Genomic DNA, 115,343 nt, shown 5'->3' on the forward strand with positions numbered 1-115,343 from the left:
CCCCTGTCCACGCAGCACGCGCACCACTGACAGCGGCCGATCGCTCAGCACGGGGATGATCCGCTCGCGCATGGCGTCCACGTAGTCGACGAGGTCCCGCTTCGTCGCGCCCGCGCCGTCGAACAGGGCCTGGTCGAGATTGGTCAGCGGGACACCGTCCCGCTCCTCGCCGCTCATGCGCCCACCCTGCCCACGATGCCCGACGCGGTCAACTCCGTCGCAGCCGTACCGCGAGCACCGCGGCCGCGAGGATCCCGAACGCGATTCGGGTGACGTCGACGGCGGGCACCCACCGCGCGTCACCGTCGCGCACGACGAACGCGCCCACCGGCCTGCTGGTCAGGCCCAATCCGTGCCCGGTCAGCGGCCCCTCCTGACCGCCGCCGCCACCGCCGGTCACCGCGGCGGCGCGCAGCACGGTCACCCCGTCGCGCTCGTACGGCTCCGCCCAGACCAGCTCCACGCCTCCATGCTGGCCGATCGACCAGACCGGTGGACACCGCCGCCGTGCCCTGCCGGAAAACCGGTAGCCACCGTAAGTAATCATGGAGGCATGAGTGCGACAGTGGTGGCCAAGGGACTGGCCGCCGGACACGGCGACCGCCTCCTGTTCACCGACCTCGACCTCGTGGTCGCGCCGGGCGACGTCGTCGGTCTGGTCGGCGTCAACGGGGCGGGCAAGTCGACCCTGTTGCGCACGCTCGCCGGGCTGCAGCCCGCCGAGGAGGGCGTCGTCACCCTCAGCCCGACGAGCGCGACCGTCGGCTACCTGCCGCAGGAGCCGGACCGCCGCCCGGGTGAGACGGTCCGCGCCTTCCTGGCGCGCCGCACCGGTGTCGCCGACGCGCAGGCCGCCATGGACGCCGCGGCCGAACGCCTCGCCACCAGCGCCCCCGGCTCCGATGACGAGTACGCGCTCGCCCTGGACCGCTGGCTGGCCCTCGGCGGCGCGGACTTCGACGAGCGCGCCGAGGAGATCGCCGCCGATCTGCGGCTCGACCAGGAGATGGTGTCGCTGTCCGGCGGTCAGGCCGCACGCGCCGGTCTGGCGTCCCTGCTGCTCAGCCGCTACGACGTCATGCTGCTCGACGAGCCCACCAACGATCTCGACCTCGCGGGCCTGGAGCGGCTGGAGCGGTTCATCGAGGGGCTGCGGTCGGCGACCGTGCTGGTCAGCCACGACCGCGAGTTCCTCGCCCGCACCGTCACCCGCGTCGTGGAGCTGGACCTGCACCAGAACCAGGTCGCCGAGTACGGCGGCGGCTACTCCGCCTACCTGGAGGAACGCGAGCGGGCCCGGCGCCACGCGCGCGAGGAGTACGAGGAGTACGCCGAGACGCGGGCCGGTCTGGAGGCCCGCGCGCGGCTGCAGCGCAACTGGATGGAGAAGGGCGTCCGCAACGCCCGGCGCAAGGCGACCGACAACGACAAGTTCGTCCGCAAGTTCCGCGCGGAGACCTCGGAGAAGCAGGCCGCCAAGGCCCGCCAGACCGAGCGCGCGATCGAGCGGCTGGAGGTCGTCGAGGAGCCGCGCAAGGAGTGGGAGCTGCGGATGACCATCGCGTCCGCGCCGCGGCCGGGCGCGGTGGTCGCGGCGGTGCGCGAGGCCGTGGTGCGCCGGGGCGGGTTCACCCTCGGGCCGGTCTCGCTGGAGATCGGCTGGGCCGACCGGGTGGCGATCACCGGGGCCAACGGGTCGGGCAAGTCGACGCTGCTGGGAGCCCTGCTCGGACGCGTCGAACTGGACGCGGGGGAGTCCTACGTGGGTCCCGGGGTGCGCGTCGGCGAGGTCGACCAGGCGCGCGCCCGGTTCTTCGGCGAGGAACTGCTGGTCGACGCGTTCGGCCGCGAGGTGCCGGACTGGCCGACGGCCGAGGTGCGGACCCTGCTCGCCAAGTTCGGGCTGACGGCGGACCACGTGCTGCGGCCTGCGACCACGCTGTCGCCGGGGGAGCGGACCCGCGCGGGCCTGGCCCTGCTGCAGGCGCGCGGCATCAACCTGCTCGTGCTCGACGAGCCGACCAACCACCTCGACCTGCCCGCGATCGAGCAGTTGGAGTCGGCGCTGGCGGAGTTCCCGGGCACCCTGCTGCTGGTCACGCACGACCGGCGCATGCTCGACGCGGTCCACGTGACCCGCAGGGTCGAGGTCAGCGACGGCCGCGTCACCGAACTGTGAATACCAGTCGGACGGCGGTTGTGATCACTCTTTCGGCCTAGCGTCGAAACTTTCCCTGTCGCTTTCCGTCAATGACGTTTAGTGGGTTGACGGCATTCTCTGAAACCGGCGTGCCCGTGTCTTGACAGTCCCGCTCGGCTGCCGCTAGCGTCCGCTTCCGGATCATGACGGACAGTCCGATTCGTCCGGACGCCGGACCCTTTTCGCCGTTGCTGGAGGCCTGTGGTTTCGCAGGTAGGAGCGCATCCGACGGCCTTGTCCCGCAGTCCGTTGAAACAGTGACGAATAACACTGGGCGGAAAGGTAGACAATGGAAACGATCGACATGGACTCGCGCCGTGCTGTGGCCGGGGTATTCAACTCCGCGGTGGCCGCCTCGGCGATTGGAGCCGCCTGGGAAATCGGTGCTTTAGACCATTTGAACGAACACGGAAAACTGGATGTCGCCCAGTTCGCCGAGGACAACGACCTCGACGTCGACGCCACCCACGCCCTCTTCCAGGCCCTGGCCTCGGTCGGTGTCGTCGAGCGCACCGGAGCACACGTGCTGACCGGCAGACACTTCGCCGAGACGCTGCGCGCGCGATCGCTGTTCCACTGGCTGATGCAGGGCAGTGGCGCCCTGTTCGCGGCGATGCCGTCGGTGCTGCGCAAGGCCAACCGCACGGGCCGCTTCTACAGCCGCGACGCCGCGGCCATCGGCTACGCCTGCCGGGAGATCAACGCGAGGTTCTTCGACCCGGTGTTCTGGTCGGCAATGTCCGGTCTGGACTTCCCGATCCGGCGGGTGGCGGACCTCGGCAGCGGCAGCGGGCAGCGGCTGCTGGAGATCGTTCGGGCGAATCCGGGCGCGACCGGGATCGGCGTCGACATCGCCGCGCCGGTGTTGGAGTTCTCGGCGGGCGAACTGGCCGCCGCGGGCCTGGCCGACCGCGTGACGTTCATCGAGGCCGACGTGCGGTCGCTGGACCCGCGCCCGGAGTTCGCCGACGTCGAGCTGCTGACCTGCTTCATGATGGGCCACGACTTCTGGCCGCGCGCGAACTGCGTCGCCACGCTGCGCAGGCTGCGCACCGTCTTCCCCAACGCCCGCCGCTTCCTGCTCGGTGACACCGCCCGCAGCACGGCGCACGCCGACACCGACGTCCCGGTGTTCACGCTGGGCTTCGAGGTCGGCCACGCGCTGATGGGCGTGCGTTTGCCCACCCTCAACGACTGGCTCGGCGTCTTCGAGGAAGGCGGCTGGCGGTGCGCGAAGACGCACCTCATCGAGACGCCCGCCGCGTCGGCGATCTTCGAGCTCGAACCCGCCTGACCGGCGCGCCTCGGGGCCGGGCGGCGACAGGGCCGCCCGGCGGAGAGGGCAGGATTCGAACCTGCGCGGGCCAGAGGCCCTTCCTGCGAGCAGGAACCCGTTAAGCCGCTCCGGGCACCTCTCCTTGTCCTTGCTGGAACCAGTCTGCCTCCCCGCGCTGACGGCCTAGTGATCCCGCGCTGACGTCGCCGCGAGCCCCGACCGCACCACGTCGAGCACGCGCTCGGTCGTCTCCGGGTCCTTGCTGTAGCGCTGCATCGCCTGACAGCCCACGAGCAACGTCTTCACGTCGCGCACGGTGACGTCCGCCCGGATCTGCCCGGCCTGCTTGGCCCGCTCGACCAGTTCGCCCAGCATCGCGATGAACCGCTCCTCGACGCCCGTCGGCCCGGTGTCGGCCATGGCCTCCACGAGCCCCTGGTCGCTCGACCCCTCTTCGACCACGCGCCCGATGAACCGGAACAGCGCCTCACCCGGCGCGGCCGTCTGGCTCAACTCCCGCCCCTGCTCCGCCATCTGATCGAGCCGGTGCGCGACGATCGCCTGGAACAGCGCCTCCTTGGTCGGGAAGTGCCGGTACAACGTCCCCGGCCCCACCCCCGCCCGCCGCGCGATCTCGTCCACCGGCACCGAGATCCCCTCGGCGGCGAACGTCTCGTAGGCGACCTCCAACAACCGCGCCCGATTGCGCGCGGCGTCGGCCCGCATCGGCTTCTCGGCCACGAACACCTCTCTTCCTGAGAACTTCCTGAAACTCCTCGACAAGCGGAGCGGTCACTCCGTAAGGTTGAAACCGGAACGCACGACCCGATTCTAACCCCAAGGAGCCCCAGATGTCTCAGAACACCCCGCTGGCTTTCACCACCACGCCAGCTTCCTCGCTGTCAGCCCGCCCCACACCGCCTTTCAACACCGCGATGGCTCGTGACACCCCCTCGTGTCACCACACCCCATCGGCGCAGGAGACGCCCTCACCTCGGGGAACCCTGCCGCCTCGAGACATGTCGTCGTCCGGCAAAAATCTGCCGCGTCGGGGCATGTCGTCGTCCCGCGAAAGCCTGCTGCCTCGGAACATGTCGTCGCCCCGCCGAACCCCGCTGACTCGCGGTTCGCTATCGGCCCGCCTCCCGTTCGCACCTGGGCGCACCTGTGTCCAGCGCAGCCAGGCGAGAGCCCCGCTCGCCTTGGCCTCGCCCACCCTTCCTCTCCGCCACCTGGCCACTTCGGCACATCGCGCACCCGACCGGCCACTGGAGAACGTGCGGGCCAGGCGCCCCGCCGCGCCCCTCAACACCTTCGTCAGCCGCCCCGACGCCCCCACCTCTCGACACAGCGCGGCCACCCCTCGACGCGGCACCCCTACTACGCGATCCGGTACGTCGGTCCCGCCAGCCCTACCTTCGGCGCGCCCACTCATCGCGAACGGACGCACGCACTGCGGCACTCACAACGCCGACCTCAACCCAGAGCGTCAGCGCGGCTACCTGCGCACTGGCGCGAAGTCCACACTCGACAGATCCCGGCCACTCTCTGCGCATAGGGAAACGGGCACCACACCCACCCTGCTGCTGGATAACCCAGCCAACTGTCGGTCCGCCGATACCGCTGTAGCCCGCCGCCAGGTCCATCCCGGCGCGCCTCCGACGGCGCGATTACCCAGGTAGGGGGTGGACTGCGGTATGCCTGTCAGCCGTGGTCGCAGCACTGTGACCCGAACGCGGTCATGCCGCGTTCGGGTCGGTGCCCGGTGGTCGCCTCGGTAACGGCGGGATGCACGTGGGCAGTTGGCGTGGCGAGCGAGGTGCTGCGGGCTGTGCAGTGCGGGCTAGTTGCCGTTGCGGGGGGAGTACTTGGCGCGGTGCGGGTGGGCGGTGGTGGTGCCGTTGTGGATGGTGGCGTCCATGAGGGTGCGGCCCAGGCCCGCTCGGGCGCGGAGGGCGGGGTGGGTCGCGCCGAAGTCGGCGTTGTTGGTGGCGGCGTCGCCGGTGAAGGGGCCGGAGGCGAACAGGGCGTAGCTGAGGACGGGTGCGCCCTCGGGCGTGAAGATGAGGCCTGCCTCGTTGCGCCCGTCGTTGAACCAGCCTGCCTTGGTGGCCACGCGCAGCCGCTCGGGGGAGGTGAGGCGCAGGCGGATGCCGTCGGTGAAGGAGGTGAGGGAGCGCAGCGCGTTCAGCAGGTACCGGGTCGAGGACTCGGTGAGGAGTTCGCCCGCCGCCAGGCGGTGCAGGAGAGTTGTCGTCTCACGAGGGGTGGTGGTGCCCAGGAAGAAGCGGTTCGGGTTGGTGACCGGCACGACCTGCGTGTGGGTGAAGCCCTTGGCGCGCAGGATGTCGTTCAGCTCTCGGGCCGGGCAGACCAGGCCGCACAGGCGGACGGCGGTGTTGTCGGACACCGTCAGCAGGGCGGCCATGGCGTGGCCGAGGGTGACCGAGCTGGGATAGGCGCCGTCCAGCCCGAAGATCCCGTCCGTGTCCTGGATGACGATGTCCGCGGTGACGTCGACCCGCTGGTCGAGTCGCAGCAGACCGCGGTCCACCTTGTCCAGGACGGCCACCGCCACGGCGATCTTGTTGACGCTGTACGCCTCAACCACTCGGTCGGCGTCGTCGGCGACGACATCGGCGAAGCGACCGTCGGCGTCGGCCATCGACACCACCGACGACCACACACCGCCCGCACGGTGCGTCTCCCAGGCGTACCGGTAGGCGATGACGTGGTGCGCCTCCGCCCGAGTGGTCGGAGGGGCGTCGCTGGGCCCGTCGTCGGTCGAGGCAGCGGGGGAGGGGGTGGGGGCGGGGGCGGAGGGGGCGGCTTGTGCTCGTGCGGTGACGGTGCCGAGGAGGGCGGTCGTCGCGGTCGTCGTCCCGAGTCCAAGCGCCGTGCGGCGGGTGAGTCGCATGTGGGCATCCAACCGTATCGGTGGACGGTGTGGTGGTGGATTGCCGAATCTGCTTCCGGGCTGCGGGACCGGCGCGGGGCGCAGTGGAAGGCGGTGACAGTGGGCGGGGATGGTGGGTGCGTGAGGCGGGAAGGAGATGGGTGGGCGTGCGGGGCCGGGCAGGGGTTCGGGGGTGGGCTTGGCTTCGTGGGTGCCGACGGCCACAAGGGCAGCAAGGCCACCACCAGCACGCCAGGACGGGCTTAGGTTCGTTGTGGGGTGGGGCGGCGTCGGGGTTAGAGGCGGCCCGCTTCTATGACTCGGTGGAGGAACTGCCGGGTTCGGGGATGGGTGGGGGAGGTGAGGATCTGGGACGGTGGGCCCTGTTCCACCAGCCTGCCCTCGTCCAGGAAACACACTCGGTCGGCTACCTGTTTGGCGAAGCCCATCTCGTGGGTGGCCATCAGGATGGTTCGACCGGTGGTGGCCAGGTCGCGGACCAGGGAGAGGACTTCGCCTACCAGTTCTGGGTCTAGGGCGCTGGTGATCTCGTCCAGGAGGAGCAGGCGGGGGTGGTAGGCGAGGGCACGGGCGATCGCCACTCGTTGTTGTTGGCCGCCGGAGAGGCGGTCGGGGTAGGCGTTCGCCTTCTCTGGCAGGCCTACGCGGGCTAGGAGGGCCTGGGCGTCGGCTTCGGCTTGGGGGCGGGGGACGCCGTGGACTACTCGGGGGGCGAGGGTGATGTTGTCCAGCACCGTCATGTGGGGGAACAGGTTGAACGACTGGAACACCACGCCCATGGAGCGGCGGGCTCTGTCGGGGTTCAGGCGGGGGTCGGAGATGTCGACGCCGTCGAGGACGATCTGGCCGTCGTCTAGGTCCTCCAGAAGGTTCACGCAGCGCAGGAGGGTGGACTTGCCGGAGCCGGAGGCGCCGATGAGGACGACCACCTCATGTTCGGCGACGTCGAGGTCGATCCCGTCCAGGACCCGGCGGCCGCCGTAGGACTTCGCCAGGCCGCGTACCGACAGCAGGGTCACAGCGCCCCCTGCCTGCGGGCCGCGCGGCGGGCGACCAGATCGGCCAGGCGGGCGGAGGGGATGGCCAGCAGGACGAACAGCAGGCCCGCGACCACGTACGGGGTGAAGTCGTACGCCGTGGCCGCCGAGATCTGCGCCGCCCGCACGGCGTCCACCGCGCCCAGGACCGAGATGAGGCCGCAGTCCTTCTGCAGGGCCACGAAGTCGTTCAGCAGGGCCGGGGTCACCCGCCGGACCGCTTGGGGGAGGACGACCAGGCGCATGGTGCGGCGGTGGTCGAGGCCCAGGGAGCGCGCCGCCGCCAGCTGGGACGGGTGGACGGACTCGATCCCGGCGCGGAACACCTCCGCGACGTACGCCGAGTACACCAGCACCAGCGCGATGCCGCCGAGCAGCACCGGATCGTTCGGGACGCCGGTGAGCCGCAGGCCGGGGAGGCCGAACCCGATCAGGTACAGGCAGATCAGCAGCGGCAGCCCGCGGAACAGGTCCACGTACGCCGTGGCGAGCGCCCGCAGCGGGAACCACACCGGCCCGCGCAGCGAGCGCAGGAACGCGATCAGCAGGCCCAGCGCCACGATCACCACCGCGCACACCAGGAGCACCCGCAGGTTGAGCCACAGCCCCGCCGCCACCGACGGCAGCGACGCGACCGCGACGTCCCAGTCCAGGAACGACTCGCGCACCCGGGGCCAGCCCGGCGCGCCCGTCACCGCGAAGTACGCCGCCGCCGCGAACACCAGGGTCGAGACCAGCGCCACCAGGGTGGAGCGGCGGGCGCGGGAGCGCCGGTAGGCCAGGCGCTCCCGCTGCAGCTCGCTGATCACCGCAGCTCGGGCGCGGTGGTCGAGCTCGCCAGCCACTCCTGTTCCAGTCGGGCGAGGATGCCGTTGGCGCGCAGGGCCTCTACCGCGCTGGACACGCACTGGGTCAGCGGGCTGCCCTTGTCCAGCACGATGCCGAACTGTTCGGGCTTGCCGTTGCCGCGCGGGAGCTGGCCGACGATCTTGCCGTCGGTCAGCTCGGCCGAGGTCATGTAGAACGCCGTGGGCAGGTCCAGGACCAGCGCGTCGATCTGGCCGCTGGTGAGGGCGGCCTTGGCGTCGTCGTTGGTGTTGTAGACCGCGACGTCCTGTTTGGCGCCCAGGGCGGCCGCGGCGGCGTAGCTGGTGGTGCCGACCTGGGCGCCCAGCTTCACCGCGCGCAGGCCCTCCAGAGTGGTCACCTCGGCGGCGGGGGAGGAACTCAGGGTGATCACTGCTTGAGCAACGTCGTAGTACGGGGCCGAGAAATCCACGGCCTGGCGGCGTTCCTCGGTGATCGAGAATTCGGTCAGGTTGGCGTCGAAGGTCTTCTTGCCCGGCTGGATGGCGGCGTTGAACGGCACCCGGGTCCAGACGACGTCGCCGCGGTCGTAGCCCAGGTACTCGGCCACCGCGTAGGCGACGGCGGACTCGAAGCCGCGGCCGTTGGACGGGTCGTTGTCCTGGTACCACGGCTGGTAGACCGGCTCGTCCGTGGCGAAGGTGAACGTGCCCGGGGTGAGCGTGGGCAGCGTCGCCTTCACGCAGGACGGTCCGGTCGGGGTCGGCTGCTCGGCCACCGGCGCGCACGCGGTGAGCACGAGTGCGCCGAGAAGGGCGGTCATGCGCATGCCCGACATCATCGCGGGCGGCGCAGGAGATAGGTATCCATGATCCAGCCCTTGGACGCCCGCGCCGCCTCCCGCTCGCGCCGGATCCGCTCGCCCACCTCGGACACCCGCCCGCTGATGAGGATCTCGTCCGGGGTGCTGACGTAGGCGCCCCAGCGGATCTCGGCGTCCGGATAGGCCAGGAACGCGCACTGCGCGTCCAGCATCACCACCAGGTCGTCGACCCCGTCCGGCCAGCCCGAGGCCAGCCGCCGCCCGGTCGTGATCTGGACCGCGCCGCCGACCTGGTTGAGCGTGGTGGCGTGCTTGGCGGCGAGCGCGGACACGCTGCTGATGCCCGGGACGACGCCCAGCTCGAAGTCCGTCCCGCGCGACCGCACGTCCTCCAGCACCGCGATGACGCTGTCGTAGAGCGACGGGTCGCCCCACACCAGGAACGCGCCGACCTCGTCCGGCCCCAGCTCGCCGACCATCCCCGCGCACACGTCCGCGCGCCGGGTCCGCCAGTCGTCCACCGCCGCCGTGTACCCCGGCGACACCCGGTCGCGGTCGGGGTCGGCGCCGCGCACGATCCGCGCCTGGGGGGCGTAACGGCTGATCAGCGCCTCGCGCAGGGCCATCAGCTCGCCCGCGGCGTCCGCCTTGTCCAGCAGGAACACCACGTCGACCCGGCCCAGCACGGCGACGGCCTGGACGGTGATCTGGTCGGGGTCGCCCGCGCCGATCCCGACTACCTCGATGCGCATAGCGCCAGAACTTAGCCGTTGAGCGTGCGGCTCCGACCGCGGAACTCGGCGACGACCTCGTCACCGCGGGTGACCGTCACGTCGTAGATGCCGCTGCGCCCGTAGCGGGTGCGCTCGGTGGCGCGGGCTGTCAAGCGGTCGCCCTGGTACACCGGAGCGACAAATGTCACGTCCGCGCCCGCGGCGACGGTGACCGGCCCGTGGCTGTTGCACGCGCAGGCGAAGGCGGTGTCGGCGAAGAGGAAAACGTAGCCGCCGTGGCCAATGCCGTGGCCGTTGACCATCGTGTCGGTGACAGTCATCGTCAGTTCGGCCCAGCCGGGGCCCGCGCCCGCCACCTCGATGCCCAGTGCGGTGGACGCGGTGTCGTCGGCCATCATGCGGACCACGGGTTCGGGGATCACCGGGGTGATGCTACGGCGATGAGGTCGCCCACACCTTGGTTGCCCTTCCGACAGTAGGACGTCAAACTAAATGGGTCACCCGACCGCAGGAGGCTGACGATGACCGCACCGCTGCACCGCCCCGCGAACCCCGTCCGGTTCGTCACCGCGGCGAGCCTGTTCGACGGCCACGACGCCGCCATCAACATCATGCGGCGCATCCTGCAGAGCCAGGGCGCCGAGGTGGTGCACCTCGGCCACAACCGCTCGGTCCGCGAGGTGGTGACCGCCGCCCTGCAGGAGGACGTCCAGGGCGTGGCCATCAGCGCCTACCAGGGCGGACACGTCGAGTACTTCACCTACCTCGTCGACCTGCTCAGCGAGGAGGGCGCGGGCCACATCAAGGTCTACGGCGGCGGTGGCGGCGTCATCGTGCCCGCCGAGATCGCCCTGCTGCACGAGCGCGGCGTCGCCCGGATCTTCTCCCCGGAGGACGGCCAGCGCCTCGGCCTGGCCCGCATGATCAACACCATGGTCGAGGCCTGCGACCACGCCCTGCCCGCCGACGTCGACGCCGAGGCCCTGCTCGCGGGCGACCAGCGCGCTCTCGCCCGCGCCATCACCCTCATCGAGGACGGCCGCATCCCCGACGACCTGCGTGACGTCGTCACCGAGACGGCCGGGTCCCGGGAGGTGCCCGTGCTGGGCATCACCGGCACCGGCGGTTCGGGCAAGTCGTCGCTGACCGACGAGCTGGTCCGCAGGCTGCGCGTGGACCAGCAGGACAAGCTGCGGGTGGCGGTCATCGCCGTCGACCCGACCCGCCGCAAGGGCGGCGGCGCGCTGCTGGGCGACCGCATCCGCATGAACAGCATCGAGGGCGGCCCGGTCTTCTTCCGCTCGCTGGCCACCCGGGGCGCCGAGACCGAGGTGCCCGGTGGCCTGGCCGACGCCATCGCCGCCTGCAAGGCCGCCGGGCACGACCTGGTCATCGTCGAGACCCCCGGCATCGGCCAGGGCGACGCGGCCATCGTGCCGTTCGTCGACGTCTCCCTCTACGTGATGACGCCCGAGTTCGGCGCTGCCTCGCAGCTGGAGAAGATCGACATGCTCGACTTCGCCGACGTCGTGGCCATCAACAAGTTCGAGCGCCGCGGCGCCGAGGACGCCCGCCGCGACGTGGCCCGCCAGCTCGTGCGCAACCGCGAGGCGTTCGGCGCGCAGTGGTCGGACATGCCGGTCTACGGCACCAGCGCCGCCACCTTCAACGACGACGGCGTCACCGCCCTCTACCAGGAGCTGCGCGGCCTCCTCGCGGCCAAGGGCGTCGCCTTCGGCGACGGCGTGCTCCCGCGCGTGGAGACCAAGACCTCCCGGCACGCTGCCAGCGTCGTGCCGCTGTCCCGCCAGCGCTACCTCTCCGACATCGCCGACGCCGTGCGCGCCTACCACCGCCGCACCGACGAGCAGGTGGCCGCCGTCCGCGAGTACCGGGCGCTGGAGACGGCCCGCCGGGCCATCAAGGACAACCCGTCCGCCGATCTCGACCGCGTCGCCGAGGCCGCCGCCGAGAAGGTCGACCGCGACGTCCGGGTCGCCCTGGAGGAGTGGCCGAAGACCGTCGAGCAGTACCGGGCCGAGGAACTCGTGGTCAAGGTCCGCGACAAGGAGCTGCACACGCCGCTCTGGCGGGAGACGCTCTCGGGCAACAAGGTCCCGCGCGTGGCGCTGCCGCGCTTCGACGACGACGCCAGCCTGGTGCGCTTCCTGCGCAAGGAGAACCTGCCGGGCCGGTTCCCGTTCACCGCGGGCGTGTTCCCGTTCAAGCGCGAGGGCGAGGACCCCGCGCGCATGTTCGCCGGTGAGGGCGACGCCTTCCGCACCAACCGCCGCTTCAAGCTGCTCTCGGAGGGCAACCCGGCGACCCGGCTGTCCACCGCGTTCGACTCGGTGACCCTCTACGGCCGCGACCCCGACACCCCGCCGGACATCTATGGCAAGATCGGCACCTCGGGCGTCTCGATCGCCAGCCTCGACGACATGAAGGCCCTCTACGCGGGCTTCGACCTCACCGCGCCGACGACCTCGGTGTCGATGACGATCAACGGGCCCGCCCCGACGATCCTGGCCTACTTCCTCAACACGGCCATCGACCAGCGCGTCGACGCCTTCGTCGAGGAGCACGGCAGGCAGCCGGACGAGCAGGAGCGCAAGGAGCTGGCCGCCTGGGCGCTGGCCAACGTGCGCGGCACGGTGCAGGCCGACATCCTCAAGGAGGACCAGGGCCAGAACACCTGCATCTTCTCCACCGAGTTCAGCCTGCGGATGATGGCCGACATCCAGGAGTGGTTCATCCGCAACAGGGTCCGCAACTTCTACTCGGTGTCGATCTCCGGCTACCACATCGCCGAGGCGGGCGCGAACCCCATCAGCCAGCTCGCGTTCACCCTGGCCAACGGCTTCACCTACGTCGAGTCCTACCTGGCCAGGGGCATGGACATCGACGACTTCGCGCCCAACCTGTCGTTCTTCTTCTCCAACGGCATGGACGCGGAGTACTCCGTCATCGGACGGGTCGCCCGCCGCATCTGGGCGGTGGCGATGAAGGAGCGCTACGGGGCCAACGAGCGCTCGCAGAAGCTGAAGTACCACGTGCAGACCTCCGGGCGCTCGCTGCACGCCCAGGAGATGAACTTCAACGACATCCGCACGACGCTGCAGGCGCTGTGCGCGCTGTACGACAACGCGAACTCGCTGCACACCAACGCCTACGACGAGGCGATCACCACCCCGACCGAGTCCAGCGTCCGCCGCGCGATGGCCATCCAGCTGATCATCAACCGCGAGTGGGGCCTGTCGATGAACGAGAACCCGCTGCAGGGCTCGTTCGTCATCGACGAGCTGACCGACCTGGTGGAGGAGGCCGTGCTCGCCGAGTTCGACCGGCTCTCCGACCGCGGCGGCGTCCTCGGCGCGATGGAGACCGGCTACCAGCGCGGCCGCATCCAGGACGAGTCGATGCTCTACGAGCACCGCAAGCACGACGGCTCGCTGCCGCTGATCGGCGTCAACACGTTCCTGCCGCCGGAGGGCGACGAGGACCAGGTCGTCGAGATCGAGCTGGCGCGGGCGACCGAGGCGGAGAAGGAGTCGCAGGTCGCCAGGACCCGCGCCTACCAGCAGGCGCACCGCGCCGAGGCCGCCGACGCGCTGGCCCGGCTGCGCGCGGCCGCCCGCACCGACGAGAACGTCTTCGAGGTCCTGATGGACGCCGCCCGCGTCTGCACGCTCGGTCAGATCACCGAGGCGTTCTTCGAGGTGGGCGGGCAGTACCGGCGCAATATCTGAGCGATACTGTGCCGTGGCCCGCCAGAAGCGGGCCCGAACGAAAGGGGAGCCGGTGATCAGCCGCGTCGGAGTGGTCGGATCGGGCCTGATGGGCTCGGGCATCGCGGAGGTCTGCGCCCGGGCCGGGGTCGACGTCGTCGTCGCCGAGGTCAACAGCGCCGCCGCGGACGCCGGGCGCGCCCGGGTCGAGAAGTCGCTGGAGCGCGGGGTCCGCAGCGAGAAGCTGACCGCGGACGAGCGCGACGCCGCGCTGGCCAGGCTGCGCTTCACCACTTCGCTGGACGAGTTCGCCGACCGCCAGCTGGTGGTCGAGGCGGTCGCGGAGATCGAGTCGGTCAAGACCGAGGTGTTCACCACCCTGGACAAGGTCGTCGAGGACCCCGAGGCGATCTTCGCCTCCAACACCTCGTCGATCCCGATCATGAAGCTGGGCATGGCCACGGCCCGCCCGCAGCAGGTCATCGGCGTGCACTTCTTCAACCCGGTGCCGGTGCTGAAGCTGGTCGAGCTGGTCCCGTCGCTGCTGACCGCCGAGGAGACCAAGGACCGGGCGAAGGCGTTCGTCGAGGGGGTGCTGGGCAAGGAGGTCATCGCCTCCCAGGACCGCGCGGGCTTCGTCGTCAACGCGCTGCTCGTGCCCTACCTGCTCTCCGCGATCCGCATGCTGGAGTCCGGCTTCGCCTCCGCCGAGGACATCGACAAGGGCATGATCCTGGGCTGCGCGCACCCGATGGGCCCGCTGCGCCTGACCGACCTCATCGGCCTGGACACCACCAAGGCGATCGCGGACTCGCTGTACGAGGAGTTCAAGGAGCCCCTGTACTCCGCGCCGCCGCTGCTGCTGCGCATGGTCGACGCCGGGCTCATGGGCAAGAAGTCCGGCCGCGGCTTCTACCAGTACTGAGCACAACGGGGGCCGGGCCGACCCGGCCCGGCCCCCGTCCCCCTGCCCTACGCCGGGACCATGCCCATGAAGAGGAGCCGGTTCGGCGACCCGGCGCCCGGGTTGACCACGACGCCGGGCGTGGCGTTGTCGGCCAGGGCCGCCGCGGTCTGCCACGCGGTGTCGCCGGGGAACCGGTGCCGCCAGAGCGCGGCGGTGCCGGTCACGTGCGGCGCGGCCATCGAGGTGCCGCTGAGCGTGGCGTAGGCGGTGTCGGAGCTGCCCCACGCCGAGTAGATCGACCCGCCCGGCGCGAACAGGTCCAGGCACGGGCCGTAGCTGGAGAACGCGGAGCGGTAGTCGTTGCTGTTGGTCGAGCCGACCGTCGTCGCGGCGGGCGTGCTCGCGGGCGACTGCAGGCAGGCGTTGTTGTTGGAGTTGCCCGCCGAGACCGAGTAGTGCACGTTCGCGGCGATGGAGTTGGCGACGGCGGTGTTCAGCGGCGCGTAGGTCCCGCCGCCGAGGCTCATGTTGGCCACCGCCCGGGTGCCCGGGTTCATGATCGCGTTGTTGGTCACCCAGTCGACGCCCGCGATGACCCCGGCGTAGGAGCCCGAGCCCGCGCAGTTGAGCACGCGGACCGACACCAGCTGCACGTCCTTGGCGACGCCGACGGTCTGGCCGCCCACGGTGCCCGCCACGTGCGTGCCGTGGCCGTGGCAGTCGTTGCCGGGCGGGAACACGCCGCCGACGGTGTCGATGCCGTAGATGGCCTGGCCGTTGAACTCCTGGTGGGTGTAGCGGATGCCGGTGTCGATGATGTACGCCTTCACCGACGGCGCGGTGTTCGGGTGGTGGTACTTGGTGTCGAAGGGCAGCGACCGCTGGTCGATGCGGTTGAGGCCCCAGGACGGCGGGCTGGTCTGCACCTGCAGCGCCGTGGTGCGCACCTCGGCGTCCTGCCAGATGCCGCGGAAGCGCCTGTCCTCGGTCAGCTTGCGGGCCTGCTCGGCGTCGGCCTTGACGGCGAAGCCCTTCAGCGCGCTGGTGTAGAGGTGGACGATGCCGATGCCGTACTGGCGGGCCACCTCGTCGGCGGTCCGCTTGACCACGTCGGCGGACGCCTGCTCGTCGGCGAGCAGGGCGAGGTAGCTGTCGGGGATCGGCTCGGCTGCGGTGGTGACACGCCCGGGCGCGGTGTCGGCGAGCGCGAGCCCGGTGGGGCTGGCGGCCACCGGGCTGACGACGCCGCCGAGCGCGGTGGCCACGGCCGCGGCGAGGACGAGCCTGCGGGTGAGCTTCATCGGTCTCCTCCATGCGGGAATCGGGACATCCGCAAGGAGAACCGCGCGCGGTTGCGACCGGGTTGTGGACCGGTTGCAAGGGCCGGTGGAGCGGGGGGCGACCCGGTCCACCGGCCCGCTCCCGGACGGGACCGGTCCGGGAGCGCTACTTGCCGAAGCCCGCGGTGAGGCCGGTCAGCAGGAACCGCCGCCCGATCAGGTACACCACGAAGATCGGCAGCACGGACAGCGTCACCGCGGCCAGCAGGCCGGGCACGTTGGCGCCGAACTGGCCCTGGAACTCCCACAATCCCAGGGTCAGCACCCGCGTGTCGGTCGACTGGGTCAGCACCAGCGGGAACAGGAAGCCGTTCCACGCCGTCAGCGCCGTGTAGATCAGCACGGTCATCACCGCGGGCTTGGCCAGCGGGAGGACCAGGTGGCGCAGCGTCTGCAGCGGCGAGGCGCCGTCGAGCTCCTGCGCCTCGTACAACTCGCGCGGCACGTCCCGCAGGCTGTTCACCAGCACCAGCGTCGCCACGGGCAGGGCGAAGGCGGCGGTGGGCAGGATGATCGCGGTCAGGCTGTCGTAGAGGTGCAGCCGGGTGATGAGCAGGTACACCGGGATGATCGTCGCCTGCGCCGGGATCGCCAGGCCCATCAGCAGCAGCGTGAAGCCGTAGCGCACGACGGCGCTCGTGCTGCGGGCCACCGCGTAGGCGCAGGGGACGGCCAGCGCGATCACCAGGGCGACCGTCCCGACCGTCACGATGACGTTGTTGAGCAGGTACGTGCCGAACCCGCCCTCCAGCACCGTCGCGTAGTTGTCCAGCGTCGGGTTCTCCGGCAGGGAGAGCGAGTCGCCGGTCAGGTACTCGCCCCGGTTGCGCAGGCTCCCGCTGAGCAGGTAGTACAGCGGGACGATCACCACGACGAGCCACAGCGCGGCCCCGACGCCCGCCACCAGGTTCGGCCGCGCGCGTCGACGCGGGTGGACCGGGGGCGCCTGCCTCACCGTGGGTCGAATCTGCACGGCGGTCACTGGCCCTCCTGCTGGCTTTGCATTGAGCGGAAGCGGGTCACCTTCATCGTGATGAGCGACAGGGCGGTGCCCAGCACGAGCAGCAGCACCGCGATGGTGCTCGCATAGCCCATCTGGAACCCGGCGAACCCGGTGTCGTACATGTAGAGCGGGGCGATCCGGGTGGCGGTGCCCGGGCCGCCGTTGGTCAGGATCAGCACGGTGTCGAACGTGGTCAGCGAGCCGACCATCATCAGGATCGACGAGGTCACCACCGTGTAGCGCAGCTGCGGCAGCGTCACGAACCAGAACCGGCCCCAGCGGGACGCGCCGTCGATCAGCGCCGCGTCGTAGAGCACGACCGGGATGTTGCGGGCCGCGCCCTGGTACAGCAGCGCGTGGAACGGGATGTACTGCCAGCTCACCACGAACACGACCGTGTAGAGCGCGATCTCCGGGTCGCCGAGGAAGCCGATCGACTGCAGCGCGGTCACCGACTGCGGCAGGCCGAAGTTCGGGTCGAGCAGGACCTGCCAGAGCAGGGCGATCGCGGCCGTCGACAGCAGCAGCGGGATGAAGAACAGCGCGCTCAGGATCGCCCGGTTGCGCTGCCTGCCCGCCGACCAGGCCCCCATCAGCAGTGCGACGGGGGTCTGGACGGCCCAGGTGAGCACGATGAACACCGCCGTCCGCCCCAGCGACTCGCGCGCGGCGGCGTCGGTGAGCAGCCGCGACCAGTTCTCCAGGCCCAGGAACGCGGGCGTGCCCAGGCCGTCCCACGCCGTCAGGCTCAGGTACACGACCAGGACCATCGGGAGGGCGGCGAAGATCCCGAAGAACGCGAACGCGGGGAGCGCGTACGCCGGGGACGGGCGGACGGTGGTCATCAGTTGGTCTCCGCTGAGTGGGTCAGGCAGTCGGTCAGGCGCGGTTGGCGAGCGAGTCGGCGAACGCCTGCGGGGTCAGGTTGCCCAGGAAGAACTCCTGCAACTGGGTGAGCATGAACTCGGCCTGGTCGGCGGGCAAGTCCTGGTCCCAGGAGAGCTGGAACACCGGCGCGTTCTTGGCCAGCTCGTAGACCCAGGTGGTGTACTCCGCGTTCGGGGCGGACTCGAGCTGCTCCTCGATGCCCGCGACCGCGGGGACGTCACCGGCGTCGATGAGCGCCTTGACGTACTCGGGCGTGGTCAGCTGGGTGGAGACGAACTCCTTGGCGGCCTCCAGCTGCGGGGAGCCCTCGGTCAGCGAGTAGTAGTTCGTCGCGTTGCCGACCACGGTGCCCGCCTGGCCCTTGCCGCCCGCGATGGACGGGAACGCGACCCAGCCGAGGTCGCCTGCCTTGACGAAGTCCGGGCTCTGGCTCAGCTGGTTGGTGTACTCCCACGAGCCCATCAGGTGCATGGCCGCGCGGCCCTGGGCGAGCAGGGTGGACGCGCCGCCGATGTCGTAGCCGACGGAGGCGAAGTTGTCGCCGAAGGCGCCCTTGTCGATCAGGCCCTTGAGCACGGTCATCGCCTCGACGACCTTGGGGTCCTTCCAGCCCTGCGGCCCGTTGTCGCGGATGTTCTGGAACACCTCGGACCCGGCGATGCGGTCGAGCACGTACTCCGCCCACATCAGCTCGGTCCACGCCTGCGACCCGGCCAGCGCGATCGGCGTGACGCCCTTGGCCTTGAACGTGTCGACCAGGCCGAGCAGGTCGTCCCAGGTCTTCGGCGGCTGCGCGCCCGCCTCGGCGAACACCTTCTTGTTGTAGAACAGGACCACCGGCTGCATGCCGCGCATCGGGATGCCGTAGTGCTTGCCGCCGATCTTGGCCCCGTCGAGCACGCTCGGCAGGAACGCCGACTTCAGCTGCGGGTTGGCCTCCAGCAGGCCGGTCAGGTCGGCGACCTTGCCCGCGTCGACGTACTCCTTGAGGTTGCCGCCGCCCCAGTTGAAGAACACGTCCGGGGCCTGCGGCGAGCCCAGGGCCACCCGCAGCTTCTGCTTGTACGGGTCGTTGCCGAAGGTCTCCAGCTTGGCGCGGTCGGCGCCGAAGCGGTTGATCGAGTCCTGCTCGATCTTGTTGAGCGCATCGTCCTGCAGGGCCCAGATGACGACCGGTTCCTGCGCGCCACCGCCCGCGCCCGGACCGGCCGTGCCGCAGGCCGCCAGCGCGGCTGCGGCGAGCACCGCGCCAACGGCCCGAAGCCGTGTTCCGAATCGGCGCCTCATCGCACCGCCCACCTTCCGAAAGTTTTTCGATATATCCCCGACTCGGCGAGGAAATTAGGCCCGTCCGAATCCCGTGTCAAGACTCACACGCTATCGCAATAGTTTCGAGTATCCGCTGCTCAGGCGCATATTCGCTGGTATCGAGGCGTGTCGATCTGCCGAAACTCTTGGCTCTTGTGTTTCGGAGAGGTTTCGAGAAAACTGCTGGCAGATCGGCGAGGAGGAGCGATGACACGCAGGGATGAATCCGGGGAGGCGGACTAGCTATGACCGGACCTCGCACTCGGCGGCCGACCCTGGCCACCATCGCGCAGGCCGCCGGGGTGTCGCTGCCCACGGTGTCGAAGGTGCTCAACGGCAAGGACGACGTGGCCGCCGAGACCCGCGCCCGGGTCCGCAGGCTGCTGGAGGAGCACGCCTACGTGCCGGTCGGCGCGCGCCGCGCCGCCACCGACACGGTCGTGGTCGACCTGGTGTTCACCGCGCTCGACAGCCCGTGGGCCGTGGAGATAATCCGCGGCGTGGTCGAGTCCGGCGTCGAGCCGGTGGTCTCGGCGATGGCGGGCAACCGCGACTGGGCGGCCAAGCTGGTGCGCACCCGGCGCGCGGGCGCGCTGCTGGTGACCTCCGAGCTGACCAAGACCGACCTGCGGCTGCTGGAGCGCGCCCGGGTCCCGCTGGTGGTCGTCGACCCCGCGGACCTGCCCAGCCCGGACGTGCCCAGCGTCGGCGCGACGAACTGGGCTGGCGGGCTGGCCGCGACCGAGCACCTGCTGGAGCTGGGCCACCGGCGCGTCGCCGTCATCGGCGGCCCCTACGGCTTCCTGTGCAGCAAGGCGCGCATAGACGGCTACCGCACGGCGCTGGAGCGCGCGGGCATCGCCGTCGACCCGGACCTGGTGCGCCACGGCGACTTCCACCACGAGAGCGGCTACCGGCACGCGCTGGAGCTGCTGGCCCTGCCGGAGCCGCCCACGGCGATCTTCGCCGGGAACGACGAGCAGGCGATGGGCGTCATCGAGGCCGCGCGCGGGCTCGGCCTCGACGTGCCCGGCGCGCTGAGCGTCGTCGGGTTCGACGACCTGCCGGTGGCCCGCTGGTCCGCCCCGCCGCTGACCACCGTGCGCCAGCCGCTGGCCGAGATGGGCAGGCTGGCCGGGCGCATGCTCGCCGACCTCATCGCGGGCACGCCGCCGCGCAGCCACCGCCTGGAGCTGGCCACGCCGCTCATCGTGCGCGCCACCACCGCGCCACCGGCGGACCGCCCGCCCCTCAACAGCCCCACCACGAACGACTGATCAACGCGGATCCCGAAGGCGCGGTCCACGAGACCGCGCCGATCCGCCCTGCCCGAGGAGTGTTGTGACCATCCCCGCCCGCACCAGCGGAGCCGCATGGGCCGATCCGGCGCGCCCGGTGGACGAGCGCGTCGCGCTGCTCGTCGCCGAGCTGACCCTGGAGGAGAAGCTCGCCCAACTCGTCGGTGTCTGGGTCGGCGTGTCCGACACCGACGAGGAGGTCGCCCCGGCCCAGCACGAGTTCGCCGAGCCGCTGCCGCCGTGGGACGAGCTGACCCGGCCCGGCCTCGGCCAGCTCACCCGGGTGTTCGGCACCCGGCCGGTGGAGCCGTCGGTCGGCGCGAAGGTGCTCGCGGAGACCCAGCGGCGGCTGGTCGCCAACTCCCGGCACGGCATCCCGGCGATGGCGCACGAGGAGTGCCTCGCGGGCTTCACCGCGTGGCAGGCCACGGTCTGCCCGATCCCGCTGGCCTGGGGCGCGAGCTTCGACCCCGACGCCGTGGAGCGGATGGCCGCGCTGATCGGCGGCACCATGCGCGAGGTCGGCGTGCACCAGGGCCTGGCCCCGGTGCTGGACGTGGCCCGCGACCCCCGCTGGGGGCGCACGGAGGAGACGATCGGCGAGGACCCGTACCTGGTCGGGCTGGTCGGCGCGGCCTACACCCGCGGCCTGGAGTCCTCCGGGATCGTCGCCACGCTCAAGCACTTCGCCGGGTACTCGGCCTCCCGGGGCGGGCGCAACCACGCCCCGGTGTCGGTGGGCGCCCGGGAGTTCCGCGACGTGCTGCTGCCGCCGTTCGAGATGGCGCTGCGGCTGGGCGGGGCCCGGTCGGTGATGAACTCCTACGCCGCTGTCGACGGTGTTCCCCCGGCGGCGGACCCGACCCTGCTGACCGGGCTGCTGCGCGAGGAGTGGGGCTTCGCTGGCGTCGTCGTGGCGGACTACTTCGCGGTGTCGTTCCTGGAGACGATGCACGGCGTCGCCGACTCGCCCGGCGCCGCCGCCGGTCTGGCGCTGGCCGCTGGCATCGACGTCGAGCTGCCCAGCGTGCGCTGCTACGGCGAGCCACTGGCCGAGCTGGTGCGCTCGGGCGCGGTCGCCGAGGAGCTGGTCGACCGGGCGCTGACCAGGGTGCTGCGGCAGAAGTGCGAGCTGGGCCTGCTCGACGCCGACTGGGAGCCGACCTCGGCCGACGCGGTCGACCTCGCCCCGCCCGCGCTGCGCGCGGTGGCGCGGGAGCTGGCGGAGAAGTCCGTGGTGCTGCTGGACGACAACGGCACGCTGCCGCTGGCCGCGCCCGAGCGGATCGCGGTCGTCGGGCCGTGCGCGGACGAGGTGCTGTCGCTGTTCGGCTGCTACAGCTTCCCCAACCACGTCGGCACCCTGCACCCGGACGTCCCGCTGGGCGTCGAGGCGCCCACCCTGCTGGCCGCGCTGCGGGACGAGTTCCCCGCGTCGTCGGTGCTCTACGAGCCCGGCTGCCCGGTGGACGTCGACGACCGCACCGGCATCGACGCGGCCGTCTCGCTGGCGACCGCGGCGGACGTGTGCGTCATCGCGCTCGGGGACCGGTCCGGGCTGTTCGGCCGGGGCACCTCCGGCGAGGGCTGCGACGCCGCCGACCTGGCGCTGCCCGGCGCGCAGAACGCGCTGCTGGACGCCGTCCTGGCGACGGGGACCCCGGTCGTGCTGGTGGTGCTGTCGGGTCGGCCGTACGCGCTGGACGTGTCCGGGCGGGCCGCCGTGGTCCAGGCGTTCTTCCCCGGCGAGGCGGGCGGTGCCGCGGTCGCGGGCGTGCTGTCCGGGCGGGTCAACCCGTCCGGGAGGCTGCCCATCCAGGTGCCCCGCCACCCCGGCGGCCAGCCGCACGGCTACCTGCACGCCCGGCTCGACGCCCCCAGCGGCATCACCGCCGCGGACACCACGCCCGCCTACGCCTTCGGCCACGGCCTGTCCTACACCACGTTCTCCTACGACGACCTCGCCTTTGACACCACGGAGGTGCCGACCGACGGCGCGTTCACCGTCTCGTGCACGGTGGCGAACACCGGGGAGCGCGCGGGCGCCGAGGTCGTCCAGCTGTACCTGCACGACCCGGTCGCCTCGGTGGCCCGCCCGGTCCGCCTGCTGACCGGGTTCGCGCGGGTCGAGCTGGCCCCGGGCGAGGCGAAGCGGGTCAGCATGCGCGTGCACGCCGACCGGACAGCGTTCGCCGGGGTCGGCGGCGGGCTGGTGGTCGAGCCGGGCGCACTGGCCGTCCACATCGGAGCGTCGAGCGCGGACACCCGGCTCTCCGGCGAGGTCCGGCTCACCGGCGCTGTCCGGTCCGTCGGGCACGACCGCGTTCTCACGACCGACGTCGAGGTCTCACCTGCTCTGTGAGGAGGTCCCATGCTCGTACGGTTATCCAGGCTCCGGGTTCTGGCCACGGCGGTGCTGGTCGCCGTGGCCGGGCTCGCGGTCCCGGCCGCGGCGGCGCCGCGGCCCGGCGGCGGGCCGATCACCCCGGGCGGTTACGTCGCCGAGAGCCAAGGCCCCGGGCGGTTCCCGCTGGTGGCCGACGGCAGGGCCGCGCCCATCCTGGTCGATGACGCCGACTTCGCGGGCGTCCGCAGGGCGGCGGGCGACCTGCGCGCCGACGTCGAGCGGGTCACCGGGATCGCGCCCGCGCTCGGCGGGCGCGGGCGCGAGGTCGTCATCGTCGGCACGCTCGGGCGCAGCCGGCTGGTCGACGACCTCGCCCGGCGCGGCAAGGTCGACGCGCGCGGCGTCGCGGGCAAGTGGGAGACCGCCGTGCAGCAGGTGGTCGAGCACCCGATGCCCGGCGTGCGCCGGGCGCTGGTGATCGCGGGCAGCGACCAGCGGGGCACGATCTTCGGCGTCTACGACGTGTCACGGTCCATCGGCGTCTCGCCCTGGTACTGGTGGGACGACGTCACCCCGCAGCACCGCGACGAGCTGCACGTCCTGCCCGGACGGCACACCCAGGGCACGCCTGCGGTCAAGTACCGGGGGTTCTTCATCAACGACGAGAACCCCGCGCTCGGCCGCTGGGCGCCGCGCCACTTCGGCCCCGGGCACGCCCCCGGCCACCCGAACGGCTTCAACTCCGCGTTCTACGGCAAGGTCTTCGAGACCATGCTGCGGCTGAAGGCCAACTACCTGTGGCCCGCGGTGTGGGGCCGGGCCTTCGCCGAGGACGACCCGGAGAACCACCGGACCGCCACCGAGTACGGCGTCGTCATGGGCACCTCGCACGAGGCCCCGATGATGCGCGGCATCGAGGAGTGGAACCGCCACGCCACCCCGGCCGTGCGCGACGCCGACGGGACCATCGTCACCCCGGGCAGCGACCCGTACGGCGGCACGGGCGAGTGGAGCTTCCGGCGCAACCGCGCGGCCATCGAGGCGTACTGGGCCGACGGCGTGCGGCGCATGGTGCGCGAGGGCTTCGAGGGCGTGGTCACGCTCGGCATGCGCGGCAACGGCGACGTGAGCCTGCCCGACGGCGACGGCATCGAGCTGATGAACGAGATCATCCGGACCCAGCGGGCGATCCTGGAGCGCGAGGCGGGCGGCGACATCACCGGCATCCCGCAGGTGCAGACCCTCTACAAGGAAGTCCAGCGGTACTGGGACAAGGGCCTGCGCCCGCCGGACGACGTCACGGTGGTGTTCTGCGACGACAACTGGAGCAACATGCGCAAGCTGCCCGCGGACGAACCGCGCGCGGGCGGGTACGGCATGTACTACCACTTCGACTACGTCGGCGGCGGCCGCAACTACAAGTGGGTCGACACGATGCTGCTGCCCAACGTGTGGGAGCAGCTCGACCACACCTACAACGCGGGTGTGGACCGGCTGTGGGTGGTCAACGTCGGCGACATGAAGAACCAGGAGCTGCCGTTGCAGTTCTTCCTGGACTACGCCTGGAAGCCGATCCCGCAGCACGGGCTGGACGACTGGGAGCGCGGCTACGCCGCCCAGAACTTCGGCCAGGAGCTCGCCGGGCCGATCGCCGACGTGCTGCGCGAGTACGGGAAGCTGCAGTCCGACCGCAAGCCCGAGCTGCTCAACCGGCGCATCACCGTGGATTCGAGCAAGGACATCGCTACCGACTCCTCGGCGGTGGTGTACGACGACCGGCAGACACCGTTCAGCATCACGAACTACCGGGAGATCGAGCGGGTCACCGACCAGTGGCGGGAACTGGCCCGGCGCGCCGAGCACATCGGACGGTCCGTGCCACCGCACCTCGAGGACGCCTACTACCAACTGGTGTACTACCAGGTGAAGGCGAGCGCGAACCTGTATGAGCTGCGGGAAGCCAACTTCACCAACCAGCTCTACGCCGCGCAGGGCCGGGCCGCGACGAACGACCTGGCCGACGTCGCCGAGGCCCGCTTCGCCGACGATCAGGCCATGTCCGACTACTACAACCACACGCTCGCGGGCGGGAAGTGGGAAGGCTTCCAGACCCAGCCCAAGATCGGCTACGGCGACGTCGAGCGCTACGGGCCCAACGCGCCGTGGCAGCAACCCGAGCGCAACCACGAGGCCCTGCCGGACGAGATCTACCCGGCGGTCAAGCGCATCGAGCTGCCCGACCGGGCCGAGCTCGGGGTCGCGGTCGACGGGTCGGACCAGTGGTGGCCGCACGCGGACACCCCGGCCGTGCTGCCGACGTTCAGCCGGTACCAGGCGCAGGCGCCGCAATACGTCGAGGTGTTCAACCGGGGCTCGGTCGCGTTCGACTACCGCATCGAGCCCGGCGCGCCGTGGCTGCGGGTCGACAAGCAGCACGGTGTGGTGGACACGCAGGTCCGGGCGACGTTCAGCGTCGACTGGAAGCGGGTTCCGCGCGGCAAGCACACCGTGCCGGTGACGGTGACCGGAGCCGGGCGCACCGTGACGGTCCAGGCCATTGTGGACAACACGAGGATCAGGCCGCGCGGTTTCGTGGAGGCCAACGGGTACGTGTCGATGGAAGCCGACCACTACTCGCGGGTGGTGAACGGCGACGGCGTCCGGTGGGTGCGGATCGACGACATCGGCCGCACGGGCAACGGCATGGAGCCCTACCCGCTGCGCGCGCCGCGACAGACTCCCGGCGGCGACAGCCCGCGCCTGGAGTACGAGATGACCCTGACCACGACCGGCCCGGTGCGTGTGCACGCGTACCTGTCCCCGCGCAACAACGTGTTCGACACCGACGGGCTCAAGTACGCGGTGAGCTTCGACGGCCAGGAGCCGCAGACGGTCAACATCACCACGGCGACCGGCGCCAACGACACGACGATGAACAAGCAGTGGGAGCGCAACACGTCGGACAACGTCAACCTGACGACCACCACGCACGTGATCGACCGGCCCGGGACGCACACGCTGAAGTTCTGGATGGTCGACCCGACGGTTGTCGTGCAGAAGATCGTTGTCGACACCGGTGGTCTGCTGCCCAGCTACCTCGGGCCCCCGGAGAGCATGCGGGTGCGTTAGTCGCGGATGGCGCCCTCGGCCGTGTGACGCGGCCGAGGGCGCCGTCGTCTTACGCGGGCCGTCGGTATTCGGCGATCCAGTGCCAGCGCGGCGGCGGGGCGTCGTCCCTCGGCGGCTCCTCGGCGAGCGAGACCAGGTCGAGGCCGTGCGTGGTGAACGACCGCAGCTCCTCGGCGGTCAGCGGCAGCGCGATGCGGTCGGGCTCGTCGTCGGGCCGGGCGCGGAAGCCGACGACCAGCAGCCTGCCGCCGGGGGCGACGAACCCCGCGATCGCGGCGATGGCGGCGGCCCGGTCGTCGCCGCGCAGCACCTGGACGGTGTAGGCCTCGAAGACGACGTCGAACGCGCCCGCCCACTCCGCCATCGGCTCCAGCACGTCCGCGGCGTGGAAGTCGATGTCGGGGTAGGTCTCCCGGGCCGCGGCGACGGCGGTGGGGGACAGGTCGAACGCGGTCACCCGGTAGCCGCGGGCGGCCAGGTGCGCGGCGTCGTGGCCGTAGCCGCAGCCCACGACGATGGCCCGGCCGCCGGACCACTCCCGCAGCCGGGGGTTGGGCTCGGTGCGGTGCCAGGGCACGGCGGGGCCGCCGCTCTCGGCCTCGTCGTAGAGCTGCTCGAACCAGTGCCGGTCGCCCGCGGCGTTGGCGGCGACGGCCATGCGCGTGGCGCGCTCGTGGTCGGGATCGCGATAGGTCACACGCGACAGGATGCCTGAATGAACAAGCGCGAAACCTACTCACCAGTGCATGGATATTCGATGAGAACCTAGTCACATGGTGAGCGCTACCGATTGGTAGTTGTCCAACCTTGCACGGTGGCAGTCAACGCATTGCGCCGGACCACGGGCGCGGCAGGAGCACAGTTGGTCGGGGTCGGCGCCTATCGGCCCGACCTCGCCGTCGACAGCGCGGGCATCGCCGACCGCTTCGGCCGCACGGGGGAGTGGGTGCGCGAGCGCACGGGCATCGTGTCCCGCCGCTTCGCGGACGAGTCGGAGTCGATCGAGGTGATGGGCGCGGCCGCCGCGAGCCGGGCGTTGGACCACAGTGGACTCCCCGCCGCCGACGTCGACCTGGTGATCGTGGCGACCTGCAGCGCGCGGTCCCCGATCCCGGGGCTGGCGGCGGGCATCGCCGACGCGGTGGGCGCTGGCCGGGCCGCCGGGTTCGACCTCAACGCCGCCTGCGCCGGGTTCTGCTACGCCCTCGGCGTGGCCGCCGACACGGTGCGCGCGGGATCGGCCCGCACGGTCCTGGTCGTGGGCACCGAGCGGATGAGCGCCTGGGTGGACCCGACCGACCTCGGGACCAGCATCATCTTCGGCGACGGCGCGGGCGCGGCCGTGGTGACCGCGGCCGACGAGCCGGGCATCGGCCCGGTGGTGTGGGGCAGCGACGGCTCGGCCGCCGACCTCATCCACATCCCCGACGGCGGCCTCATGCACATGGCGGGCCAGTCGGTGTTCCGCTGGGCGACCACCGAGATCCACCCGATCGCCCTCCAGGCCTGCGAGCGCGCCGGAATCCGCCCGGCCGACCTGTCCGCGATCGTGCCGCACCAGGCCAACCTGCGGATCATCAACGCCCTGGCCGCCAAGATCGGCGCCCCGGACGCCGCGGTGGCCCGGGACGTGGTGGACGCGGGCAACACCTCGGCGGCGAGCATCCCGATGGCCATCGACCGCATGCTGGCCGAGGGCCAGGCCGACCCCGGCGGCTTGGCCCTCCTGGTCGGCTTCGGCGCGGGCCTCACCTACGCCGCCCAGGTCGTCCGCCTCCCCCTACGCGTCCCCGCCCCGGTCTAGCTCACCCGGCTCAGATGACGCGATCATCCAGATGATGACGGCATATGATGGCATCATTCGGATGATGCCATCATCGCAATGGTGAGACCAACCAGATGATCAGACCATCCAGATGATCAGGCCATCGGAATGATCAGACCATCCGGATGGTGAGATCATCCGAATGACGGGATCATCCGGATCTCGCGCGCACGCAAGTGGCCAGATCATCTGGATGGTGACGTCGTTCGGATGACCCGATCATCTGGATGGCCAGATCATTTGGATGGTCACGTCATCTGGATGGTGGGCCAGATGATCTGATCATCCGGAACGGTGGTTGCGGATCCAGTCTCGGTACCAGTGGTAGGAGTCCTTCGGGGTGCGCTTCTGGGTGGCGTAATCGATGTGCACCAGGCCGAATCGCTCGCGGTAGCCTGCGGCCCACTCGAAGTTGTCGGTGAGGGACCAGGCGAAGTAGCCGCGCACGTCCACCCCGTCGGCGATCACGTCGGCCAGGGCCTGCAGGTGGGCGGCGTGGTAGTCGATCCGGGCCTGGTCGGGCACCCGACCATCGACCGGGTCCGGGTCGTGGAACGAGCAGCCGCTCTCGGTGATGTAGACCGGCGGCAGGTCCGCGCCATAGCGCGCGGCGAACATCGCCACCGTCTCGCGCAGGCCGGACGGCACGATCGGCCAGCCGAAGTCGGTCTTCGGGGCGTCGATGGGCCGGGGCTCGAACGGCAGGCCCGGCGGCAGCAGCGCGCCCTCCACCGCCACCGGCTCGCCGGACGGCGCGCCGACGACGCTCGGCTGGTAGTAGTTCACGCCGTAGAAGTCCAGCGGCTCGGCGATCGTCTTCAGGTCGTCGGCGACCGGGCCCGGCATCGCCGCTGCCAGTTCGGGCGCGGGGTACTCCCCGCGCAGGACCGGGTCGGAGAACAGCCAGTTGACCAGCGTCCGGTAGGTGTCGGCAGCGTCGACGTCCGCCGGGTCGTCCGACGCTGGCGACACGGCGCCGTGGTTGTTGGCGATGCCGATGCCCGTGCAGCCCGCCGCGCGCAGGGCCTGGACGGCGAGGCCGTGGCCCAACAGCTGGTGGTGCACGGTCGGCAGCGCGTCGAAGCCCAAGGCGTGCCCGGGCGCGTGGCTGCCCAGGGCGTGGCCGAACATCGTGACCACGACCGGCTCGTTCAGCGGCATCCACAGCCGGACCCGGTCGCCGATGCGGTCGGCGACGACGGCGGCGTACTCGGCGAGCCGGAACGCCGTGTCGCGGTCGCGCCAGCCGCCCGCGTCCTCCAGGTGCTGCGGGAGGTCCCAGTGGAACAGCGTCACCGCGGGCGCGATGCCCGCCGTCACCAGCTCGTCCACCAGCCGGTCGTAGAAGTCGAGCCCGGCCGGGTTCACCCTGCCGTACGGCAGCACGCGCGGCCAGGCGATCGAGAACCGGTAGGCGTCGACGCCCAGATCGCGCAGCAGGGCGACGTCCTCGCGGTAGCGGTGGTAGTGGTCGCACGCCACCGCGCCGGTGTCGCCGCCGTGGATCACGCCGGGGCGGGCGGTGAAGGTGTCCCACACCGACGGGGCGCGGCCGTCCTCGGCCACCGCGCCCTCGACCTGGTAGGCCGCCGACGCCGCGCCCCACAGGAAGCCGTCGGGAAACATGCCATCACTCCTCATCGGACCGAACGGATGCGGAACACGAGCACGGCGCCGAGCAGCCCGACCCCGGCGGCCACGGCGTAGAGCGCCGGGTACCCGCCGTACGAGCGGACCACCGGAGCCGCGATGACCGGGGCCAGCACCTGCGGCAGCGTGTTGGCGATGTTGACCAGGCCGAGGTCCTTGCCCCGGTCGGCAGCGGCGGGCAGCACCTGGGTGACCAGCGCGAAGTCGACCGCGGTGTAGGCGCCGAACCCGACGCCCAGCACCAGCGCCGCGGTCACCGCGCCCGGCCAGGTCGGCCACACCGCCAGCAGCACGGCCGCGGCGGCCATGACGACGCCCGACCCGGCCACGAAGGCGCGCCGCGAGCCCGCCCTGTCCGACCACGAGCCCGCGACGACCACCGTGGCCAGCAGCGCCAGGGCGTAAAGCACGGTCAGCACGAGCACGCCGCCCTCGGGATCGGCGACCCCGACGGCGTCGTCCAGGAAGTAGAGCAGGTACAGCAGGGCGATCGCGTTGCCCAGGTTCATCAGGAACCGGGTGAGCCAGGCCCACCCGAAGTCGGGGTACCGGCGCGGGTTGATCACGAACCCGCGCAGCAGCGGACCGCGCGGGCGCTCGACCGCCGGTTCCGGGCGCACCAGGGCGAACGGGATCGCGCCGAGCACGACGACGGCGGCGCAGACCAGGTACCCGCCCGCGATGGTCCCGCCCGCCACGGCCAGCCCGGTCCCGGCCATCACCCCGACGGTCTGCGCGAGGCCGAACCAGCCGCCGACCACGCCCCGCCGCGCCTCCGGCACCCGGTCCGGGATCGCCGCGCTCAGCGCGGCCAGCGGGGCGTTCAGCGCCACCTGGACCAGGCACCAGCCCACGACCATGCCGAGCGCCGACGTCGCCCACGACAGCACGACGAGCCCGGCCGCCCCCGCGACGGACCCGCCGACGACCCACGGCACCCGCCGCCCCCACCGGCCGGTGGTGCGGTCCGACAGCGCTCCCCAGACCGGGTTGGCCACCATCGAGCACACCGCGCCCACGGCGGCGACGGTGGCCAGCAGGGTCTCCTTGCCCGCCGGGTCGACCAGGTCGGCCTGCTTGGCCAACAGGATCTGCAGGGGCCCGTACCAGCCGACGAAGGTCGCCACCGTGGTGAGCACGAGCGCGGCCGTCCAGCCCGAGGAGACGCCCCGCTCGACCGTCCGCTCCGCCACCGCGCCCCCAGGACATGAAGGAAGTTCGCGTCAGCATACGAACTCGGCGGGCGCGCGGATAGCCCTCAGCGCGGTCTCAGCCCGCGAACTCCTCCGGACGGCCGGACAGGCCCAGCAGCCACTCGACGGCCTGCTCGCAGCGGGCGGCCGCGTGCCCGTCGCCGAGCGGGGTCGGCGTGCGCGGGCCGGTGAGCACCAGCTTCTCGGCGATGCGCGCGATGACCGCCCGGTCGAGGCCCGCTGTCCACGGCTCGCCCGGGTGCTCCGGCTCGGTCCAGGCGCCGCGTTCGCCGCTGAGCAGCAGCGTCGGGACGCCGAGGGCGCCCGCCTGCTCCACCAGCGGGCCGGGATCGCAGACCGCGGCGGCCGCCACCGACAGCAGGCCGATCAGGTCCGGCTGCGGCAGCGCGTCGGCGATGACCACCCGGACCAGCCTGCCGAGGCTGTCCTCGGCCAGCTCCCGCAGCCTGCTGCCGCGCGGCGCGGGCAGCACGACCTCCAGGTCCGGCGTGGCCAGGGCCAGGTCCGACACCGCGGGCAGCACGCGGGACAGCGCGCGCCTGCCGTGCCTGTCCGGGTCGAGGGAGACCAGCGCGACCCGGCGCTCGCCGCTGCGCGCGGCGTCCTCGAGGTCGGCGAAGGTCGAGAGCTTCCGGCGGGCCAGGGCCAATCGCGCGGCGTCCACCGCCGTGCTGCCGACCGTCAGCACCGTGCGGCAGGCGTGCGCCTCGGCGGCCAGGTTCGCGCTCGCAGCGGGGGTCGAGGTCAGGTGCAGGGAGGCGACCTGGGCGATCAGCCTGCGGTGGCCCTCCTCGGGGAACGGCGCGGTCAGGTCGTGCGAGCGCACCCCGGCGTCGAGGTGGACCACCGGGATCCGCCGCCAGAACGCGGCCATCGCCGCACCGAACGCGATCGCCGAGTCGCCCGCGACCACGACGGCGTCCGCGTCGCTGTCGGCGAGCACACGGTCCACTGCGGACATCAGCGCGGGCGCCGACATCAGGCTGGCCGCCTCAAGCGGCACCACCGCGTCGGGCGCGGCGCCGAGCGCGGTGACGGTGTCGGCCGCGGCCGGACCGCACGCCGTCAACAGCACGCGAACACGCCCGTGTCCGCGCAACAACAACGCCAGGGGGGACAGGCGGACCGCGGCGGCCGCGTCGGTGGCCACCAGGCACACCACGGGTTCCGGCCCGGTCCGCGCGGGGAGGGGGACCAAAGTGCACGGTGCCAAGTCGCCCCCTTTCCACTGTGACCGACGTTACCTGCGGCGCGCGCCCCGCGCAGCCGACACGCCGTCAGTTCACGCGCCTGCCCGTGCGCAGTCGCGTCGCGTACACCGCGGCCTCGGTGCGGCGGTCGAAGCCGAGCTTGTGCAGCAATGTGGACACGTAGTTCTTGACCGTCTTCTCCGCCAGGTAGAGCTGCATGGCGATCTGCCGGTTGGTCATCCCCTCGGCGATCAGGTCGAGGATCTTGCGCTCCTGCGGGCTCAGCGTCGCGTACCTCGGGTCCTCCACCCGGCCCGCGCGCAGCCGGTCGAGCACGGTCGCGGTGACGCCCGCGTCCAGCAGCGAGCCCCCGCCCGCCAGCGTCCGCACCGCCGAGACCAGGTCGTTGCCGCTGACCTGCTTGAGCATGTAGCCCGCCGCGCCCGCCATGATCGCCCCGAAGAGGGCCTCGTCGTCGGAGAACGAGGTCAGCATCAGGCACGCGGGCGGGGGCGTGACCACCGAGCGCAGGTCGCGGCAGACCGAGACGCCCTCGCCGTCGGGCAGCCGCACGTCCAGGATCGCCACCTTCGGGCGCAGCGCGGGCACCCTGGCCAGCGCCTGGGCCGCGGTGGCCGCCTCGCCGACGACGTCGATGTCCGGCTCGGCCTCCAGCAGCTGCCGCAGGCCGCGCCGGACCACCTCGTGGTCGTCCAGCACGAACACCGAGATCGCCATCAGTTCTCCCGTCCACGCAGGGGGACCTGCCAGTCGATGCGGGTGCCGCGCCCGTCGGGGCTGTCGACGTGGCACCGCCCGCCCCAGCGCTCGGCCCGCCGGGCGATGTTGGTCAGCCCGCCCCGGTGGCCGACCTCGGCGGGCAGGCCCGCGCCGTCGTCGCGCACGGACAGCACCAGCATGGTCGCCGTGCGGTCGACCACGACGCTGACCATCACCTGGCTGGCCAGCGCGTGGCGCACCACATTGGACAGCGTCTCGCGCAGGGTCGCGATGAGGTCGAGCTGGATCTCCGGCGGCACCACCGAGTCCAGCGGCCCGTCCAGGCTGACGCTGGGCTCGAAGCCGAGGGTGACGGTGGCCTCGGAGATCGCCCGCAGGATCTCCCCGCGCGCGCTGTACGGGCCGTTCGCTGGCTGCTGGAGCGAGAAGATGCTGCGCCGGATGTCGCGGATGGTCGTGTCGATCTCGCCGACGAACCCGGCCAGCCGGGGCGCGACCGGCGCGCCCTCCTCGGCGCGGCCGAGGCCCTGCAGGCCGAGGCCGATCGCGAACAGCCGCTGGATCACCAGGTCGTGCAGGTCGCGGGCGATGCGGTCGCGCTCCTCGTACAGCGCCAGCCGCTGGCGGTCCTGCTGGGCCTCGGCGAACTCCACGGCCAGCGCGGCGTGCCCGGCGTAGCTGGCGATCATCGCGATGTCGTCGTCGTCGAAGGGCGCGGCGCCGTGCGCCTTGGCCACGACCAGCACGCCGATGGGCTGCTGCCCGAGCGGCACGAACGCGGCGGGGCCGAGCACGCCGATGCCCGCGCCGAGGGTCCGGAAGGTGCGGGCAGACCGGCGGATGGTCGCCTCGGCGATCGCCTCGAACGCGCGCGGGCGGCCGGTGCTGTAGACATCGCCGGTGATGCTGTCGGTCATGCCCAGACGCGCGCCCGTCAGCCGGTCGGCGAGCACGCCGTCGACCGTGTGGGCGACCAGCGTGTCCGCGCTCTCCGGGACCATGACCATCGCCAGCACCGCGCCCGGGATCTCGCGGGCGCGCCGGGCCAGCAGCCCGAACCCCTCGGCGGCGGGCGGGCCGGTGCGCAGCACGGCGGTGACCTCGTTGGTGGCGCGCAGCCACTCCTCGCGGCGGTGGCCGCGCTCGTAGCGGTGGGCGTTGCCCAGCGCGGCCCCGGCGGCCTCGGCCAGGGTGGCCAGCGCGTCGGCGTCGGCGGGGGTGAAGTCGGGCTCGTCCTCGGTCCGCACGACGCGCAGCGTGCCGACCGCAGCGCCCGCCACGGTGATCGTCTCGATGAGGCCCGGGCGCTGCGGCACCTCGGGGCCCACGGCGGCCCGGTCGGCGACCTCGCCGTCACGGCCGAGCACGGTCAGCTCGGCGCGGGTGGCGTGGGTCAGGTCGACGGCCGCCTCGGCGGTGCGGTCGAGCACGGTGCGCGCGGACAGCTCGCGCCCGATGGCCAGCACCGCGGACAGCAGGGGATCGCTCGGTCGCGGGGTCCGGACGGCGACCGCCCCTGGCCCGCTCGCGTCACGCACGTCGGTGTCCAGCTCCGCCTCCGCTCGACCATCGCGCCCGCTCGCGGGGTGCACCTGTTGATGGGATCGCTCGCAATCCCGTAACTGATACACCCCCGAGCCATTTCCGTCCCCAATCGGACGAATTCATCACACCGGTTGGTTGCTCTTTTCCCGGTTGTATGCGCGCATGGTGGCCCGTCGACCGTGGCCACGGTCCGTCGACGGGGCGGTGACCGGCGGTGGGGATCGGGCTTCGCGCGGGGAATCCGCCGTCGGGGTCCGGGACTTCCGGCCCTACCCGCCGTAAGTCGCGCGCGTTTGTGCGGACACTTTCCCATTCCGCTCGAAATCAACGGAAAAGAGCAGTCCACCGCCCGGGACCGCCGCGAAGAACGATCCGCGCGCCCGGCGCGACGTCGATTCGCCAGAATGACCGATCGGGTGCGGAGAGCGCGTGCACCAGCGCCGCGCGGATCACCGCCGGATGGGTCACGGCGGCGATCCTGCGCGCGACAGGCGGTTCGGCCAACCAGGTGGTGACGCGGGCGATCACCTCGGCCACGGACTCGCCACCCGGGGCCGCCTCGGCCGGGTCGGCGAGCCAGCGCGCGAGCGCGTCCGGCGCGATCTGATCCATGCCCAGCCCGCGCCACGCGCCCGCGTCCAGATCGCGCAGCGCGGGCACCGGTTCGGCGTCCAGCCCCAGGCAGCGGGCGGTGTCGGCGCAGCGCGTCTCCGGACCGCGCAGCGCGACGTCGACGCGCGGCGGGTCGGCGGGCGCGGGCCGCTCGACGGGTTCGTCGGCGGGGAACGCCGCCGCCCGGGTCGCCGCGGTGGGCTGGTGGGCGATCATGACCAGCGTCGACGGTGATCGCGAGCGCGTTGACACCATGACCGCCGCTCCCATACGTTCCTGGATCGACCCTGATGGTACGAGGAAGCCGGTGTGACTCCGGCACGGCCGCGCCACTGTGTGGTCCGCTCGCGGACCGCAGTCAGACCCTCTGCCGTCTTCCCCCACTGACACCGGGCCGCGGGTTGCCCGGATGGAGGTCCCCATGACGCACGCCGTCGCCACCCCCCTGCCGGTACGCATCCCGATCCGGGAGATCCTGCCCTACGCCGTGTTCGTCGGCGTCCTGTCGCTGCTGGTGATGTACTTCGTCAGCACCGAGCAGGGCGCGGTCGCGCTCTTCGACGGGACCACCGTCCACGAGCTCGTCCACGACGCGCGGCACCTGCTGGGCTTCCCGTGCCACTGACCGAGACACCGACGCTCACCGTTCGCTCCCTGCTCGTCTGGGGCCTGCTCGCGGGCCTCGTCGGCGGCCTGCTCGCCTTCGGCTTCGCCAGCGTGTTCGGCGAGCCCGCGGTCGAGCGGGCCATCGCGCTCGAGGAGTCGGCGGGCGGGCACTCCCACGGCGGGGACGGGCACTCCCACGCCGAGGAGCCCGCCGAGGAACCCGCCGACGAGCCGGTGTCCCGGGCCTTCCAGGCCACCGGCGGCCTCGGCATCGGCGCGGTCGCCTACGGCCTCGGCCTCGGCGGGCTGTTCGGCATCGCCTTCGCCTTCGCCTACGGCCGCGTGGGCAGGCTGACGCCCAGGGCGACCGCCCTGGCGCTGGCCGGGTTCGGCTATGTCGCCGTCGTCCTCGTCCCGTTCCTGACCTACCCGGCGAACCCGCCCGCCGTCGGCCAGGCAGGCACGATCGAGGAGCGGACGGCGCTGTACTTCGCCATGATCGCCGTGTCCGTCGTGACCGCGGTCCTGGCCGGGGCCGCGACCACCCGGCTCACGCCGCGCCTGGGCGGCTGGCCCGCCGGGGTGCTGGCCGCGGTCGGCTACGTCGTCGTGGTGACGGCGGTGGCCAAGCTGCTGCCGTCCTACCGCGAGGTGCCCGACGGCTTCCCCGGCGACCTGCTGTGGGAGTTCCGCATCGCCTCCCTCGGCACCTCGGCGGTGCTGTGGGCGGGCATCGGCGTGGTGTTCGCCGTGCTGCTGCACCGGGGCGCCGCCCGGCGCTGACCCCCGCTGCCCGTGTCCTCTTCGGACACGGGCAGCGGTGTCCTACCGGCTCAGCGCCGCCATCGCGACCAGGTGGTCGGCCGAGTCGAGCGGCCAGGTGCGCAGCCACACCGGTCCCTCGATCGCGCTCACGGGCACGAAGCCGTACGCGCGGGAGTCGTCGGACACGGCCAGGTTGTCGCCCAGCAGCCAGACCCGGCCCGCCGGGACCTCGACCGACCCGGCCACCCCGCCACTGCCGTCCGGCGCGCAGCACAGCCGGGGCGTGTCCCACGGGTCGTCCGTCCCGGGCAGGACCAAGGACAACCAGGGGCCGACGCCCTCGGGCCGCACCTGCGCGCGCCCGTCGACCATCCGCACCCGGTCCCCGGGGACCCCGACCACGCGCTTGACCACGGCCGTCCCGTCCCGGTCCGCCACGACGACGGCGAGCCGGACGGGGGTGTAGTCGCCCGCGAACGGGTCGACGAGGATGCGCTGCCCCGGTTCCAGCGTGGGGGACATGCTCCGGCCCGCGACGACGGCGGAGGCGGCGTACCCCGTCACCGCGACGCCGAGCGCCGCGACGAGCACGGCGCTGGCGAGCACGGCGACCACCGTGTGCCGTCGCCGGGCGGCCGCCCTCATCCCCGGGCCGCGGCCAGGAACCGGGCGACTGCCTCGGGGTGGCCCGCCGGGTGGGTGTGCAGGTACGAGGCGTGCACGCTCGCGCTGGCGAAGCCCTCCCGGACGGCCGCGCCGGTAGCGTCGCGCCACGCCCACGCGGGCGGGTCGCCGTGCTGCGGCCGCGTGCGGGTGCGGTGGAACTCGTGGCCGGTGACGCGCGCTCCCGCCGGGTGCAGGCAGGAGTCGACGGTCGCCACGGCGTCGCGGTAGCCGAGGGTGAGCCGCGGCGTCATCTCCGCGTCGACCGGCAGGGCGCCGCACATAGGGTTTCCGTCCAATGTGGACGCCAGGTAGAGCAGGCCGCCGCATTCGGCGTGCACCGGCAGGCCCGCGCGCACGGCGTCGGCGACGGCCGCGCGCAGCGGGGCGTTGGCCGAGAGGGCGTCGGCGTGCTGCTCGGGGAAGCCGCCGGGCAGCACGAGACCGGCGGTGTCGGGCGGGAGTTTCTCGTCGCGCACCGGGTCGACCACCGCGACCTCCGCGCCAGCGGCGGCCAGCAGCTCGACGTGCTCGGCGTAGCCGAAGGTGAACGCGGGCCCGCCCGCCACGGCGATGACCGCGGCCGGTCCGCGCGCCACCTCGGCCGCGGCGTCCCAGGCGTCCCCGGGCAGCGCGGGCGCGGTGGCGGCCATCTCCACGACCGCGTCGAGGTCGACCGAGGACGCCACCAGGTCGGCCATCGCCGCGACCGCGCCGACGGCGTCCGCGCCGTGCTCGGCGGCGGGCACGAGCCCGAGATGGCGGGACGGCACGGCGACCGCGCCCGCCCTGCGGACCGCGCCCAGCACCGGCAGGCCCACCTCCGCGCACGCCGCGCGCAGCACCTCCTCGTGCCGGTCCGAGCCCACCTGGTTGAGCACGACGCCCGCGAGCCGCACGCCCGGCCGGAACGAGCGGAACCCGTGCAGCAGGGCGGCGATGCTGCTGCTCTGGCCGCGCGCGTCGACCACGAGCAGCACCGGCGCGTCGAGCAGGCCCGCGACGTGCGCGGTGGACCCGAACCCGGTCTCGATGCGGCCGTCGAACAGGCCCATCACGCCCTCGATCACCGCGATGTCCGCGCCTGCCGCGCCGTGCCGGAACAGCGGTGCGACCCGGTGTTCGCCGACGAGGTTCGGGTCGAGGTTGCGGCCGGGGCGGCCAGCGGCCAGCGAGTGGTACCCGGGGTCGATGTAGTCCGGGCCGACCTTGAACGGGGCGACCCGGCGGCCGCGGGCGCGCAGGGCGGCCATCAGCCCGGTCGCCACGGTCGTCTTGCCGCTGCCCGACGCCGGGGCGGCGATGACCAGCCGGGCTACCACTCGATGCCCTTCTGCCCCTTCTGCCCGGCGTCCATCGGGTGCTTGACCTTGGTCATGTGGGTGACCAGGTCGGCGGCGTCGACGAGGGCCTGCGGCGCGTCCCGGCCGGTGATCACCACGTGCTGGTGCCCCGGCCGCTCCGCGAGCGTGCGCACGACCTCGTCGACGTCGAGCCAGCCCCACTTGAGCGGGTAGGTGAACTCGTCGAGCACGTAGAGGTCGTGCTCCTGGGCCGCCAGCCTGCGGGCGATCTCGCGCCAACCCTCCCTGGCGGCCTCGGCGTGGTCGGTCTCGGTGCCCGCCTTGCGCGACCACGACCAGCCCGAGCCCATCTTGTGCCACTGCACCGGGCCGCCCTCGCCGGTCTGCTCGTGCAGCCTGCCCAGCGCCAGGAACGCCGACTCCTCGCCGACGCGCCACTTGGCCGACTTGACGAACTGGAACACGCCGATGTCCCAGCCCTGGTTCCAGCCGCGCAGCGCGAGGCCGAACGCGGCGGTGGACTTGCCCTTCATCTCGCCGGTGTGCACCAGCAGCAGCGGCCGGTTGCGGCGCTGCCGGGTCGTCATGCCGTCCTGCGGGACGACCTCGGGCTTCCCCTGGGGCATCGCGTCCTCCTTACGCCGCGCGGGCCGCGCGGACGACGCCCGCGACCGCGTCCGCCGAGAGGTCCGCCAGCCGGACCCCGGTGCCGCCGATGGCGGTCGTCAGCCGGTCGGCGAGGCCGAGGCGGACCGGGCCGCCCTCGCAGTCGACCACGACCGCGGCCACGCCGTCCCCGGCGAGCAGCGCCGCCGCCCGCTCCGCGTCGGCGAGCGGGTCGCCGCCGGGGCGGGCCGGGACGGTCGCGCGGCCGTCGGTGACCAGCACGAGCAGCGCGCGGCGGCGCGGGTCGCGCAGCCGCTCGGCGGCCAGCGTGCGGCGGGCGGTGAGCAGCCCGTCGGCCAGCGGCGTCCGGCCGCCGGTGCGCAGGTCGCGCAGGCGGGCGACGGCGGCCTCGACCGACGAGGTCGGCGGCAGGGCGAGGGTGGCCCCCGAGCCCCGGAGGGTGACCAGGCCGACCTTGTCCCGCCGCTGGTAGGCGTCGCGGAGCAGGGAGACGACCGCCCCGGTCACCGCGGTCATCCGCTTGCGCGCCGCCATGGAGCCGGACGCGTCGACGACGAACAGCACCAGGTTGGACTCGCGGCCCTCGCGGACCGTGCGGCGCACGTCGTCGGGGCGCAGCTCCAGCGCCGTGCCGTGGCGGCCGCGCGCCCGCTGGTGCGGGGCGGCGGCGGTCACGGTGCCGACCAGGTGGACGCCCGTGCCCCGGCTCGCGGCGCGCAGCGTGCGCCCGCCGCCGGACCGGGCGCGGGAGCGGCGGCCGGGCGCGCCCTCGCCGACGCCCGCGATCTCCAGCCGCCGGGCCTTGAACGCCGCGTCCGGGGCGCCCGCCCGCTTGCCGTCGCCGTCGCCCTGCGGGGCTGGCGGCGCTTTCGTCTCTTGTGGACTGTCGTCCGGCGTGGGCGCGGACGCGGGCGGGTCGGGGTCCGGCTCGGGCTCGCCGTCGCCCTCGGCCTCCGCCGCGTCGCGCAGCGCCTGGTCGAGCTGCTTGTCGTCGAGGCCGGGCTCGTCGAACGGGTCGCGCCTGCGGCGGTGCGGCAGGGCCAGCCGGGCGGCCACCTCGACGTCGGCCTCGGTGACCCGGTCGCCGCCGCGCCAGGCGGCGTGCGCGGCCGCGGTGCGGGCGACGACGAGGTCCGCGCGCATGCCGTCGACGTCGAAGGCGGCGCACACGGCCGCGATGCGGCGCAGCTCCGCGTCGGGGAGCGCGACGCCGGGCAGCGCGGCGCGGGCGGCGACGATGCGCGCGGCCAGCTCGGCGTCGGCGTCGGCCCACGCGCCCGCGAAGCCGACCGGGTCGGCCTCGTAGGCGAGCCTGCGGCGGATGACCTCGGCGCGGGTGTCGACGTCGCGGGCGGCGCGGACCTCGACGGTCAGGCCGAAGCGGTCCAGCAGCTGCGGGCGCAGCTCGCCTTCCTCCGGGTTCATCGTGCCGACCAGCAGGAACGCCGAGGCGTGCGAGACCGAGACACCCTCGCGCTCGATGTGCGCGCGGCCCATCGCGGCGGCGTCGAGCAGCAGGTCCACGAGGTGGTCGTGCAGGAGGTTGACCTCGTCGACGTAGAGCACGCCCCGGTGCGCCGCGGCCAGCAGGCCGGGCTGGAAGGCGCGCACGCCCTCGCGCAGCGCGCGCTCGAGGTCCAGCGAGCCGACCAGCCGGTCCTCGCCCGCGCCCACCGGCAGCTCGACCAGCCGCGCGGGCCGCTCGGTCCGCCCGGCGTGCGGGGCGTCCGGGCAGCGCGGGTCCGGCGCGTCCGGGTCGCAGGAGAACCGGCAGTCGGCCGCCACGGCGATGGCGGGCAGCAGGGCGGCCAGCGCCCGCACGACCGTCGACTTGGCCGTGCCTTTCTCCCCGCGCACGAGCACCCCGCCGATCCCGGGGTGGACGGCGTTGAGCAGCAACGCGGTGCGTAGATCGTCGTGGCCGACGACGGCGGAGAACGGGTACCCGGCCTCGGGCATGCTGCAGTCCTCACTCCTCCGGGTCCGCGCCCGGTTCGTGATCAGGCAGGGCCGAGTGTCCTGGCTCCCGGATCGCCGCGCCCGCTCCGGCCTTCCCGGTCGCCCGGTGGCACGCGGGGGAGGGGCGCTCCCCGGTCACAGTGGCGGGACCGCACCGGATTCGCACCGGTTTCCTCGCACACCCTGCTTCGTCGCAAGGCATCGTGTCAGACCGGGCGCGGGTGGGCCAAGCCACGTGGCGTGGATCTCCGGCCGCCGGTTAGCGTGTGCGCCCGTGGTGACGGTGGTGGGGATCGGCGCGGACGGGTGGGCGGGTCTGCCGTCGGCGAGCCGGGACGCCCTGGGCGCGGCCGACGTGGTGCTCGGCTCGGCGCGGCAGCTGGGCCTGCTCCCGCCGGAGGTCGTCGCCGAACGGGTGCCGTGGCCGTCGCCGCTGCTGCCCGCCCTGCCGGGGCTGGTCGAGGCCAACGCCGGACGCCGGTTGTGCGTGCTGGCCAGCGGGGACCCGATGTGGTTCGGCATCGGCGTCGAGCTGAGCGCGCTGACCCGGGTCGACGTGCTGCCCCATCCGTCGTCGGCGTCGCTGGCGTGCGCGCGGCTGGGCTGGGCGCTGCAGGACGTCGAGGTGGTCAGCGCGGTGGGCCGTCCGGTGGAGCGGCTGCACGCTGCCGTGCACCCGGGCAGGCGGGTGCTGGTGCTGAGCGCGTCCGGCGAGACGCCCGCCGCGGTGGCGGCGCTGCTGCGCGACCGCGGTTTCGGCCCCAGCGCGCTCACCGTCCTGTCGGACCTCGGCGGGCCGACGGAGTCGGCGGTGTCCGCGACCGCGGAGTCCTACACCGGTCCCGCGCCCGCGCTGAACGTCGTCGCCGTGGAGTGCGTGGCGGGCCAGGGCGCCCGGCGGCTGCCGAGGGCGCCGGGCCTGCCCGACGACGTCTACGAGCACGACGGGCAGATCACCAAGCGCGAGGTCCGGGCGGTGACGCTGGCCGCGCTGGCCCCCGAGCCGGGGGAACTGCTGTGGGACATCGGCGCGGGCTCGGGCAGTGTGGGCATCGAGTGGCTGCGCGCGCACCCGGCCTGCCGGGCGGTCGGGGTGGAGCCGCGCCCCGACCGGGCGGCCCGTGCGGCGCGCAACGCCGCCGCGCTGGGCGTGCCGCACCTGGACCTGGTGATCGGCTCCGCCCCGGACGTCCTCTCCGGACTCCCGCGCCCCGACGCGGTCTTCGTCGGCGGCGGGGCGACCGCCCCCGACCTGCTGCCGGCGTGTTGGACGGCCCTGGCGCCGGGCGGCAGGCTCGTGGTCAACGCGGTGACCCTGGAGTCGGAGTCGCTGGTGACCCGCTGGCACGGCGAGGTCGGGGGGACGCTGACCCGGATCGCCGTGGACCGGGCGGGCGCGCTGGGCGGGTTCACGGCGTGGCAGCCGCAGCGGGCGATCACGCAGTGGCGCGTGGCCAAGGAGGAGATGTGACCGTTCACTTCGTCGGCGCCGGACCCGGCGCGGCGGACCTCATCACGGTGCGCGGGCGCGACATCGTCGCCGCGTCCCCGGTGTGCCTGTACGCCGGGGCGCTGGTGCCGGTGGAACTGCTGGGCGTGTGCCCGCCCGGAGCCCGCAAGGTCGACACGGCGAACCTGACGCTGGACGAGATCGTCGCCGAGATGCTGGCCGCCCACGCCGCCGGGCAGGACGTGGCGCGCCTGCACTCCGGCGACCCCTCGGTGTTCAGCGCGATGGCCGAGCAGATGCGCAGGCTGGACGCGGCGGGCGTGCCGTACGACGTGTGCCCCGGCGTGCCCGCCTTCGCCGCGGCCGCGGCGGCGCTCGGCCGGGAGCTGACGGTCCCCGGGGTCGGGCAGACCGTGGTCCTCACCCGCACGTCCGCCCGCGCCACGCCCATGCCGCCGGGGGAGGACCTGGCGTCGTTGGGCCGCAGCAGGGCCACGATGGTGCTGCACCTGGCGGTGCAGCGCATCGACGAGGTCGTCGCCGAACTCCTGCCGAACTACGGCGCCGACTGCCCGGTCGCGGTGGTGGCGCGGGCGTCCCGGCCGGACGAGGTCGTCCTGCGCGGGACGCTCGGCACGATCGCCGAGGCCGTGCACGCCGCCGGTGTCCGCAGGACGGCCGTCATCATGGTCGGGCGCGCCCTCGGGTCCCCGGACTTCTGCGACAGCCACCTGTACTCCGCCGCGCGGGACCGCGGGTGAGGCTGCTCGTCCTGGGCGGCACGGGCGAGGCCCGCGCCCTGGCCGCCGCGCTGCACCCCGGCCACGACGTGATCACCTCGCTGGCCGGTCGGGTGCGCGATCCCCGGCTCCCGGTCGGGCAGGTGCGCATCGGCGGCTTCGGCGGCCCCGCCGCGCTCGCCGAGTGGCTGCGGCGGGAGTCCATCGATGCCGTCGTCGACGCCACCCACCCGTTCGCCGAGCGCATCAGCGCCTCCGCGGCGACGGCGGCCGCTCAGGCGGGAGTGCCGCTCGTCCTCCTGCGCAGGCCGGGCTGGGCCGCGGGTCCCGGCGACGTGTGGCACCGCGTGGGAAGCCTGGACGCCGCCGCGCTGGCCGTCGCGAGCCTGGGCGAGCGGGTGTTCCTGACCACCGGCCGCCAGGGCCTCGCCGCGTTCGCCGACTGTCCGCAGTGGTTCCTCATCCGCTGCGTCGACCCGCCCGACCCGCCGCTGCCCGCCCGGTCCGAGGTGGTGCTCGCGCGCGGTCCGTACACTGTGGATGGTGAGACCGGCCTGATGCGCGAGCACAGCATCGATGTCCTGGTGACCAAGGACAGCGGCGGCCCGCTCACCGCGGCCAAGCTCGCCGCCGCCCGCGACCTCGGCGTCCCGGTGGTCGTCGTCGACCGCCCGGCCGCGCCGGACGTGCCCGTGGTCGACACCGTGGCGGCGGCGCTTGCCTGGCTCGGGGTGAGCAATCTCTCGGCGGGCTGAATCCTCGCCGCCGCCCGTGGCCGGATAAGGTGGTTCAGCGCACTTTCGCTGGGGTCGTCGTCAAACCAGGGGTGGTTGTCATCCGCCAGGTCGGGGTCTTCCTGCCGCCGTGACCGCTCGGTCGAGAGTGGTCCCATTCCCGGTTCCTGTCATCGCGGGGCAGCGCCGCCTCGCGCCGTTCGCCGTGCGCCTGAACACGTCTGGTTGGTTGTGCTGAGTATCAAGGCTGTCCGCACCGAGGTGCTCGCGGGGTTGGTCGTCGCGCTCGCGCTGATCCCCGAGGCCATCTCCTTCTCCATCATCGCCGGTGTCGACCCGAGCGTCGGCCTGTTCGCGTCGTTCACCATGGCCGTGGTGATCTCGTTCGTCGGCGGCAGGCCCGCCATGATCTCCGCGGCCACCGGGGCCATCGCCCTGGTCGTCGCCCCGCTGGCCCGCGAGTACGGCCTGGGCCACCTCATCGCCGCGGTCATCCTCGGCGGGCTCATCCAGGTGCTGCTCGGCTCGCTGGGGGTGGCCGGGCTGATGCGGTTCGTGCCGCGCAGCGTCATGGTCGGCTTCGTCAACGCGCTGGCGATCCTGATCTTCCTGGCCCAGGTGCCCGAGCTCATCGACGTGCCGTGGCCGGTCTATCCGCTGTTCGGCGCCGGACTGCTGATCATGGTGTTGTTGCCCCGGCTCACCAGGGCGGTCCCGGCCCCGCTGGTGGCCATCGTCGCGCTCACCGCGCTGACCGTCGGGGCGGGCATCGCGGTGCCGACCGTCGGCGACAAGGGCGCGCTCCCGGACTCGCTGCCCACCCCGGGCATCCCCGACGTGCCGTTCACCGTCGACACCCTGACGCTGCTGCTCCCGTACGCCTTCGCCTTCGCGCTGGTCGGGCTGATGGAGTCGCTGATGACGGCGAAGCTGGTCGACGACATCACCGACACCGGGTCCAACAAGACGCGCGAGGCCATCGGGCAGGGCGTGGCCAACATCGTCACCGGGTTCTTCGGCGGCATGGGCGGCTGCGCCATGATCGGCCAGACGATGATCAACGTGAAGGTCGCAGGCGCGCGCACGCGGCTGTCCACCTTCCTCGCGGGCGCGTTCCTGATGGTCCTGTGCGTCCTGCTCGGCCCGCTGGTGTCCGACATCCCGATGGCCGCGCTCGTGGCCGTGATGGTGCTGGTCGCGGTCGGCACGTTCGACTGGCACAGCGTCGCGCCGAAGACCCTCAAGCGGATGCCCGCGGGCGAGATCACCGTGATGGTGGTGACCGTCGCGGTCGTGGTCGCCACGGACAACCTCGCCATCGGCGTGGTCGTCGGCGCGCTGACCGCCATGGTGATCTTCGCCCGGCGGGTGGCCCGGCTCGTCGGGGTCACCTCGGTCACCGATCCCGACGGCGGCCAGGTCGTCTACGCGGTGACCGGCGAGCTGTTCTTCGCCTCGAGCAACGACCTGGTCCACCGCTTCGACTACGCGGGCGATCCGGACCAGGTGGTCATCGACCTCACCGACGCCCACATCTGGGACGCCTCCACGGTGGCCGTGCTCGACGCCGTGGTCACCAAGTACGGCAAGCGCGGCAAGACCGTCGAGATCGTCGGGCTCAACGAGCACAGCGCCACGATGCACGGCAGGCTCACCGGCGAGTTGACCGGCCACTGAGGACAGTGAAGGGGGCCCGGCTCGGGCGGCGAGCCGGGCCCCATGCGGGCGCGCGTCGATGCGTCAGGTGCAGAGCGCGCCGTTGAGGGTGTGGTTACCGGTGGTCGGGGCGGAGCCCGAGCCGTTGTAACCGACGGTCACGCTGGCGTTGGCGCCCAGGTTGCCGTTCCACGCCGCGTTGGTGACGCGGATGGTGTCGCCCGTCTTGGACCAGGTGCCGTTCCAGCCGTTGGTGACGGATGCACCGGGGGCGGTGAACTCGACCGTCCACGAGCTGACGGCCGTGCCGCCGTTGGTGATGACGACCTCCGCGGTGTAGCCGCCGGACCAGGCGTTGACGGTCCGGTGGACGATGCGGCACGAGCCCGCGGGCGGGGGAGTGGTGGTCGTCGTCGTGGTCGAGGTGGTGGGGCGGGTGGTCGTCGTGGGCGGGGCGGCCTGGGCGAGCTCGTAGGCGCGCTGCGGGACGAACTGGCCCGCGCCCGCGATGCAGCCGTCGGCCTCGCCGGGCAGCTTCACCCACAGGAACGCCGCGATCTGCGCGTCGCCGGTCCGCGTCGTGCTCGGCACGCCGATCGCCCGGCCCGGCGGGTCGCACCACTCGTCGCCGAGGGGGCCGTTGCCGTTGCGGCTGGTGTCGATGACGGCCTTGAGCCTGCTGTCGCCGAGGTTGTTCAGCACCGCCTTGGCGAACGGGACGGCCTCGGAGTTGGCGCGGTAGTTCGACACGTTGGTCGAGATGCCGTCCGCGCTGGTGAAGATGTCCGCGCCGCGCAGCCGGTTCGCCGCCTCCGACGGGCTCAGCCACGCCGAGTGGCCGATGTCGAAGAACACCCTGGCCTGCGCCGATCCCGCCTTGAGCTTCTTGCCCGCGTACGCCATGGACGCCCGCGTCTGCGTCTGCTGATCGGCGGTCTGGCAGCTGCTCATCAGCGGCAGCACGTCGGGTTCGAGCACGATGTAGGCGGGTCGTCCGGCCAGGCCCGCGGACACCTGGTCGACCCAGGCGCGGTAGGCGTCGTGGCTGGGCGCGCCGCCGCCGCTCGGCCCGCCGCAGTCGCGGTTGGGGATGTTGTAGACGACCATGATCGGGATCTTGCCCGCGGCGGCCGCGGCCCCCACGAACGCGTCGACCTGCCCGCGCACAGCGCTCGTGTTGGTGGTGGTGAACCACTTGGCCTGCGGCACCGACGCGATCCGGTCGCGGATCACCCCGGCGCGCGGGTCGTTGGGGTTGGCCGCGACCCAGCGGGCCGCCGAGGTGTCCGGGACGACGTAGAACTCCGACTCCGCGGCCGAGGCGGCGGGGCCGAGCATGGCGACCGCGCCCGCCAGCAGCGCGGCGCTCGCGGCCAGCGCGCCCGCGGCGACGCTCGTTCGCCTGCGGACCGGGAGTGGGACAGGGATGGCAGGGGGCACGTTCGACTCCGAGACTCGGCGGTGAGGTTCTTGGGAGCGCTCCCAGCTTACGATCCGCCGACCGCCAAGGGAACCCCCCGGACTGAATCGATCACAGAGAGTCCAGGTGGGCGGCGATCCCGTCGAGCACGCGGGCGAGGCCGAACTCGAACCCGTCCAGGGCGAACGCGCCGGACGCGGCCACCGCCGTCATCGCCGGGAACCGGGCGGGGGTGACGTAGGCGTTGACCAGGGCCTCCTTGTCCGCCCACCACTCGACCTCGGACATCCCGCTGCGGGCCGAGGCCTGCTGGGTGTCCACCGAGATCCAGGCCAGGCCGCGCACGTAGGCGTCGACCAGCAGGTACACGCCGAGCATGTCCGGCTCGGACAGCCCGGCGGCCGCGCCGATGGCGAGCACGGCGTCCATGCGGACGGTCTCGTTCGGTCCGGCCAGCTCGTGCGCGATGGGGGTGCCCAGCAGCCAGGGGTGGCGGTGCATGAGCGTCCAGAGGCCGCGGGCGTACCCGGTCAGCTCGTCGCGCCACGGGCCCGCGGGATCGGGCACGGCGACCTCGCCGACGACCTGGTCGCGCATGGCGGCGACGAGGTCGGCCTTGTTCTGCACGTAGGTGTAGAGCGACATGGTGCCGACGCCGAGCCGCTCGGCGACGCGGCGCATGGACAGCTCGGCCAGACCGGCCTCGTCGGCCAGCTCGATGCCCGCGGCGACGACCGCGTCGGCGGTGAGCCCCGGCCTGCGCCCGCGTCCCGGCTCGCCCGGCGTGCGCCAGAGCAGGGTCATGGTGCGAGCGGGATCACGTCGCTCGTTCTTCTCGGCCATGTGCGCACCACCGTTCGTATGGTGTACGGTACGTTGTACGAGTCGTACGGCGTACTGATTCTAAGGGGTAGTGAGTGCAGGTTCGTCGAGTGACCCTGGCCGCGCACGTGGCGCAGGTGCGGGCGGGTGCCGCGTTCTACATCGACCACCTCGGTTTCCGTCCGGTCATGGTCGAGGACCACATCGCCAAGCTGGTGCGCGACGACGCCGACTTCGAGGTGGCGCTGCTGCCCGGGACGCCGCTCGCCGCCGGTTTGATCATCGCACTGGAGGTGGCCGACGTGCGCGCCGAGGCCGCCCGCCTGACGAGGGAGGGCGTCGAGGTCGGCCCGGTCCAGGACGAGGAGTGGGGAGAACGCCTCTGTCAACTCACCGACCCGAACGGATTGACCGTCCAACTGGTCCAGTGGCTCGGCGAGCGGCCCAACTGACCAGCGAAAGGGGAGAATCCCTGCCCGTGGCGAACATCCCGGCCGACACGGCCGCAGCCCTGACCCGCACCCAGGCCGTCTTCCACCCGGCCGACCCACCCCGCACCAGCACGATCGCCTTCATCGGCACCTTCGACGTCGGCGACCCGGCCGAACTGACCCTGTTCACCCCCACCACCCCGGACAGCACCCCCGACGCGCCCCTACTGGCGCCCACCACGGCCGAGGACGCGCCCAACCGAACCCTGCCAACCCCCACCACCCCAGATGGCACGCCCCGCCCCAACCGGGGGTCGGACCGCCCTTCTCTTCCAGGCTACCGGGATTCCGATCTTGTCAATAGGGCTCGCTCGCAGCCTGTGGACAACTCCGGGGGTGTGGAACCTACGACCGTCGCGGTGACCAAGCTATCCGTGGCCGACGCCGTGCCCGTGCTCAGTCGGGCTCGGCGGGACGCCTCGGCTGATCCGGCGGCGGCGTTCTGGGGGGCGGCGGTGGTGCTCGCCCTGCACCTGGTGGCGCGGGGGCGCATCGTGCCCGCGCTCAGCGCGGGTGGGGCCGACGCGTGGCGGGCGGGGCCGTTGGACGGGGACGATGTGGCGCGGGTGCGGGAGTTGGCCGCCGCCATGCCCGCGAGTGCCCGTGCCCTGCCCGTGACCGGTGACCGGCTGCCCGACGCCGAGGCGTTGGTCCGCCAGTTCCTCGACGCCGTGGTCGACGGCATGCCGCGCACCGCGGCGGCGGTCAAGGTGGCCGGGGGGCCGCTCTACGCCGCGCGGTCCGTCCACAAGGCGCCGCGGTTGCGGGCGTGGGCCGATGAGGTGGCCGGTGGCCTGGACGCGGGGCTGCGGGTGTCCCTGCGCGCCGAGGTGCCGGGCGGGGACTACGCGACCGGCGCGTTCCACGCCGTCGTGCAGGCGCACTCGCTGGCCGATCCGTCCGTCGTGGTCGACGCAGCGCAGGTGTGGGCCGGGACGGACCTCGGCCGCAACGCCCGGGTCGAGGTGACGCGGGCGCTGCGGCGCGCCTCGCGGGAGTGGCCGCCGCTGGCCCGGCTGCTCGGCAGCCCGGTGCCCGACCGGCTGGTGCTCGACGACGCCGAGATCGACGAGCTGATGGCCGCCGCGCCCCGGCTCGCCGCCGCCGGGGTGGACGTGCACTGGCCGAGGGAACTGCTGGGCGGGCTGACCAGCCGGGTCGCCGTCGGTCGGGCCGCGGGCGGGCTCGCGTCGTCGGTCGGGCTGGACTGGCGGATCGCCGTCGGCGGCCGGACCCTGACCCCCGAGGAGGTGGACCGCGTCGCCGACGCCCACCGGCCGGTCGTGCGCCTGCGCGACGGCTGGGTGCTGGTCGACGCCGAGACGCTGCGCCGGGCGCGGGAGCGCGAGCTCAAGCCGGTCGACGGCCTCGCCGCGCTCGGCATGGCGCTGACCGGGTCCGTCGAGGTCGACGGCGAGACGGTGGACGTCGAGCCCGCCGCGTGGCTGGACGAACTGCGCGCCCGCATCGCCGACCCCGACTCCGGCGCCGAGGACGTCGACGCGCCCCCCGGCCTGGCCGCGACCCTGCGCGACTACCAGCTGCGCGGGCTGCGGTGGCTGGTCAGGATGACCTCGCTCGGCCTGGGCGCCTGCCTCGCCGACGACATGGGCCTGGGCAAGACGATCACCCTGATCGCCCTGCACCTGCACCGCGCGTCGGGGCCCACGCTGGTGGTCTGCCCGGCGTCGCTGCTGAGCAACTGGGAGCGGGAGATCCGCCGGTTCGCCCCGGGCGTGCCCGTCCGCCGCTTCCACGGCGCGGCCCGCGACCTGGCCGACGAGGGCTTCGTCCTGACGACCTACGGGACGCTGCGCGCCGACCTCGACCGGCTGTCCGGGCACCAGTGGGACCTCGTCGTCGCCGACGAGGCCCAGCACGCGAAGAACCCCACCTCGGCGACCGCGAAGGCGTTGCGCGCGCTGAAATCCACCGCGCGCGTCGCGCTGACCGGCACTCCCGTGGAGAACAACCTGTCCGAGCTCTGGTCCATTTTGGACTGGACGACGCCGGGGCTGCTCGGCTCGCAGGCGTCGTTCCGGGCCCGGTGGGCCGAGCGGATCGAGGGCGACCGCGATCCGGTGGTCGCGCGGCGCTTCGCCCGGCTGATCACCCCGTTCCTGTTGCGGCGGCGCAAGTCGGACCCGGGCATCGCCCCCGAGCTGCCGCCCAAGACCGAGACCGACCAGCCGGTGCCGCTGTCGGCCGAGCAGGCGGGCCTCTACACGGCCCTCGTGCGCGAGACCATGGCCGAGATCGGCTCCGCGCACGGCATGGCCCGCCGCGGCCTGGTGATGAAGCTGATCACCGGGCTCAAGCAGATCTGCAACCACCCAGCGCACTACCTCAAGGACGCGTCGGGGCGGCTGGCGGGCCGCTCGGGCAAGCTCGACCTGCTCGACGAGCTGGTGGGCACCATCCGGGCCGAGGACGGCGCGGTGCTGGTGTTCACCCAGTACGTGGCCATGGCGCGGCTGATCGAGCGGCGCATGCGCGAGCGCGGCGTGCCCACCGGCTTCCTGCACGGCGGGACCCCGGTGCCGCGCCGGGAGGAGCTGGTGGCCGCGTTCGGCCGGGGCGAGTTCGGCGTCTTCCTGCTCTCGCTCAAGGCGGCCGGGACGGGCCTCAACCTCACCCGGGCCGACCACGTCGTCCACTTCGACCGGTGGTGGAACCCGGCCGTCGAGGACCAGGCGACCGACCGGGCGTACCGGATCGGCCAGACCCGTCCGGTGCAGGTGCACCGGCTGATCGCGGAGGGAACCCTGGAGGACCGCATCGCCGCGCTGCTGGCGGGCAAGCGCGACCTCGCCGAGTCCGTGCTGTCCTCGGGCGAGGCGGCGTTCACCGAGCTGTCCGACGCGGACCTCGCCGCGCTGGTGGAACTGCGGGGTGGCGCGTGAGCGCGGCGCGGGGCTTCCCCGCGTTCCCCGCTGTGCCCGGCACCGGCAGGTTCGCCCGCACCTGGTGGGGCCGGGCGTGGATCAGCGGCCTGGAGGACAGCGCCCTCGACGCCCAGCAGCTGCGCGTCGGCAGGCGGCTGGCCCGGTCCGGCCGGGTCGGGGCGATCACCGTCAGCGCGGGTCGGCTCACCGCCCAGGTCCACGACCACGGCGACGACACGAGCTACGCGACGGTCGTGCGGGTGCCGGTCCTGTCCGACGCGGAGTGGGACCGCTTCGCGGGCCAGGTGGCCGCCGAGTCCGGGCACATCGCCGCCCTGCTGGACGGCGAGATGCCCGCCGCGCTGGCGGAGGCGGCGTCGGCGGCCGGGGTGGCCCTGCTGCCCGGCATCGGCGACTTCGACTCCGAGTGCGGCTGCCCCGGCTGGGAGATGCCGTGCAGGCACGCGGCGGCCGTGGCCTACCAGGCGGCGTGGCTGCTCGACGCGGACCCGTTCGTGCTGCTGCTCATCCGAGGGCGGGGCCGGGAGTTCCTCCTGGAGCCGCCGGACACCGTCGAGGGCGTGCCCGCCGCGGAGGCGTTCGCGCGACGGCCCGCGCCGCTGCCGGACCCGCCGCCGGTCCCCGACGAGCCGCCCGCACCGCTGTCGGTGCCCGCGGCCCCGGGCGTCGACCCCGACGCGCTGGCCCTGCTGGCGGCCGACGCGGCCGTCCGCGCCCGAGCGCTGCTCACGGGCGGCCCGGTCCCGGTCCTGACGACGGCCGACGACGTGGTGCGCTTCGCCGCGACCCACCCGACGGCCGTCGAGCGCCTGCGGCCCGCGCGCGAGGACCTCGACCAGGCGGTCGCCGCGTGGCGCCAGGGCGGGCTGCCCGCCCTGCGCGCGTTGGAGGCGTCATGGCGCCCGCCCGCCGCGGACCTCGCCAGGGGCCGGGACGCGGTGGCGTCGGTCGCCGACGCGGAGGCCGAGGTCGCGGCCAACCGCATCACCGTCGGCGCGGCCCAGGTCCGTCTGGGCCGCGACGGGCGCTGGTACCCGTACCGCGAGCGCGGCGGCCGGTGGTGGCCGTCGGGCGCGCCGTCGCCGGACGCGGCGACGGCGATGCTCAACGGGTGAGCATCGCCGAGACGGCCTTGCGACAGACCAGGCCGTGGCCGCGTTCTTCCGCGGCCACGGCTGGGGTCTGTGGTCCGTCAGCGACGGTCGTTGCGGTCGTTGCGCTTGTTGCGGGTGGTCGTGTTGTCCTCGACGTCGATGCGTTCCTTGCGGACGTTGCCGCTCACGCGTTCGTGGTCGGTGACGGTCTCCTTGTCCAGGCGGACCTTCTCCACCGGGCGGACCGTCTTGTCAGCGACGGCTTCCTCGCGGTGCAGCGTGACCTCGGCCTCCTCATCGCCGAAGGCGTTCGGGTCGGCCGGGCGGTTGGGGTCGACCGGTTCGCGCACCACGCGCACTTCCTCGCGCCTGACCGGGACGCTCATGTCCTGGCGCTCGGTGACGACGTGCTTGACCAGCCGGACGCGGCCTGCCTCGACGTCGCGGACGCCCGCGTGCAGCTCCTCCTCGTGGCGGGTGATGCCGCCGCCCTTGCGGGAGGTGTCCCTGGTCCCGGTGTCCCGTGTCGCCGTGTCCCGTGTCGTGGTGCCGCGCTGCTGGCGGCCGCCGGGCAGGCGGTCGTGCTCGCCGGTGCTGGCGGTGGGGATCATGCCGTAGTAGCGGTACAGCTCGTCCTGCTGCGCGTCCGACATGTGCCCGCCCTCGATATCGATGTGCGGCGAGTCCTTGATCTGCTTCTTGTCCACGGGCACCACGATCTGCCCCTGGCCCATCCTGGCCTCCTGGATCGGCACGAAGGTGTCCTTCATGCCGAACAGGCCGGTGTGCACCTCGGCCCACAGCGGGCGGCCGGTTCGGTCATCCAGCCACACCTGTTTCACCGAGCCGATCTTCTCGCCGTGCGCGTCGACCATGTCGCAGTCGAACAGCTGGTTGATCTGGGCCTGGTCGATCATCGGCTCACTCCCTTCGGTCGGGTCGTGCCTCGGCACCGGGCCTACCCGGCCGGGGTGGGCCACATACGTCGGCGGGGACGGAGTCACCCATCCGAGTGACGGGTTGTAGGGTGATCCACAGAGAACCGGAGGCACCGTGTCCGAGGTCGTCCTGATCGTCACGACAGTCGCCAGCGGCCTGGTCGCAGGGCTGTTCTTCGCCTTCTCCGCCGCGGTCATGCTCGCCTTGGCCCAAGTGGACGACCGCGCGTTCGTCGACACCATGCAGCGGGTCAACCGGCGCATCCAGAACCCGGTGTTCGGCCTGGTGTTCCTCGCCGCCCTGGTCGGCAGCCTGGGCGTGGTGCTCATCGAGTTCACCGCCGCCGACGACCCGCGCCCGGCCGTGCTCGCGGGCGCGGTGCTGACCGTGTCGTCCATGGTGGTCACGTTCGCGGTGAACATCCCGCTCAACAACCGCCTCGATGCGGCCGGGCCGGTGGACGCCGTCGCCGACCCGGGCGCCGTCCGGCGCGCGTTCGAGCCGAGGTGGGTGCGGTCCAACCACGTGCGGACCGTGCTCTCGACCGCGGGCCTCGCCCTGTACTGCGCGGGCCTCTAGTGGACGGTTACGACGAGACGGTCGCGCGGCTGCGCGCGGCGGGCTGCGTGTTCGCCGAGGAGGAGGCCGCGCTCCTGCTCGACCTGCCGGACCCGGGGCGCGCCATCGCGCGCCGGGTCGCGGGGGAGCCGCTGGAGCACGTGCTCGGCTGGGCGGAGTTCGCGGGCCTGCGGGTCGCGGTCGACGCGGGCGTGTTCGTGCCGAGGCGGCGGACCGAGGCGCTGGTGCGCGCCGCGGTGGCCGCGGGCGGGTCGGTCGTGGTGGACCTGTGCTGCGGCTCCGGGGCGGTCGGCATGGCGGTCGAGGCGGCGCTGGGGGCCGTGGACCTGACCGCCGTGGACATCGACCCCAGGGCCGTCGCCTGCGCGCGGCGCAACCTCGGCGCGGACCGCGTGCTCGAAGGCGACCTGTTCGCGCCGCTGCCCGAGCGCCTGCGCGGCCGGGTCGACCTGCTGGTGGTGAACGCGCCGTACGTGCCAACCGACGCGATCGCGCTGATGCCGCCCGAGGCCCGCGACCACGAGCCGATGGTGGCGCTCGACGGCGGGTCGGACGGGTTGGACGTGCACCGCAGGGTGGCCGAGGGCGCGCCCGACTGGCTCGCGCCGGGCGGGCTGCTGCTCATCGAGGCCCACGAGAGCCAGGTGGCGGCCGCCGAGGCGGTCTTCGCCGGGCACGGCCTCGTCGTCGACGTGGTGCGCGATCCGGAGGCGACGGTCGTCACAGGGGCGTTGGGGACGCGTCAAGGAACGCGCTGACCGCGTCAATGCGCCGTTCGGACCACTGGGGACGGCGGCGGCACGGGCGTGTGCTCGGGGCATGACGCTGTTCGACCTGGTGCCCACGCTGGGCCGGTCCCACCCGGTGGCCCTGGAGCCCGGACTCTGGCCGCGCTCGGCCCGCATGACCGACACCGCCGACCTCGTCGTCGGCGGCGTCTCCCTGATCGCCCTCGCCCGCACCCGGGGCACCCCGCTGCACGTGCTCGACCTGGGCGAGGTCGACCGCCGCGTCGGCCTGCTGCGGGCCGCGCTGCCCGAGGCGGAGATCGCCTACGCCTGCAAGGCGCTGCTGTGCCGGGGCCTGGTGCGCCGCCTCGACGCGCTCGGCTGCGCGCTGGACGTGTGCTCCGGCGGCGAGGCCGCCGTCGCCGAGGCGGCGGGCTTCCCGGCCGCGCGGATGATCATGCACGGCACCGCGAAGACGACCGCCGACGTCGGCCGCCCGGTCGGCCGGATCGTGCTGGACCGGCCCGACGAGCCGCTGCCGCCCGCCCGCGCGCAGCGGGTGCTGCTGCGGATCGCGCCCGAGGTGGACGCCCGGACCCATCCCAAGATCACCACCGGCACCGGGGCCCAGCAGTTCGGCGTGCCGCTGGCCGAGGCCGAGGACGCCGTGGGCGCGCTGCTGGCCCGCCCGGGGGCGCACCTGGTGGGCCTGCACTGCCACCTCGGCTCCCAGGTGTTCGCCGTGGACGCCTACGAGGAGGCCGCGCGCCGCATGGTGCGGCTGCTGGGCCGCGTCCGCGAGCGCTACGGGCTGACCCTGGGCGAACTCGACCTCGGGGGCGGCCTCGGCGTGCCCTACCTGCCCGGCGACGCCGACTTCGACCTCGCCGGGTACGCCCGCAGGGTGCTCGTGGCCCTCGCCTACGAGTCGGCGAAGGCGGGTCTGCCCCGCCCCCGGCTGACCGTCGAGCCCGGCCGCTGGGTCGTCGGCCCGGCCGGGGTGGCGCTGTACCGGGTCGCCGCGGTCAAGGGCCGGTTCGTCGTCGTGGACGGCGGGATGAGCGACAACCCGCGCCCGGCGCTCTACGGCGCCCGCTACCACGCCCGGCTCGTCGGCCGCCGGTCCACTGCGGTGCTGGTCGCGCACACCGTCGTCGGCCGCCACTGCGAGGCCGCCGACGTGCTCGCCGACGTGCCCCTGCCCGCCGACCTGCGGCCCGGCGACCTGCTGGCCGTCCCGGTGACCGGCGCCTACCAGCTGTCGATGGCCTCGAACTACAACGCCGTCGGCAGGCCGCCGCTGGTCGCCGTCCACGACGGGAGCCACCGGCTGCTGCTGCGCCGGGAACGGGCGGCCGACCTCTTGCGCAGGGACGTCGGGTGAGGCTTCGATAGCGCGGGTGAACCCTGGGGACCTCCTCGCCGAAACACCCGAACCGCCCTACTACGCCGTCATCTTCACCTCGCTGCTCACCCCCGACACTGCCGGTTACGCCGAGGCGGCCGAGCGGATGTTCGAGCTCGTCAAGACCATCCCCGGCTACCTGGGCGCGGACGGGGCCCGCGACGGGGTCGGCATCACCGTCTCCTACTTCCGGGACGAGCCCGCCATCGCCGAGTGGCGGGACCACCCCGAGCACGCCGAGACCCGCGAGCGCGGCCGCGAGCGGTGGTACGAGGCCTACGAGCTGCGGGTCGCCAAGGTCGAGCGCGCCTACGGCTTCCGCAGGTCCACAGTGGACTAGACGGGGTGACGGCGGTCACCCCGCCCGCATGGTGGGCGGCCCCCGCCGCGCCAGGCATACTCCTCTCCGGAGCACGCCGAGAGGGGTTCGATGAGCACGCAGTGGGAGGAGGCCGCGCGCGAGGTCGCCAGCGCCCTGGCCGCCGACGCGGTCGAGCGCGAGGTCAAGGGCGGCGAGCCGCGGGCAGAGGTCGACCTGCTGCGCGCGCACGGCCTGCTCACCGTGCCGGTCGGCGACTGGCCGCTCGTGCACCGGGTGCTCGCCGAGGTCGCCGCCGCCGATGCCTCGGTCGGCCACCTGCTCGGCTACCACTACCTGCACGTCTGGCGCCTCGGCCTGTTCGGCAGGCCGGAGTACGCCGACGAGGCCCGGCGCGCCACCGCCGAGCACGGCTGGTTCTGGGCGGGCGTGGCCAACCCCCGCGACGACGCCCTTGTGATGTCCGAAGTGGACGGCGGCTACTTGGTCAGCGGCCGCAAGATGTTCGCCACCGGCGCCAGCGTGGCCGACCGGTTGGTGGTCAGCGCCGTGCACGGTGCGCGCAAGGTCACCTTCGTCTGCCCGGGCGACGCCCCCGGCCTGCGGCCCCTCGGCGACTGGGACAACCTCGGCCAGCGGCTCTCGGCCAGCGGCGGTGTCGAGTTCACCGACGTCTTCGTGCCCGAGCACGACATCCTCGGCGCGCAGCCCGACCCGGCCGACCCCCGCTACCCGATGGCGAACCTGCCCGCGCTCGCCTTCCAGCTCGTCCTCAGCCGGGTGCTCACCGCGACCGCCCGGGGCGCGCTGGCCACCGCCGCCGAGTACACCCGGCGGTTCACCCGCGCCTGGCCCGCGTCCGGCGTCGAGAAGGCCGTCGACGACCCACACACCCTCGCCGTCTACGGCGTCCTGACCGCCCGCACCGACGCCGCCGACCTGCTCGTCGACCGCGCAGCGGCAGCGTTCGCCGCGGCCGACGCCGAGGGACCGGCGCTGACCCCCGAGCAGCGCGGCGCGACCGGCCTGGCGATCGCCTCGGCCAAGGCGCTCGCCTCCGAGGTGGCGCTGGAGGTCACCGGGCGGGTGTTCGAGCTGACCGGCGCGCGGGCCACCGCGAACCGCTACGGCCTCGACCGCTTCTGGCGCAACGCCCGCACGCTCACCCTGCACGACCCGGCCGTCTACAAGGCGGCCGAGGTCGGCAGGCACCTGCTCACCGGCGAACTGCCCCCGGTCACCGGTTACAGCTGATGGAGCCGACCCTCGCCCACAGCGTCCGGCTCGACGACGACGGCGTGCGCATCCTGGACCGCCGCCGCTTCCCGTTCGAGCGCGTCTGGGTCCGCTGCGCCACCGCTGCCGACGTCGCCAAGGCCATCGCGGACATGGTCACCCAGTCGTCCGGGCCGTACTTCGCCGCCCTGCAGGCGATGGTGCTCTCCGCGCGGGCCGCGGCGCGCCTGCCGGACCCGCGCGCGGCGATGGCCGCCGACGCCGCGCTCATCGTCGCCGCCCGCCCGACCAACGACCACCTCGCGAAGGCCGTCGCGTTCGTCATGGACGCCTTCGACCCCGACGACGTGGTGGGCTCGGCCGAGCGCGGGGCCGCGCTCGGGGACGCGGCGTACCGCTCCCGCAGCCGCGCCCTCGGCGAGCACACCGCCGCCCTGCTGCCCGACGGCGCCCGCGTGCTGACGCACTGCTGGGCCGACCTCTACCTCACCGAGACCGTGGCCGCCGCCCAGCGGGCGGGCCGGACGCTGTCGTTCGTGTGCACCGAGACCCGGCCCTACCTGCAGGGCGCCCGGCTCACCGCGGAGACGCTGGCCGAGATGGGCGTCGACACGACCCTCATCACCGACGGCATGGGCGCGGCCGTGCTGGCCGACGGCGCGGTCGACACGCTGGTGACCGCCGCCGACCGCGTCGCCATGGACGGCAGCGTCGTCAACAAGGTCGGCACGCTGGGCCTGGCCGTGGCCGCGCATGCCTTCGGCGTGCCGTACCTGGCCATGGTCCAGTCGCCCGACCGGACCGCGGCGACCGGCGCGGACGTCCCCATCGAGCACCGCGACGGCGACGACGTGCTGCACACCCTCGGGCACCGCACGGCGAGCACCCGCGTGCGCGGCCGCTACCCGGCCTTCGACGTGACCCCGCCGCGCTTCGTCACGACCGTCGTCACCGACCGGGGCCCGTTCGCGCCCGACGCGCTCGACCGCTATTGGGAAGGATCGCAGTGACCGACACGATTGACTGGGTCGTGCTGGACATCGAGGGCACGATCATGCCCACGAGCGGCGTGCACGTGGTGCTCTACGACTACGCCCGCCCCCGGCTCGGCCCGTGGATCGACGCCAACCGGACCGACCCGGTGGTGGCGGGCGCGGTCGCCGAGATCCGCGCCGAGGCCGGGCTGCCCGAGTCAGCGGGCACCGACGAGATCGTCGCGGTCCTGCACGGCTGGATGGACGCCGACCGCAAGGCCACGCCGCTCAAGACGCTGCAGGGCCTGATCTGGCAGCGCGGCTACGCCAGCGGCGACCTGGTCTCGGAGTACTTCCCGGACGTCGTGCCCCGGCTGCGCGCCTGGCACGCCGCTGGCGTGCCGATGGCGATCTTCTCGTCCGGCTCGGTCGCCGGGCAGATCGCGTCGTTCTCCAGCACCACCGAGGGCGACCTGACCGGGCTGTTCCGCCACCACTTCGACACGGTGAACGCCGGGCCGAAGCGGGAGGCGGCCTCCTACGCCGCGATCGCCGAGGGCCTCGGCGGTCCGGCTCCCGAGCGCATCCTGTTCCTCTCCGACGTGCCCGCCGAACTCGACGCCGCCGCGGCCGCGGGCTGGCGCACGATCGGCCTGGCCCGGCCGGGCGAGCCGTACGCCGACGCCGACTTCGGCGCCCACCGCGTGGTCGCGTCGCTGGAGGATGTCGAGGTGTCCCGTGCCTGACGCCCTGGCGGCCGGGGCCGCCCTGGCCGCCGAGAGCGCCCGCTACACGGGGATGGGCTGGATGCGCGGCACGTCCGGGAACCTGTCGGTGACGCTGTCCCGCGACCCGCTGCGGCTCGCGGTGACCGCGTCCGGCCTGGACAAGGGCGAGCTGGCGCCCACGGACTTCGTCGTCGTCGACGGCGCGGGCGAGCCGGTGGACGAGCAGCCCGGCGGGCCGGGGCTGCGCCCGTCCGCCGAGGCCGGGCTGCACGCCCGCATCGCCGCGGTGTCCGGCGCGGGCGCCGTGGTCCACCTGCACATGCTGGCCCCGGTAGTGGCCGCCGAGCTGTGGCCGTGCGGGATCGTGCTGCGCGACCTGGAGATGCTCAAGGGCTTCGGCCGCTCGGCCGAGGACGACGAGGTGCGAATTCCGGTAGTGCCGAACAGCCAGGACATGCGCGTCCTCGGCGACGCGTTCGAGCGCGGCTTCGACCCCGCCACGCCCGCCCTGGTGGTCGCCCGCCACGGGGTGTACGTGTGGGGGGACGACCTGATGACCGCCCGCCACCGGGCCGAGTGCCTGGAGTGGCTGCTGCGCTTCGCCACGGAGGTGGCCCGATGACCCTGCTGACCGTGTGGCCCGACACCGACCCGGCCACCGTGCTCACCCGCACCGAGGACCCGGCCGAGATCACCGCCGTGCTGTCCGGCATCGGCGTGCGCCTCACCCGCTGGACCGTCGTGGACCTGCCCGCCAAGCCCACCTCGGATGAGGTGCTGGCGGCCTACCGGGCCGAGGTGGACGCGGTCATCGCCGCCGAGGGCTACATCCACGTGGACGCGGTCTCCATCACGCCGGAGGACACGCCGCAGTGGCGCGAGCAGGCGGCGGCCGCGCGGCAGAAGTTCCTGTCCGAGCACACCCACGACGACGACGAGGACCGCTACTTCGCGCGCGGCTCCGGGATCTTCTACCTGCACGTCGACGGCAAGGTCCACGCCGTGCTGTGCGAGGCGGGCGACCTGCTGAGCGTCCCGGCGAAGACCACCCACTGGTTCGACATGGGCACGACCCCGGACTACGTCTCGATCCGCTTCTTCCACGACGACGACGGCTGGGTGGCGTCCTTCCTGGAGGAGTCCGTCGCCCACCGGTTCCCGACGTTCGACGAGATCACGGCCGCGCGCTGAACCAATCCGGGTGCAGCGCGGCCACCAGCGACTCCTGCGCCCAGTTGAACCAGACCAGCTCGGGCGCGTCGCCGCGGACCCCGGTGCGCGGGAACGCGACGAAGCGGACCATGCCCAGCACGCCGATCCACTCGTCGGCCTCCTCGCGAGGCAGGACGTGCTGGCTGCCCGTCGAGCAGCGGTGGATGAACCGGCGGACCGCCGCGCTGTCGCCGAGCGCGGCGGTGTGGCGGGCGCGGAAGGCGTCGGACTCGGCCCGGTCGGGATAGGCGTCGGGGAACATCCGCCTTGCCACGTCCTCGCTGGTGGTCCGCCTGCGGAACAGCCCGCCGGGCTCGGCGTCGACGGCTCCGGTCTCCAGGAACCGGGCCAGCCTCTCCACGTGGTGGGTGAGGGTCGCGGCCACGTTGTCCGACATGCGGACCAGGACGCCGTCGCCGGTCGAGGCGGTGTCGAAGTAGTCGTCGGAGACGTCCGGGTTCACGCGATCACCGCGGCGTGGATGCCGTAGCGCTGGAAGCGGACCACCATCGCCTCGGCCGACTCCCGGTCGGGCAGGGCCGCGACCTGGGCGTGCCCGCGCTGGTGCACCACCTGCGCTGCGGCCGTGGCCTGCTCGGGCGGCATGCCGCAGACCGCCGCCAGCGCGTGCAGCACCACGGCGACGGAGGTGGTGTCGTCGTTCACGAGGGAAACCGGCCAGGTCACGCCCGGCAGTATGCCGTCAGGCCGAACCGAGGTTGAGCAGGGCGCTGATCTGCCCGGTGCGGGACTGCACCACCTTGTCGGCGAACTTCTTCACGTCGGGGCTCACCCCGTCGGTCAGCTCCCGCCGCGCCATCTCGACGGCGTTGTGCTGGTGCCCGGTGAGCACGCTGACGAACTGCGCCTCGAACTCGCCGTCCGGCGCGGCGGCCAGCGCGGCCAGCGACTCCGGGTCGGTGATGGGCATGCCGCCGTGGTGGGCGTGCGCGTCCGGGTTGGTGTCGACCTCGGTCGGCTGGCCCCAGCCGGTGAGCCAGGCCTCCATCTGGCCCACCTCGGTGCGCTGGGTCGCGCCGATCGCCGCGGCCAGCTGGGCGACCTCGGGGCGCACGGCGCGCTTCTCGGCCAGCGCCACCAGCTCGATGCCCTGCTCGTGGTTGGCGATCGCCATCTGCAGGTACATCACGTCGGCGAGGTTGTAGTCGCCCACGGCCGGGGACGGGGGAGGGGCCTGCACGGGCTGGTGCCCGTGCCCGGCGGCGGGCGAGGACGGCGCGAACTCGGCTGGCAGCGGGCCTGCGCACCCGGTCAGGGCCAGGACCAGGGCGAACAGCGCGCAGCGGCGCATGGGGACTCCTGGGGGGACGCCGGTGGAGCCCGCCGCGCCGCGGGCTCCACCGGGGGTGGTCAGATCCGGGCCCAGAGCGCCGGGGTCGTGTCCGGCTCCCAGCCCGCCAGTGCCGTGTGCGCCTGGAGGCAGCGGTACGAGGCGCCGTTGTAGGTCACCGTGGAACCGGCCGAGTACGCCGTGCCGACGGCCCACGTGCCGGTGGACGGCGGCGTGGTGGTGGTCGTGGTCGTCGGCGGCGTGGTGGGCGGGGTGGTCGGCGGGGTGGTCGGCGGCGTGGTGCCGCCACCGCCGATCTGCAGGTCGACGCAGTTGTAGAAGGCCATCGCGGTGTCGGCGATGTTCCAGATGGCCAGCACCTTCTGCCTGCCGCTGTAGCCGCCCAGGTTGACCTGGTGGGTCACCCGCGAGCCCGGCTGCGCGCCGTTGTCGTTGAACAGCGCGACCCGGGTGCCGCCGATGTAGTACTCCCACGTCGTGGTGCGGTGGCGGGCGGTGATGATCCAGTTGAACGTCACCGAGGAGCCCACCGAGGTCGCCCGCCACGGCTTGGAGTCGTCGTTGAGGTCGGCGAAGCGGGACACGCCGCCGTGGCAGTTGCGCTGGCCCTTCGGGCCTTCCACGCTCTGCGGCTCGTACTTGATGGACCCGCAGGACACGGTGCCCGCGGCGCACTGCGCCTGCCTGCTCGGCGGGGTCGAGATGTACCCGTGCGCCGCGGCGGGCGACGCGGGCAGGGCGATCATGATCAGCGGGCTGATGCCCACACCGGCGGCGAACATGGCCAGTTTGCGCTTGTGCTTCATTGTCTGCTCCTCCACGGGGGCGGACTGCGTTTCCGCCGGGCCGTCGCCCGGCGCAGGGGGTGGAAACGGGCAAGCAGTGGGACGCCTGCCTCCCGGAAGTACAGCTTTGGTCTAGACCATAACCAGCCTGCTGATCACCCGTCAAGACCAGCGGGCTGCTCCGGCTTGCCGTTCTTACCAGCGGGCCGCGTCGGGTGCGCCATACCGATTCGTCATATGGTCGAGGTGGTGGATCGGCGAGGCTGTCATACCCGGCGGATACGGTCGGGTAGTTTGGGACACCTGTTCGACCAGCGAGCCATTTCCCCGGGGAGCGACGAAAGTGACAGCCGAGACCCTCTACGGCGCCGACGACCTCACACACCTTGAGGGGTTGGAGGCGGTCCGCAAGCGGCCCGGCATGTACATCGGCTCCACCGACAGCCGCGGCGTGCGCCACCTGTTCACCGAGATCGTCGACAACGCCACCGACGAGGGTGTCGCCGGTCACGCGGGCCGGGTCGTGGTGACCCTGCACGCCGACGGCAGCGTCCAGGTCGACGACGACGGCCGCGGCATCCCGACCGGCGTGCACGCCAAGTCCGGCCTCTCCGGCGTCGAACTGGTCCTCACTCGCCTGCACGCGGGCGGCAAGTTCGGCGGCTCGGGGTACAAGACCTCCGGCGGCCTGCACGGCGTCGGCGCCTCCGCGGTCAACGCCCTGTCGCTGCGCTTCGACGTGCTCGTCAAGCGCGAGGGCAAGGTGCACGAGATGTCCTTCGCGCACGGCGTGCCCGGCGTGTTCGACGGGCCGGGGCCCAAGGCCAGGTTCACCCACCAGTCCGGCCTGCGCGTCACCGGGAAGATGAAGCGCGGCGAGTCCACCGGCACGTCCATCCGGTACTGGCACGACGCCCGCTACTTCGAGAACGGCGCCGCCCTCGACGTCGAGACCGTCCGGGCCAAGCTGCGCAACACCGCGTTCCTCGTCCCCGGCGTCACCTACGTGCTGCGCGACGCCACCGACGGCGCGATCGCCGAAGAGACGTTCCACTTCCCCGGCGGCCTGACCGACATGGTCGCCTTCCTCGCCCCCGACAGCGAGCGCGCGGTCTCCGGCACCCTGCTGATCGACGGCGAGGGCGTCTACCACGAGAACGCCGCCGACGAGAACGGCGTCATGCGGTCCAAAGTGGAGCGGCGCGCCGAGGTCGAGGTCGCGCTGCGGTGGGGGACCGGCTACGAGCGCACGGTCGAGTGCTTCACCAACACCATCCGCAACATGCACGGCGGCACCCACCGCAAGGGCTTCGAGCGCGGCGCGGTGAAGGCCCTGCAGGACGCCATCTCCAAGACGCGCGGACTGCTGAAGCCCAAAGAGGACCTGCCGACCCTGGAGGACGTGCTGGAGGGCATGACCGCGGTCGTGCACGTGCGCATCCCCGAGCCGCAGTTCACCTCCCAGACCAAGGACGAGCTGTCCACCGCGGGCATCACCAAGGTGATCCAGGGCGTGGTGGAGAAGCACATCCGGGCATGGACCGAGGACCGCAGGACCAAGTCCGAGGCCAAGGTCGTCCTGCAGAAGATCGTCGACGCTGGCCGCGTGCGCATCGCGCAGAAGCAGCAGAAGGACGCCGCCCGGCGCAAGACCGCGCTGGAGGGCGCGGCCATGCCCGCCAAGCTGGTCGACTGCCGCGCGACCGGGGTGGCCCGCAGCGAGCTGTTCCTCGTCGAGGGCGACAGCGCCCTCGGCTCGGCGCGGATGGCGCGGGTGTCGGAGTACCAGGCGCTGCTGCCGCTGCGCGGCAAGATCCTCAACGTGCAGAAGGCGAGCCTGGCCGACACCCTGCGCAACGCCGAGATCGCCTCCATCGTGCAGGTCCTCGGCGCGGGCACCGGCCGCACGTTCGACCTCGGCGCCATGCGCTACGGCCGCGTCATCATCATGGCCGACGCCGACGTCGACGGCTCGCACATCCGCACCCTGCTGATCACCCTCTTCGCCAAGTACATGCGCCCGGTGATCGAGGACGGCAGGCTCTACGCCGCCATGCCGCCGCTGCACAAGGTGCAGACCCGCGGCCGCAACGGCCAGACGTTCTACACCTTCACCCAGCGCGAGATGGAGCAGAAGGTCGCCTCGCTGACCAAGTCGGGCAAGCAGGTCATCACCCCCGTCCCCCGCTTCAAGGGCCTCGGCGAGATGGACGCCGACGAGCTCTGGGAGACCACGATGAACCCCGCCACCCGCTCGGTCCGCCGCATCACCCTCGACGACGCGGACGCCGCGGAGGCAGCGCTGGAGCTGCTGATGGGCGAGAAGGTCGAACCCCGCCGCAACTGGCTGGTCGACTCCGCCGCCCGCGTCGACCAGGACGCCATCGATATCTGATCCCCCGCCGTCCCGATTAGGAAGTCGCAGTTATGGCACGCCGCAAGGCAGTCTCGGCCAAGGTCGACCCCGCCGCCTTCGACCAGGCGGGGGCCCAGGTCTTCGAGAACCCGGTGAAGACCGAGATCGAGGACTCGTACCTGGAGTACGCGTACTCGGTCATCCACTCCCGAGCCCTACCCGACGCGCGCGACGGGCTGAAGCCCGTCCACCGCCGAATCCTGTACTCGATGAACGAACAGGGCTACCGCCCCACCCACGCCTACGTGAAGTCCTCGCGGGTCGTGGGTGACACAATGGGCAAGTATCATCCACACGGTGACGTGGCGATTTACGACGCCATGGTGCGGATGGCGCAGGACTTCTCGCTGAACGCCCCGCTGATCGACGGGCACGGCAACTTCGGCAGCCCGGACGACGGACCGGCGGCCAGCCGGTACTGCGTCGTCGGCGACACCCGGATCCGGCTCGCCGATGGCACCAGCCCGCGGATCGCCGACCTGGTGCCGCTCGCGCCGGACAGCGAGGCCGAGGTCGACTTCGAGGTGCTCGACAAGGACGGCAAGGCGGTCCAGGTCGATCGGGTGTTCAACTCCGGTGTCCAACCCACCCTGCGGATGCGGACGGAGGCCGGGTACCGGCTTCGCGGAAGCGAGAACCACCTCGTGTTGTGCCTCGAGGCGCCGATGGGCGTTCCCCTGTTCCAGTGGCGCAGGCTCGACGAGGTGAAGCCGGGCATGGTCGTGTGCGTCGCCCGCAACGCCTGGCAGAACGTCGTGCCGACGGCGCGCGAGTACATGCTCGGCGTCCTGGCGGGCGCGTGGGTGTCCGAGGGCTGGGCCAGTGACACCCGTGCAGGCTTCAACAACACGGACGGCTACTTCTTCGACGAGGTGGTGCACGCTTACCAGTCGGTGGTCGGCGGGCGGTACTACGTTTCCACCAGGCAGACCAAGGTCGATCGCAAGACCGTCTACGAGTTGGACATCCAGGACTGCGCAGGCGGGGTGGAGAAGTTCCGGCAGAGTCCGCTCGGTGAGTTCATCGGCGCGAAGGCCCGGGACAAATTCGTGCCGGACTTCGTGTGGCGGGCCGGTTGGGGAGTCAAGCGCGCGTTCCTGATGGCGGCCTTCGAGGGCGACGGCGGTCCGCGCGTGGCGAAGGACGGCTTCACCATCCACTACTCCACCTACAGCAGGCGCCTGGCGGACGAACTGCAGGAGCTGTTGGCCGAGTTCGGCGTGTTGGCCAGGACCAAGAGCTACTCACGGCCGAGTGGATCGGTGGAGTACCGGCTCATCGTGTCCGGCCTGCGCAACGTCCGCGCCTTCGTGGAGCGCGTCGGGTTCCTCAGGTCGAAGCAGGCCAAGGTCAAGGACCTGCTGGTGCGGTCTCCGGTGCGGCCCCACCGTCTCAGCAAGGACCACGTCCCGTTCGTCGCCGAGTACGTGCGCGACGCTCTGCCCGCGGGCCGCGGCAGCGGGCGCAAGTGGCTGGAGAAGCACAACTTCGATCGGGTCGAGCGCTGGGAGACCGAGCGTCTGCGGCTGATCGACCGGTTCAAGGACACCGAGGTCCTGGCGACCATCCTGCCGATCATGGACTCGGGCTACCTCTTCGAGCGGGTGACCGAGGTCGTTCCCGACGAACCGGCTGAGGTCTACTCGGTGCGGGTGGTCTCCGAGGACCACTCGTTCCTCGCTGGTGGTTTCGTCAACCACAACACCGAGGCGCGGATGTCGCCTGAGGCGATGTTGCTTGTCGGGGAGCTTGATGAGGACACCGTCGACTTCCGGCCCAATTACGACGGGTCGTTGCAGGAGCCGTCGGTGTTGCCTGCGGCGTTTCCGAATCTGCTGGTCAACGGGTCGTCGGGGATCGCGGTGGGGATGGCGACCAACATGATCCCGCACAACCTCGGCGAGGTCGTCGCCGCGGCGCGGTGGTTGGTGAACCATCCCGACGCCGATCTCGACAAGCTCATGGAGTTCATCCCCGGGCCCGACCTGCCCACCGGCGGGATGCTGCTCGGGCTGGACGAGGTGCGCAAGGCGTACGAGACCGGGCGCGGGATCGTGCGGATGCGGGCGCGCACGGAGATCGGGCCGCTGGAGGGGAGCCGGGGCAGGCAGGCGATCACCGTCACCGAGCTGCCCTACCAGGTCGGCGCGGAGAAGATCATCGAGAAGATCACCGACGAGGTCACCAAGACCAAGCGGCTCTCCGGCATCGCCGACGTCAAGGACCTGACCGACCGCGAGAACGGCACGCGGCTGGTCATCGAGTGCAAGGTGGGCGTCAACCCGCAGGCGCTGCTGGCCGACCTCTACCGGCTCACGCCGATGGAGCAGTCCTTCGGCATCAACAACCTGGTGCTCGTGGACGGCCAGCCGCGCACGCTCGGGCTCAAGGCGCTGCTGGAGGTGTACCTCAAGCACCGCTACGAGGTCGTCACCCGGCGCACGCGGTTCCGGCGCAAGAAGCGGGAGGACCGGCTGCACCTGGTCGAGGGCCTGCTCGTCGCGCTGCTCGACATCGACAAGGTCATCGCGCTGATCCGGTCGAGCGAGAACGCCGCCGCGGCCAAGGACGGCCTGATGAAGCGGTTCAAGCTCTCCGACATCCAGGCCACCTACATCCTCGACACGCCGCTGCGCAGGCTCACCAAGTACGACCGCATCGAGCTGGAGGCCGAGCAGGACAAGCTCCGCAAGGAGATCGCCGAGCTGTCGACGATCCTCGACGACGAGCGCGTGCTGCGGAAGGTCGTCTCCACCGAGCTCGGCAAGGTCGCCAAGGACCTCGCCGAGGAGCGCCGCACCGCGCTGATCGACGGCGACCTCAAGGAGGTGCTCGCCGCCAGCAAGCCCGCGGGCCCGCTGGAGGTCGCCGACGACCCGTGCCAGGTGCTGCTGTCGGCCACCGGCCTGATCGCCCGCACCGCGGCGGAGTCCGAGGAGTCCAGCGAGGCCCGCAGGCGCAACGGCCGGGCCAAGCACGACGCCGTCTCCGCGATCGTCCACACGACCGCGCGCGGGCAGGTGCTCCTGGTGAGCAACCGCGGTCGGGCGTTCAAAGTGGACGTTCTGCCGCTGCCAGTGCTGCCCGAGCAGAGCGGGACGGTCTCGCTGTCCGGCGGCATGGCGGCCGGGGAGGTGGTCCCGCTGGAGAAGGGCGAGCGGGTGGTGGGCATCGCGCCGCTCGGGGAGACGTCGTCGCCGGGCCTGGCCATGGGCACGCGGCAGGGCGTGGTGAAGGTGTGCGCGCCGGACTGGCCGGTGCGGTCGGACGAGTTCGAGGTCATCTCGCTGCGCGACGGGGACGAGATCGTGGGCGCCACCTGGTTGACCGACGGCGCGGAGACGCTGGCGTTCGTCACCTCGGACGCGTCGCTGCTGCACTACCCGGCCGGGCTGGTCCGCCCGCAGGGCCTCAAGGGCGGCGGCATGGCGGGCGTCAACCTGGGCAAGGACGCCCACGCCGTCTTCTTCGGCGCGGTCCGCACGGACGACCCCGACCACGGCGAGCCGATGGTCGTCACCGCGACCGGCACCACGGTCAAGGTCACCCCGCTGGCCAAGTACCCCACCAAGGGCCGCGCCACGGGCGGCGTCCGCGCGCACCGGTTCCTCAAGGGCGAACACGCCGTCACGCTGGCCTGGATCGGCCCCCGCCCGGCGGGCATCAGTCGCAACGGCTCCGCCGTCGAACTCCCCGAGCCCGACCCGCGCCGCGACGGCAGCGGCTCGGCGCATCCGGGGCCGGACATGGTCGGGCACCTGATCGAGCGGGATTAGCGCGGGGATCTCCTGGAGGGGCCGGTCCGCGAGGGGCCGGCCCATTCCCCTGCCGCCAGCCGAGTGTCTAGCTATCCTAGACACCATGCTGAACGACGACCTGCTCCGCCTCGCCCGTCAGGCCGCGATCAACCTCGCCGAGGCTCAGGAGCGGGCGGAGGGCGCCCGCACCGAGTACCACCAGGCGGTTCGGCGGCTGCACCTCGCCGGGGCCTCGCTGCGCGAGATCGCCGACGCGCTGGAGATCAGCCACCAGCGGGTGCACCAGATGGTCGAGGAGGCGGGCGGCACGCCGGGGTGGAAGCCGCGCCGCACGCCGCCGGAGCCCGCGTGCTCCTTCTGCGGCGTCACGCACACCGAGCCTGGCTCGCTGGTGGCGGGGCCGGGCGTCTACATCTGCCACGCCTGCGTCGCCGCCTCCACCGTCGCCATCGCCGACGCCAAGGATCAGCCGCAGGTCGCGACCCCGCTGGCGTGCTCGTTCTGCGACCGTCCCGCGACCGAGGCGCAGCACCTCGCGACCGGGCCGGGCGTGCGGATCTGCGAGCGGTGCGTGGGGTTCTGCTCGGAGATCGTCGACCTCTACCTGGACTGAAGCGCGATTCCGTCGAGCAGGATGGCCAGCCCGGTGTGGAAGCTGCGCCGGGCGTCCCACTCCAGGTAGGGCGTGCAGTCCTCCGGCGGGGGCTCGGGGTCGGACTCCAGCCAGGTGGTCATCGGGAACCGCGCGGCGAAGTCCGGGACCGCGGCCTCCAGCAGCGGTGAGCGGGAGTACCACCAGTCCTCGTCCGACTGCCCGGTGGCCGCCGCGGCGGAGCGGGCGTCGGCCACGGACTGGGCGGCGCCGCGGACGTAGTGGAACAGGGTGCTGATCGCGCCGCGGGCGGCGCGCGGGGGCAGGCCGGTGCGGCGGACGATGGCCGCGACCGTCTCCAGCGACTGGAACTCGTTCGGGCCGAGGACCGGACGGGCCCGGGAGATGTGCAGCAGCCACGGGTGGCGCAGGTGGAACGCCATGGTGTCGTCCGCCCACGCGACGAGCGCGTCCCGCCAGGGCACGTCGTCGGGGTAGGACGAGGGCAGCTCGGCCAGCGCCCGGTCGTACATCAGCTCCAGCAGCTCCGCCTTGCCGTGCACGTATGTATAGAGCGCCATCGCTGTGCGACCGAGGCGTTCGCCGACCGCGCGCATCGACAGGGTCGCCAGGCCGGTCTCGTCGGCCACGGCGATCGCGGCGTCGACGATCAGGTCGACCGACAGCGTGGGCCTCGGCCCCGGGCGCTCGGGCGGCTCGGCGGAGCGCCACAGCAGGGGGACCGACCGGGCGGGGTCGCCCTGTCCGGCGTAGACGACCACGCATCACTCCTTATGGTGTAAAGTGCCGACTCCTTACAGTATAAACCCAAGGGGGAAGCATGACGGTGACCGCCGACAGCCATGACGTCATCGAGGTCAGGGGCGCGCGGGAGAACAACCTGACCGGCGTCGACGTCGACATCCCCAAGCGCAGGCTCACGGTCTTCACCGGGGTGTCCGGGTCGGGGAAGTCGTCACTGGTGTTCGGCACCATCGCCGCGGAATCGCAGCGGATGATCAACGAGACCTACACCGCGTTCCTGCAGTCGTTCATGCCCACGATCGGCAGGCCGGACGTCGACTCGCTGCGCAACCTCAGCGCGGCGATCGTGGTCGACCAGGAGCGGATGGGGGCCAACGCGCGCTCCACCGTCGGCACCGCCACCGACGCCCACACCATGCTGCGGATCGTGTTCAGCAGGCTCGGGCAGCCGCACGTCGGCACGTCCGGCGCGTTCAGCTTCAACCTGGCCGAGGGCATGTGCCTGGCCTGCGAGGGGCTGGGCAAGGTCTCCGACGTCGACATCGATGAACTCGTCGACCGGGACAAGTCGCTCAACGAGGGCGCGATCACCGTGCCCAACTTCGGCGTCGGCACCTGGTACTGGCAGTCGATGGCCGCGTCCGGGTTCTACGACCCGGACAAGAAGCTGCGCGACTTCACCGAGCAGGAGTGGGCCGACTTCCTGCACAAGCCGTCCACCAAGGTGAAGGTCGGCAGCAACAACATCACCTACGAGGGCCTGGTCGTGAAGGTCCAGCGCCTGTACCTGCTCAAGGACCGCGCCTCCATGCAGGCGCACATCCGCGAGTTCGTCGACCGCGCCGCCACCTTCCGGACCTGCGCGGAGTGCGGGGGCGCCCGGCTCAACGCCGCCGCGCTGTCGTCGCGGATCGAGGGGCTCAACATCGCCGAGTGCTCGGCGATGCAGATCAGCGACCTCGCCGACTTCATCCGCAAGCTGGACGAGCCGTCCGTCGCGCCGCTGCTCGCGACCCTGCGCGACACGCTGGACTCGCTGGTGGACATCGGGCTGGGGTACCTGAGCCTGGACCGGGAGTCGGGAACGCTGTCCGGCGGCGAGGCGCAGCGGGTGAAGATGGTGCGCCACCTCGGGTCGAGCCTCACCGACGTCACCTACGTGTTCGACGAGCCCACCGTCGGGCTGCACCCGCACGACATCCAGCGGATGAACGACCTGCTGCTCCTGCTGCGCGACAAGGGCAACACCGTCCTGGTGGTCGAGCACAAGCCGGAGGTCATCGCCATCGCCGACCACGTGGTCGACCTCGGCCCCGGGGCGGGCACGAACGGCGGCCGCGTCTGCTACACCGGCGACGTCGCGGGCCTGCGCGCCTCGGGCACGCTCACCGGCCGCCACCTCGACCACCGCGCCCGGCTGCGCGACGACGTCCGCAAGCCGACCGGGTGGCTGCCGATCACCGGGGCGTCGCTGCACAACCTGCGCGATGTCAGCGTGGACGTGCCGACGGGCGTCCTCACGGTGGTGACCGGGGTCGCCGGGTCGGGCAAGAGCTCGCTGATCCACGGCTCGCTGGCCAAGCGCGACGGCGTCGTGGTGGTGGACCAGTCGGCGATCCGCGGCTCGCGGCGCAGCAACCCGGCGACCTACTCCGGCCTGCTCGACCCCATCCGGACGGCCTTCGCCAAGGCCAACGGGGTGAAGGCGGCGCTGTTCAGCGCCAACTCCGAGGGCGCCTGCCCGAACTGCAAGGGCATCGGGCTGGTCTACACGGACCTGGCGATGATGGCGGGCGTCGCGTCGGTCTGCGAGAAGTGCGATGGCAAGCGGTTCACCGCCGAGGTGCTGACCCACAAGCTGCGCGGCAAGGACATCAGCGAGGTGCTGGCGATGTCGGTCGCCGAGGCGCAGGCGTTCTTCCCGTCCGGCCCGGCCAGGGCGATCCTGGACCGGATGGTCGACGTCGGCCTGCCGTACCTGAGCCTGGGCCAGCCGCTGACGACGCTGTCCGGCGGCGAGCGGCAGCGGCTCAAGCTGGCGATCCGGATGGCCGACAAGGGCGCGACGTACATCCTCGACGAGCCCACGACCGGCCTGCACCTCGCCGACGTCGACCAGCTGCTCGGGCTGTTGGACCGTCTGGTTGACGACGGCAACACCGTGATCGTCATCGAGCACCACCAGGCGGTGATGGCGCACGCGGACTGGATCATCGACCTGGGCCCCGGCGCAGGCCACGACGGCGGCCGGGTCGTGTTCACCGGCACGCCTGCCGAGCTGGTGGCCGACGCGGACACCCTCACCGCCCGGCACCTGCGCGATTACGTGGGTATTTCGGCCCGGTGATCGGCGGCTAAGTCGCTGCCGCTATTGTGTCGGCCGCGGGCACGGGCCCCGTCGAAATACCCGCCTTACGCCCCGAGGGAGCGGGGCCCGTGCTCGCCCATGCATTTCGCCGGGGCGGTCCTTCACAGTTAACAGAGGTTCTCGGTGGCCTTCCGTAGTGTCCTGACCTGCACGGATGGCCTAATAGCACTTCACAGTATCGTTTCCGTGATACGGGAACGAGACGCCCTTGCGTCGGGTCGGACCCGGCCGCGATATTCGGTGGACCGACCGATTCGCCCGCTGTGAGGAAGTTGTGGCGAATCGGCGGCAATTCCCCGGGGCGCGCCCCGGTGAATTGCCGGTCGTGCTGCGCGCGCGATTCGTTCCCCTGCACCCGATCCCCCTGGGAGATCGAACGTGAAACGGAGTCTCACCGCCGCGGCAGTCCTGGCCGCGGCCGCCACCGCCATCGCCACTCCCGGCGCCGCGACCGCCGTGCCCGAGGTCGCGCCCGAGCTGCTCGCCGCGATGCAGCGCGACCTCGGCATGACCGCCGATGCCGCGCTCGAGCGCCTTGCCGCCGAGGCCGACGCCGCGGGCGCCGAGCAGCGGCTGGCCGCCGCCCTGCCGGACGCCTTCGGCGGGGCGTGGTTCGACGCGAGCCGCAACGTCCTGGTCGTCGGCGTGACCGACGCGGCCAGGGCGGACGCCGTCCGCGCGGACGGCGCCGTGCCGCAGGTCGTCCGGCACAGCGCCCGCGAGCTGGACGCGGTCGTGGACCGCCTGGACGCCGCCAAGGCGCCCGCGGGCGTCACCGGCTGGTACGTCGACGTCCAGCGCAACACCGTCACGATCACGACCGCCACGGGCACGGCCAAGGCCGCCGAGGCGTTCGCGGCGCGGGCGGGTGTCGCCGACACCACGACCGTCGTCGAGTCCGCCGAGGCCCCGCGGCCGCTGTACGACGTGCGCGGCGGCGACGCCTACTACCCGGGCAACAGCCGCTGCTCGATCGGGTTCTCGGTCCAGGGCGGGTTCGTCACCGCGGGCCACTGCGGCCGCGTCGGCACCTCGACCAGCGGCTACAACCGGGTCGCGCAGGGCACCGTGCGCGGCTCGTCCTTCCCCGGTGACGACATGGGCTGGGTGCAGGTCAACTCGTCCTGGACCCCGACCGGCGTCGTCAACCGGTACAACGGCGGCACGGTGTCCGTCAGCGGCTCGTCCGAGGCGCCGGTCGGCGCGTCGGTGTGCCGCTCCGGCTCCACCACGGGCTGGCGCTGCGGCACCATCCAGGCCAAGAACCAGACCGTGCGCTACTCGCAGGGCGCGGTCTACGGCCTGACGCGCACCAGCGCGTGCGCCGAGGGCGGCGACTCCGGCGGCTCGTGGCTGTCGGGCAACCAGGCCCAGGGCGTGACGTCCGGCGGCTCCGGCAACTGCAGCTGGGGCGGCACGACGTACTTCCAGCCGGTGAACGAGATCCTCAACCGCTACGGTCTGCGGCTCATCACCAGCTAGCGCGAGCGTGCGCGGGGCGCCGTCCCGGTCCCAGGACGGCGCCCCGCGCCTTCACGCGTCCTCGTTCTGCGCCAACAGGATCGACCCGCGCAGGGCGATCTCCAGCGTCAGCCGCTCGCTCGGGTCCTCAAGGCGCTCGCCGAGCAGTTCCTCCAGCTGGTGCATCCGGTAGCGCACGGTCTGCGGGTGCACGGCGAGGCGGTTGGCGATCTCGTTGATGCCGCCGCGGGTCTCCAGCCAGGCGAGCAGGGTCGCGGTGAGCCTGCCGCGCTGTTTCGGCGTCAGGTCGTCGAAGGGCGCGAGCGTCTGGCGCACGATCTGGGTCAACAGGTACTCGTCGGCCAGCAGGACCAGCGCGGGCAGGTGGTCGGCGCAGCGCAGGACCGGCTCAGCGGGCAGCACGCCGCGCTGGACCAGCGTCAGCGCGCGGCGGGCGACGGCCAGGGAGTGGGCGGCCCGCTCGACGGGGACCGAGGGGCCGACGGCGATGCGGCGGCCGGGCAGCGCCGCCGCCAGCGCGTCTGTCCACTCCGCGACGACCAGGCACGGGGTGGAGCTGTCGAGGTCGGCGAGCGCCTCGGCGCCCAGGGCGGCGCCGTCGTGGTCGGTCGGTTCCAGCGCGACCGCGACGACCTCGGCGGGCAGCGGCCAGTCGGTGGTCTCGGCCAGGTCGCGCACCGCGTGCGGGGAGACCGGCGGGTCGGCCATGAGCATCTTCAGCAGCTGCTTGCGCCTGCGCTCCCGCGCCCCGCCCGCGGTGGCCTGCGCCTCGCTGTACCCGGCGATGGCCACGGCGCACAGCTCGTCGACGTAGGCGAAGATGCGGTCGGCGAGCACCAGCAGCGTCTCCGTCGGCACGCCCAGTTCGCCCGCCACCACGCGGATGCGCCGCCACGCCGCCCGCGCGCCGACGCGGACCGCCGACTGCAGCGCGTCCATCGTGCGGCCCTGCGCGAACTCCAGCCGTCCGGCCTCGCGGAAGACCTGCTCCCAGCGGACCTGGTCGGCGCCTTCCGGGTTCTGCAGGCAGAACATGATCGCGGCGTCGACGTTGCGGACGACGACGAGCGTGGGGTCCCGCTCGGGATCGGGGTCGGGGCGGTACGCGGGGACGGCGGCCTGCACCTCGGCGACGACCTCGCGGACCACCTCCGCGCTCATCGCCCGCATGCGCTGGGCGAGCACCGGGGGGATCGTGGCGATCACCTGACGGACCATCCCACGCGGGGGCGGCGGCGCCGTCCGCGGGCGGGGGAAACCGCCCACCTGGGCCACCTGACCGGGCGTGCCTGTCATACCCTCACCCCATTCTGACAAGTTCCGCCTGCCGTTCCACCCCGCGATCGGCCGGATTGCTCCGCCGACGATAAGTTTGTTACCGGCGGGTGTCAACGAGAAGGCCGATGGTCGTCTTCCGGACCTGCCTCGTTGATCGAAACCGCTGCCGGGTTGTCAGGAGCCGCACAAATCCCTCAGCCGGTCTTGTGCGGGGATGACAAAGTCTGACCGGGCCGTCGATGCAGGTCACGTGGGGTGTGCGGGAGTGACAAAAGCGACTGCTCATATTGTGGCAATGGGTGGACGACGTCATCGGAAAAGCTGTTCACGAGTATTGCATTCCGACGTTACCGACGGGTAGTTTCGGCCTGATTCCGGGACTGAAAGAGGACTGATGAGCACTCGTGTGAAATCGAGGCGCGCACTGGCCGCCGCGTCCGCGGTCGGGGTGGCCGGACTCGTGGTCGGCGGCCTGCTGATGGCCGCGGGCGCCAGCGTCGCCGAGCCCGTCGACGTCGACAAGACGCTGACCTACAGCTGCCCGTTCCCGCTGATCGGGACGCAGAAGCTCGCGGTGCGGATCCAGGCCACCATCGACGTGCCCGCCACCGAGGGCGGCGAGATCGTCACCAGGGACTTCTCCGCGACCGCGACCGTGCCGGAGACGGCGACGCAGGGCCTGACGCTCGTCGGCGCGAAGACGGTCGAGGGCACCGCGGTCGCCAACATCACCCTGGAGAACGCGGGCGCCGCGCTGCCGATCTCGCTTCCCGGGCTGATCATCCCCAAGACCGACGTGCCCGCGTCCGGGCCGTTCGACACCGTCGCGAGTGGACCGGTGCCGACCGCCTTCCCGAAGGCCGGGCCGACGTCGATCATCGTGGGCGACTTCAGCACGACCCTGACCCCGCGCCGGGCCGACGGCGCCGAGACCGGCCTGGGCACCTTCACCGCGCCCTGCACGCTCGACCCCGGGCAGGACACCACGCTGCTGAGCTTCACCGTCGGCGCGCCCACCGGGACCACGGACCCGACGACGGACCCCACCACGACCGATCCGTCCACAACGGACCCGACCAGCGCCGACCCAGACCCGACGACGACCACGGTCGACCCGACGGGCACCGAGCCGCCGCCCGCCGACGCGATCAAGGTCGACAAGGTCGTCAACTACACCTGCCCGTTCCCGCTGATCGGCGTGCAGCCGCTCAAGGTGCGCATCCAGGCCGACGTGACCCCGCCGCCCGCGGTGGGCGGCGAGGTCGTCACCACGAACTTCTCCGCGACCGCGACCGTGCCGGAGACGGCCACGCAGGGCCTGACGCTCGTCGGCGCGAAGACCATCGAGGGCACCGCGGACGCCGGGGTCGTCGTCGACAACGCGGGCGAGGTGTTCGACCTGCCCATCCCGGGCCTGACGATCCCGAAGACCGACGTGCCCGCGTCCGGGTCCTTCGACACCGTCGCGGGCGGCACGGTGCCGAGCCGCGCGGTCGAGAACCCGGGCCTGACGGTGATCACCGTCGGCGACTTCAGCACCACGCTGACCCCGCGCAAGGCCGACGGCACGGAGACCGGGCTGGGCACCTTCACCGCGCCCTGCACCCTGGTCGACGGTCAGGACCTCGAACTGCTCCGCTTCGAGCTGGGCGACGGCCCGACCGTGACCACCACGCCGACGACCGACCCGACGACCACGACGACCGTCCCCACCACGACGGACCCCACGACCACGGCGCCGACGACCGACCCCACGACGACGGACCCGACCACCACGGACCCGACCACGACGGTCCCCACCACCACGGACCCCACGACCACCAAGCCGACCACGACCACGCCGACGACGACCAAGCCGACGACCACCCAGCCGACCACGACCAAGCCGACGACGACCACCACCAAGCCGACGACCACGACGGACCCGTCGCAGACCACGACCGAGCCGACGACCACGGAGCCGACGACCACCCAGCCGACGACCACGGAGCCGACCGAGCCGCCGACGGACACGTCGTGGTCGCCGACGGACGGCCCGACCGACACCACCGGCCCCGGCGTCCCGCCCGGCGACTACCCGAGCCCGCCCCCCTCGGGCGGCAACCTGGCGGACACCGGCGTGTCGATCCTGCTGCCGCTGGGCATCGGCGCGGCACTGGTCGCCGCGGGCGTCGCCGCCCTGCTCCTGCAGCGCAGGCGAGCGGCCCGCCGCTAACGGCCAGGCCTGAGTAACCACAGCGCGGGCGCGTCCGGACCTCGGACGCGCCCGCGCACGTTCGGCACCCGGCGTTCGCACCTGCGGGTTCGGCGCCTGTGCGGTTCGCGAGGTCGCGGGCGTTCGTCACCCCTGGTTCGCCGTCAACGGGCGTTCGGAGTTCGTGTCGCATCGTTGCTCATATTCACGGGAATGTGTTTCCGTGGATTTGTCATGAATGCACGAACTCATTTCGGTCATTCGCTGGTAACGTCATTCCCGAATCGTGCCCGTAGTTTTCTCGTCGGTGGTGTGTCCGCCCCGACGCAGCGAAAGGTCGACCAGTGCTGACCACCACCACCCGCCCGCGCAGGCTGGCCGCGGTGTGCGCCGCCCTGGCCGCGGCGTTGGCCGCCACCCTGGCGGCCGCGCCCGCCGGGCACGCGCAGTCCGCGCCGCAGCCGCGCGACGACTCCTTCTACGAGCCGCCGTCCCCGCTGCCCTCGGGCGCGCCGGGCGATGTCATCCGCAGCAGGCCAACGACCGCGGTCGCGGTCGCCGACCGCGCCAAGGCGTGGCAGGTGATGTACCGCTCCACCGACGCGCTCGGGCAGCCGATGGCCGTGGTCGGGACGGTGCTGGTGCCCAACGGCGTCGACCCGGCCACCGCGCCGGTCGTCAGCTTCGCCGCGGGCACGCACGGTCCGGCCTTCCGGTGCCGGGTCTCGTACATGTCCCAGATCGGCGCCTTCTACGAGCAGCCCGCCGTCAACGACATGCTCGCCCAGGGCTGGGTCGTGCTGATGACCGACTACGAGGGCTACCGTCCTCAGCCTAAGACGACCTACGTCACCGGGCGCTCGGAGGGGCACGCGGTGATCGACATGGTGCGCGCGGCGCAGCGCATGCCCGAGGTGCGGGTGGGCGCGTCGAGCAAGGTCATGTTCCGCGGGTACTCCCAGGGCGGCGGGGCGTCGCTGTGGGCGGCGGAGCTGGCCCCGCGGTACGCGCCGGAGCTGAACCTGATCGGTGTCGTCGCGGGCGGCGTGCCCGCCGACCTGGTGCAGGTGACGCTTTTCCTGGAAGGCAAATTCGGGTTCGGATTCCTGCTCTACGCGCTCTCCGGCCTCGACAACGCCTACCCCGAGCTGGATCTGGAGAAATACCTCAACGACACCGGCCGGGCCGCGGTCGCCGAGATGGCCGCGGGCGACTGCACGCTGGAACTGCTCGTCAAATACCAGGGCAAGCGGCTCAACGAGTTCATGACCACCAGCCCCGTGCTCACCGAGGCCTGGCTGGCCAGGGTGCAGGAGAACAAGCTGGGCGGCGCCGCCATCGGCGTCCCGGTCCTGCAATACCACGGCATCGATGACAACATCGTCGCCTATCGCCAGGCGAAACAGCTCAGCGCCGACTATTGCGCGAAGGGCGTCGCGCTGACGTGGAAGGAATTGCCCAAGGACCACATCGCCATGGTTTTCCACGGCAACAAGGACGCGCTGGCCTTCATGAAGGACAGGGTCGCGGGCGCGCCCGCCGCCCCGACCTGCGCCTGAGCTGCGCGGACAGCACCCCGTGCCCGACGAGGGGCGCGGGGTGCTTCTGTTTCCCCCGTGCTAACCCGCCCGCCGCCCACCGGCCCGCCGAGCTGGGCGGGAGCGCCAAATTGCTCACCGGGGCACAAGAGTCGCCCGGGTTGTCATGGGGCTGCGCCGATATTCCGGCCGCTTGCTTGACGCTGCCGCGAAGCCGGTTCTAACTTCGGCCGACAGCCAGCGGAGAAAGCGGTCGGAGGAATGGCGTGGCAATAGCCGGGAAAACGGTGCTCGTCACCGGCGCGGGCGCCGGAATCGGCGCGGCGCTGGCGGTCGAGGCGGCAGGCGGCGGCGCGGCCGCCGTGGTCGCGGTCGACATCGACGCCGCCGGGGCCGAGGCGACCGCCGCCGCCGTTCGCGAGCGGGGTGTCCCCGCGGTCGCCGCCGGGGTGGACGTCGCCGACGCGGCCGCGGTCCGCGCGCTCGTCGCCGAGGTGCGGGCCGAGCACGGCCCGATCGGGGCGGTGTTCTCCAACGCGGGCGTCGCCGTCGGGCTGGGCCTGCACGCGCCGATGTCGCTGTGGGAGAAGGCGTGGGCGGTCAACGTCCGCGCCCACGTCCACCTGGCCCAGGCCGTGCTGCCCGGCATGATCCGCGACGGCGGCGGCCACTTCATGATCACCGCGTCCGCCGCGGGGCTGCTCGGCCTGCCCGGCGACGCGCCGTACGCGGTCACCAAGCAGGCGGCCGTCGGCCTGGCCGAGTGGCTGGCCTGCGCCTACGCCCGGCACGGGATCAAGGTGAGCGCGCTGTGCCCGCTGGGGGTGCGCACCGGGCTGCTCATGCCCGCGGTGGCCGCCGGTCACCCGGCCGGGCTGGCCGTCGCCGAGCTCGGCCCGATCCTGGAGCCCGCCGAGGTCGCCGCGTGCGCGGTCGCCGGGCTCGCCGACGGCCGGTTCCTCGTGCTGCCGCACCCCGAGGTCGCCGAGCTGTACGCGAAGAAGGCCGCCGACCCCGACGCCTGGATCCACACCCACGCGAGCACCCGATGACCGGAGGAGCAATGCGCGACGAGCGGCCCGAGTACGTGCTGGGCATCGGTCCGGCCGGGCAGAGCTGCGCCGGGCTGTGCGCGGCGGTCGCCGCCGTCGGCGGGCTGGGCGTGCTCGACCTGGGCACGGGCGGACGGCGGGCGCGGTCCGCGCTGGCCAGGACCGCGCGGGCGGCCAAGGCCGCCGACCGCCGGTTCGGCCTGCGGGTGCCCGAGGGCTGCGCGCTCTCCTTCGCCGAGGTCGCCGAGATCCTCGGCGCCGCCGCCGAGCGCGTCGACGTCGTGGTGCTCGGCTGGGACTCGCCGTGGCGGGTGTCCGACGTGCCCGACCGCTACGTCGTGCTGGTCGAGGTCACCTCGCCCGCCGAGGCCGTGGCCGCCAGCGAGCAGGGCGCCGACGGCCTGCTCGCGCGCGGCGCGGAGTCCGGCGGGCGGGTGTCGGAGACCGGCGCCTTCGTGCTGCTGCAGCAGATCATCGACGCGAGCCCGCTGCCGGTGTGGCTGGCGGGCGGCATCGGCCCGGACACCGCGGCCGCCGCGGTGGTCGGCGGGGCGGCGGGCGTCGTGCTCGACACCCAGCTCGCGCTGCTGGCCGAGACCGACATCCCCGACGACCTCGCCGCCGCGATCGCGGCCAGCGACGGCACGGACACCACGGTCGTCACTGGACACCGCGTCCTGCCCGGCGGGGCCCCGGTCGGGCAGGACGCCTTCCTCGCCACCGAGTTCCGCCGTCGCTTCGGGACGGTCGCGCGCGCGGTGCGCGCCGTGCTGACCGCGATCGGCGCGGCCGTGCACGCCACCCGCCCGCCGGTCCTGGGCCCCGGTTCGGCGCTGGCCGAGGCGCTCGGCACCCGGTACCCCATCGCGCAGGGGCCGATGACCAGGGTCAGCGACCGCGCCGAGTTCGCCGACGCGGTGGCGACGGGCGGCGCGCTGCCGTTCCTCGCCTTGGCGCTCAACTCCGGCGAGCGCAGCCGCGAGATGCTGTCCGCCACCCGCGCGCTGCTGGGCGAGCGGCCGTGGGGCGTCGGGCTGCTCGGCTTCGCCCCGCCGGAGCTGCGGGCCGCCCAGGTCGAGGCCGTGCTGGACGCCCGCCCGCCCGCCGCGCTCATCGCGGGCGGCCGCCCGGACCAGGCCGCCGTGCTGGAGGCGGCGGGCATCGCCACGTTCCTGCACGTGCCGTCGCCGGGGCTGCTGCGCCAGTTCCTCGACGCGGGGGCGCGCCGGTTCGTTTTCGAGGGCAGCGAGTGCGGCGGGCACGTCGGGCCGCGCACGTCGTTCGCCCTGTGGCAGGCCCAGCTCGACGTCCTGCGCGAGCACCCGGGCGGCGGCGAGGTCCAGGTGCTGTTCGCCGGGGGCGTCCACGACGCGCGCTCGGCGGCGATGGTGGCCGCGCTGGCCGGGCCGCTGGCCGACCGGGGCGCCGCGATCGGCGTCCTCATGGGCACCGCCTACCTGTTCACCGAGGAGGCCGTGGCGGGCGGGGCCATCACCGACACCTTCCAGCAGCAGGTGATCGCCGCGTCCGGCACCGAGCTGCTGCACACCGCGCCCGGGCACGCGACCCGGTGCGTGGCCAGCCCGTTCACCGGCTTCTTCGCCGAGACGGCCGCCCGGCTCAGGGCCGCGGGCGTGCCGGAGCGGGAGGCGTGGGCGAAGCTGGAGGAGCTGAACGTCGGCAGGCTGCGGGTGGCGAGCAAGGGCCTGCGCCGCGAGGGCGACGCGCTGGTCGAGGTCGACGCCGAGGGCCGCGTCGCCGACGGGATGTTCATGGCGGGCCAGGTCGCGGCGCTGCGCTCGACGGTGACCACGATCGACGACCTGCACCGCGCGGTCTCCGTCGGCGCGGGGGAGCACCTGCGCGAGCGGGCCGCGCGCGTGCGCGACGACCTGCCGAGGACGCGCCCGCCGCGGCCCGCGCCCGAGCCAGCCGACATCGCGGTGGTCGGCATGGCGTGCGTGTACCCGGGCGCGCCGGACCTGGCCGCGTTCTGGGCGAACATCGTGGGCAACCGCGACAGCGTCACGGAGGTGCCGTCGACCCGGTGGGACCCGGAGGTCTACTTCGGCGACGGCCAGGGCAAGACCCGGTCCAAGTGGGGCGGGTTCCTCGACGCGGTCCCGTTCGACCCGCTGCGCTACGGCATCCCGCCGGCCGCGCTCGGCTCGATCGAGCCGGTGCAGCTGCTCGCGCTGGAGATCGCCCAGCGCGCGTTGGAGGACGCGGGGTACGGGCAGGGCGGCTTCGACCGCGAGCGCGCGGGCGTGGTGTTCGGCGCGGAGGCGGGCGGCGACCTGTCCAAGGCGGAGGACCTGCGGATGTTCCTGCCGTCTTACGCGTCGTCGGTGCCCGACGAGCTGATGGCGCAGCTGCCCGAGCTGACCGGCGACAGCTTCCCCGGCAGGCTGGCCAACGTCATCGCAGGCCGCGTCGCCAACCGGCTCGACCTCGGCGGCACGAACTACGTGGTGGACGCGGCCTGCGGGTCGTCGCTGGCGGCGGTCGAGTCGGCGTGCAAGGAGCTGGAGACCGGGTCCGCCGACCTGATGCTGGCGGGCGGGGCGGACCTGCACAACGCGATCGGCGACTACCTGCTGTTCTCCTCGGTCGGGGCGCTGTCGCCGACCGGGCGGTGCCGCACGTTCGACAGCTCCGCCGACGGCATCGCTCTGGGCGAGGGCGTGGCGTGCGTGGTGCTCAAGCGCCTCGCCGACGCCGAGCACGACGGCGACCGGATCTACGCGGTGATCAAGGGCATGGGCGCGGGCAGCGACGGCCGCGCGCTCGGTCTGACCGCCCCGCGGCCGGAGGGCCAGCGGCGCGCCGTCGAGCGCGCCTACGCCAAGGCCGGGGTGTCCCCTGTGGACATCGGCATGGTCGAGGCGCACGGGACCGGCACCGTCGTGGGCGACCGCACGGAGCTGACCACGCTGACCGAGGTGTTCGGGGCGGCGGGCGCCACGCCGGGGTCGGTCGGGCTCGGGTCGGTGAAGTCGCAGATCGGGCACACCAAGTGCGCGGCGGGCATCGCCGGGCTGATCAAGGCCGCGATGGCCGTGCACACCGGGGTCCGGCCGCCGACGCTGCACGTGGCGGAGCCGAACCCGGCGTGGGACCCGGCGACGAGCCCGTTCGCGTTCCGGTCGTCGGCGGCGCCGTGGCCGGGGGAGCCGTCGGCGCGGGTGGCGGCGGTGAGCGCGTTCGGGTTCGGCGGGACGAACTTCCACGCCGTGCTGAGCGGGCACACCCGGGCCCGGCGCGGGCTGACGCGGTGGCCCGCCGAGTTGTTCGTGTTCCGCGGGGCGTCCGAGGAGGCGGCGCTGGAGGCGGTGCGGTCCCTGCTGGCGGTGGCCGACGGGCCGGTGGCGCTGCGCGACCTGGCCAGGACCGCCGCGGTCCGGGCCGACCGCGACCCGGCCCCGGTGCGGGTCGCCGTGGTGGCGCGGGACGTCGCCGAGCTGGCCGGGCTGCTGCGCCGGGCGCTGGCGGGGGAGACCGACCCGGAGGCCGGGCTCTACCGGGCGTCGGGGGCGGAGCGGGGCAAGCTGGCGGTGTTGTTCCCCGGCCAGGGCAGCCAGCGGCCGGGCATGCTGGCCGAGCTGTTCGTCGCCGTGCCCGACCTGCTGCCCGCGGCGGACCCCGACGTGCTGTCGGCGCTGTTCCCCCCGGACGCGTTCTCCGACGATGCGATCAAGGCGGCGGCCGACCGCTTGCGCGACACGCGCATGGCCCAGCCCGCGCTGGGCGTGACCGGGCTTGCCGTGCACGAGGTGCTGACGCGGCTAGGCGTCCAGCCGGACATGTACGGCGGCCACAGCTACGGCGAGCTGGTCGCCCTGGCCGCGGCGGGCGCCATCGACCCGGGCGACCTGCTGCCGCTGAGCGCCGCCCGCGCGGCGGCGATCCTGGCGGCGGCGGGCGACGACCCGGGCGCGATGGCGGCGGTCGGCGCCGACTACGCGCGGGTGCAGAGCGTCCTGGCCGACGCCATGCTGGCGGGCCGGGTCGTGGTGGCCAACCACAACGCGCCGTCCCAGGTCGTGCTGTCGGGGCCGACGGCGCTGGTCGCCGAGGCGGTCGAGGCCCTGCGCGCGGCCGGGGTGTCGGCCCGCCCGCTGCCGGTGGCCTGCGCATTCCACAGCCCGGTCGTCGCGGCCGCGGCCGAGGCGTTCGCCGACGAGCTGGCCCTGCACCGGGTGGAACCCCCGCGCGTGCCGGTGTGGGCGAACCGGACGGCGCGGCCGTACGTGTCCGATCTGGACGGGATCAGGGCGGAGCTGGCCGCGCAGGTGGCGTCCCCGGTGCTGTTCGCCGCCCAGATCGAGAACATGTACGCCGACGGCGCGCGGGTGTTCTTCGAGGCCGGGCCCGGCCGGGTGCTGTCCAACCTCGTGCGCTCGACCCTGGGCGACCGCCCGCACACGGTGGTGTCCTGCGAGCCGGGCAAGCGGACGGGCCTCTCGGGCCTGCTGCACGCCCTGGCCACCCTGGCGGTCACCGGCGTCCCCCTGCGCACCGGCTGGCTGACGACAGGCCGTGACGCCGTCGAGCTGACCGGCCCGGTCGCGGCGGCGCCCGGCTGGACGGTCGACGGCCACCTGGTCCGGACCGCCGACGGCACTCCCGTCGCGGGCGGCCTGTCGCCCGCCCGCCGGGTAGCCGCCTTCGCCCCCACTCCAGCCCAGCCCGTCGACCGCGACACCATGGTCTCCGACTTCCTCCGCTCCACGCGAGAACTGGTCGCCGCCCAACGCGACGTCCTGCTGGGCTACCTGGGCGCCCCGCCCCCAGCGGCGCCCACGCCGACCGCGCCCGCCCCGGCACCCGCTCTGACCGCGCCGACACCGCTGCCCCCCGCCCCGGCGCCGACCACCTCCACCGCGCCCTCCGTGGCCGCGACCATCACCGCCGTCATCGCCGAGCGCACGGGTTACCCGGCGGAGATGGTCGAGCCGGATCTGGACCTGGAAGCCGACCTGAGCATCGACTCCATCAAGCGCACCGAGATCGTCGGCGAGTTGGTTTCGCGCCTGGGCACTGCGGTGTCGGTGGATGAGCTGGTCCGGGCCCGCACGGCGGCCGAGTTGACGCGCCTGTTGGACGGTCGGCCGTCCAAGCCGGTGTCCTCGGTGGCGGAGACGATCGTGGCGGTGATCGCCGAGCGCACGGGTTATCCGGTGGAGATGGTCGAGCCGAGCCTGGACCTGGAAGCCGACCTGAGCATCGATTCGATCAAGCGTACGGAGATCGTCGGCGAGTTGGTTTCGCGCCTGGGCAGTGCGGTGTCTGTGGATGAGTTGGTCCAGGCTCGCACGGCCGCCGAGCTGACGCGCCTGTTGGACGGCCAGCCGTCCAAGTCGGTGTCTTCGGTGGCGGAGACGATCGTGGCCGTCATCGCCGAGCGCACCGGTTACCCCGCGGAGATGGTCGAGCCGGACCTCGACCTGGAAGCCGACTTGAGCATTGATTCGATCAAGCGCACCGAGATCGTCGGCGAGTTGGCGACGCGGCTGAAGACCACGGTGCCCATTGACGAGTTGGTCAGCGCCCGTACCGCCGCTCAACTGGCCACCCTGCTCGGCGACACCGCCCCACCGCCCCGGCAAGAACCGGCGCGGCGCGAGTCGGCTGCCCGGTCGGCTCCGGCCGGAAGTGACCGGTCGGCCGATGGGGTTGTGCCGACCCGGCGGGAGCTTGTCGCGGTGGCGGCTCCGGCCAACCCGAACGACGATCCCGGTGCCCTGTTCGGCGCGACCATCCTCATCCTCGGCGGCACCCCCAGCTCTATCGAGGCAGTGGCCGGGCGGCTCTCCGCCCACGGCGGGCTTGCCGTTTCGCTGCCCTCGGCCGCCGAGCTTCCCGAGTGGGTCGAGCGGGTCGACGGGCTGGTCTGCCTCCCCTCCGACGGGCCGTTGCTGCCGGGCGGGTTCGGCCTGGTCCGGTCCGTGCTCGCGCGGCGGCCGCGGTGGTTGGTCGCCGTGGAGGAGGAAGGCCGGGCGCTCGGGTTGGCCGGGTTCATGCGGACCGTCCGGAAGGAGCATCCGGAGACGGCGGCGCGGGTGGTGGAGTTGGCGGAGCCGGTCCCGGACGACGAAGCCCTCGTGGACATCGTCATCGACGAACTGCTCGCCACCGGGACCGAACCGGTCGTCGTCAGGGGAGACGAGCGGCGTGCCTACGTGCTGGAGGACAGGCCGCTGACCGGGAGTGGTGACCTCGGGCTCGGGCCCGACAGCGTGGTCCTGCTCATCGGCGGCGCGCGGGGGATCACCGCCCGGGTCGCCGCGGGGTTGGCAGGCGCCCGGTGCACGCTCGAACTCGCCGGGCGCACCTCGCCGCCCACGGAGCCGGAGGACGCGGAGACGGCGGCCGCCCAGGACCTCCCGGCGCTGCGGGGCGTCCTCGCCCGGCGCGGGGGGACGCCCGCCGAGGCGGACCGGGCCGCCAGGGCGATCCTCGTCCGGCGGGAGGTCGCGGCCACCCTGGCCGAGCTGCGCGCCAAGGGCGCCACCGCCGTGCACCGCAAGGTCGACGCCGGGGACGCGCATGCCGTGCGCAGGCTGGTCAAGCAGGTCCACGCCGAGCACGGCCGCATCGACGGGGTCGTCTACGCCGCGGGCGTCATCGAGGACCGGCTCATCGCCGACAAGGACCCCGAGTCGTTCCGCCGGGTCTACGCCACCAAGGTCGACGGCATGGCCGCGCTCCTCGGCGGCCTCGACGACGCCGCGGTCGCGCCCCGGTTCGTCGTGGCGTTCGGCAGCATCGCCGCCGTGCTGGGCAACCGGGGCCAGGCCGACTACGCCGCCGCCAACTCCGCCGTCGACACCCTCACCGCCCAGTGGTCCCGGCGCACCGGCCACCGCGCCCTCACCGTCCACTGGGGACCGTGGGCGCCGAGCGCGGGCGGCATGGTCACCCCGGAGCTGAGCCGCGTCTACGCCGAGCGCGGGATCGAGCTGATCGACCCCGACGCGGGCGTCGCCGCCCTGCTCGCCGAGATCGCCTCGGGCACGGGCCACTCCGTCCTCTACGCCGGGGAGGGCTGGTGACCGTCCTGCGGCTCGCCGCCGCCACCCCCGACGCCCTCCTCGACCGGCTCGACCGCGAGGACGCGCGCACCGCGCCCGTCGGCGCTGGCCCGACCCGCATCGCCGTCGCCGACCCCACCGACGACCGGCTCGCCCTGGCCCGGCGGGTCGTGGCGGGCCGCAAGGCCTGGCGGGGCAGGCGGGACCTGTGGTTCGCCCCCGACCCGGTCCCCGGCCCGGTCGCGTTCCTGTTCCCCGGCCTGGAGGCCGACTTCGCCCCCCAGGTCGACGACGTCGCCGCCTGGCTCGGCCAGCCTGCGCCCGACCTCGACACCTCCACCCTGGGCAGGCACGGCGCGGCCGTCATCGCCGTCGGCCGCCTGCTCGACGCCGCACTGCGCAAGCTGCGGATCACCCCGGTCGCCGTCGCGGGCCACAGCGTGGGGGAGTGGACGGCGATGATCACCGGCGGGCTGTTCGCCCCGGCCGACTTCGAGGCGATGCTCGCCGCGACCGACCTCGACGCCCTGCGCGTCCCCGGGGTCGAGTTCGCGGTCCTGGGCTGCCCGGTCGAGCGCGCCCGCGAGGCCATCGCGCCGTTCCCGGACGTGGTGGTCTCCCACGAGAACTCCACCAACCAGACCGTCGTGTGCGGGCCCGCCGAGCCCGTCGGCGACGTCGTCGCCCTGCTGCGCGCCAAGAACGTCATCTGCCAGGTGATGCCGTTCCGCTCCGGCTTCCACACCCCCATGCTCGCCCCCTACCTCGACCAGTTCCGCCGCACCGGCGTGCCGAGCCTGCCGCTGCACCCGCCGTCGGTGCCGGTCTGGTCGGCGACCACGGCGCGGCCGTTCCCCGGCGACCCGGCCGCGGCCCGCGAGCTGTGCATCCGGCACCTGGTGGAGCCCGTCCGGTTCCGCCAGCTGGTCACCGCGCTGCGCGCCACCGGCATCCGCTCGTTCGTGCAGATGGGCTCCGGCCAGCTGGCCTCCCTGGTCTCGGACACCCTGCGCGGCGTCGACCACCTCGCCGTCGCGGCCAACAGCGACCGCGGCCCCGGCATGGCCCAGCTGCGCCGCGCCGCCGCCGCGCTGTGGGTCGACGGCGCGGACCCGGACTTCACCGCGTTCGACGCGCCCGTCGAGGTGGCCGCGCCCGTCCGCGACCCGTTCGCCGACGCCGCCGCGCGCCACCCGGCCCTGGCCGAGCTGCCGCTGCTGATGCGCGAGATCGAGGAGGCCGTGCAGGCCGTGCTGGCCGCGGCCGACCCTGGGGCGGGCACGCTCTCGGTGTCCACAACGGACATGCCGTGGCTGGCGGACCACTGCTTCGTCCGCCAGCGCCCCGGCTGGCCGGACGAGACCGACCTGCGCCCCGTCGTCCCGGCCACCACGATCCTGCATCACATGGCCGAGGCTTCCGTCCGACCGGGCACGGTGGCGGTCGGCGTGGACGACCTGCGGCTGCACCGCTGGCTCGTGGCCGCGCCCGCCACCGAGGTCCGCGTCGAGACCCGCGCGCTCGGCCCCGACCGGGTGGCGGTCCGGCTGGGCGAGTACGCCGAGGGCACCGTCCTGCTCGCCCCCGCCTACCCGGCGGGCCCCGCGCCCTGGACGCCCAGCCCCGACGAGCACCCGCCCGCCATCACGGCCGAACGGCTGTACTTCGAGCGGTGGATGTTCCACGGACCGCGCTACCGGGGGGTCAGCCGCACGATCGGCGTCGGCGCGGCGTCCGCGCGCGCCGAGATCACCGTCCCGGAGGCGCCGGGCGCCCTGCTGGACAACGTCGGCCAGGTCATCGGCGTGTGGCTGGCCGAGTGGCACCCCGCGCGCTCGATCGCGTTCCCGTCGGGCCTGCGCCGCGTCCGGTTCCACGGCCCGCAGCCCGCGCCGGGCACGACCGTGGCCTGCGATCTGCGCATCACCTCCGCCGACGAGCGCCGCCTCACCGCGGACGCGCAGGTCGTCGTGGGCGGGCGGACCGTGATCACCGTCGAGGGCTGGACGGACCTGCGCTTCGACAGCGACGCGCAGACCAGCGCCATCCACCGCTTCCCGGAGACGTCCACCCTCTCGACCCGTCACGACGCCGGTTGGTGGCACACTGCCGACCGCTGGCCGACGCTGGCCTCCCGCGAGTTCTTCCTGCGCAAGTACCTCGCCGCCGCCGAGCGCGCCGACTACGACCGGGTGCCGCCGCGCGAGCGCAGGGACTGGCTGGTCGGCCGGTTCGCCGCCAAGGACGCCGTGCGCGGCGCGCTGTGGGACCGCGGCTTCGGCCCGCTGTTCCCCGCCGAGATCCGGATCAGCGACGGCGCCGACGGCCTGCTCGGCGTCGAGGGGGCCCACGGCCTGGTGATCCCGCCGCTGACCGTCGCCGTGGCCGCCGAGGGCGGCGTGGGCGTCGCCCTGGTCGCCGAGGCCGAGGACCGCCCGGCCGTGGCGCTGGCCCGGGTCGGCCCGGACGGCCGCGCGGCCGCCGTCGCCAGGGCGGTGGCGGCGATCGGGCCGAACAGCGACACCGAAGTGGTCCCGGTCGACGGGCCGGACCGGCACGAGTACGCCGTCGCCTGGACGCGGGCACGGCACACCCAGAGGGAGACCGCACCGTGAGCACGATCCAGCCCCAGACCATGGCGCCCACCCGCGACGCCGTCCTCGACGACCTGCGCGGCATGCTCGCCATGGTCCTCGACCAGTACGGCGCCGACGTCGTCGAGCTGTCCGAGATCACCGAGGACACCCTGTTCCACGACGACCTCGGCCTGGAGAGCATCGACCTCGTCGCCGTCGGCGCGCTGCTGGCCGAGCGCTACGGCGAGCACGTCAACCTCGCCGCGCACCTGGCCGAACTCGACCTCGACGAGGTCATCGGCATGCGCATCGGCCTGCTGGTCGACTTCGTGGTCGCGCGGACGGGGCACTGACCCGTGGCGATGCTGGAGGTCAACGGCGTCCGCACGCACTACCAGCTGCTGCCCGCCCGCGACGCCGGTCAGGGCGAGCCGCCGGTGGTGGTGTTCGTGCACGGCCTGGGCTACGACAGCCTGGCCAGCTTCTACCTCACGCTGTGCCCGCCGGTCGCGGCGGCCGGGATGACCGCGCTGGCCTACGACCTGCGCGCCCACGGCCGCACCGACCGCCCGGCGTCGGGCTACCGGGTCGGCGACTTCGTCGACGACCTGCGCGAGCTGCTGGACCGCCTCGACCTCCGCCGCCCGGTCCACCTGGTGGGCAACAGCTTCGGCGGGACGGTCGCGTTCAGCTTCGCCGCGCGGCACCCGGAGCGGGTGGCGGGCATCGTCTCCATCGAGGCCGAGCCCGCCACCGAGGCGTGGGCCGAGAAGATGGGCCGGACCCTGGGCAACGTGCTCGACGAGATCGCCAAGGAGGAGTACCTGGCGTGGGTGACGCGGACCTTCGGCGCCCACCACGCCCGGCTGGCCAGGGCCGCGCACGCGCTGATCGCCGCGACGTCCATCGTGACGGACGTGCCCAGCGGGCCGCTGCTGTCCACAGCGGACCTCGACCGCATCACCTGCCCGGTGCTGTCGATCCTGGGCGACCAGGGCTTCCAGAGCGACGACCCGCTCGCCGTCGAGCGGCTGCTCCCGGACTGCCGGACGGAGGTCATCGAGGGGCAGAACCACTCCGTGCTCGTGGAGCGCCACCGGACCGTGCGGGCGATGGTGCTGGAGTTCGTGGCGTCGCTGTCGCAGCGGGCCGCGGCGTGAGACTCCTCGTCGTCGTGCCGCCGTTCACCGGCCACGTCAACCCGATGATCGGGGTGGCGGCCGAGCTCGTCGCGCGCGGGCACCGGGTCGCGTGGGCGGGCGACGCGGACTTGCTCGGCGATCTCCTGCCGCCCGGGTTGGCTGTCCACCCCTGCGCCGGGCTGGACATCGCCAGACCCGCGGGGCTGCGCGGGTTCGCCGCCCTGAAACACCTGTGGGACGACGTCCTGCTGCCGCTGACCGAGGCGATGACACCCGGCGTGGAGGCCGCGCTGGACGCGGAAGAGCCCGACGTGGTGGTCGCCGACCAGCAGGCGTTCGCGGGCGCGTTCGCCGCCGAGCGTCGGGGCCTGCCCTGGGTCACCTCGGCCACGACCTCGTCGGAGCTGGTCGACCCCCTCGCCGCGCTGCCCGCCGTGGCCGCGGGCATCGAGGAGCGGCTGACCGGGCTGCGGGCGCGGTTCGGCGCGCCGGGCGGCGTCGACCCGCGGTTCTCACCGCGCCTCACGCTCGCCTTCACCTCCGCCGCCCTGGTGCCGGGCGAGCCCACCGCCGCCGGTCCGGTCCGCTTCGTCGGTCCCGTTCCCCGGCCCGCCGAGCCGCACCCGTTCGACTTCGCCCGCCTGGACCCCGAGCGCCCGCTGGTCTACGTCTCCCTGGGCACCGTCAACGACGACGCGGGCGCCCGCTTCCTCACCGAGTGCGCCGCGGCGCTTGCGGAGAGACCGCACCTGCAAGGGGTCATCGCCGACCCGGCGGGCGTCGTCACCGCGCCCCACGTGATCACCGCGGCCCGGCTTCCGCAGCAGGCCGTCCTCGACCGGGCCGCCGCGGTCGTCTGCCACGCGGGGCACAACACCGTCTGCGAGTCGCTGGCCCGCGGGCTGCCGCTGGTCGTCGCGCCCATCCGCGACGACCAGCCCGTCATCGCCGAGCAGGTGACCGCGGCGGGCGCGGGCGTCCGGCTGCGGTTCGCCCACGCCACCGCCCGGCACATCGGGCAGGCCGTCGACGCCGTCGTCGCCGACCCGGCCCACCGCGCCGCCGCCCACCGCATCCGCGAGTCCTTCGCCGCGGCGGGCGGCGCGCCCGCGGCGGCGGACGCGCTGGAAGAGCTGCTTTAGCACAAACACATTTGTCCGCCCAGGCGGCCGCGCGCGACCGGGTTTGCGCGCCCCGGCCACACTTTTCGGCCGCCGTCGCCACATCCTTGACCCGCCCGTCACGCGGGTGCTTCATTCGGTGGAACGGGCGGAGGGAGCATGCGTCATGGTCGACGACTGCGTGGTCTATGAGACCACTGTGGACCACCCGAGGGCCGAGCTCTGGGCGGTGCTGGGCGAGCCCGCCCGCTACCCGAGATTCTTCCGCGGGATCAGCGGCTGCGACAAGCTGGCCCCCGCCTACTACGGCGCCCAGCCCGAGTACGCCATGCGGGCCTGCCTCGGCCCCGGCGAGGTGCTCGACCACCGGCTGCGCACCGTCATCCGCCGCACCGACGACCAGCTCGTGCTCGCGGGCGTGCCGGACACCGGCGGCTGGGTGTCGATCAAGCTGCAGGACGCCGAGCGCGGGCGCACCCAGATCAAGGTGGTCTTCTTCAAGCCGATGCTGCGCCACCGGCTCGGCGTCAGCTGGAGCGAGGCCCAGATCAAGCGGTGGGCCCGCGACGGCATCCGCCGGGTGTGCGACCACCTCGCGGGCGCCCCGGACCGGCTGCCCGAGCGCGACGGCGGCAAGGGCGGCAGGCTCGGCGCGCTGCGGGTCCTCGCCGCCGCTGGCGTCTTCTCGCCCACCCGCCCCGACCGCACCGCCCGGCAGCTGCGGGCGCTGGCCAAGTGGGGCTCGACCGTCGCGGGCGGGTACGGCGCTGCCGCCGCCCGCTCGGCCAAGCGCGCCGCCGTCATCGACGAGCGCGGCGTGAGCACCTTCCGGGACATCGACATCGGCAGCACACAGCTGGCCCACGGCCTCACCGAGCTGGGCGTGCAGGCCCGCACCAAGGTCGCCGTGCTGGCCCGCAACCACGCCGCGCTGGTCCGCACGCTCGCCGCGTGCGCCAAGCTCGGGGCGGACACCGTGCTGCTCAACACCGGGCTGGCGGGCGCGCAGGTCGTCGACCTGCTGCGGACCCACCGCGTCACCGTGCTCGTCGCCGACGACGAGTTCGCCCCGCTGCTGCACGACATCCCGCCGGAGGTGACGCTGATCGGCTCCGGCGCGGTCGCCGACGTCGAGTTCGACGCCACCCTGGCCGCGCTCGCCGCCGACCAGCCCGCCGACCCGCTGCCCGCGCCGCGGCGGCCGGGCAGGCTCGTCGTGCTCACCTCGGGAACCAGCGGCACGCCCAAGGGCGCGCGCAGGCCGACGCCCGGCCTGCTCGACGCGGCGATGGTGCTCGCGGGCATCCCGTTGCGGGCCAACGAGCGCATCTTCGTCGCCGCCCCGATCTTCCACAGCTGGGGACTGACCGCGCTGCAGATCGGCATGCCGCTGCGCGCCACGATGGTCCTGCGCAGGCGGTTCGACGCCGAGGCGACGCTGGCCGCGATCGAGGAGCACGGCTGCACGGCGCTGTTCGCCGTGCCGATCATGCTCCAGCGCATCCTGGCCCTGCCCGAGCGCGTGCGCGACCGCTACGACACCTCCAGCCTGCGCATCGTCGCCAGCAGCGGCTCGGCGCTGCCGCGCTCGCTGGTCACCGGCTTCATGGACGCCTTCGGCGACGTGCTCTACAACTTCTACGGCTCCACCGAGGTCTCCGCCGCGACCATCGCGAGCCCGCACGACCTGCGCGCGGCCCCCACGACGGCGGGCAAACCGCCGCCGGGGGCGCGCATCGCGCTGCTCGACCGCGACGGAGCCCAGGTGCCGCCGGGGGAGGTCGGCCGCATCTTCGTCGGCAACGACATGCTGTTCGACGGCTACCTCGACGGGGCGGAGCGCGAGGTGCGGCGCGGGCTGATGGACACCGGCGACCGCGGCTACCTCGACGCCGACGGGCGGCTGCACATCTGCGGCCGCGACGACGAGATGATCGTCTCCGGCGGCGAGAACGTCTTCCCTCGGCCGGTCGAGGAGGTGCTCACCGACCTCCCGCAGGTGGTGGAGGCCGCCGTCGTCGGCGTGCCGGACGCGGAGTACGGGCAGCGGCTGGCCGCCTACATCGTCGTGCGCGACGGGTGGCGGCTGGACGAGGACAGCGTGCGCGCCTATGTGCACCAGCGATTGGCCCGGTTCTCGGTCCCGCGCGATGTCGTCTTCGTCGACGAACTGCCGCGCAACCAGACGGGTAAAGTGCTCAAACGGGTGCTGGCCGACGGTGATGTCGCCGAACCGGCAGCCCTGCCGAACGTGGGATGACGAACGCGGGACCAGAATTTGTGCCACGGGTGACAAATTCTGGTCCCGCGTTTTTGCTGTCCGCATATGTCCAGGTCGCGGCCCGGTGTCGGGAGCGGTGTCGATGCCGGTCGACCACAAAGCCGATCACCGAAATGTGTGGTCGATGATAAATGAAAGGTCGATTCGGGCGGTCCGGGAAAGCGTCGTTGTCATGCTGGTAGCACGCTGGTAACGTCCGTTCGGCGAGGTCGATGTCGAGGTGTCGGCCCGATTCGCAATGGCATTCCCCCGGCAGCTGAATGGGCGTCCAATGAAGATATTCCGGTCTCGTCCGGCCCGCCGCCGCGCGCTGCTGGCGGCCGCGGTCGCCGCGGCCGTGGCCGCCGGGGTCGGCGTGGTCTCCGGGATGTCGCCTGCGACCGCGCGCCAGGACCCGGCGCAGGCGACGTTCCGCTGCGCGCTGCCCGACGGCGGCCAGGTCGACACTCCCGTCCAGGTGGGGCTGTCCGTGCCCGAGACGGTGACCGCGGGCGAGCCGCTGACCGCCGAGCCGACGGTGGAGATCGCGCTGCCCGCCGACGCGGTGGCCGCGCTGCGCGCCGTGGGCGCGGAGACCGTCGGCGGCACGGCGACCGCGGAGTTCGCGCTGCGCCAGAACGGCGTGGACACCCCGCTGCCGCCCGCCGAGCTCGCCGCGGCGCCCTCGGCGCTGGCCGAGGGCGTCATCCTCGCGCTGAGCGGCCCCGCGGTCACCGCCGAGCCCGAGGAGGGCACGGCGGAGCTGGTCCTCGCCGGGCTGACCGCGCACCTGCGCGCGGGCGCACCTGGCAAGGCGGACCAGGCCGTCGACTGCGACGCCTACCCCGGCGGCGAGATCCTGGGCAGCGCCGCCGTCACGGCCGCGCCCGCGCAGCGGCGGCAGCCGGTCGCGCTGATGGACGAGCCGTCGGCCAACGCGGGCCTGAAGGTCACCTTCGACGTCAACGCGGTGAACACCATCGCCAAGATCGGCGTCGACCTGTCGATCACCGGCGACCTGGTGACCTTCCTCGACCCGTTCGCGCCGCCGCCGTCCCCGGTCACCGGGACCCTGACGCTCGACCCGGTCAAGGACGCCTACCTGGTGGTCTTCCGCTTCATGCCGGTGCGCAACGACATCGAGTTCAAGCCCGGCGCGGTCACCGGGACGGCCGAGATGGACATCACCGGGCAGCCGTGGAAGGCCAAGGTGGACACCGTCTCCGACATCGAGCTGCGCCTGCACCGCGTGCGCCAGGACGGGGTCGACCTCGCCGTGGGCGACAACTGCTGGACGGCAGGCCCGATGAAGGTGCCGCTCAAGGGCGACATCATCCTCGTCCCCGGCGCGACGTCGGAGTTCAAGACCAAGGCGGACCTGCCCGCGTTCACCGGCTGCGGCACGCGCGAGGACCTGGACCCGCTGATCACCGGGCTGGTGTCCGGGCCGGACAACCCGATGACGGTCAGGTTGACCCTCAAGTGCATCGAGACCAACTGCGGGTAGGCGTCGACCCAGGCTGTTCCCCGGTTCCGTGTTCGTGGAGGTGTGATGGGCGTCGAGGTGGCCGTCGAGGGGCTGAGCAAGTCCTTCGGCAGGCAGGCGATCTGGCGGGACGTGACGTTGACGCTGCCAGCCGGTGAGGTGAGCGTGCTGCTCGGCCCGTCCGGCACCGGCAAGTCGGTGTTCCTCAAGTGCCTGATCGGCCTGCTGCGCCCGGAGCGGGGCAGCGTGGTGATCGACGGCGTCGACCTGTGCGCGTGCGCCGAGCGCGACATGTACGAGATCCGCAAGCTGTTCGGCGTGCTGTTCCAGGACGGCGCGCTGTTCGGCTCGATGAGCATCTTCGACAACGTCGCGTTCCCGCTGCGCGAGCACACCCGCAAGTCCGAGACCGAGATCCGGCAGATCGTCATGTCCAAGATGGACATGGTCGGCATGCTCGGCGCCGAGCACAAGCTGCCCGGCGAGATCTCCGGCGGCATGCGCAAGCGCGCCGGGCTGGCCCGCGCGCTGGTCCTCGACCCGCAGATCATCCTGTGCGACGAGCCGGACTCCGGCCTCGACCCGGTCCGCACCGCGTACCTGAGCCAGCTGCTCATCGACCTCAACGCCCAGATCGACGCGACGATCCTCATCGTCACGCACAACATCAACGTGGCTCGGACGGTCCCGGACAACCTGGGCATGCTGTTCCGCAAGGAGCTGGTCATGTTCGGGCCCCGCGAGGTGCTGCTGACCAGCGACGAGCCGGTGGTGGCGCAGTTCCTCAACGGCCGCCGCATCGGCCCGATCGGCATGTCGGAGGAGAAGGACTCCGCGACGATGGCCGCCGAGCTGGCCCACCAGGCGGCGGGCCACGGCGACGGCAGCGGCCACGAGGACGTGCGCGGCATCGTCCCGCAGCTGGAGCCCACCCCCGGCCTGCCAGCCCGGCAGGCGGTGCGGCGCAGGCGCGCCCGCGTGCTGCAGATCCTCGACACGCTGCCCGAGAGCGCGCGGCACGGCATCATGGCCGAGCTGTCCCTTGAGGACTACGAGCGCTACCAGGACTGGCGCAGGCGCACCACCGGCATGGCCATGCCGCAGCCCATGCCCCAGCCGATGGCCCGCAGGCCGCTGCCGCCGCAGCCCGGCCCGGCCCAGCAGCGCCCGCCGCAGCCCGGCCCGGTCCACCCGAACCAGACCACCCCGCTGCCCCCGGCCCGCAGGCCGCGCCCGTGGCGCCGCGACGACCAGGGCGGGCGGGGATGAGCGCGCCCACCCGGGTCGGCCCGCCGGTCGGCGAGCCCGAGTACATCGAGCCGGGACCGCTGCAGCGCGGCAAGGCCAAGGTCGTCGGCGCGCTGCGCGAGTTCGGCAACATGTTCGCGATGGGCCTGGACGTGTTCTTCGGCCTGTTCCGGCGGCCGTTCCAGGTGCGGGAGTTCATCCAGCAGTTCTGGTTCATCGCCAGCGTCTCGATCATGCCCGCCGCGCTGGTGTCGATCCCGTTCGGCGCGGTGCTCACCCTGCAGCTGGGCTCGCTGACCGAGCAGATCGGCGCCGAGTCGTTCAACGGCGCGGCCAGCGTGCTCGCCGTCATCCAGCAGGCCAGCCCGGTGGTCACGACGCTGATCGTGGCGGGCGCAGGCGGCAGCGCCATCTGCGCCGACCTGGGCGCGCGGACCATCCGCGAGGAGATCGACGCCATGCGGGTGCTCGGCGTCTCGCCGATCCACCGGCTGGTCGTGCCCCGCGTGCTCGCCGCCATGGGCGTCGCGGCCCTGCTCAACGGCATGGTCAGCGTCGTCGGCGTGGCGGGCGGCTACTTCTTCAACGTCATCGTCCAGGGCGGGACGCCGGGCGCGTTCCTGGCCAGCTTCTCCGCCCTGGCCCAGCAGTCGGACCTGTGGGTCAGCGAGATCAAGGCGCTGATCTTCGGCTTCCTCGCGGGCCTGGTCGCCTCCTACCGGGGGCTCAACCCCAAGGGCGGCCCGAAGGGCGTCGGCGACGTGGTGAACCAGTCCGTGGTCATCACGTTCCTGCTGCTGTTCTTCGTCAACTTCGTGATCAGCGTGTTCTACCTGCAGCTCGTCCCGGCGAAGGGAGCATGAGGTGACGACGCTCAACCGGGCGCGCGCGGCCCTCGCCAGGCCGGGCACCGCGCTGGAGCGCCTCGGCGACCAGCTCGGCTTCTACCTGCGGGCGCTGGCCTGGATCCCGTTCACCATCACCCGCTACTTCCGCGAGGTGATCCGGCTGCTCGCCGAGGTCAGCTTCGGCAGCGGGGCGCTGGCCGTCATCGGCGGCACCATCGGCGTGATGCTGGGCATCTCGGTGTTCACCGGAACCGTGGTCGGCCTGCAGGGCTTCGCCGCGCTCGACCAGATCGGCACGTCGGCGCTGGCGGGCTTCCTGTCGGCCTACTTCAACACCCGGGAGATCTCGCCGCTGGTCGCGGGCCTGGCCCTGTCGTCGACGGTGGGCTGCGGGTTCACCGCGCAGCTGGGCGCCATGCGCATCTCCGAGGAGATCGACGCGCTCGAGGTCATGGCCGTGCGGTCGATGCCCTACCTGGTGACCACCCGGATCATCGCGGGCTTCATCGCGATCATCCCGCTCTACATCATCGGCCTGCTCACCTCCTACCTCGCCGCGCGGATGACGACGGTGTGGGTGTACGGGCAGTCGGCGGGCACCTACGACCACTACTTCTCGCTGTTCCTCCCGCCGGAGGACGTGGTCTGGTCGTTCGTCAAGGTGCTCGTGTTCAGCGTGGCGATCATCCTGTCGCACTGCTTCTACGGCTACCGCGCCGCGGGCGGCCCGGCGGGCGTCGGCGTGGCGGTGGGCCGCTCGGTGCGGACCGCGATCGTCGTCACGATGGTCCTGGACTTCTTCCTCAGCCTGGCGATCTGGGGCGCGACCACGACGGTGAAGGTGGCCGGATGAGGCGGCGCAGGAGCATCAGGCGGCGCAACCAGGCGATGGGCGTGGTGTTCATCCTCCTGCTCGGCGCACTCGGCTGGCTGACGATCGCCGTGTACAACAAGGACTTCGTCTCCACCGACATGGTGACGCTGCGCGCGGACCGGGCGGGCACGCAGCTGCGGCTCAACGCCGACGTCAAGGTGCGCGGCATGGTCGTCGGCGCGGTGCGCGAGATCCGCACCGACGGCGACGGCGTGGCCGTCGAGCTGGCGCTCGACCCGGACAAGGCCGAGCTGCTGCCCGCCAACGTCACCGCGCGGCTGCTGCCCAAGACGCTGTTCGGCCAGCGCTACGTCAGCCTGGTGCTGCCGGAGACCCCCGAGGGCATCCTCGACGAGGGCGACACGATCCGGCAGGACACCAGCGAGCGGGCCATCGAGATCGAGAAGGCGCTGCGCGACCTGCTGCCGGTGCTGCAGGCCGTGCAGCCGCAGAAGCTGGCCAGCACGCTCGGCGCGGTCTCCCAGGCGCTGGAGGGCCGCGGCGACCAGCTCGGCGAGACGCTGTCCCTGCTGGACGACTACCTCGCCGAGATCAACCCCGAACTGCCGAAGATCAAGGAAGACATCACCAAGTTCGCGGACACGCTGGAGGTCTACGAGGAGGCCGCGCCGGACATCGTCGACGCCCTCGCCGGGCTGACCACGACGTCCAAGACGCTGGTGGAACAGCGCGACCAGCTCGGCAAGCTCTTCGCCACGCTCACCACGACCTCCGACGACCTCGACCGGTTCCTGCGCGGCAACCGGGAGACGCTGATCGGGCTGGCGAACAACAGCCGTCCCACGCTGGAGCTGCTGGCCAGGTACTCCCCGGAGTTCCCCTGCCTGACGCAGGCGGTCATGGCGCTCAAGCCGGACCTGGAGAAGGCGTTCGGCGTCGGCACCAACGAGCCTGGTCTGCACGTGAAGCTGGATGTCAAGGAGTCGCGCGGGGCGTACCGGCCGGGCGCTGACCGCCCGCGCTACACCGCGGGCGGCGGGCCGCGCTGCTACCCCGGCGGGCTGGCCGCGGGCGCCACGGCGGCCGTCGCCACCCCCGCCTCGTACACGGAGGACGGTCTGGGTTTGCCGAACTCACCGCAGGAGAACGCGTTCGTGGGCGAGCTGGTCGCCGCGGCCGACGGGGGCGACCCCGCCGCGGTCGGCGGGTTCGGCTCGCTGCTGGTCGGGCCGCTGCTGCGCGGGGCGGAGGTGGAGCTGTCGTGATCAGCCTCGTCCGGCCGCTGGTCAAGGCCCTGATCTTCACCGTCGTCACCGTCCTGGCGACCGGCCTGCTGGCCATCACGATCGCCAACAAGGGCACCGACGACGCGGCCGTCTACCTCGCGCGGTTCACCGACGTCACCTCGCTCAACCCCGGCGACGACGTGCGCATGTCCGGCGTGCGCATCGGCCAGGTCGAGGACATCTCCGTCGTGGACGGCGCAGAGGGTGGTGGCGGGGTCGCCGAGGTGGAGTTCACCGTCGACCGGCGCTGGCCGCTCAGCGCGCAGGTCACCGCGACGCTGAAGTTCCGCAACCTCATCGGCCAGCGCTACATCAGCCTCGACCAGGGCCCGGCCTCGGCGGGCGGCGGCACGCTCGCCGAGGGCGCCACCATCCCGCTGGACCGCACCCGGCCCGCGCTCGACCTGACCGCGATGTTCAACGGCTTCAAGCCGCTGTTCCAGGCGCTCAACCCCGAGCAGGTCAACAAGCTGTCCATGGAGATCGTGCAGGTGCTTCAGGGCGAGGGCGGCACGGTGGACAGCCTGATCGCCCACATCGGCTCGCTGAGCACGACGCTGGCGGAGAAGGACGAGGTCATCGGCCGGGTCATCACCAACCTCAACACGGTGATCGGCCGCTTCGACGAGCGCGGCGACGAGCTGTCGAAGCTGATCGAGACCACCCAGCAGCTGGTGTCCGGGCTGGCCAAGGACGCGGTGCCGATCGGCGAGGCCATCCAGGGCCTCTCCGAGCTGACCACCGCCACCGCGGGCCTGCTCGCCGACGGGCGCGAGCCGCTGCGCCGCGACATCGAGGCCCTCGGCGCGCTGTCGAAGACGCTGGCCGACAACACCCCGGCGTTCGAGGCGTTCCTGAGCAACCTGCCGGTCAAGTACGAGACCATCGGCCGCACCGCGTCGTACGGGTCCTGGCTGAACCTCTACCTCTGCTCGATCACCACCGACGTCCCCCCGGCCCCCGGCCAGACGCCCGCCGACATCGGCCTGCCGGTCACCGATGCGAGGTGCCGCCCGTGAAGCCCTTCCGCGAACGCGACACCGTCAAGGTCGGCCTGGTCGGCGCGACCGTCATGGCGGTGCTCGGCCTGCTGGTGTTCACCTGGGAGAGCCTGCCGATCATCGGGGGCACGACCTACGTCGCGCACTTCCGCGAGGCGGCTGGCCTGAGCCCCGACGACGAGGTGCGGGTCGCGGGCGTCAAGGTGGGCAAGGTGACCGACGTGGAGCTGGAGAACTCCTACGTCAAGGTCTCCTTCCGCTCGCGGGGCGTCTGGCTGGGCGACCGCACCGTGGCCGCCATCCGCATCAAGACGCTGCTGGGCCAGAAGATGCTGGCGCTGGAGCCCGCGGGCGGCGCGGAGCTGGACCCGGGCACGCCCATCCCGCTGGAGCGCACGATCACCGCCTACGACGTCACCGAGGCGTTCGAGGACCTGGCGAACACTGTCAGCGACATCGACACCGAGAGCCTGGCGGAGAGCTTCGACACCCTCTCCGAGACGTTCTCGGCGACCACGCCGCAGGAGGTGCGCACCGCGCTGGAGGGCATGTCCGCGCTCTCGCGCACGGTCGCCACCCGCGACGAGGAGCTGCGCAAGCTGCTGGAGCACTCCGCGGGCGTCGGCAAGATCCTCGCCGAGCGCACCGACCAGTTCAACGCCCTGCTGGACGACGGCGCCGTGCTGCTGACCGAGTTCGCCAACCGCCGCGAGGCCATCGGCGCGCTGCTGCGCGGCACGCGGGACCTCTCCGCCCAGCTCAAGGCGCTGGTGCAGGAGAACCAGGCGCAGATCGGGCCCGCGCTGACCCAGCTGGACCGGGTCGCCGAGGTGCTGCAGCGCAACCAGGCGAACCTGGACAAGGCGCTGAAGCTCGCAGGCCCGTTCTACCGGCTGGTGGGCAACGCGGTGGGCAACGGCCGCTGGATCGACACCTACATCTGCGGCCTGATCCCGGCCGCCGACGGCACCGCGGGCTGCGTCCCGCCGAGGCGGTGAGGGGCATGGCCGAGAAGACGAGGAAGATGGGCAAGGCGACCAAGGTCGCCAGGCCGCCGAGGGTCCGCAAGCCGAGGAAGGCGAACCCGTGGATCGCGCGCGGCGCGCTGCTCGCCGTCGTGGCGATCGTGGTCGCCGCGGGCACGTGGGCGATCGCGGGCCGCGGCGACGTGCGCAGGCTGACGGCGTACTTCACCGCCGCCGTCGGCCTCTACCCCGGCTCGGACGTGCGGGTGCTCGGCGTGCAGGTCGGCACCGTCGACAGCGTCACCCCGCAGGGCGCGTCGGTGCGGGTGGAGATGACCGTCGACGCCGAGGCCCCCATCCCGGCCGACGCCAACGCGCTCGTCGTCACCCCCAGCCTGGTCTCCGACCGGTACGTGCAGCTCAGTCCCGTGTGGATGGCCGGGGACAAGATCGCCGACGGCGCGGTCATCCCGGTCCCGCGCACCCAGGTGCCCGTCGAGCTGGACGAGCTGTTCGCCAGCCTGGACCGGCTCACCACCGCGCTCGGGCCCGACGGCGCCAACGCCGACGGCGCGCTCAGCGAGCTGCTGCGCACGGGCGCGGAGTACCTGGGCGGCAACGGCGCGGCCACCGGGCAGACGATCCGCGACCTCGGCGACCTCGCCCGCACGCTCAACGGCTCCCAGGAGGACCTGTTCGCCACGATCGACGGCCTGCACAAGTTCACCGCGATGCTGGCCAAGAACGACGAGCAGGTCCGCGAGGTCAACGAGCAACTGGCCATCGTCACCGAGTTCCTGGTCAACGAGCGCACGACGTTCGACCAGGCGCTGTCGGAGCTGGCCTCGGCGCTGGAGACGGTCGAGGTGTTCATCAGGGACAACCGGGCGCTGCTGAAGTCCAACGTGGAGAAGCTGACCGGGGTGACCCAGGTGCTGGTCGACCAGCGCGCGTCGCTCGCCGAGGCGCTGGACACCGTGCCCAACGCGCTGACCAACCTGCTCGGCGCCTACGACCCGGCCACCCGCACCATCGACGGCCGGGCCAACCTCACCGAGTTCTCCGCGTCGGCCCCCCGCGCCTTCCCCCTGCCCGCGACCGACGACCCCGGAGGCCGCTGATGCGCGCCGCACGGCTGACCGCCGTCCTGCTGGCCGGGCTCACCGCCACCGGCTGCGGGGCCGGACTCTACGACGTCGACCTGCCCGGCGGCGCCGACCTCGGCGACCACCCGTACCAGGTGACCGTCCACTTCCGCGACGTGCTGGACCTGGTCCCGCAGTCCGCGGTGAAGGTGGAGGACGTGCCGGTCGGGCGGGTCGAGGCGATCACGCTGTCCGCCGACGGCCGCACCGCCGTGGTGTCGCTGTCGGTCAACGGCGAGATCCGGCTGGCGGCCAACGCCTACGCCCGGCTGCGCCAGTCCAGCGTCCTCGGCGAGAAGTTCGTCGAGCTCGACGACCCCGACGACGACGCCAGGATCGGCACGCTCGCCGACGGCGCGGTCATCCCGGTCGAGCGCACCAACCGCAACCCGGAGATCGAGGAGGTCTTCGGCGCGCTGTCGCTGCTGCTCAACGGCGGCGGCATCGGGCAGCTCCAGCTGATCACCCAGGAGCTGAACAACGCGCTGGAGGGCCGCGAGTCCGACATCAAGTCGCTGCTGAAGAACCTGGACACCTTCGCCGGGCAGCTCGACTCGCACCGCGCCGAGATCGTCAGGGCGATCGAGGGCATGGACCGGCTGGCCGCCGACCTCGGCCCGCGCGGGGACCAGATCACCGCGCTGCTGGAGGGGCTGGGGCCGGGCATCGAGGTGCTGGCGAGCCAGCGCGAGCAGTTCGTGACGATGCTGAAGTCGCTCGACCGGCTCTCCGGCGTCGCCGTCGACGTGGTCGAGCGCTCGAAGGACGACCTGGTCGCCGACCTGCGGGCGCTGGAGCCGACGCTGCGCGAGCTGACCAAGGCCGGTCAGCAGCTGCCGCAGGCGATGGAGGTGCTGTTCACCTTCCCCTTCACCGACAAGGCGATGGCGGCGGTGCGCGGCGACTACATCAACTCCTACCTGTCGTTCAGCGCCCAGTCGCCCGTGCCGGGCGCCGCCGCGCTGCCGCTTCCCCCAGTGGATGGAGGTGAGGGCTGATGCTGACCAAGCGGGTCCGGATCCAGGTCGTGGCGTTCGTCGTGATCGCCTTGGTGGGCGTGTCGTACGTGGGCGCGCGCTATGTCGGCCTCGACCGGCTGTTCGGCGGCTCCGGCTACACCGTGCACCTGCGGCTGGACCACTCCGGCGGCATCTTCACCAACGCCGAGGTGACCTACCGCGGCGTGGCCATCGGCCGGGTCGGCGACCTGACCCTGCTGGGCGACGGCATCGAGGTCGACCTGCTGCTGGACCCGGACGCCCCGGTGATCCCCGCCAGCGTCCAGGCCGTGGTGGCCAACCGGTCGGCGGTGGGCGAGCAGTACGTCGACCTGCGCCCGACGCGCGACGGCGAGCCGTACCTTGCCGACGGGTCGATCATCTCCTCCGACCGCGCCCAGCTGCCGCTGCCCACCGAGACCGTCCTGCGCAACCTGGACCGGCTGGTGGAGTCCGTGCCGCGCGAGGAGCTGCGGACCGTCGTCGACGAGATGTACCTGGCGACCGAGGGCGCGGGACCGGCGCTGCAGGCGCTGCTGGACTCCTCGGCGGAGTTCACGAAGATGGCCACGGAGTACCTGCCGCAGACCACCGCGCTGATCACCGACGCCGGGACGGTGCTGACGACGCAGGTGGAGACCTCGGAGTCCATCAAGGGCTTCGCCGAGGGCAGCAAGCTCATCGCCGAGCAGCTGGTGAAGTCCGACGGGGACCTGCGCACCGTGCTGCAGAAGGCGCCTGGCGCGGCCGAGCAGATCAGCGGGCTGCTGGCCGAGACCGGGCCCAACCTGGGCATCGTGCTGGCCAACCTGCTGACGACGTCGAACGTGCTGGTCACCCGGCAGGCGGGGATCGAGCAGATGCTCGTGGTGACGCCCAAGGCGGTGGCCGCCGCGCGCGACGTCATCCGGCCCGACGGCGCCCACTTCGGGCTGGCGACGACGTTCTTCACGCCGCTGCCGTGCACCGCGGGCTATGGCGGCACCCGCTATCGCAACGGCCTGGACACCTCCGGCGCGCCGCTGAACACCGACGCGCGCTGCACGCTCGCGCCGGGCGCGGGCAACGTGCGGGGCTCGCAGAACGTCCCGCGCGGCGGGGTCCCGCCCGCGGTCAAGCCGTTCACCTACGGGGCGACCGCGACGGTCCCGCAGCCGCGCCCCGCGCCCGCGATGACCGACAGCGTGGGCGGACTGCTGGGATTGGAGGGATCGCGATGAGCACGCTTGCCCGAGGGCGTTTCCGGGTGCTGGCCATGGCCGTGTTCGCCGTGGCGGTGGCGTTCGCGGTGTTCGGGGGAGTGCGGTGGTGGACGGCGTCGGCGGATGTGGACAGCGACCAGGCCGCCATGCGCGATGAGGCCCTGCGCAGCGCGACCGCGGCCGTGGAGACGTTCAACACCCTCGACCACCGCAATGTCGACGAGGGCCTGGACCGCTGGCTGTCGGCCGCCACGGGCCCCCTCGCCGACGAACTGCGCGCCACCAGGGACGCCAGCCGGGAACGCATCGTCAAAGCGGGCACGGCGACCCAGGGCAAGGTCGTCGACGCCGCCGTGACCGAACTGGACCCGGCGGACGGCACCGCCGCGGTGATCGCCTCGGTCGAGGTGGTGGTCACCCCGGAGACCGGGGACGCCGTGACCAAGCGCGTCCGCTTCACCGCCCAGATGACCAAGACGGACCGGGGATGGCTGCTCAGCGGCATCGCCCAGGTGCCGACGAGCCCGGTGTAAGGAGGCGATCCCGATGCGCAGCACCCGGACCCCGGTGGCCCCCCGCCCGCGCCGCCCCCAGGTGGCGGGCATCCGCCGCCCGCATACGACGTCCACAGTGGAGCCAGTGACCGGCTCGGCCGCTGTCGAGGACGACACAAGTGAGGACAGTGCGGTCGCCGACTCGGCCGTGGACAGTGAGGTCGACTCCGCTGTCGTGGAGGACCCGGCCGTCGCTGAGGCCGATGAGTCGGGCGACCGCGACGAGGACGCGGCCCCGCGGCGCGGCCTGCGCCTGCCGATCGTCCTGCTGGTCGTGTCGGCGCTGCTGGTCGCCTGCGGCGTGCTCGCCGTGCTGCGGGCCGATCAGCTCCGCGCCGACGCCAACGTGGCCCTGGTCGACACTGCCGGGACCGCCGAGGTGACCCGCCAGGTCCGCGAGGGCCTGGAGAAGATCTTCAGCTACCGCCACGACGACACCGCCGCCACCGAGACCGCCGCCCGCGAGGTCCTGACGGGAGCGGCGTCGGAGCAGTACGACCGCCTGTTCGCCCAGGTCCGGGAGCAGGCCCCCGCCCAACGCCTCACCCTGGCAACCCGGGTGGTCAGCTCGGGCGTCGTGAGCCTCAACGACCACACCGCCGTCCTCCTCGTCTTCCTCGACCAGAGCGCGCTCCGCGGCGACACCGGCGAGGCGACCACCGCGGGCGCCCAACTCTCCGTCACCGCCGTCCTCACCGACGGCAAGTGGCGCATCAGCGACCTCGTCCCCCGCTGACCCCGCCCACCGACCCCGCCCACGCCCACCGACCCCGCCCGCCCACCGACCCCGCCCGATCCCTGCGCGGCCCTGGCACCGACCACCTCGACGCCGCATCGGTGCCACTCGACTCGACAGGCGCAATCGGTCCGGCGCGCTTGGGTCGGCGGTCGCGCGGCCCTGTCGGCCCCCATCCCGGTCCGGGGTCCCTCTCGGTGCCCGGTGCCCGGTGGCCCATGGACCGCAGGCGGCACCGGCGTTCCCTGACGTCAGCTCGCGACTGGGCCTCCTCGGCCTCTGCGGCCTCGGGTCCGCCGGGCGGCAGACGGCTCGCTCGTCAGGCACGTCGGCATCGGGTCCCGGCGACTCGCGGACAGCACCTTCCTGACCTCCCCGGCTGGCTTGCCGGTCGTGGTCTCCCGCCGAACGGGGGTTCGGCGGGTTCCGGGCAACGGGGCCCGGATCGCGCATCAGCCCTGGCGGCGGCCGGTTCGCCGCCGGGTGAGCCTCGCGCGTGCCGGGCGGGCCGGTCCGTGGGACCGGCCCGCCTCGGTCGGGACCGGCGAGCGGGTGGGCGGGCGTCAGCGCCCACCCACCCGTCCCGGTCCCTCCCGTCAGACCGAGATCCTGCCCGCGCCCGCCCCGGCGCTCACCGAGGACTTGACGGTGGCGGCGTTCTCCAGGGTGTAGGAGTAGGGGATGGGCGCCACGCTGCCCCCGGACTCCGGCGCGCCGGAGCCGACGAAGACGTTGTTGCGCTGCACGAGCGCGCCCGGGTCGGAGCTGGCGTAGCCGACCAGGGTGGGCTCGTCGACGTTCTCGAAGTAGTTGCCCTCGACCAGCACCCCGGCGTCCATCGTGGAGGCGACGCCGTACTCGTTGTCGCGGTAGTAGTTGTTGAACACGTGCACGGGGTTGCCGAACCGCACACGCGGGTGGCGGGTGCCGGAGCCGTCGAAGTAGTTGTGGTGGTAGGTCACCCGCAGGTGCCCGCGGTCCTGGCTGCCGTTGCCGTCGCTGTGGCCCAGCAGCATCGACTTGTCGTGGCTAGAGATCCGGTTCCACGACACGGTGATGAAGTCGGATGCCCGCTTGATGTCCACCGCGCCGTCGTAGCCGCTGCTGAACGAGTTGTGGTCGACCCAGATGTTGGTCGATCCGGACTCGATGTTGATCGCGTCGTCGTCCCAGTCGCGGAAGGTCAGGTTGCGGATGATGACGTTGCGCGACCCGCTCAGCGTCAGGCCGCAGCCGGAGATCGTCGCCCCGGACGCGCCCAGGATCGTCTTGTTGGAGCCGACGCGGAGCATGCCGGAGCAGGAGAACGACGAGGTGACGCGGACGACGGCCGGGTTCGTGCCGCTGACGGCCGACGACAGCGCCGACGCGCTGCCGACGGTGACCGCTGTGGCGCTGCCACCGCCGGTGGTGCCGCCGTTCTGCGTCGCCCAGCCGATCAGGCCGCTGGGCGGGGGCGGGTTGTTCGTCGTGGTGGTGGTTGTTGTCGTGGTGGTGGTGGTCGTGCTGGTCGGGACGGTCTCACCCGTGCACACCGTCCCGTTGAGCCGGAACTCCGTCGGAGCCGGGTTGCTGCCCTGCCACGTGCCGTTGAACCCGGGCGTGACCGAGGCGCCGGTGGCGAGGCTGGAACCCCAGCCCGGGTTGGTGACCCGCACCCGCGACCCGCTCTGGCTGAACTCCCCGTTCCAGCCCTGCTGCACGGTCTGGCCTGCGCCGAACTCCCACTCCAGCGTCCAGCCGCCGGAGATGGCGTCGCCGAGGTTGGTCACGGTGACGTTCGCGCCGAAGCCGCCCGGCCACTGGCCCGAGAGGGTGTAGCTGACCCGGCAGCCGGCCGCCGCGCTGGCGGGCGCGGACACCAGCACCAGACCGGCGCCGACCGCGGCCACTGTGGACAGCGCGGCTATCCCGGCCAGCCGACGGGGAACACTCCGCTTGTGCGAACTCATGCGTCGCCTCCTTGCGAAACACAGGGTTGGGGACCGCCGGGGTGGGGAGCGCTCTCAGTAGCGTCACGATGGCGGGGCCATGACGCGCCTGCCGGGAGAAAGCGCTTTCTGGAAGCGCTTACAGCAGGCTAGACCATTCCGTTACTTCCCCGCAAGGGTCAGAGTGGGCGCACTGCGGCGCGCGGCTTCCGAGCAGGGAACACGTTGTCCCACATCGCGGTTGCGCGCGGTTACAGGCGCGCCACGCTGTCGCGCACCACGACGTCGGCGGGCATGCGCACCACGCGGCTGCGTTTGCCCCGGTTGTCGCGGATGGCCAGGCGCATCGCCTGCTCGCCGAGCTGTTCGAGGGGGAGCGCGACCGTCGTCAGCGCGGGCGTCAGGTCCCGCACGACGGGGATGTCGTCGAAGCCCGCCAGGGAGATGTCGTCGGGCACCGACACGCCCGCCTCGCGCGCGGCGGTGAGCGCGCCGATGGCCATCACGTCGGTCACCGCGAACACGCACGTGACGTCGCGCCTGCGGGCCAGCAGCTCGCGCATCGCGGCGTGCCCGCCGTCGCGGGTGAAGCCGGACTCGATCACGTCGTCGTCGGCGAGCGCGATCCCGGCGTCGGCCAGGGCGTCGCGGAACCCGTCGAGCCGGTCGACCACTGTGGTCAGCCGTCGCGGCCCGGCCAGCACGGCGAAGCGGCGGTGGCCGAGGTCCAGCAGCGCCCTGGCGAGGTCGGCCGCGCCCGCCCGGTTGTCCGGCTGGACGCTGTCGACGCGCAGGCTGCGGTGCCTGCTGACCACGGCGACCTGCCCGCCGCCGCGCCGGTAGGGCTCCAGCTCCGCGGCCAGGGCGCGCTCCCAGGCGCGGTCCTCGAACCCGGAGCCGATCAGCAGGATCGCCGAGGCCCGCTGCGCGCGCAGCATCGACACGTAGGCGATCTCCTTCTGCGGATCGCGGAACGTGCTGGCGAGCATCACCAGCAGGTCGTTCTCCCCGGCCACCCGCATGACGCCGCGCGCGATCGTGGCGAAGTACGGGTCGCTCACGTCGTGGCAGATGACGCCGACCGTCTGGTGCGACGACCCGGCCAGCGCGCGGGCGTGGGCGTTGGGCGTGTAGGCCAGTTCCTCGGCGGCGGCCAGGACCCGGTCGCGCAGGGTGGGCCCCACGCTGGTGGCGCCGTTGAGCGCCCGGGAGGCCGTGGCCAGCGACACCTGCGCGGTGCGGGCGACGTCCTCCAGCGTCACGTGGGGTCTGCCGGTCATGCCTGTACTCCCGAGTGGTCTCCTGCTAACACTCTAGATCGGTCCACGCCCCGTCGACGCGTCTGGGCAGGCCGAGCGGGTTGTCCTCGCGCAGCGCGCGGGGCAGCACGGCGGGCGGGCAGTCCTGGTAGCAGACCGGGCGCAGCCAGCGCGCGATCGCGTGCGCGCCGACAGAGGTGTGCGCGGCCGAGGTGGTGGCGGGCCACGGGCCGCCGTGGTGCTGGGCCCAGGAGACCGCGACGCCGGTCGGCCACCCGTTCCACACCAGCCGCCCGGCGCGCTCCCGCAGCGCGGCCACCACGGGCGCCAGCACCGCGACGTCGGCGGGCTCGGCGTGCACGGTGGCGGTCAGGCTGCCGGGCAGCGCGGCGACGGCGCGGGGGAGGTCGTCGTCGGTGTAGTGGACGAGCAGGCAGGCGGGGCCGAAGACCTCCTCGGTCGCCTCGGGGTGCTCGGCGAGGAAGTCGACGTCGGCGAGGAACAGCACGGGCTCGGCGTCGGGCCCGTCCTGCTGGCGACCGGCGATGATCCGGTCGGCGCGGCGGCGGACGCCCTGGTGGAACCCCTCGGCGATGGCCGGGGTGAGCATCCGCCCGCCCCCGGCGAGCCGGTCGGCGATGACGGTCTCCAGCCCGGAGCCTGCGGGGATCAGCACGATCCCCGGCTTGGTGCAGAACTGCCCGACGCCGAGCGTGAACGAGGCGACGAGCCCGTCCGCGATCTCCCGGGGTCGTGCGGCAGCGGCGGCCCTGGTGACCACCACCGGGTTCACGCTGCCCAGCTCGCCGTGGAAGGGGATCGGGTCGGGCCGCCCGCTGGCCAGGTCGAACAGCGCCCGCCCGCCGGTGACGGACCCGGTGAACCCGACCGCCCGGATGTCGGGGTGGGTCACCAGGGCGCGCCCCGCGTCCAGCCCCTCGACCAAGGCGAAGACCCCCGGCTCCAGTACGGAGTGGACAACCTCAGCGAGCCGCCGGGAGAGTTCGGGATGCCCCGGATGCGCCTTCACGACCACCGGACACCCGGCCGCCAGCGCGGACGCGGTGTCCCCACCGACGACCCCGAAGGCGAACGGGAAGTTGCTGGCCGCGAACACCGCGACCGGCCCCACCGGTTCGAGAACACTCCGCAGATCCGGCCGAGGCGGGCTGGTGGCGGGGTCCGCGTGGTCGATGGTGGCCCGCAGATAGGACCCTTCCCGCAGGACGTCGGCGAACAGCCGGAACTGCCCGCTGGCCCGCGCCAACTCCCCGGCCAACCGCCCCTCACCAAGCGATGTTTCCGCATCGGCAAGGGGAACCAGCTCCCCCCGCGCGTTGTCGAGTGCGTCGGCGACGGCAAGGAGCATCCGCCCCCGCTCCACCGGATCCATTCCCGCCAACCACGACGAGACCGCGACGGCGGGACCGAGAGGAAGAGATGAGGTCATGAGCAGCTTCCGTATCGAGGTCGGATAGGGGCCGGACGGTGGTCCGCCGATCGGGGCGCGCGAGGAAAGGCAGGTCCTTGGCTCCCGCCGCAGCGGACGGACAGAGCGGCACGAGGAAGGGCAAAGAGCCGAGCTCTCCAACCGCAGTCGAGGGATGTGTCGCATCCGCGATGAGACCAGCCGTCGCGATCGCCGACCCCGGTGGGCGTTGTGGTCTCCGATGTGTCTCGGCGGAAAGGGGATTGCCGAGTCCCTGGATCGGGGCGTGGAAAGCCTCGGCGGTCATGGGTGGTCTGCCAGCAGGGGAGGGCTGGACGCGGCCGAGGGAACCGGTGTCCGGGTGTCCGAGTCGAGCCAGTGGAAGCGGAGGCCGTGGCCTGGGCCGGTGTCTGCCGTCAGGCGCCCCTCCTTGACTTCCACCCCGCTCGGGGCGGACAGCACGTCCAGTGCGGCGAATGAGGCGTCCTCCACCTCCTCCACCCACACCGGACCCGGGAGGGTGAGGGCCAGTTGGCCGGAGAGGTCCGGGAGCAGGTGGGGCGCCACGCCCACCCCCAAGGCACGCGCCAGCTCCGCGATCCGCAGGAACGGGGTGATCCCGCCGACCCGCACCACGTTCGGCTGGATGATGTCGCACGCGCCCAGCAGGATCGCCTCGCGGAACTGGTACGCCGTGTGCAGGTTCTCCCCGAGGGCGATGGGGAACGGACAACGCCTCCGGAGTTCCGCGTGCGCGCGCAAGTCGTCCGCGCGCAAGGGTTCCTCCAGCCAGTACGGCCGGAACTCCGCCAACGCCGACACCGCCCGCAACGCCGTCGGCAGGTCCCAGCGCTGGTTGGCGTCGACCATCAAAGCGACGTCCTCGCCGATCGCGGAGCGGACGGCGGCGACGCGGGCGATGTCGGAGGCCAGGTCCGGGAGCCCGACCTTGATCTTCACCCCCGCGTACCCCGCCGCCACCATCCGACGGGCCTGGGCGACCAGGTCCTCCACCGGGTAGTGCAGGTTCACCCCACTCCCGTACACCGGCACCGCGGTATGCCGCCGCCCCAGCAGGTCGACCAGGGAGCGGCCCTCGGCGCGCCCGCGCAGGTCCCACAGGGCGATGTCCACCCCGGCCAGCGCCATCGTGGTCACCCCGCCGCCGCCCGCCTCGTGGGCGTCGGCCCACAGGCGGTCCCACACCGGCGCCGGGTCGAGCGGCTCCGCCAGGGCCGCACCGAACTCGTCCAGCATCCCCGCGATGGCCCCCGCCCCCGCGCGCGGCGTCCAGCTGAACCCGTGCCCGACCCCCGCCGACGAGGTCACCCGGGTGGCGACGACGTGGACGTGGGTGACGTCCGGCCCCCACGGCCGGGGGAGCGGGACCCGCCTGCTCCGGTGCGTCAGCTCAGCCACGGGCGACCGCCAACCCCCGGTCGATGATCGACGACAGCGCGGCGAGGTCGGCGTCGGACGGGTCCACGAGCGGGGCGCGCACCGACCCGACCGGCTGCCCCCGCAGCCGCGCGCCCGCCTTGACCAGCGACACCGCGTACCCGGGCACCCGGTCCCGCAGCTCGACCAACGGCCGGTAGAACGCGTCCAGCAGCGCCCGCACCCGCTCGGTGTCACCCTCGGTGAACGCCGTGTGGAATGCGGTGGCGACCTCGGGCACGAAGGCGAACGCCGCCGACGAGTACAGCGGGATGCCCATCCCGGCATACGCGGGCATGCTGAACTCCGCCGTGGGCAGCCCGTTGAACAGCAGGAAGTCCTTGTCCCGCACGGTCAACGCGATCCGGTGCAGCAGGTCGAGGTCACCGCTGCCGTCCTTGAACCCGACCACCCGGGGGTGCTCGGCCAGCCGCCCCACCGATTCCGGGGTGTACCGGACCGGCTCGCGCTGGTACAGCACCAGCGGCAGCGGGCTCGCGTCGGCGACGGCCAGCGCGTACGACACCAGCCCCGCCTGCGGCCCCCGGCTCAGGTAGGGCGGCATGAGCAGCAGCCCGTCCGCGCCCAGGTCGGCCGCCTGCCGGGCGCACGCCCGCGCGTGCGGCAGCGGCCCGCCCGCGCCGGTGAGCACCGGCGCCCGGCCGCCCACGACCGACACCGCCGCCCGCACCGCGTCGGCGTGCTCGGCGCGGTCGAGCGCGCCGAACTCGCCGGTCCCGCAGGCGACGAACACCGCGCCGGGCCCGTGGGCGAGGCCGTGCTCGATATGCGCGCGCAGCGCGGGCACATCCACGCCATGGTCGTCGAACGGCGTGACGGGGAAGAACAGCACTCCGTCCAGGTTCACCGGGGACCTCCTGCGAATTCGGTGCGCCACGAGCGCGCGGGCTGCCAGCCCAGCAGCCGCGCGGCCTTGTCGATGGAGAACGCGGGCCCCGCCGGGGGCGCCGGGTAGTCGCGGGGGAGCAGGTCGGCCAGCGGCGCGCGGGCCAGCGGGTCGGCGGCGCAGGCGAAGAACACCTCGCCGCTGGGCACGTCCGCATCGCCCAGCCGGACGACCAGGTCGGCGGCGTCGCGGGCGTCGACGTAGTTGAACAGGGACCTGGCCGCGATCGCCGGATCGGCCAGCCGCTCGCCGATCGTGCTGCCGTCCTGCGTGGGCGCGCCCGCCCACTGCTCCGGCGAGATGACGTAACCGGGCCGCACGACGGCGAACCGGGTGCGCTCGCCACGCCGGGCGTACATCGCGGCCAGCTGCTCGGTGGCCACTTTGGACAGAGCGTACGCGTGCCACGGCGCGACGGGGTGGTCCTCGTCCAGCGGCAGGTACCGGGGGCGCCACCCAGGGCGGCCGTAGCCCATGACCGTCGGACTGCTCGCCAGCACGACGGACCCCGCGCCGACGGCGACCGCCGCCTCGCAGACGTTGTGCGCGAGCGACAGGTTGGTCCGCAGCAGCTCGGTCTCCGGACGGCTGAACGGCACCGCGATCGCCGCGAGGTGCACGACTACCGCCGGACCGACCTCGGCGAGCACGGACCGAGCGCGCTCGGTGCCGGTCAGGTCCGCTGCGATCGCGTCGGCCCCGTCGGGGCCCGCCGTCCCGGGCAGGTCGACCGACACGACGTGGTGTCCGGCGTCCGCCAGCGCGCGGACGACGGCCCGGCCCAGCACGCCTGCGCCCCCGGTGACGAGCGCGGTCACCACGGCGGCACGACCAGGACCGAGGCGCCGCCGCGGGCCAGTGACGCGTTCGCCGCCGCGCCCACGAGCACGCTGAGCACGCCGTCGCGGTAGTCCGCCGCCCGGCCCAGCGGGTCGGGCGCGGCGCCGGGCCGGAAGAGGTCGTCCAGCAGCCGGGCGTCGCCGCCGCCGTGTGTCCCGGCCGCCGCGTCGACCGGCACCTCCTCCGCCGCCTCCCAGTGCCGCTGCAGGAGCAGCCGGGTGCCCACCGGTCGGGCGCCCTCGGGCAGGTCGGGCGCGTCGCGGTGCCAGCCGACGACGTCGGCGGCCCGGCCCGGCGGCACGCTCGACCGCTCGCACACCGCCAGCTCGATCCGGCCCCGGGTTCCGGTGATCGACACGCGGTAGCCCTCCCACGGCCCGTACGCGGTCAGCGAGTACGTCAGCAGCGCGCCGGACTCGTAGCGCACCAGCGCGGCCATGGTGTCCTCGATCGTGATGCCGGGGGAGAAGACGTCCTGGTCGCGCCGGTAGCCGTCGTGGCGGGCGGCGTCGGCGTAGAGCGCGTGCAGCCGGACGTCGGCGGACAGGTCGAGGACGAACGCGTCGGTGTCGTGGTCGCCGCCGGGCCCGTAGAACCGCAGCCCGCCGTGGGCGGTCACCACCGACGGCCGGTCGGCCAGCCACCAGTTCACCAGGTCGAAGTGGTGGGTCGCCTTGTGCACGAACAACCCACCCGAGCGCGCCTTGTCCCGATGCCAGCGGCGGAAGTAGTCCGCCCCGTGCACGGTGTCCAGCACCCATTCGAAGTGCACCGCCGTCGGCGTCCCGATGACGCCGTCGAGCAGCAGGGCCTTCACCGCGCTGTTGCGCGGCGAGTAGCGGTAGTTGAACGTCACCACCAGCCGCGCCGTCGAGCGCCGCGCCGCGTCCGCGATCCGAGCGCAGCTCGGCTCGTCCACGGTGAGCGGCTTCTCCACGATCACGTCCACACCGCGCTCCAGCGCGGCCACGACGTAGTCGGCGTGGGTGTCGTCCACCGAGGTGACCACGACCCCGTCCGGGCGGACCCGGTCGAGCATCGCGAGGTACTCCTCGGGAGCGAAGGTCGGCAGCGGCTCACCGCCGCGCAGGCGCTGGTAGTACGCCATGCGCGTCGGGTTGGTGTCGCACAGCGCGACGGGCTCGGCGACGTCGGCGTACGGGCCCAGCAGGGCGTCGAAGTACAACTGGGCGCGGTGGCCCGTGCCGACGAAGGCGTACCGGGTGGTTCCCGTCATTTCAGCGCGGCCTCGGCCTGCTGGCGGAACTGACTGACAGCCTCGGGCACGCTGATCCGGTCGAACAGCAGTTGCTCGTTGAGCTGCTGCAGCACGCCCTGCACCTCGCCCGCGCCCGGCGGCGGCAGCACCGGCGGCGGGGCCAGCGTCGGGCCGATCTCCCGCAGGAACTCCCCGGACTGCTGGTCGGCCGCCTTGAGCTTGCCGAAGACCTGCTCCCGCACCTCGGTGTTCGCGGGCAGGCCGCGGTCGCTCAGCTGGATCTCGGCGGCCTTCGGGCTGTTCACCAGCCAGTCGATGAAGGTGGCCGCCGCCTCCGGGTGCTCGCTGCGCGAGGACGCGGCGAAGAACATCGCGGGCTTGAAGTACATGCCGGGCCTGCCCTGCGACTCGCCGGGGAAGCGCAGCAGCGCCAGCTCGTGCCCGGACGCCTTGGTCAGCGTCGCCAGC

The 115,343-nt window shown here is 73.0% G+C and carries 93 protein-coding genes, 1 tRNA gene and 1 riboswitch (2 of these 95 cut by a window edge); of the genes, 52 read left to right on the top strand and 42 right to left on the bottom strand.

Annotated features, from left to right (window positions below; all coding sequences use genetic code 11):
- Window positions 1-177, bottom strand: the 5' portion of a protein-coding gene (locus Actkin_RS12890) for a DNA polymerase domain-containing protein (RefSeq protein WP_189212850.1). It extends 771 nt beyond the left edge of the window; 177 of the gene's 948 nt are visible here — the first part of the coding sequence; its start codon is at window positions 175-177; its stop codon lies off the left edge, out of view.
- A 31-nt stretch (window positions 178-208) separates the two neighbouring features.
- Window positions 209-463 (bottom strand): hypothetical protein, encoded by a 255-nt coding sequence (locus Actkin_RS12895; protein ID WP_229787311.1) that lies wholly within the window; start codon window positions 461-463, stop codon window positions 209-211.
- A 90-nt stretch (window positions 464-553) separates the two neighbouring features.
- On the opposite strand from Actkin_RS12895, the gene Actkin_RS12900 reads away from it, so the two are divergent.
- On the top strand, window positions 554-2,179 hold the full coding sequence (locus Actkin_RS12900; RefSeq protein ID WP_189212851.1) for an ABC-F family ATP-binding cassette domain-containing protein: 1,626 nt from the start codon (window positions 554-556) through the stop codon (window positions 2,177-2,179).
- A 418-nt stretch (window positions 2,180-2,597) separates the two neighbouring features.
- Entirely contained in the window at window positions 2,598-3,494 is an 897-nt protein-coding gene (locus tag Actkin_RS12905; protein ID WP_258907353.1) for a class I SAM-dependent methyltransferase, read from the top strand.
- A gap of 40 nt (window positions 3,495-3,534) precedes the next feature.
- Here the strand turns inward: Actkin_RS12905 and Actkin_RS12910 are convergent.
- The 8 genes from Actkin_RS12910 to paaI form a co-directional block, all read right to left on the bottom strand.
- A tRNA-OTHER gene (locus Actkin_RS12910) sits at window positions 3,535-3,618 on the bottom strand.
- A gap of 41 nt (window positions 3,619-3,659) precedes the next feature.
- Window positions 3,660-4,217, bottom strand: a complete 558-nt coding sequence (locus Actkin_RS12915; protein WP_229787315.1) for a TetR/AcrR family transcriptional regulator — start codon at window positions 4,215-4,217, stop codon at window positions 3,660-3,662.
- 1,102 nt (window positions 4,218-5,319) lie between these two features.
- A complete protein-coding gene (locus tag Actkin_RS12920; protein WP_258907355.1) occupies window positions 5,320-6,393 on the bottom strand; it encodes a serine hydrolase in 1,074 nt (357 codons plus the stop codon).
- 275 nt (window positions 6,394-6,668) lie between these two features.
- On the bottom strand, window positions 6,669-7,412 hold the full coding sequence (locus Actkin_RS12925) for an amino acid ABC transporter ATP-binding protein (RefSeq protein ID WP_309569132.1): 744 nt from the start codon (window positions 7,410-7,412) through the stop codon (window positions 6,669-6,671).
- Window positions 7,409-8,275 carry an amino acid ABC transporter permease gene (locus Actkin_RS12930; protein ID WP_258907357.1) on the bottom strand — a complete coding sequence of 289 codons (867 nt, stop codon included), beginning with the start codon at window positions 8,273-8,275 and terminating at the stop codon, window positions 7,409-7,411. The genes Actkin_RS12925 and Actkin_RS12930 overlap by 4 nt, the downstream gene beginning before the upstream one ends.
- The gene (locus Actkin_RS12935; protein ID WP_258907358.1) at window positions 8,236-9,066 is read right to left on the bottom strand and encodes an ABC transporter substrate-binding protein; all 831 of its coding nucleotides are present in this window, start codon (window positions 9,064-9,066) and stop codon (window positions 8,236-8,238) included. The genes Actkin_RS12930 and Actkin_RS12935 overlap by 40 nt, the downstream gene beginning before the upstream one ends.
- An 8-nt stretch (window positions 9,067-9,074) precedes the next feature.
- On the bottom strand, window positions 9,075-9,812 hold the full coding sequence (gene cobF / locus Actkin_RS12940) for a precorrin-6A synthase (deacetylating) (RefSeq protein WP_258907359.1): 738 nt from the start codon (window positions 9,810-9,812) through the stop codon (window positions 9,075-9,077).
- 11 nt (window positions 9,813-9,823) lie between these two features.
- Window positions 9,824-10,192, bottom strand: a complete 369-nt coding sequence (paaI, locus tag Actkin_RS12945) for a hydroxyphenylacetyl-CoA thioesterase PaaI (RefSeq protein WP_258907919.1) — start codon at window positions 10,190-10,192, stop codon at window positions 9,824-9,826.
- A 123-nt stretch (window positions 10,193-10,315) separates the two neighbouring features.
- On the opposite strand from paaI, the gene icmF reads away from it, so the two are divergent.
- Both icmF and Actkin_RS12955 read left to right on the top strand, forming a co-directional pair.
- On the top strand, window positions 10,316-13,543 hold the full coding sequence (gene icmF, locus Actkin_RS12950) for a fused isobutyryl-CoA mutase/GTPase IcmF (RefSeq protein ID WP_258907360.1): 3,228 nt from the start codon (window positions 10,316-10,318) through the stop codon (window positions 13,541-13,543).
- Window positions 13,544-13,595: 52 nt separating this feature from the next.
- Window positions 13,596-14,447 (top strand): 3-hydroxybutyryl-CoA dehydrogenase, encoded by an 852-nt coding sequence (locus Actkin_RS12955; protein ID WP_258907362.1) that lies wholly within the window; start codon window positions 13,596-13,598, stop codon window positions 14,445-14,447.
- 47 nt (window positions 14,448-14,494) lie between these two features.
- On the opposite strand, the gene Actkin_RS12960 is transcribed toward Actkin_RS12955, so the two are convergent.
- The 4 genes from Actkin_RS12960 to Actkin_RS12975 all read right to left on the bottom strand — a co-directional run bounded on the left by Actkin_RS12960 (window position 14,495) and on the right by Actkin_RS12975 (window position 18,905).
- Entirely contained in the window at window positions 14,495-15,730 is a 1,236-nt protein-coding gene (locus Actkin_RS12960; protein WP_189212859.1) for a S8 family peptidase, read from the bottom strand.
- Between the two features lie 145 nt (window positions 15,731-15,875).
- Window positions 15,876-16,751: a carbohydrate ABC transporter permease gene (locus Actkin_RS12965; protein ID WP_189212860.1), complete on the bottom strand. Its 876-nt coding sequence runs from the start codon at window positions 16,749-16,751 to the stop codon at window positions 15,876-15,878.
- Window positions 16,748-17,617: a carbohydrate ABC transporter permease gene (locus Actkin_RS12970; protein ID WP_189212861.1), complete on the bottom strand. Its 870-nt coding sequence runs from the start codon at window positions 17,615-17,617 to the stop codon at window positions 16,748-16,750. Before Actkin_RS12970 ends, Actkin_RS12965 begins: the two co-directional genes overlap by 4 nt.
- Before the next feature lie 34 nt (window positions 17,618-17,651).
- Window positions 17,652-18,905: an extracellular solute-binding protein gene (locus Actkin_RS12975; RefSeq protein ID WP_258907363.1), complete on the bottom strand. Its 1,254-nt coding sequence runs from the start codon at window positions 18,903-18,905 to the stop codon at window positions 17,652-17,654.
- Between the two features lie 308 nt (window positions 18,906-19,213).
- Here Actkin_RS12975 and Actkin_RS12980 point away from each other — a divergent pair, with 308 nt between their 5' ends.
- The 3 genes from Actkin_RS12980 (at window position 19,214) to Actkin_RS12990 (ending at window position 25,742) form a co-directional block, all read left to right on the top strand.
- Window positions 19,214-20,245, top strand: a complete 1,032-nt coding sequence (locus Actkin_RS12980) for a LacI family DNA-binding transcriptional regulator (RefSeq protein ID WP_258907364.1) — start codon at window positions 19,214-19,216, stop codon at window positions 20,243-20,245.
- Window positions 20,246-20,309: 64 nt separating this feature from the next.
- Complete coding sequence (locus Actkin_RS12985; protein ID WP_258907365.1) at window positions 20,310-22,628, top strand: beta-xylosidase/alpha-l-arabinosidase; 2,319 nt, start codon at window positions 20,310-20,312, stop codon at window positions 22,626-22,628.
- A gap of 9 nt (window positions 22,629-22,637) precedes the next feature.
- Window positions 22,638-25,742 carry a glycosyl hydrolase 115 family protein gene (locus Actkin_RS12990; RefSeq protein WP_258907366.1) on the top strand — a complete coding sequence of 1,035 codons (3,105 nt, stop codon included), beginning with the start codon at window positions 22,638-22,640 and terminating at the stop codon, window positions 25,740-25,742.
- Between the two features lie 49 nt (window positions 25,743-25,791).
- Here Actkin_RS12990 and Actkin_RS12995 read toward each other — a convergent pair whose 3' ends face one another.
- Window positions 25,792-26,439: a class I SAM-dependent methyltransferase gene (locus tag Actkin_RS12995; protein WP_189212866.1), complete on the bottom strand. Its 648-nt coding sequence runs from the start codon at window positions 26,437-26,439 to the stop codon at window positions 25,792-25,794.
- A gap of 117 nt (window positions 26,440-26,556) precedes the next feature.
- On the opposite strand from Actkin_RS12995, the gene Actkin_RS13000 reads away from it, so the two are divergent.
- A complete protein-coding gene (locus Actkin_RS13000) occupies window positions 26,557-27,546 on the top strand; it encodes a beta-ketoacyl-ACP synthase 3 (protein ID WP_258907367.1) in 990 nt (329 codons plus the stop codon).
- A gap of 303 nt (window positions 27,547-27,849) precedes the next feature.
- Here Actkin_RS13000 and Actkin_RS13005 read toward each other — a convergent pair whose 3' ends face one another.
- The 6 genes from Actkin_RS13005 to Actkin_RS13030 all read right to left on the bottom strand — a co-directional run bounded on the left by Actkin_RS13005 (window position 27,850) and on the right by Actkin_RS13030 (window position 34,774).
- Complete coding sequence (locus Actkin_RS13005; RefSeq protein ID WP_258907368.1) at window positions 27,850-29,193, bottom strand: GH1 family beta-glucosidase; 1,344 nt, start codon at window positions 29,191-29,193, stop codon at window positions 27,850-27,852.
- 11 nt (window positions 29,194-29,204) lie between these two features.
- Window positions 29,205-30,410, bottom strand: coding sequence for an MFS transporter (locus tag Actkin_RS13010; protein ID WP_258907370.1), 1,206 nt, complete (start codon window positions 30,408-30,410; stop codon window positions 29,205-29,207).
- Between the two features lie 76 nt (window positions 30,411-30,486).
- Window positions 30,487-31,581 (bottom strand): UDP-N-acetylglucosamine 2-epimerase, encoded by a 1,095-nt coding sequence (locus Actkin_RS13015; protein WP_189212869.1) that lies wholly within the window; start codon window positions 31,579-31,581, stop codon window positions 30,487-30,489.
- A 127-nt stretch (window positions 31,582-31,708) separates the two neighbouring features.
- Complete coding sequence (locus tag Actkin_RS13020; protein ID WP_189212870.1) at window positions 31,709-32,359, bottom strand: response regulator; 651 nt, start codon at window positions 32,357-32,359, stop codon at window positions 31,709-31,711.
- Complete coding sequence (locus Actkin_RS13025) at window positions 32,359-33,900, bottom strand: GAF domain-containing sensor histidine kinase (RefSeq protein ID WP_258907372.1); 1,542 nt, start codon at window positions 33,898-33,900, stop codon at window positions 32,359-32,361. The genes Actkin_RS13020 and Actkin_RS13025 overlap by 1 nt, the downstream gene beginning before the upstream one ends.
- Before the next feature lie 331 nt (window positions 33,901-34,231).
- Window positions 34,232-34,774 (bottom strand): histidine phosphatase family protein, encoded by a 543-nt coding sequence (locus tag Actkin_RS13030; RefSeq protein ID WP_258907373.1) that lies wholly within the window; start codon window positions 34,772-34,774, stop codon window positions 34,232-34,234.
- 166 nt (window positions 34,775-34,940) lie between these two features.
- Here Actkin_RS13030 and Actkin_RS13035 point away from each other — a divergent pair, with 166 nt between their 5' ends.
- Together Actkin_RS13035 and Actkin_RS13040 are read left to right on the top strand one after the other, a co-directional pair.
- On the top strand, window positions 34,941-35,144 hold the full coding sequence (locus Actkin_RS13035) for a CbtB domain-containing protein (protein WP_189212873.1): 204 nt from the start codon (window positions 34,941-34,943) through the stop codon (window positions 35,142-35,144).
- Complete coding sequence (locus tag Actkin_RS13040; RefSeq protein WP_258907375.1) at window positions 35,135-35,908, top strand: CbtA family protein; 774 nt, start codon at window positions 35,135-35,137, stop codon at window positions 35,906-35,908. Before Actkin_RS13035 ends, Actkin_RS13040 begins: the two co-directional genes overlap by 10 nt.
- 42 nt (window positions 35,909-35,950) lie before the next feature.
- Here Actkin_RS13040 and lepB read toward each other — a convergent pair whose 3' ends face one another.
- From lepB to Actkin_RS13060, 4 genes are read right to left on the bottom strand one after another with little or no spacing between them, the layout of a single operon-like run.
- The gene (gene lepB, locus Actkin_RS13045; protein ID WP_258907376.1) at window positions 35,951-36,496 is read right to left on the bottom strand and encodes a signal peptidase I; all 546 of its coding nucleotides are present in this window, start codon (window positions 36,494-36,496) and stop codon (window positions 35,951-35,953) included.
- Between the two features lie 35 nt (window positions 36,497-36,531).
- Complete coding sequence (locus tag Actkin_RS13050) at window positions 36,532-37,875, bottom strand: cobyrinic acid a,c-diamide synthase CobB (RefSeq protein WP_258907377.1); 1,344 nt, start codon at window positions 37,873-37,875, stop codon at window positions 36,532-36,534.
- Entirely contained in the window at window positions 37,869-38,483 is a 615-nt protein-coding gene (gene cobO, locus Actkin_RS13055) for a cob(I)yrinic acid a,c-diamide adenosyltransferase (RefSeq protein WP_258907378.1), read from the bottom strand. The genes Actkin_RS13050 and cobO overlap by 7 nt, the downstream gene beginning before the upstream one ends.
- Before the next feature lie 10 nt (window positions 38,484-38,493).
- A complete protein-coding gene (locus Actkin_RS13060) occupies window positions 38,494-40,443 on the bottom strand; it encodes a putative cobaltochelatase (protein WP_258907379.1) in 1,950 nt (649 codons plus the stop codon).
- A gap of 52 nt (window positions 40,444-40,495) precedes the next feature.
- Window positions 40,496-40,644, bottom strand: a riboswitch (cobalamin riboswitch).
- Window positions 40,645-40,717: 73 nt separating this feature from the next.
- On the opposite strand from Actkin_RS13060, the gene cbiE reads away from it, so the two are divergent.
- From cbiE to Actkin_RS13080, 4 genes are all read left to right on the top strand, one after another.
- A complete protein-coding gene (gene cbiE, locus Actkin_RS13065) occupies window positions 40,718-41,914 on the top strand; it encodes a precorrin-6y C5,15-methyltransferase (decarboxylating) subunit CbiE (protein WP_258907380.1) in 1,197 nt (398 codons plus the stop codon).
- Window positions 41,911-42,654, top strand: a complete 744-nt coding sequence (gene cobM, locus Actkin_RS13070) for a precorrin-4 C(11)-methyltransferase (protein ID WP_258907381.1) — start codon at window positions 41,911-41,913, stop codon at window positions 42,652-42,654. The genes cbiE and cobM overlap by 4 nt, the downstream gene beginning before the upstream one ends.
- Window positions 42,651-43,388, top strand: coding sequence for a cobalt-precorrin-6A reductase (locus Actkin_RS13075; RefSeq protein WP_258907382.1), 738 nt, complete (start codon window positions 42,651-42,653; stop codon window positions 43,386-43,388). The genes cobM and Actkin_RS13075 overlap by 4 nt, the downstream gene beginning before the upstream one ends.
- 210 nt (window positions 43,389-43,598) lie before the next feature.
- Window positions 43,599-45,044, top strand: a complete 1,446-nt coding sequence (locus Actkin_RS13080) for a SulP family inorganic anion transporter (RefSeq protein ID WP_229787325.1) — start codon at window positions 43,599-43,601, stop codon at window positions 45,042-45,044.
- A 63-nt stretch (window positions 45,045-45,107) separates the two neighbouring features.
- Here Actkin_RS13080 and Actkin_RS13085 read toward each other — a convergent pair whose 3' ends face one another.
- Entirely contained in the window at window positions 45,108-46,463 is a 1,356-nt protein-coding gene (locus Actkin_RS13085) for a glycoside hydrolase family 6 protein (RefSeq protein WP_258907384.1), read from the bottom strand.
- A gap of 91 nt (window positions 46,464-46,554) precedes the next feature.
- Window positions 46,555-47,286, bottom strand: a complete 732-nt coding sequence (locus Actkin_RS13090; RefSeq protein WP_258907386.1) for a TetR/AcrR family transcriptional regulator — start codon at window positions 47,284-47,286, stop codon at window positions 46,555-46,557.
- Window positions 47,287-47,360: 74 nt separating this feature from the next.
- On the opposite strand from Actkin_RS13090, the gene Actkin_RS13095 reads away from it, so the two are divergent.
- The 3 genes from Actkin_RS13095 to Actkin_RS13105 all read left to right on the top strand — a co-directional run bounded on the left by Actkin_RS13095 (window position 47,361) and on the right by Actkin_RS13105 (window position 51,777).
- Window positions 47,361-47,717 carry a VOC family protein gene (locus tag Actkin_RS13095; protein WP_189212883.1) on the top strand — a complete coding sequence of 119 codons (357 nt, stop codon included), beginning with the start codon at window positions 47,361-47,363 and terminating at the stop codon, window positions 47,715-47,717.
- Between the two features lie 359 nt (window positions 47,718-48,076).
- Window positions 48,077-50,659 carry an SCO1167/SCO6262 family helicase gene (locus Actkin_RS13100; RefSeq protein WP_258907920.1) on the top strand — a complete coding sequence of 861 codons (2,583 nt, stop codon included), beginning with the start codon at window positions 48,077-48,079 and terminating at the stop codon, window positions 50,657-50,659.
- On the top strand, window positions 50,656-51,777 hold the full coding sequence (locus Actkin_RS13105; protein WP_258907387.1) for an SWIM zinc finger family protein: 1,122 nt from the start codon (window positions 50,656-50,658) through the stop codon (window positions 51,775-51,777). The genes Actkin_RS13100 and Actkin_RS13105 overlap by 4 nt, the downstream gene beginning before the upstream one ends.
- A gap of 77 nt (window positions 51,778-51,854) precedes the next feature.
- Here Actkin_RS13105 and Actkin_RS13110 read toward each other — a convergent pair whose 3' ends face one another.
- Window positions 51,855-52,673, bottom strand: a complete 819-nt coding sequence (locus Actkin_RS13110; RefSeq protein WP_258907388.1) for a DUF2382 domain-containing protein — start codon at window positions 52,671-52,673, stop codon at window positions 51,855-51,857.
- A gap of 136 nt (window positions 52,674-52,809) precedes the next feature.
- On the opposite strand from Actkin_RS13110, the gene Actkin_RS13115 reads away from it, so the two are divergent.
- From Actkin_RS13115 to Actkin_RS13155, 9 genes are all read left to right on the top strand, one after another.
- Window positions 52,810-53,274 carry an anthrone oxygenase family protein gene (locus tag Actkin_RS13115; RefSeq protein ID WP_258907389.1) on the top strand — a complete coding sequence of 155 codons (465 nt, stop codon included), beginning with the start codon at window positions 52,810-52,812 and terminating at the stop codon, window positions 53,272-53,274.
- On the top strand, window positions 53,274-54,032 hold the full coding sequence (locus Actkin_RS13120) for a putative protein N(5)-glutamine methyltransferase (protein WP_258907390.1): 759 nt from the start codon (window positions 53,274-53,276) through the stop codon (window positions 54,030-54,032). The genes Actkin_RS13115 and Actkin_RS13120 overlap by 1 nt, the downstream gene beginning before the upstream one ends.
- A gap of 61 nt (window positions 54,033-54,093) precedes the next feature.
- Window positions 54,094-55,386: a diaminopimelate decarboxylase gene (lysA, locus tag Actkin_RS13125; RefSeq protein WP_258907391.1), complete on the top strand. Its 1,293-nt coding sequence runs from the start codon at window positions 54,094-54,096 to the stop codon at window positions 55,384-55,386.
- A gap of 16 nt (window positions 55,387-55,402) precedes the next feature.
- The gene (locus tag Actkin_RS13130) at window positions 55,403-55,747 is read left to right on the top strand and encodes an antibiotic biosynthesis monooxygenase family protein (protein WP_258907392.1); all 345 of its coding nucleotides are present in this window, start codon (window positions 55,403-55,405) and stop codon (window positions 55,745-55,747) included.
- 90 nt (window positions 55,748-55,837) lie between these two features.
- A complete protein-coding gene (locus tag Actkin_RS13135; protein ID WP_258907393.1) occupies window positions 55,838-56,980 on the top strand; it encodes an acyl-CoA dehydrogenase family protein in 1,143 nt (380 codons plus the stop codon).
- Window positions 56,980-57,972, top strand: coding sequence for a translation initiation factor eIF-2B alpha/beta/delta subunit family protein (locus Actkin_RS13140; protein ID WP_189212891.1), 993 nt, complete (start codon window positions 56,980-56,982; stop codon window positions 57,970-57,972). Before Actkin_RS13135 ends, Actkin_RS13140 begins: the two co-directional genes overlap by 1 nt.
- Window positions 57,963-58,682: an acireductone synthase gene (gene mtnC / locus Actkin_RS13145; protein ID WP_396122985.1), complete on the top strand. Its 720-nt coding sequence runs from the start codon at window positions 57,963-57,965 to the stop codon at window positions 58,680-58,682. The genes Actkin_RS13140 and mtnC overlap by 10 nt, the downstream gene beginning before the upstream one ends.
- Window positions 58,675-59,286 carry a methylthioribulose 1-phosphate dehydratase gene (gene mtnB / locus Actkin_RS13150; RefSeq protein ID WP_258907395.1) on the top strand — a complete coding sequence of 204 codons (612 nt, stop codon included), beginning with the start codon at window positions 58,675-58,677 and terminating at the stop codon, window positions 59,284-59,286. Before mtnC ends, mtnB begins: the two co-directional genes overlap by 8 nt.
- The gene (locus tag Actkin_RS13155; protein ID WP_258907396.1) at window positions 59,283-59,855 is read left to right on the top strand and encodes a 1,2-dihydroxy-3-keto-5-methylthiopentene dioxygenase; all 573 of its coding nucleotides are present in this window, start codon (window positions 59,283-59,285) and stop codon (window positions 59,853-59,855) included. The genes mtnB and Actkin_RS13155 overlap by 4 nt, the downstream gene beginning before the upstream one ends.
- Here the strand turns inward: Actkin_RS13155 and Actkin_RS13160 are convergent.
- Genes Actkin_RS13160 through Actkin_RS13175 form a run of 4 tightly spaced genes read right to left on the bottom strand, consistent with a single transcriptional unit; the run spans window position 59,839 to window position 61,994 of the window.
- The gene (locus Actkin_RS13160) at window positions 59,839-60,339 is read right to left on the bottom strand and encodes a DUF2017 family protein (protein WP_258907397.1); all 501 of its coding nucleotides are present in this window, start codon (window positions 60,337-60,339) and stop codon (window positions 59,839-59,841) included. The genes Actkin_RS13155 and Actkin_RS13160 overlap by 17 nt on opposite strands.
- The gene (locus tag Actkin_RS13165) at window positions 60,336-60,563 is read right to left on the bottom strand and encodes an ATP-dependent Clp protease adaptor ClpS (protein ID WP_189212896.1); all 228 of its coding nucleotides are present in this window, start codon (window positions 60,561-60,563) and stop codon (window positions 60,336-60,338) included. The genes Actkin_RS13160 and Actkin_RS13165 overlap by 4 nt, the downstream gene beginning before the upstream one ends.
- Window positions 60,564-60,579: 16 nt before the next feature.
- Window positions 60,580-61,188 carry a DUF305 domain-containing protein gene (locus tag Actkin_RS13170; RefSeq protein WP_258907398.1) on the bottom strand — a complete coding sequence of 203 codons (609 nt, stop codon included), beginning with the start codon at window positions 61,186-61,188 and terminating at the stop codon, window positions 60,580-60,582.
- 59 nt (window positions 61,189-61,247) lie between these two features.
- Entirely contained in the window at window positions 61,248-61,994 is a 747-nt protein-coding gene (locus Actkin_RS13175) for a lytic polysaccharide monooxygenase (RefSeq protein WP_189212898.1), read from the bottom strand.
- Between the two features lie 322 nt (window positions 61,995-62,316).
- Between Actkin_RS13175 and Actkin_RS13180 the strand changes: the two genes are divergently transcribed.
- The 3 genes from Actkin_RS13180 to Actkin_RS13190 all read left to right on the top strand — a co-directional run bounded on the left by Actkin_RS13180 (window position 62,317) and on the right by Actkin_RS13190 (window position 68,760).
- A complete protein-coding gene (locus Actkin_RS13180; RefSeq protein ID WP_189212899.1) occupies window positions 62,317-64,368 on the top strand; it encodes a DNA gyrase/topoisomerase IV subunit B in 2,052 nt (683 codons plus the stop codon).
- Between the two features lie 32 nt (window positions 64,369-64,400).
- Entirely contained in the window at window positions 64,401-68,165 is a 3,765-nt protein-coding gene (locus Actkin_RS13185) for a DNA gyrase subunit A (RefSeq protein ID WP_258907399.1), read from the top strand.
- An 85-nt stretch (window positions 68,166-68,250) separates the two neighbouring features.
- Entirely contained in the window at window positions 68,251-68,760 is a 510-nt protein-coding gene (locus tag Actkin_RS13190) for a ClpX C4-type zinc finger protein (RefSeq protein WP_258907400.1), read from the top strand.
- Here the strand turns inward: Actkin_RS13190 and Actkin_RS13195 are convergent.
- Complete coding sequence (locus tag Actkin_RS13195) at window positions 68,748-69,521, bottom strand: TetR/AcrR family transcriptional regulator (RefSeq protein ID WP_258907402.1); 774 nt, start codon at window positions 69,519-69,521, stop codon at window positions 68,748-68,750. The genes Actkin_RS13190 and Actkin_RS13195 overlap by 13 nt on opposite strands.
- Window positions 69,522-69,580: 59 nt before the next feature.
- Between Actkin_RS13195 and Actkin_RS13200 the strand changes: the two genes are divergently transcribed.
- Both Actkin_RS13200 and Actkin_RS13205 read left to right on the top strand, forming a co-directional pair.
- The gene (locus tag Actkin_RS13200; RefSeq protein WP_189212903.1) at window positions 69,581-71,851 is read left to right on the top strand and encodes an ATP-binding cassette domain-containing protein; all 2,271 of its coding nucleotides are present in this window, start codon (window positions 69,581-69,583) and stop codon (window positions 71,849-71,851) included.
- Window positions 71,852-72,250: 399 nt separating this feature from the next.
- Window positions 72,251-73,354, top strand: a complete 1,104-nt coding sequence (locus tag Actkin_RS13205) for a S1 family peptidase (RefSeq protein ID WP_258907403.1) — start codon at window positions 72,251-72,253, stop codon at window positions 73,352-73,354.
- A 51-nt stretch (window positions 73,355-73,405) separates the two neighbouring features.
- Here the strand turns inward: Actkin_RS13205 and Actkin_RS13210 are convergent, their stop codons facing one another.
- Window positions 73,406-74,560 (bottom strand): PucR family transcriptional regulator, encoded by a 1,155-nt coding sequence (locus Actkin_RS13210; RefSeq protein WP_189212905.1) that lies wholly within the window; start codon window positions 74,558-74,560, stop codon window positions 73,406-73,408.
- A 466-nt stretch (window positions 74,561-75,026) separates the two neighbouring features.
- On the opposite strand from Actkin_RS13210, the gene Actkin_RS13215 reads away from it, so the two are divergent.
- From Actkin_RS13215 to Actkin_RS13315, 21 genes are all read left to right on the top strand, one after another.
- Window positions 75,027-76,847, top strand: a complete 1,821-nt coding sequence (locus tag Actkin_RS13215) for a DUF6801 domain-containing protein (RefSeq protein WP_258907404.1) — start codon at window positions 75,027-75,029, stop codon at window positions 76,845-76,847.
- A gap of 323 nt (window positions 76,848-77,170) precedes the next feature.
- A complete protein-coding gene (locus tag Actkin_RS13220) occupies window positions 77,171-78,385 on the top strand; it encodes a lipase family protein (protein WP_258907405.1) in 1,215 nt (404 codons plus the stop codon).
- Between the two features lie 245 nt (window positions 78,386-78,630).
- Window positions 78,631-79,416, top strand: a complete 786-nt coding sequence (locus Actkin_RS13225) for an SDR family NAD(P)-dependent oxidoreductase (protein ID WP_258907406.1) — start codon at window positions 78,631-78,633, stop codon at window positions 79,414-79,416.
- On the top strand, window positions 79,413-86,471 hold the full coding sequence (locus Actkin_RS13230; RefSeq protein WP_258907407.1) for a type I polyketide synthase: 7,059 nt from the start codon (window positions 79,413-79,415) through the stop codon (window positions 86,469-86,471). The genes Actkin_RS13225 and Actkin_RS13230 overlap by 4 nt, the downstream gene beginning before the upstream one ends.
- Complete coding sequence (locus tag Actkin_RS13235; protein WP_258907408.1) at window positions 86,468-89,065, top strand: acyltransferase domain-containing protein; 2,598 nt, start codon at window positions 86,468-86,470, stop codon at window positions 89,063-89,065. Before Actkin_RS13230 ends, Actkin_RS13235 begins: the two co-directional genes overlap by 4 nt.
- Entirely contained in the window at window positions 89,062-89,379 is a 318-nt protein-coding gene (locus Actkin_RS13240; protein WP_229787335.1) for an acyl carrier protein, read from the top strand. Before Actkin_RS13235 ends, Actkin_RS13240 begins: the two co-directional genes overlap by 4 nt.
- Before the next feature lie 9 nt (window positions 89,380-89,388).
- Window positions 89,389-90,186: an alpha/beta fold hydrolase gene (locus tag Actkin_RS13245; protein ID WP_309569142.1), complete on the top strand. Its 798-nt coding sequence runs from the start codon at window positions 89,389-89,391 to the stop codon at window positions 90,184-90,186.
- A 44-nt stretch (window positions 90,187-90,230) separates the two neighbouring features.
- Window positions 90,231-91,310: a glycosyltransferase gene (locus Actkin_RS13250; RefSeq protein ID WP_396122986.1), complete on the top strand. Its 1,080-nt coding sequence runs from the start codon at window positions 90,231-90,233 to the stop codon at window positions 91,308-91,310.
- Between the two features lie 145 nt (window positions 91,311-91,455).
- Window positions 91,456-93,549, top strand: a complete 2,094-nt coding sequence (locus Actkin_RS13255; protein ID WP_189212911.1) for an AMP-binding protein — start codon at window positions 91,456-91,458, stop codon at window positions 93,547-93,549.
- A 292-nt stretch (window positions 93,550-93,841) separates the two neighbouring features.
- Window positions 93,842-95,056, top strand: coding sequence for a DUF6801 domain-containing protein (locus Actkin_RS13260; RefSeq protein WP_258907411.1), 1,215 nt, complete (start codon window positions 93,842-93,844; stop codon window positions 95,054-95,056).
- Between the two features lie 45 nt (window positions 95,057-95,101).
- Complete coding sequence (locus Actkin_RS13265; protein WP_189212913.1) at window positions 95,102-96,304, top strand: ATP-binding cassette domain-containing protein; 1,203 nt, start codon at window positions 95,102-95,104, stop codon at window positions 96,302-96,304.
- Between the two features lie 110 nt (window positions 96,305-96,414).
- Entirely contained in the window at window positions 96,415-97,146 is a 732-nt protein-coding gene (locus Actkin_RS13270) for an MlaE family ABC transporter permease (RefSeq protein WP_229787362.1), read from the top strand.
- A 1-nt stretch (window position 97,147) separates the two neighbouring features.
- On the top strand, window positions 97,148-97,984 hold the full coding sequence (locus tag Actkin_RS13275) for an MlaE family ABC transporter permease (protein ID WP_189212915.1): 837 nt from the start codon (window positions 97,148-97,150) through the stop codon (window positions 97,982-97,984).
- On the top strand, window positions 97,981-99,231 hold the full coding sequence (locus tag Actkin_RS13280) for an MCE family protein (RefSeq protein ID WP_189212916.1): 1,251 nt from the start codon (window positions 97,981-97,983) through the stop codon (window positions 99,229-99,231). The genes Actkin_RS13275 and Actkin_RS13280 overlap by 4 nt, the downstream gene beginning before the upstream one ends.
- Complete coding sequence (locus Actkin_RS13285) at window positions 99,228-100,271, top strand: MCE family protein (RefSeq protein ID WP_189212917.1); 1,044 nt, start codon at window positions 99,228-99,230, stop codon at window positions 100,269-100,271. The genes Actkin_RS13280 and Actkin_RS13285 overlap by 4 nt, the downstream gene beginning before the upstream one ends.
- On the top strand, window positions 100,268-101,251 hold the full coding sequence (locus Actkin_RS13290) for an MCE family protein (RefSeq protein ID WP_189212918.1): 984 nt from the start codon (window positions 100,268-100,270) through the stop codon (window positions 101,249-101,251). The genes Actkin_RS13285 and Actkin_RS13290 overlap by 4 nt, the downstream gene beginning before the upstream one ends.
- Before the next feature lie 5 nt (window positions 101,252-101,256).
- Window positions 101,257-102,339 carry an MCE family protein gene (locus Actkin_RS13295; protein WP_258907413.1) on the top strand — a complete coding sequence of 361 codons (1,083 nt, stop codon included), beginning with the start codon at window positions 101,257-101,259 and terminating at the stop codon, window positions 102,337-102,339.
- Window positions 102,339-103,361, top strand: a complete 1,023-nt coding sequence (locus tag Actkin_RS13300; protein ID WP_258907414.1) for an MCE family protein — start codon at window positions 102,339-102,341, stop codon at window positions 103,359-103,361. The genes Actkin_RS13295 and Actkin_RS13300 overlap by 1 nt, the downstream gene beginning before the upstream one ends.
- Window positions 103,361-104,581, top strand: a complete 1,221-nt coding sequence (locus tag Actkin_RS13305) for an MCE family protein (RefSeq protein WP_189212920.1) — start codon at window positions 103,361-103,363, stop codon at window positions 104,579-104,581. The genes Actkin_RS13300 and Actkin_RS13305 overlap by 1 nt, the downstream gene beginning before the upstream one ends.
- Window positions 104,578-105,096 (top strand): hypothetical protein, encoded by a 519-nt coding sequence (locus Actkin_RS13310; protein ID WP_189212921.1) that lies wholly within the window; start codon window positions 104,578-104,580, stop codon window positions 105,094-105,096. Before Actkin_RS13305 ends, Actkin_RS13310 begins: the two co-directional genes overlap by 4 nt.
- Window positions 105,097-105,109: 13 nt before the next feature.
- Window positions 105,110-105,853, top strand: a complete 744-nt coding sequence (locus Actkin_RS13315; RefSeq protein ID WP_258907415.1) for a hypothetical protein — start codon at window positions 105,110-105,112, stop codon at window positions 105,851-105,853.
- A gap of 596 nt (window positions 105,854-106,449) precedes the next feature.
- On the opposite strand, the gene Actkin_RS13320 is transcribed toward Actkin_RS13315, so the two are convergent.
- From Actkin_RS13320 to Actkin_RS13355, 8 genes are all read right to left on the bottom strand, one after another.
- Window positions 106,450-107,805 carry a pectate lyase family protein gene (locus Actkin_RS13320; protein ID WP_258907416.1) on the bottom strand — a complete coding sequence of 452 codons (1,356 nt, stop codon included), beginning with the start codon at window positions 107,803-107,805 and terminating at the stop codon, window positions 106,450-106,452.
- 230 nt (window positions 107,806-108,035) lie between these two features.
- Entirely contained in the window at window positions 108,036-109,064 is a 1,029-nt protein-coding gene (locus Actkin_RS13325; RefSeq protein ID WP_189212924.1) for a LacI family DNA-binding transcriptional regulator, read from the bottom strand.
- Window positions 109,065-109,089: 25 nt separating this feature from the next.
- Window positions 109,090-110,436: an aldehyde dehydrogenase (NADP(+)) gene (locus Actkin_RS13330; protein ID WP_258907417.1), complete on the bottom strand. Its 1,347-nt coding sequence runs from the start codon at window positions 110,434-110,436 to the stop codon at window positions 109,090-109,092.
- 339 nt (window positions 110,437-110,775) lie between these two features.
- Window positions 110,776-111,891 carry a mandelate racemase/muconate lactonizing enzyme family protein gene (locus tag Actkin_RS13335; protein ID WP_258907418.1) on the bottom strand — a complete coding sequence of 372 codons (1,116 nt, stop codon included), beginning with the start codon at window positions 111,889-111,891 and terminating at the stop codon, window positions 110,776-110,778.
- Entirely contained in the window at window positions 111,884-112,777 is an 894-nt protein-coding gene (locus tag Actkin_RS13340) for a 5-dehydro-4-deoxyglucarate dehydratase (protein ID WP_258907419.1), read from the bottom strand. Before Actkin_RS13340 ends, Actkin_RS13335 begins: the two co-directional genes overlap by 8 nt.
- Window positions 112,774-113,634 (bottom strand): NAD-dependent epimerase/dehydratase family protein, encoded by an 861-nt coding sequence (locus tag Actkin_RS13345; RefSeq protein ID WP_258907421.1) that lies wholly within the window; start codon window positions 113,632-113,634, stop codon window positions 112,774-112,776. The genes Actkin_RS13340 and Actkin_RS13345 overlap by 4 nt, the downstream gene beginning before the upstream one ends.
- Window positions 113,631-114,893: a Gfo/Idh/MocA family protein gene (locus tag Actkin_RS13350; protein WP_258907423.1), complete on the bottom strand. Its 1,263-nt coding sequence runs from the start codon at window positions 114,891-114,893 to the stop codon at window positions 113,631-113,633. Before Actkin_RS13350 ends, Actkin_RS13345 begins: the two co-directional genes overlap by 4 nt.
- On the bottom strand, window positions 114,890-115,343 hold the 3' portion of the coding sequence (locus Actkin_RS13355; RefSeq protein ID WP_258907424.1) for an ABC transporter substrate-binding protein. It continues 815 nt past the right edge of the window; only the last 454 of its 1,269 coding nucleotides appear in the window; the start codon falls outside the window, past its right edge; it ends in the stop codon at window positions 114,890-114,892. Before Actkin_RS13355 ends, Actkin_RS13350 begins: the two co-directional genes overlap by 4 nt.

Source organism: Actinokineospora sp. UTMC 2448 (genome assembly GCF_024760565.1).
Taxonomy (GTDB): Bacteria; Actinomycetota; Actinomycetes; order Mycobacteriales; family Pseudonocardiaceae; genus Actinokineospora; species Actinokineospora fastidiosa.

Bases quoted from the DNA above. Each gene is read 5' to 3' on its own strand.
- Actkin_RS12900 (WP_189212851.1), top strand. From the start codon at position 554: ATGAGTGCGACAGTGGTGGCCAAGGGACTGGCCGCCGGACACGGCGAC.
- Actkin_RS12920 (WP_258907355.1), bottom strand. From the start codon at position 6,393: ATGCGACTCACCCGCCGCACGGCGCTTGGACTCGGGACGACGACCGCG.
- Actkin_RS12935 (WP_258907358.1), bottom strand. From the start codon at position 9,066: ATGCGCATGACCGCCCTTCTCGGCGCACTCGTGCTCACCGCGTGCGCG.
- cobF (WP_258907359.1), bottom strand. From the start codon at position 9,812: ATGCGCATCGAGGTAGTCGGGATCGGCGCGGGCGACCCCGACCAGATC.
- paaI (WP_258907919.1), bottom strand. From the start codon at position 10,192: ATGATGGCCGACGACACCGCGTCCACCGCACTGGGCATCGAGGTGGCG.
- icmF (WP_258907360.1), top strand. From the start codon at position 10,316: ATGACCGCACCGCTGCACCGCCCCGCGAACCCCGTCCGGTTCGTCACC.
- Actkin_RS12960 (WP_189212859.1), bottom strand. From the start codon at position 15,730: ATGAAGCTCACCCGCAGGCTCGTCCTCGCCGCGGCCGTGGCCACCGCG.
- Actkin_RS12970 (WP_189212861.1), bottom strand. From the start codon at position 17,617: ATGACCACCGTCCGCCCGTCCCCGGCGTACGCGCTCCCCGCGTTCGCG.
- Actkin_RS12980 (WP_258907364.1), top strand. From the start codon at position 19,214: ATGACCGGACCTCGCACTCGGCGGCCGACCCTGGCCACCATCGCGCAG.
- Actkin_RS12990 (WP_258907366.1), top strand. From the start codon at position 22,638: ATGCTCGTACGGTTATCCAGGCTCCGGGTTCTGGCCACGGCGGTGCTG.
- Actkin_RS13005 (WP_258907368.1), bottom strand. From the start codon at position 29,193: ATGTTTCCCGACGGCTTCCTGTGGGGCGCGGCGTCGGCGGCCTACCAG.
- Actkin_RS13020 (WP_189212870.1), bottom strand. From the start codon at position 32,359: ATGGCGATCTCGGTGTTCGTGCTGGACGACCACGAGGTGGTCCGGCGC.
- Actkin_RS13030 (WP_258907373.1), bottom strand. From the start codon at position 34,774: ATGGTGTCAACGCGCTCGCGATCACCGTCGACGCTGGTCATGATCGCC.
- Actkin_RS13035 (WP_189212873.1), top strand. From the start codon at position 34,941: ATGACGCACGCCGTCGCCACCCCCCTGCCGGTACGCATCCCGATCCGG.
- cobO (WP_258907378.1), bottom strand. From the start codon at position 38,483: ATGCCCCAGGGGAAGCCCGAGGTCGTCCCGCAGGACGGCATGACGACC.
- Actkin_RS13060 (WP_258907379.1), bottom strand. From the start codon at position 40,443: ATGCCCGAGGCCGGGTACCCGTTCTCCGCCGTCGTCGGCCACGACGAT.
- Actkin_RS13090 (WP_258907386.1), bottom strand. From the start codon at position 47,286: ATGGCCGAGAAGAACGAGCGACGTGATCCCGCTCGCACCATGACCCTG.
- Actkin_RS13110 (WP_258907388.1), bottom strand. From the start codon at position 52,673: ATGATCGACCAGGCCCAGATCAACCAGCTGTTCGACTGCGACATGGTC.
- lysA (WP_258907391.1), top strand. From the start codon at position 54,094: ATGACGCTGTTCGACCTGGTGCCCACGCTGGGCCGGTCCCACCCGGTG.
- Actkin_RS13135 (WP_258907393.1), top strand. From the start codon at position 55,838: ATGAGCACGCAGTGGGAGGAGGCCGCGCGCGAGGTCGCCAGCGCCCTG.
- Actkin_RS13140 (WP_189212891.1), top strand. From the start codon at position 56,980: ATGGAGCCGACCCTCGCCCACAGCGTCCGGCTCGACGACGACGGCGTG.
- Actkin_RS13155 (WP_258907396.1), top strand. From the start codon at position 59,283: ATGACCCTGCTGACCGTGTGGCCCGACACCGACCCGGCCACCGTGCTC.
- Actkin_RS13170 (WP_258907398.1), bottom strand. From the start codon at position 61,188: ATGCGCCGCTGCGCGCTGTTCGCCCTGGTCCTGGCCCTGACCGGGTGC.
- Actkin_RS13175 (WP_189212898.1), bottom strand. From the start codon at position 61,994: ATGAAGCACAAGCGCAAACTGGCCATGTTCGCCGCCGGTGTGGGCATC.
- Actkin_RS13185 (WP_258907399.1), top strand. From the start codon at position 64,401: ATGGCACGCCGCAAGGCAGTCTCGGCCAAGGTCGACCCCGCCGCCTTC.
- Actkin_RS13190 (WP_258907400.1), top strand. From the start codon at position 68,251: ATGCTGAACGACGACCTGCTCCGCCTCGCCCGTCAGGCCGCGATCAAC.
- Actkin_RS13200 (WP_189212903.1), top strand. From the start codon at position 69,581: ATGACGGTGACCGCCGACAGCCATGACGTCATCGAGGTCAGGGGCGCG.
- Actkin_RS13215 (WP_258907404.1), top strand. From the start codon at position 75,027: ATGAGCACTCGTGTGAAATCGAGGCGCGCACTGGCCGCCGCGTCCGCG.
- Actkin_RS13230 (WP_258907407.1), top strand. From the start codon at position 79,413: ATGACCGGAGGAGCAATGCGCGACGAGCGGCCCGAGTACGTGCTGGGC.
- Actkin_RS13245 (WP_309569142.1), top strand. From the start codon at position 89,389: ATGCTGGAGGTCAACGGCGTCCGCACGCACTACCAGCTGCTGCCCGCC.
- Actkin_RS13250 (WP_396122986.1), top strand. From the start codon at position 90,231: ATGATCGGGGTGGCGGCCGAGCTCGTCGCGCGCGGGCACCGGGTCGCG.
- Actkin_RS13255 (WP_189212911.1), top strand. From the start codon at position 91,456: ATGGTCGACGACTGCGTGGTCTATGAGACCACTGTGGACCACCCGAGG.
- Actkin_RS13260 (WP_258907411.1), top strand. From the start codon at position 93,842: ATGAAGATATTCCGGTCTCGTCCGGCCCGCCGCCGCGCGCTGCTGGCG.
- Actkin_RS13265 (WP_189212913.1), top strand. From the start codon at position 95,102: ATGGGCGTCGAGGTGGCCGTCGAGGGGCTGAGCAAGTCCTTCGGCAGG.
- Actkin_RS13270 (WP_229787362.1), top strand. From the start codon at position 96,415: ATGTTCGCGATGGGCCTGGACGTGTTCTTCGGCCTGTTCCGGCGGCCG.
- Actkin_RS13280 (WP_189212916.1), top strand. From the start codon at position 97,981: ATGAGGCGGCGCAGGAGCATCAGGCGGCGCAACCAGGCGATGGGCGTG.
- Actkin_RS13295 (WP_258907413.1), top strand. From the start codon at position 101,257: ATGGCCGAGAAGACGAGGAAGATGGGCAAGGCGACCAAGGTCGCCAGG.
- Actkin_RS13300 (WP_258907414.1), top strand. From the start codon at position 102,339: ATGCGCGCCGCACGGCTGACCGCCGTCCTGCTGGCCGGGCTCACCGCC.
- Actkin_RS13305 (WP_189212920.1), top strand. From the start codon at position 103,361: ATGCTGACCAAGCGGGTCCGGATCCAGGTCGTGGCGTTCGTCGTGATC.
- Actkin_RS13310 (WP_189212921.1), top strand. From the start codon at position 104,578: ATGAGCACGCTTGCCCGAGGGCGTTTCCGGGTGCTGGCCATGGCCGTG.
- Actkin_RS13315 (WP_258907415.1), top strand. From the start codon at position 105,110: ATGCGCAGCACCCGGACCCCGGTGGCCCCCCGCCCGCGCCGCCCCCAG.
- Actkin_RS13320 (WP_258907416.1), bottom strand. From the start codon at position 107,805: ATGAGTTCGCACAAGCGGAGTGTTCCCCGTCGGCTGGCCGGGATAGCC.
- Actkin_RS13325 (WP_189212924.1), bottom strand. From the start codon at position 109,064: ATGACCGGCAGACCCCACGTGACGCTGGAGGACGTCGCCCGCACCGCG.
- Actkin_RS13330 (WP_258907417.1), bottom strand. From the start codon at position 110,436: ATGGATCCGGTGGAGCGGGGGCGGATGCTCCTTGCCGTCGCCGACGCA.
- Actkin_RS13350 (WP_258907423.1), bottom strand. From the start codon at position 114,893: ATGACGGGAACCACCCGGTACGCCTTCGTCGGCACGGGCCACCGCGCC.